The organism is Winogradskyella haliclonae (assembly GCF_014635865.1).
Taxonomy (GTDB): Bacteria; Bacteroidota; Bacteroidia; order Flavobacteriales; family Flavobacteriaceae; genus Winogradskyella; species Winogradskyella haliclonae.
The window spans coordinates 922014-1037356 of record NZ_BMDQ01000001.1 but is presented as its reverse complement, the minus strand read 5'-3'; the positions used below and the strand labels follow the sequence as shown (position 1 = coordinate 1037356).

Genomic DNA, 115343 nt, shown 5'->3' with positions numbered 1-115343 from the left:
AAAGCAGTCATGGAACAGATATATAAGCAACACCTTTGGGGCGGAAATACCTTTGATTATTATTCTGGTGAAGGTTCTCATAAAGAAAATATTGCCAAACCATATATCGAAACAGTTTCGGATTTTTTGAAATCACATGACTTAAAACTAAGTGTTTGTGATTTGGGCTGTGGCGATTTTAATATTGGAAAAGAGCTCATTACATATGCTGAGAATTATATCGCTATTGATATCGTAGAATCATTAATTGAAAGAAACAAAGCTCTTTTTCGAGCTGAAAATTTAGAATTTCAGTGCTTAGATATTTCAAAAAACAAATTGCCTAAGGCTGACTGTGTTATTATAAGACAAGTGCTTCAGCACTTATCAAATACTGAAATTCAGCAAATTCTAGAGAAACTAAAAGCTTACAAATACATTATCCTTACGGAGCATTTGCCAGTTGGAGATTTTACACCTAACAAAGACAAAATAGCAAGTCAAGGCATTAGACTAAAACAGCAAAGTGGCGTTGAGATTTTAAAAGCGCCTTTTAATTTTCAGGTTAAAAAAGAAGAATTGCTTCACGAAGTCATCCTAGAAAATGATAAAGGAAAAATTGTGACCACATTATTTACTTTATAGGAATCCAAATTTCTTCCTCATTCACTTTCTGCATGGGATTGTAACTTGAGGGCAATCTTTCAAAGTGAGGTCTAGTATCTAATTCAAATTCAGAATTTGGCAACCATGTAGAATGTATATTTTGCCAATGCTTTATAAATTGAGGAATTGAACCTTCAAAGTCAATTACTAAATATCGACCAGATAAAATGAATAGAGTTTCCATCTTTTTTGGGACTGCATCTAAATGAGTAACCTCTACACCAATCCATTTCTCAAAACCCTCATTTGGATTAAACGTTTTATAATCGAAGTGATTGTAGTGTTGTAATGATAGTGTGTACGTATCTTTTCTAGATGTCACTTCTTTTAGTCTTGGCATGAACTGCCTTGCTAATTGAGGAGTCACCAAATGAATATTATGAAAATTTGCTTCAGCTTTTAAGCCAATTACAAGAATCTCTTCTTTTTCAACTACCTTGTACTTCATCATTTATTTCATTTAGAATCCATAAGTAGTCTTTCCGGTTTTTTACAAAATCCCGCTCAGAAATGTCAATGATTTTTACATTAAGTTCTGTTTGAGATTTTAAAAACTCTAAGTACCCGGAATTTATTTTTTCTAGATATTCGTCCTGTATATCGTTTTCATATTTTCGCCCACGTTTTTTAATATTTTCTTGAAGTCTTTCGGTATTCTGATACAAATAAACATATAAATCGGGCTTGGCAATATCTTTATAAACTTGGTAAAAGAGTTTACGATACAATCGAAACTCATCGTCAGGTAATGTGACTTTAGAGAATATGAGTGATTTATTAACGTCGTAATCACTAACCATAAAATCCTTAAACAAATCAAGCTGAGATAAATCGTCACTGATTTGCTGATAGCGGTCAGCCAAAAAAGACATTTCTAAAGTAAAGGCATAACGCTCAGGTTCTTTGTAAAATTTTGGCAAAAATGCATTATCTGCAAAACGCTCTAATATCAACTTAGCATTAAAATCTTGTGCTATTTTATTTGCTAAACTCGTTTTTCCTGCGCCAATATTCCCCTCAATTGCAATGTAATTATAGTCTTTAAAAGCGTATGATTTACGAGGATTTTTCAGCCAGATATTTATGGGTTCTATTACAGAATCATCATCACACTCCTCTAAAAGCGTCTCTAAAGTTTTGTTTAGCAATGGATGCTCAAATTCTTTCAGGACATCTAACAATGGTTGCAAAACAAACTTCCTGTTTTGAATTTCAGGATGTGGAATCGCCAAATTTTTATCATTAATGACTTCACTTTCATAAAAGATAATATCTAGATCTATTTCTCGCGACTCGTAACCTTCTGCTATTTTTTCTGAACGCCCCAAGTTTTTTTCAATAGCCTGAAGTGCCTGAAGAAGCTTTTTAGGACTAAGGTATGTTTCTACTTTAATACAAGCATTATAGAAATCATCACCTTCAAAACCAAGTGCTGGTGTCTTATAGACCTTAGATAACTTTTTTACCGCACCTATGGTTTCGAAGATGGCATCAACAGCAGATTGCAAGTATTGCAACTTATTGCCCTTATTACTACCAAGTGCTATGTAAACAAGTTTTGATGGTTTCATTGTATAGACAAATTAACTAAAAGAAATATTAATAGATTATCTTTACCTAAACTATTTATTAACCAATTTCGATGCAGTTAAAAGACAAGCTTCTAGCCCAACGTATCTACCTCTTTTTAGGTGCATTATTTATTACCTCTCTTGTAGTTTCTAATCTTATTTTTCAGAAATTCTTTTATTGGTATCCTTTAGATATCGAAATATTTGGCTCTAAGCTTTTTGAAATTTCAGTAGGAATTTTGCCTTATCCAATAACTTTTTTAATCACAGATTTAATTAGTGAAATTTATGGTAAAAAGCGGGCTAATGATATAGTGGTTGCTGGCATTTTTGCGTCTTTCTTTTCTATGCTAATCATTAATGTGGCTAATGCTGTACCTGCCACCTCTTGGGCTCCAGTACAAGATGACACATTTACAACAGTCTTTGGTAGCACTGCTATTGCTGTATTTGCAAGCATGATGGCATATCTTTTAGCTCAATTTGTAGATATTCAGATTTATCATTTTTGGAAGAACCTGACAAAAGGCAAACATCTTTGGCTTCGTAATAACTTTTCTACTTTTTTATCGCAGTTTGTAGATACTGCAACAGTACTAGTATTATTATGCAGTTTTGGTAAGATTGAATGGGATAAATTTTTAGGATTATTAGCCGCAGGATTTATTTTCAAAGTTATCATAGCTGCACTTGATACACCATTTTTATACATAGGCGTATATATATTTAGGAGACGTTTTAAGCTTAAAGTCAATGAAGAAATTGATTTAACGTGATCATTTCTTGGTATTAAATTATTATTAAAATTAGTTGACATCACAACTATTGCATAGAATATTTCGTATTATCTATAGTAATCATTCATATCATTTAATAAGTAATGAAAAAAGTATTCAAGGTTATTGGCATTATTTTACTCATTTTTATAGTGCTCTTAATAAGTATTCCATTCTTTTTAGAATCTAAAATTGATGCAATTGTTCAGAATTATGCTAATGAAAACCTTAATGCAGAGCTAAGTTTTGATGACATTAGCTTAAGCCTCATTAGTAGCTTTCCTAAAGCCGAAGTGAGCATTAAAAACTTAAAAATCAATACACTTGCGCCTTTTGAAGACGAAATATTAGCATCTGCTAAAACCATTTCTTTTGAAATGCCAGTTGGTGAATTACTCAAGGGTTCTGAAGAGCCTTTAACAATTAATGAAATCATTGCAGATGAACTATTGCTAACTTTAAAAACCAATGAAGCAGGTAGCGTAAACTACGATATTGTAAAATCAAAAGATGAAGCAACAAAAACCTCATCAACTCCTTCTGATGCTTTTAGTTTTGACATTGAACATTACGAGCTTAACAATAGCGCGTTTACCTATATTGACCAAGGTGCAAATACCAATCTTTACGCAACAGAAATCAACCATAAAGGCCATGGCATTTTTTCTGGTGGGCTTTCCGAATTAGACACAAATACAGAGGCAAGAATTAGTCTTTCTGTAGACAGCACCGCGTATTTAAATAATAATAGCATAAAACTAGATGCGCTAATTGATTTAGACCTAGAACAAAACACGTATACATTTAAAGACAATAAAGGGTTTATTAATGCACTACCACTTGAATTTCAAGGGTTTGTTCAATTAGTAGAAAAAGGTCAAAACATTGCTATTAGTTTTAAAAATCCCGAAGCTACTTTTAAAGACTTTTTAGCTGTGATTCCTAAGCACTACACAAAAGATATTGCTAATGTAGAAACTACTGGAAATTTCACTGTAAATGGTATTATAAAGGGTCTTATTTCTGATGAAACAATTCCTCAATTAGATATTAATATCAATTCTAATAATGCGTCTTTTAAATATCCTGAATTACCAAAAAAGGTTGAGAACATAATTATTGATGCTTCTATAAAAAACAATACTGGAAATATCGATGATACATTTGTAGATATTAATACACTCAACTTTAAAATTGACGAAGATGTTTTTAAATCTGAAGCACATATAAAACACTTGACTAAAAATATGTTAGTTAATGCTAATCTAGATGGTGTTTTAAATTTGGCAAATATTACAAAAGCCTATCCTGTAGAATTAGACAATCAATTAAGTGGAATTTTAAAAGGAAAACTCAACACTTCCTTTGACATGAACGCTATAGAAACCAATGCATATCAACGCATAAAAAACAACGGAACTGTTTCTATTGAAAATTTTATTTTTTCGTCTGAAGATATTGTAAACCCTATACAAATTAACACTGCCGATTTAAGCCTAAAATCCGGAATGGTAACACTAAACAAGTTTGACGCACAAACAGGAAAAAGTGACTTATACGCTACTGGGATTATTAATAATCTCCTAGGGTTTCTGCTTAGTGATAAAAAGTTGCAAGGTGATTTTAAAGTGACGTCTAACAATTTTGTGATTTCAGATTTTATGGTAGAAGACCAAACAGCTTCAGAAATTTCAAATAAAACGACATCAGATGCCGAGTCATTAAAAATTCCTGATTTCTTGGATTGTGTTATTCATGCTAATGCTCAAAACGTTGTTTACGACAATCTCAATTTAAAAAAAGTAAGTGGAAAATTGAGAATTAAAGACCAAAATGCAAACCTTAGTAACATGACCACAGATGTATTTGATGGTAAACTCGGAATTTCTGGAAATGTCTCTACAAAGGACAAAAAACCAAAATTTGATATGGAGTTGGCTATGCAACAGTTTGATATCTCTCAATCTTTTAAAGAACTTGAACTGCTTAAAGCCTTAGCGCCAATTGCAAAAGTTGTTCAAGGGAAACTAAACTCTACTATTAAATTAAATGGCCTTTTAGATGAAACCTTTTCGCCAGACTTAAGCACAATTTCTGGTAATGCTTTGGCTGAATTATTAACTACGAAGTTATCAACCTCTCAAAGCAAAATTCTCGAAGGATTAGGTTCTAAATTCGATTTTATAGATTTTCAAGACTTAGATTTAAAAGATTTGAAAACAAAATTGAGTTTCGATAATGGTCAAGTTTCAGTAAAACCATTTACTATAAACTATAAAGATATTCCTATAGAAATTTCTGGAACTCATAGTTTATCAAATACTATGAACTATAGTGCTATATTACAAGTACCCGCAACATATTTAGGTAATGATGTTAATAATCTGATTCAGAAAATAAATGATGACAAGATTAATAAGATAACCATTCCAGTAACAGCAACTATTGGTGGCACTTTTACAAAACCAAATATTACAACAGACTTATCTAGTGGTGTTGCAAATCTCACGAAACAGCTTGTTGAGATTCAGAAACAGAAACTAATAGACAAAGGATCGGATAAAATTAATGATTTACTAGGTGGAATTTTAGGTGAAACTCCAACAAAATCTAAAGACTCAACCAAACTCGATTCTTCAACTACAAAACCTAAAGACCCTGTAAAAGATGGTGTAAAATCTATACTTGGCGGACTTTTAAATAAGAAAAAAAAAGCAAAAGACAGTTCAGATAATTAATTACTAGGGACATAGCAAATCAATTTGTATTAAATTATTTGAACATAATTACAGTTATTTAATAAAAGATATTATCTTTGCACACTCTTTAGTAAAATAGACAATAGAATATTACAGATATGATTAAAATAGAAATCAAAGAAGGCGAAAACATTGAAAGAGCTCTTAAAAGATATAAGCGTAAGCACAGAAATGTACAGATTATGCAAAACTTAAGAGAGTCTCGTTATTTTACAAAACCTTCTGTAAAGCGTAGAAGAGAGATTCAAAAAGCGTCTTACATCCAAGGTTTAAGAGATGCAGAAAACATATAAGTTATCTTAATACAGACTTAAAGCGACCAAATTGGTCGCTTTTTTTATGTCCAAACTGTAAGGTTTAAAAAGTGATAGCTACAAAGTTGCTATGATACTTTTATACCTCTTATTAGGAATTATAACATCTATAATTGGTGCATTACCATTAGGTGCTTCTAATATTGTTGTTATAAATACAACCATAAAACAAAACTTGAGGTTAGCAATGAAAATTGCTATAACTGCAGGAATCGCTGAAGTTATACTATCTTATTATGCTTTAAACTACAATATGCTAGTTAAAGATTTTTTCATGAGTCATCAATGGCTTCAAGTTTTAATAGCTATTATTTTATTAGGTGTCGGAGGCTTACTATTCTTCAAAAAAAGTAATTCAAAAAAAGTATCTAAAACCAATAACTCCTTTTTAAAATCTAAATATGCAACAGGTTTTTTCTTAGGCTTATTAAATCCTCCTGTTTTAGTATACTGGTTATTAGTTTATGGAATTATAAATAGCAATGTTGCTATGCTTTCAGTAAAATCTTCAGCAGCTGTACTTATACTATTTTTCTTAGGCGTTTATATAGGTAAAGTTTTTACACTATACATCTATGGAAAGTTTAGTGTTTTTATGGAACGAAAATTTAAGAATGTAAATCTGTTAATAAATAAGGTCACTGGCTCACTTTTGTTTACCGTTGGCATATTGCAATTTATCAAGTTGTATTTTATTTAAATACCTATTTCAACTACCAAACCCTCATTAGCTCTGATATTAAAAACGGTATTGTCTTCAAAAATAAAATACTGCCCTTTTACACCTACTAAATTTCCTGAATACGTGCCTTCTTTTTTAAGATTTAAACTTTTGGGTTTCTCTGGATATTGATGTACTGGAAAATGAAGATGAGTCTCTTCGTTATGCTCAATAAAATAGTCTTTTACTTCAGTAGGAATATGTGATTTTAATCTTTGGCGCCATTCTTTTAAATCCTCATCTTCAATCTCATTCTTTAGCATTTTGCGCCAATTTGTTTTATCCGCAACATAATCTTTCAGAGCAACCTCGGTTATACCAGCTAAATATCTATTTGGCACTTCAACAATTTCTATAGCTTCATGAGCACCTTGATCTATCCAGCGCGTTGGGATTTGAGCCTTCCTTGTAACTCCAACTTTAATATTACTAGAGTTAGCCAGATATACAATATGCGGTTGCAATTGTACTTTCTTTTCGTATTCTATGTCTCGGTCTTCTTTCCCTAAATGCGCGGTACTTAATTCTGGACGCATAATCCAATCTCCTGCATTTGGTGTATCAAAAAAGCAGCTTTTACAAAAGCCTTGACGGTATATTTCTCTATTTAATCCACAATTAAGACATTCACTTCCAACGTAAGTCATAGTTATTGACTTATTAAGTAGCTGATTTACATGAATAAAATCGTTTTTAAAAACTAAATAATATTGAATCGGATTTTGAAATTCCGTCTGCATTTTAGTAAGTACACCTGTGTAAACCATAATAAAAATTTACTATTTTTAAAATCTAAACTTTATATAAAAAAGTTTAAGAATAACCAACTAAACAATCAAATTGCCTTAGTGCATAAAGATAACTAATCCATGCCAATTCCTATTGTAAATTCTATTGCTTCATGGTTTTTAAAAAAGCGATTCCATCAGATTGAATTGTTTTTAAAATACCCACATGATGTACAAAACGAATTGCTTTTTGGCCTATTAAAAACAGCTAAGGATACCGAAATTGGTAAAACATATGATTTTGCTTCGATTAAATCTTATGAAGATTTTAGCCAGCGTTTGCCAGTGGTAAACTACGAGGCTATCCAACCACAAATAGAACGTTCGCGTCTTGGAGAACAAAATATTTTTTGGCCTGGTCCTATAAAATGGTTTGCTAAATCTAGTGGCACAACTAATGCAAAAAGCAAATTTATTCCTGTGAGCACAGATTCTCTAGAAGAATGTCATTATGCAGCTGGTAAAGATTTGTTATGCATGTACCTTAACAACAATCCTGAATCTCAATTGTTTACCGGAAAGAGTTTGAGGCTTGGAGGAAGCAAAGAGTTATACAAAGAAAATGGAACTGTTTTCGGAGATTTATCAGCAATATTAATTGATAATATGCCTTTTTGGGCTGAGTTTAGTAGCACTCCAAGTAGTAAAGTATCGTTGATGAGTGAATGGGAAACTAAAATCCAAGCTATTGTTGATGAAACCATAAATGAAAATGTAACAAGCTTAGCTGGTGTACCATCTTGGATGCTAGTTCTTCTAAATAATGTTTTAGAAGAAACAAAAAAAGATAACCTTTTTGATATCTGGCCTAATCTCGAAGTTTACTTTCATGGCGGTGTAAGTTTCAATCCTTATATAGAGCAATACCGATCTATTCTTCCTAAGAAGTCATTTAAATATTATGAAATTTACAATGCCTCTGAAGGCTTTTTTGCTATTCAGGATCAAAACTATTCTGGCGATTTACTTTTGATGCTTGACTATGGTATTTTTTATGAATTTATTCCGATGGATACCTATGGAACAAAAGAACAGAAAGTAATTCCATTGAGTGAAGTTAAACTCAATACCAACTATGCTGTAATCATAACCACTAATGCTGGACTTTGGCGTTATAAAATTGGTGATACTGTAAGGTTTGTAAGTCTAAATCCATATAGAATTAAAGTCTCTGGACGCACCAAACATCATATCAATGCTTTTGGAGAAGAATTAATCATTGAAAATGCAGAAGATGCTCTTAAAAAAGTATGTAAACGCACTGGTGCAGAAATTGTGGATTACACTGCCGCACCCATATTTATGAAAGGTAAAGAAAAAGGTGCTCATGAATGGTTAATTGAGTTTAAAAAACCTCCTGAATGTATAGGCTATTTTTCAGAATTGTTTGACAATGCTTTAAAGTCTTTAAACTCTGATTATGAAGCCAAGCGCTACAATAACATGACGTTAAATAAACCTACTATACATCAAGCACGTCATAATTTATTTTACGATTGGCTAAAACAGAATGATAAATTAGGTGGCCAACATAAGGTCCCAAGATTATCTAACACTAGAGATTATATTGATGAGTTACTTTCGTTAAATTCTTAGTGCGCTTAATCGTTAAAATTTGCATTCAAAAAATCTATACCGAATAATCTTGTAACTTATCTAAAATGATTTGATTACAAATAAGTTGAACCTATTTTCACGTCAAAATACGAACCGCTTATATTATAAGTTAATTAATCCAAAAATAAAAAACCCATGAATTATCATGGGTTTTTAGTTTTTATATCATTAAAGAAAATTTAGGATACAGCCTTTAATTTCTTTAAGGTAGATTTAGTAAGTTTTTCCTCTGCATAAGTTTTTGTAACATTAAGCTTAGTTTCGTCAGAACCTGGTAGATTAAACATTGCATCAGTTAGTATTTCTTCGCAAAGCGAACGCAATCCACGAGCACCTAACTTATATTCAATAGCTTTATTTACAATAAATTCGAGTGCCCCATCGGTGATACTTAACTCAACATCATCCATTTTAAACAATTTTTTATATTGTTTTACTATGGCATTTTTTGGCTCGGTTAAAATTGCTCTTAACGTTTTAGCGTCTAATGGATCCATATGAGTTAATACAGGTAAACGACCTATAATTTCAGGTATTAGTCCAAAGTCCTTTAAGTCTCTTGGAATGATATATTGGAGTATATTATCATTATCTACATTATCATCAGAATTTATAGAACTGTAACCAATAGCTTGCATATTCAAGCGCTTGGTAATGACACGCTCAATACCATCGAAAGCACCTCCAGCAATAAATAAAATATGCTCAGTATTGACCTCAATGAATTTTTGATCAGGATGTTTACGCCCTCCTTTTGGCGGAACGTTAACGACTGTCCCCTCTAACAATTTTAATAATGCTTGCTGAACACCTTCACCTGAAACATCTCTAGTTATTGAAGGATTATCACTCTTACGGGCAATCTTATCTATCTCATCTATAAAGACAATGCCTCGCTCAGCTTTCTCTAAATTATAATCTGCAGCTTGAAGTAAACGTGTTAAAATACTTTCGACATCTTCACCAACATAACCAGCCTCAGTTAATACTGTAGCATCAACAATTGCTAGAGGTACATTAAGCATCCTAGCTACAGTTTTTGCCATAAGAGTTTTACCAGTACCTGTTTGCCCAACCATGATAATATTACTCTTTTGGATTTCGATATCATCATCCGTCGGTGGTTGCAATAATCTTTTATAGTGGTTATAAACCGCAACAGACATCACGCGTTTGGTGTATTCTTGCCCAATAATATACTCATCTAAAAACGCCTTTATTTCTTTTGGCTTTTTTAGCATTAACTCTGCATTAAGCTCAGCACTTGTGCCTTGCTTGGACTCTTCGATTACGATACCATTTGCTTGTGTAATACAACGATCACAAATATGCGCATCTAATCCAGCAATAAGCAAATTGGTTTCTGGCTTTTTCCTACCACAAAACGAACATTCTAATTCTTCCTTTGCCATAATCTTGTATTTCTAAATTTAGTTTAGAAATCTTTTGTCGTTATTAGTCTTTTTTACTTTCTCCCTAAAACCTCATCAATCATACCATACTCTAAAGCTTCTGATGATGTCATCCAGTAATCACGATCAGAATCCTTTTCAACTTGCTCGTATGTTTTACCAGAATGGTTAGAAATAATATCGTATAATTCTTTTTTCACTTTTAACGTTTCACGTACTGCAATTTCCATATCTGAAACTTGACCTTGAGTACCACTCATTGGTTGATGAATCATAACTCTTGAATGCTTTAACGCTGAACGCTTACCATCATGACCAGCACATAATAATACCGCTGCCATTGATGCTGCTATACCAGTGCAAATTGTCGCGACGTCTGGTTTTATAAACTGCATAGTATCATAAATACCTAAACCTGCATACACAGAGCCTCCAGGAGAATTGATATAGATTTGAACATCTTTAGAAGCATCTACACTCTGCAAGAATAGTAATTGCGCTTGAATAATATTAGCCACTTGATCATTAACACCTGTGCCTAAAAATATAATGCGATCCATCATTAAACGTGAGAACACATCAAAAATAGCAATATTCATCTGACGCTCTTCTATAATGTTTGGCGTCAAATTGGTAGGATACATACTTTCTATAATCTTACTATAATAATTACTGTTTATTCCTTGATCTTTGGTAGCAAATTTTTCAAATTCTTTTCCGAAATCCATATTTTAAATTCTGTTTATCGTTAAATTAATAAGGCGCAAAATCTATAGATTTTACGCCTTAAAGATACAATTTATATTACTAAATGATTAACTGTAAAATTCTTTTACAAAATCATCATAAGTAATCTCTTTTGTTTTAAGATTAGCTTCGGTTTTATATAATTCTAAAAGCTTTTGACTCATTAGTTGCTCAGACAAACGCTTAACTTCATCTTGGTTAGATAAGATTCGCGCTGCGATATCTTCTAATTCTTTTTCTGATGGATTCATCTGACCAAACTGTGCCATTTGACCTTTAATCATTTCCATAGCATAGGCTTTTAAATCTTCAAACTGAACTTGAAGCTTATGATCAGCAATTAGTTTCCCTTCTATTAACTGATAGCGCATGCTTTTTTCAGACTTTTCGTATTCTTCTTTTGCTTGTTCTACAGTCATTTCTTCTTCACCGGCAGTTTGCATCCATTTTTGCAAAAATTCTGCTGGTAAATCAAACTTTGTATTATCTACTAAATACTCAGTTACGTCATTTAATAATTTTTGATCACCTTGCTGTGAAAATTGCTTTTCAGAATCTTCTTTGATTTTTGCTTTTAATTCAGTCACAGAAGTTACAGTTCCTTTCCCAAATAACTTATCGAATAACTCTTGGTCTAAATCTGCTAATTCTCTCTCGTTGATTTCAGAAACTTCAAAAGTAACTTCTACATTCAAGTCATGAGCATCATCATGAGACACTTTTAAGAATGTCATCAAATCATGTGCGTCATTAAAAAGATTCTTCGTTTTTACAGTAATAACGTCACCTACTTTAGCACCGATAAATTTCTTTGGGTTTGTTTTTCCTTTTAATTTATCTAAAGTGATTGTTGCTACATTATCAATACCAGCATCTTCGTTAGTAAACTTTCCTGTAATTTCTGAAGCTTCAGTTGCTTCAGTCTGAGAAATTATTTTACCGTATTGTTTTTGGATATGCTTAACTTGATTGTCAATCATCTTATCATCAGCAACAATATTATAGTGTGTAATTGCTTTTTTACCTTTAAGCTTTACATCGAACTTTGGTGCTAAACCTAGCTCAAACTCAAAAGAAAAATCATCTGAATTCCAATCTAAATCATCTTGTGCTTTTGGCAAAGGGTTACCTAAAACATCTAGTTTTTCTTCAACTAAGTATTTACCAATAGCATCTTGTAATAATTTATTGACTTCATCTACCAAAACAGCTTGCCCGTATTGTTTTTTGACCATACCCATCGGCACATGTCCTTTTCTAAAACCAGGAATGTTTGCTGTTTTACGGTAATCTGATAATATTTTTTCTACTTTATCACTGTAATCCGCTTTAGCGATATCTACTTTTACAACTGCGTTTAACGCATCGATGTCTTCTCTTGTAATATTCATTGTAATACAATCTAAAATTGGGGTGCAAAAATACACATTTTTTTGCAACACAGCAATAGTTTTAAGCTATTGATTTTTAGTTCTTTTCTCGTCTTTTAATAATGAATGTAATATAGATTGAAGCACAGATAAAAGAATACTAAAAAGTGCGGCTGTCCATATACCATTTACAGTAAAACCATCTATTAATTTATCAGCCAAAATTATAATTATAGCGTTAACAATAAGAAGAAATAACCCTAATGTAAGTATGGTTATTGGTAATGTTAAGACGATTAAGATAGGCTTTACGAGAACATTTAATATTGACAAAACTACTGCCACAATAATAGCTGTTGTGTATGTATCTACATTTACACCACTTAATAATTTTGATAAGGCAACTACAGCTAATGCATTAAGTAAAAGTTTAATTATTAGTTTCATAATCAATGTGTTTTAAGCTTTTTTAAAAACAAGAATATCTTGATATTCGGTTTTACTATTATCCGCATTTTGTCCTTTCCAAAAACCATCAATAATTTCTACAAATTCTAGATTGGCTTGTTCTAGCATTTGCACAATCTTAGTTTTATGAATAGCAATATTACCAGATTTTACACTTTCATTCATTAACCTGTAGTCTCCATTTTTATACGGGAAATTAAAATCTTTTTGAGAAGAAATCTGTTCTTCATCAGTTTCATCATAAAAAAAGAAGGTTGAAAAACATTGCCCCCCAGGTTTTAAAACTCTATATATTTCATGAAAGTAATGCTGAATTTCATCTATCTGCATATGTGTAAATAAGGAAACTGAAAATACTTTTGAAAATGATGCGTCTTTATAAGGAAACTCAAATTCCGTAGCTTTCAATTCTGATGTATTGTACAAATCATTAAATATAGATACATACTTAAAATTAAAGTTCGAAAAATCTTTACCTAAGCCTTTATTACACCAATCGACACCTTGCCTCACAACATCAAAACCATCATATGAGCCTTCACTATTTAAATATGTAGAAAGTGCTATTGCAGATCGACCAACACCACTTCCAATATCCAGGACACTATCATTAGGTTGCAAATCTATAAACAGTTTTAAATGCTTTAAATGAAGCAGTCCCTGTCTAATGTATTGATTTGCATTGGCGGGTGAGCCTGTATAAATCTGCCCTCTAGGTGGCACATATTTATTAGTTTTTCCTGATAATTTGTCTATAATATCCACAGGATAATAATACACTCGACGAATCCAAAAACGTTGACGTGAAGACAATCCATACCAAAAATCTCTTAAAAACTGAGGTTTACCCATAACAGTTAGCAATTTACATTTTTATAAATTGAACTACAGCATTATAAAATGCTTTAGGATTTTCTGCATGCAACCAATGACCAGCATTACTTATGGTTTCAATTTTAGCATCTGTAAAATGACGATGAATTAAGACTTCATCCAATTCACCAATATATTCAGACTTATCACCTCGTAAAAAAAGTGTTGGTTTAGAAAATGTTGCATGTACAGACAATGCTTCACCAACCTCAGATACGTTTTCTTTTAAGACTGTTAGGTTAATTCGCAATCCCAATTGCCCTTTCTCTACCCAATACAGGTTTTTTAATAAAAACATTCGAGTCCCAATCTCGTGAACATAGTCTGCAAGAACTTTATCTGCTTCTCCTCGGGTTTTAATTATTGAAAAATCTAGATTTGTGAGGCCTTCTAAAATCGTATCATGATGAATAGGATAATAACGTGGTGATATGTCAGCAACAATTAGTCGATTAACGTATTCAGGATATTTAGTTGCAAAACTCATAGCTGTTTTTCCGCCCATAGAATGTCCTAAGAGGATAATATCTTTAAGATGATGAGCATCACAATAGGCTTTTAAATCTTCAACCATTAATTCGTAATCAAAATCCTCTGAATGAAAACTACGCCCATGATTACGTTGATCAACAAGGTGCATTTCGTAATCAAGTTCAGCAAATTGACGAGAGAGAGTTTTCCAATTATCGCCCATTCCTAAAAACCCATGTAGAATTATAAAGGGTTTTCCACTACCAAAAGCATTACCGTGCAAAATCATGATAGACGGTGTAAATACATTTGTACAACATTCTCAATCCCAAGATAAAGGCTCTCAGAAATTAAAGCATGACCTATGGAAACTTCTAATAAACCTTCAATATTTTCTTTAAAAAATTTAATATTCTCCAGAGATAAATCGTGACCTGCATTAACACCCAAACCTAATGTATTAGCAAGTTGAGCGCATTCAGCATAAGGCTTTATAGCATCTTTATTACCTAATCCGTATTGATACGCATAAGCTTCAGTATACAATTCAATTCTATCAGTTCCAGTTTCTTTTGCACCTTCGATTTGATGTAAATCAGGGTCGACAAAAATTGACGTTCTTATACCATTTCTTTTAAATTCTGAAATAACTTCCACTAAAAAGTCTTTATGTTTTATGGTATCCCAACCAGTATTTGAAGTAATTGCATCTATACTATCCGGAACCAATGTCACCTGCGTAGGTTTTGTCCCTAATACCAAATCTATGAATTTAGGAATAGGATTACCTTCGATATTGTACTCCGTATGCACAATAGGTTTTAAATCATAGGCATCTTGATAACGGATATGTCGCTCATCAGGACGTGGGTGGATAGTGACGCCTTCAGCACCAAAACGTTGAACATCCTTGGCAAACTGAACCACATTTGGCAAATCGCCTCCCCTACTATTTCTGAGCGTTGCAATTTTATTAATATTAACACTAAGCTTTGTCATTTCTATAGGATTTAAGAGACAAAAATACAAAGTAGAACACGCTTTTTATGGTTATTTTTAATTAATTTGCAGAACCTTAGAGAAACGATTTATGCAGTTACAGAATTACATTATAAACGATATAAAACCTCTGAATATCAACGATACAATTGGCGATATACAGTTGCTTTTTAATCAATTGACGTATTCTCACATACCTATTGAGAAGGACGGTGTTTATATAGGTTGCATACCAGAAACTGATGCACATTGCTTTGAATCAAAAAAAATAATTTCGGATTGCAGTTACACTGCCGAAGGCTTTTTTGTCCGTACGACTACCAATTGGCTAGATGTTCTTGAAGCTTTTGCTCAAAACAATAGTAACATCATGCCCGTTTTAAATCTTGAAAACAAATATTTGGGGTATTATGAGCTTAATGATATTATTCATCTCTTTAATGAAACGCCATTTTTTTCAGAACCTGGCGGTATATTAATTGTCGAAAAAGGGATACAAGACTATTCGTTTAGTGAAATAAGCCAGATTGTAGAATCTAATGACGCTAAGTTACTCGGTGCTTTTATTTCTAAAATTGAAAATGATGTTGCTCAAATCACTCTAAAGATTGGTAACACCAGCCTAAATGATGTCACACAAACGTTTAGACGTTATAGTTACAATATTATAGCTGGACATGATGATGACACCTACATTAAAAGCTTAAAAGACCGCTCAAAATATTTGGATAAGTACTTAAACATTTAAGTTATGAAAGTTGCCATTTATGGTCAAAATTATCAGAACGACAACAATCAAAAAGCTTTTGAGGTTCTTGTCAACGCATTAAAAAATTATAAGACTGACGTTTTTATTGAGTCTCAATTTCTAAAAATTCAAAAAGAGGTATTTCATAACGACTGGTCTTTTGGCATATTTACCGAGCTTGACAATTCATATGACTTATTAATTAGTATCGGTGGTGATGGCACCATTTTAAGAGCCATTACTTATGTAAGAGATTTAGACATTCCAATTGTTGGTATTAATACTGGCAGGTTAGGCTTTTTAGCAACTGTCCAAACTAACGAAATTGAAGATGCACTATCTGATATTTTTGAAAATAAATACAAAATATCTGAACGCTCTTTACTTTCTGTAGATGTCTCTCCAGAGAATAACTTGGTTACAGAAACTAACTTTGCATTGAATGAAGTGACCATCAGTAGAAAAAACACCACTTCAATGATTACTGTAGAAACGCATCTAAATGAAGAATATTTAACATCGTATTGGGCTGATGGCCTCATATTATCCACACCAACAGGTTCTACAGGTTATTCTTTAAGTTGTGGTGGACCTGTAATTTCGCCAAGTGCGCAAAGCTTTGTTTTAACACCAATAGCACCTCACAACCTTAATGCTAGACCCTTGGTAATACCAGACCACACCTCTGTTAGACTAAAAGTTAATGGTAGAGAAAATCAATTTTTACTATCATTAGATTCAAGAATAATCACACTCCCAAATACAGCTTCAGTTAAAATTGAGAAAGCACCATTTCATATTAAAATGGTAGAACTTTTAAATGAAAGTTTTATTGATACTCTAAGAAAAAAAATGCTTTGGGGAGAAGATCGCAGGAATTAAACAATAAATGCCCGTAAATACTGTTTTCTGTAATACAATTTGTATCAAATTGTTATAGAGTAATCTTAATTGTTATATTTGCAAACTTTTAAAAATTTATGAGGTATCTACTGCTGTTTTTATTAAGTGTATTTGGTAGCCAAATCACTAATGCTCAAATTTATGAGTTTGGTATATTTGCTGGTGGGAGTAATTTCATTGGAGATGTTGGAGCAACCAACTATATATCTCCAAATCAGTTAGCTTTAGGTGGTATTGTAAAATGGAACAGAAGTCCAAGACATGCTTTTAGAGCTTCGCTTACGTATACAAACCTAAAAGTAGAAGACAGTAAATCGGATGACCCTAGACGTATTCAACGTGGTTACGGTTTTAAAAATGGATTACTAGAAGCCTCTTTAGGGATTGAGTTTACGTTCTTTGATTGGGATTTACATGAGTTAACCCTAAAAGGCACTCCATATTTATATACTGGAATATCTACAGCACGCCATGAGAATTTTTTCTTTGATAATAATGGTACTCTAACCCAAGAAAATACCTCTAGTTGGGCATATGGTATCCCCATGGTTCTTGGTTATAAGCAAGTGATAAGTCCACACTTTATTTTGGCTGCAGAAATTGGTGCGCGCTTTACTTTTTCGGATGAATTAGATGGCAGTGTACCTGATGCAGGTTCTAGAGAACAATTTAGCTTTGGAAATACCAATAGTAATGACTGGTATGTTTTTTCAGGAATTACCTTAACTTACACCTTTGGACAGAAACCCTGTTATTGCGACTTTTAAAATGAATCTAAAAGACCTAATAGACACATCAAAGTTACCAAACCATATAGCTATTATAATGGACGGAAACGGTCGTTGGGCAAAACAAAAAGGCTTAGTTAGAGTACTTGGACACGAAAGTGGAACAAAAGCTGTTAGAGAAACTGTAGAAGCCTGTGCAGAAATTGGCGTAAAACATTTAACCCTCTATGCATTTTCTACAGAAAACTGGAACAGGCCAAAATTAGAAGTACAAACCTTAATGAAGCTTTTAGTAAAATCTCTAAAAAAAGAGATTAAAACACTGCATGATAACGGAATTAAGTTAACTGCTATTGGTTGTTTAAAAGATTTACCAAAAAAAGCTTTTGACGAATTAGAATTTGTTAAAGAAAAAACAAAAAATAATGCACATATGACATTAACTTTAGCTTTAAGCTACGGTTCTCGTGAAGAACTTGTTAATGTTGTTAAAGAATTATCATTTAAAGTTAAAAATAATATAATTTCAACCGAAAGTATTGACGAATCAATTATTAATAAGCATCTTTACACGCAAAATTTACCAGACGTAGATTTGCTAATTCGCACTAGTGGTGAACAACGAATTAGCAATTTTTTATTATGGCAAATTGCGTATGCAGAATTATATTTTACAAATGTTTTATGGCCAGATTTTAAAAAAGAACATCTGATAGAAGCCATTAAAGACTATCAAAATAGAGAACGACGATTTGGAAAGACAAGCGAACAACTTATATAAAAGCATAACCATAAAAGCCTTGAAGAAACTTTACGTTTTTACATTATTATTTCTTTTACTAATCCCTCAAAGTTCTTTTGGGCAAGATGGTAAAAAATACATCATCAACAATATCATTGTTACAGGTAACACTGCATTTAATGCTAGCACAATTATTACATACTCTAGACTCAAAAAAGGACAGGAAGTATCATTTGGAGGAGATAAAATAGGCGAAGCCGTAAAGAAGTTGTGGGGTTCTAACTTATTTGGCACCATTGATATCTATTTTATAAATATCACTGAAGACAATAAAGTTGACATAGAGATTAACCTTTCAGATTTACCAGAATTAAATGAGACTAAAGTTCAAGGTGTAAAAAAAGGCAAAGTAGACGAGATTCTAGAGGAAAATAATTTAAAACAGCGCGTAAAAGTTACCGAAAACCTTATTACTACCACCAAAAATTATCTTACCAATAAATATAAGAAAAAAGGGTTTTTAAACACTAAAGTTAATGTTGTAACATCTGATGTTAAGAACGACTCTATTGAAAAAAAGAGAGTCAACATGTTTATTAACATAGACAAAGGTAACAAAGTGAAAATCAAGTCTATAAAATTTAATGGCAATGATAAGCTATCAGACAAGAAGCTTAGAAAAGCCATGAAAAACACTAAGCAGAAAAATCCTATTCGTATTTTAAAACGTTCTAAGTACGTTGAAGAAGACTACAAAGAGGATTTAGTTAGTCTTATAGATAAATACAAAGAAAATGGTTATAGAGATGCCCGAGTTATTAAAGATTCAATTATCTATAATGATGATAAAAGCATTAGCTTATTAATAGATGTTGAAGAAGGTGAGAAATACACATTTGGTAAAATTGATTTTGTAGGTAATACAGTATATACTGATGAGTTTTTGTCTCAAATATTACGTATAGAAGAAGGAGATACCTATAATGGCGTTGAGCTTAAAAAACGAATTGCAAACGACGAAAAACCCGACGGCATAGATATTACAAACATCTATCAAAATACAGGTTATATGTTCTCTACAATTAATCCTGTTGAGGTTAGCGCAGATGGGAATGTAATTGACTTAGAAATCAGAATAACTGAAGGTAAGCCTGCTTATTTTAATAGTGTAACAGTTAAAGGAAATGATATCACTAACGATCATGTTATTTACAGAGAAATAAGAACACGTCCAGGCGAACTTTACAGTAGAGCAAATATTATTAGAACCATTCGTGAACTTGGACAACTGGGATTCTTCAATGCTCAAGCTATTGTTCCTGACATCAAGAATCCTAATCCAGTTGATGGAACCTTAGATATAGAATATACAGTTGAAGAGCAAGGTTCTAGTCAGATAGAATTACAAGGTGGCTATGGTGGCGGTGGATTCATTGGTACCTTAGGTTTATCCTTTAATAATTTCTCTTTGAGAAACATCTTAAATGGAGAAGCATACAAGCCAGTACCTAGAGGTGACGGACAGAGTTTGGCCTTAAGACTACAAGCTAGTCAGTTTTTTCAAACTTATAGCTTTTCTTTTAGTGAACCGTGGTTAGGTGGTAAAAAGCCATTTCAGTTATCAACATCTATTTCTCACTCTAGACAATTCCTATTTGACCCTCAAACTAGACGTGCTGATAGAAGTAGAAGGTTTAATATTACAGGGATTACATTCGGTATTTCTACACGACTTAAAGAACCTGACGATTATTTCTTGTTTTCTCAAGCTTTAAGTTTCCAACATTATGATTTACAAAATTATAATACAGGTTTATTTACATTTGGTGATGGCTCATCTAACAACTTATCTTATACAATTGGCTTAACAAGAAACAATACATACAACGATCCTATTTACCCTACAGGAGGTTCAAACTTTTCTGCTTCAGCTAAATTTTCAATTCCATATTCTTTATTTAATGGTGTAGACTATAAAGCTTTAAGAGAAGAGCGTGATGGACTTGACCCAGTTGCCGATATAGATAGAATTGGAGAAATAGATCAGGAACGTTTTAAATGGCTTGAATTCTACAAAGTAAAGTTTAAAGCTGATTGGTATGCTGAAGTTGCAAAAAAATTAGTATTAAGACCAAGTGTTGAGTTTGGTTTCTTAGGCGCTTATAATAACGATAGAGGTGTTATTCCTTTTGAGCGTTTCTTTCTAGGAGGTGATGGTCTTGGAAACTTTGCTTTAGATGGACGAGAGGTTGTTCAACTTAGAGGTTATCCAAACCAATCTCTATCATCGCAAGACGGTGGGTCTATCTATAACAAATTCTCATTAGAGTTACGTTACCCAATTACATTAGGTCAAGGTGCAAAAATATACGCATTATCTTTCGTAGAAGGTGGTGCTTCCGTAAATAGTTTTAGAGATTTTAATCCTTTTAATCTTCAGAGGTCAGCTGGTTTAGGTGTTAGAATATTTATGCCGGCCTTTGGTTTATTAGGTATAGACTTTGGTAAGCCATTTGATCCTTTACCAGGGCAAACACAAGTAGGTGGTTGGGAGACTCACTTTATAATTGGTCAGCAATTTTAACTTTGGCACGATATTTTCTAATAGCTTAATAACATTTCATAGTGGTGTTAAAATTTTTAAGAATATATTTCGTTTATTTGGAGTATAACAAGCATTTCTTCAAAGTAAGAATGTCCATTAAGCTAGAATCAAAATAATTAAAACATACACCTATGAAATTTAAAGTTCTTTACATATTGGCAATAGTTGGTCTAATGAGCTTTAGCAGTCATGCACAGCGTGGTGTTAGAATTGGCTACATTGATACAGAATATATTCTTGAAAATGTTCCTGATTACCAATCAGCATCAGCACAATTAGAAACAAAACTTACTAAATGGAAGTCAGAGATTGAGAAAAAACTGGCGGACATTGAAACAAAGAAAAAATCTTTAGAAAACGAAAAAGTACTGCTTACCAAAGAGCTTTACGAAGAGCGTTTGGAAGATATTTCATTTGAAGAAGCAGAAATTTTAGATTATCAACAAAAGCGTTTTGGCCCAGGTGGCGATATGATTATACAACGTACACAGTTAATTCAACCTGTACAAGATCAAATCTATGCGGCGGTAAAAGAAATAGCTGAAAACAAAAAATATGATTTTATTTTTGATAAAAATGCTGATTTCTTGATGTTATATTCAGCAGAACGTTTTGATATAAGTGAGCAGGTATTAAAAATAATTACTCGTGCATCTGCTAGAGAGCAAGCTAAGACAAAAAAGGAAAAAAGAGCTTTAGAAAAAGAAGCTGCAATTCCTGAAGTAAATAGCACAAAAGATGAACGCGCTAAAGCTCTAGAAGAAAGAAAAGCTCAGCGTAAAGCAGAATTAGAACAAAAACGTTTGGATCGTGAAAAAGCACTTGAAGAGCGCAGACAAAAACAAAAAGAAGCAAGAGAAGCTAAGAAAAAAGAAGCAGAAGCAAGAAGACAGAAAGTCTTAGATGCAAGAAATAAAGGAAATTCAAAATCTGAAAAAGAAGAAGCAACTAAAGCTACTGATACTTTAGCTAACAAAACTGCTAAACTTGGTGAAAAAGCTAAGAGCGTTGTAAAAACGGACTCTACAAAAACTATGACACCTAAAGAAATACAAGATGCAAAGCGTAAAAAAGCAATCGCAGACAGAGAAGCAAGAAAAAAAGCTTTAGAAGATCGCAAAAAGAAAATACTAGAGCAACGTAAAAAAGCCAGGGAAGAACGATTAGAGCAGTTGAGAAAAAATGACTCTATCCGTAAGGCCAAAGCCAAAGAAAAAGAAAATAATTAAAAATTAGAATAACTAAAAACACGTAAATACTAAATTAAAATGAAACGATTAAAAACTCTATTATTAGCAATTATACTTTTTGTTGGAGGTACAAGTTTAAGCAATGCCCAAAGTAAAATTGCACATATTAATCTTGGTGAAATCATTACCTCAATGCCAGAATATAAAGCAGCACAAGGAGAAATTGAGCAACTAACTAAGACATACGAAACTGAGATTCAAGCGGCTTTTAAAGAAATCGATGATAAGGCAAAACAATATACTGCTGAGGGGCCATCTCAAACAGATGATGAAAACAAAAAGCGTAAAGCGGAACTTGATGGAATGCAACAAAGCCTTGCGGTGTTTCAACAGCAAGCGCAACAAGATATTCAAAAGCAAGAATTAGATAAAATTAAGCCTATCAGAGAAAAAGCTCAGGCTGCTGTGAAAAAAGTCGCTGCTGCTTTAGGCTATGATTATGTACTAGACCTATCTACGTTAGTTGTAGCTACAGGTAAGGATATAACTCCTGAAGTAAAAAAAGAATTAGGTATATAAGTCTTTTAATTCCATCAAAAAAAATATAATAAAGCCGCTTTTTACAAGCGGCTTTTTATTTTTGTAATTATGAGTACAAATCCTATAGGCATATTTGATTCTGGAATCGGTGGCACATCTATTTTTAAAGAAATATATGCACTGATGCCTCATGAAAATATAATTTATCTAGCCGATAGCGCCAATGCTCCATATGGCAATAAATCTAGAGAGCGAATACAAGAGTTGAGCATAAAGAATACTGAACTACTCATTAGTAAAGGTTGTAAAATTATAGTCGTAGCATGTAACACAGCAACTACCAATGCTATTGATTATTTGAGAAACACCTATAGTATTCCGTTTATAGGTATTGAGCCTGCCATAAAGCCAGCGTCTTTGAATACAAAAACAAAGTCTATTGGCATCTTAGCTACAAAAGGCACATTAAGTAGTACTCTATTTCATAAAACAACAGATTTGTATGCTAATGGTGTTACAATTATTGAGAAAGAAGGAGAAGGCATAGTAACGCTTATAGAAGAAGGGAAATTATACTCTAATGAAATGCAAGTACTTTTGGATAAGTATACCAAACCTATGCTAGATGCGAATATTGATTACCTGGTATTGGGGTGTACACACTACCCATATCTTACACCTATTCTCTCTAAAATATTACCTAAACATATTAAAATTATAGATTCTGGTTTTGCTGTAGCACAGCAAACAAAATCCGTTTTAGAACAAAATTCTATTCTAAACACTTCAATTATTAAACCACTTATAGAATTTTACACAAATACTAATACTACTATTTTAAATGAGATATTGGAAAGAAAATTTAATGTTGAATACCTCGATTTTTAATCCTTAAACCAGCTAGAATACTTAACATAATTATTGGCAATTCTATTTATTTCACCAGAAACTAATTCTGGACTAATCGCCTTTATTTTTTTTGCAGGCGTGCCTGCATAAACACTTCCTGATTCTACAATAGTATTTTTGGTAACAACAGCTCCTGCTGCAATTATACTATTGCTTTCTATAACACAATCGTCCATAACTATACTTCCCATACCAATAAGAACATTGTCATTTATAGTACAACCATGCACTATCGCATTGTGTCCAATAGATACATTGTTTCCAATTGTAGTCGGAGATTTTTGATATGTAGCATGGATGACTGCACCATCTTGCACATTAACTTTGTCTCCAATTTTTATAAAATGCACATCTCCACGTACAACTGCATTAAACCAAATACTACATTGTTTACCGATAGATACTTCGCCAACAATAGTGGCGTTTTCTGCAATAAAGCAATCTTCTGAAATTTGTGGATGTTTCCCGTTTACTGATTTAATTATTGGCATATACTTGAGATTAATTTATTTAAAGTACGATAACAAATCAGATTTTTTTGAAGCTGAAACCATGATTTCTTTACCGTTGCTCAATACAATACTTCCGCCTTTACCCTTGAGATATTTTACAATTTCATCTACGTTAACCAAATAACTTTTATGTACTCTCGCAAAATTTGCTGCAGATAAAGCTTCCTCTATATATTTTAAAGTTTTACTTACCAGCTTCTTTTTGTTATTCTTTAAGAAAATCTCTGTGTAATTATCGTCAGCTTTGCAATACAGAATGTTATTGGTTTCTAAAACTTCAAAACCATTTTGCTGTGGTATAGTAATCTTTCCGTCAACGCTATTGGTTTTAGGTACTAAAACTTGATCTTGTAATGCATCTTCTTTTGACCTAATTTCAGTAACATAATCAACAGCCTTAATCAAGTCATCAATAGAGATAGGCTTCATTAAATAGTAAGACGCATGTGCATTTAATGCATCTATTGCATAATGATTATATGCAGTAACAAATATGGTTTGAAAATCGATATCTCCAACCTTATCTAATAAGTCAAATGCGTTGCCATATGGCATTTCCACATCTAAAAAAACCACATCTAAATCATTATTCCTAATTAATACTAGAGCTTCATCTACATTTTCAGCTTCACCTAAAACTGAAATATTTGGGCAATACTTTGCTAAATAATTCTTTAAAATATCTCTACTTGTTTTTTCGTCTTCGACGATAATAGCACTTAACTTCATAACACAATCAATCTTTTTTTAAGGTTACCTCTACTCTAGTTCCAGTATCTTCCGTGTTTTGATAATCCTCAATAGATACATCTACTTTATCTTTATACATATCATTGAGTATCTGAATTCGCTTTTTAATATTACTCAACCCTTTAGAATTATGCTTCTTTTGATGATCTGTTTTTAAGATTTTTGAGCGTTCACGACCCACTCCATCATCTGTTATAGAAATTGAAATTTCATCTTTGGATATTGGTTTAATTTCAATTTTAAGCATCCCTTTTTCTTTTTTATAGCGTAGCCCATGCCATACCGCATTTTCTATATATGGTTGTAATAACATTGGCGGGATTTCAAAATCATCCACATCTATTGAATTATTAATATCTATAGTATAATCAAATTTTTCTTTAAATCTAAAGTGTTCTAATTTGGTATATAATTCGAGTAATTCTATTTCTTTTTTAAGTGGAATAAAGTCTTCTTCGCTATTCTCTAAAACTGCACGCATTAAAAATGAAAAGTCTGACAGATACTTATTTGCTGTCCGTTCATCATTTACTGCAATAAAACTATTAACAGAATTGAGCGCATTAAAAATAAAATGAGGATTCATTTGGCTCCTTAAAGACTTAAGCGCTAACATATTATTTGCTAGTCGTTGCCCTTTGATATACTTATAAGTAAAATATGCTGCGATAAGTAACAATACAAGTCCACCGATAAGAGAGTAAATAATAATACTTTGTGTTCTATTTCTTTCTGTTGTTAGTTCATATCGACTTCTACTCAATTCCCTATCATTCTCTAGACTTTTAATCCTTAATTGGTTTTCAGCAAGGTTGCGGGATCTCCGAGCAGATTGAGATATTTCTTGTTGTTTTTTTAAATACAATTTATCAACAGATGCCATAAATGCTTCAAACTCAATTTTGGCTTTATCATATTCTCCCAACTGTTCTAACACATCAACTTTGCGCCTTTGCGCATCTTTCTTTACTTCTAAGTCTCCTCTTTTATCAGCTTCGACAATACTTTCATCCAAATACGGAATAGCTTCATCATACTTCTTTTGTAATATTAATGCATTACCAATTTTGTAGTTTTGTTTTTGAGGCGTTATTGGACTATCATTAGAGACTATAGAATCTACTTCAATAGTTTTTACATCTTCTACCACTTCTTTTCTCAAGGAAATCTCATCATCATAATTTCTGTTTTCATTATTAAACTCAGCTACAGTTACCTTTTCTTCAACAGAACGTTTTTTACTTTCTTGTTCAGCAAGATTTAAGGAACTATTAAATAAGGTTTTTGCTTTTTGCGTATTACCAGCTGCATTGTAAGCTTGAGCAATTTTGGAATTTAAATCTGTGATTTTGGGACCAATAGCATAAGTAGTCGCAAAATCTAAGCTCTTTTCGTAAGAATCAATTGCCTTAGTGATATCTTTTGTTTTTAAATAAACATCTCCCAAACCTTCATATAACTCTATTTTTTGATAGTTGCTTAGCTCATTTTCTTTTATACTCTTATAGGTACTTATCCCTTTTTCGTAATTTTTATTAGCTGTGTAGGCATTTGCTAACTTGAGTTTGGTTTCACTTTTATCTTGATTCTGTAAAGCTATTTTATAGTTAGTAACAGACAAATCGTATTGTTCCCAATACATATATAAATCTCCTAGAGTTTGGTATGCTTCAGCATTCTGAGATTGCGATACACTCTTATCTAAAGCATCGGCAATAAATTGAATACTTCGCTCCGCATCATTTTTCAGATAGGTGTCTGCCGAGTCTATTAATTGATTAAAGGCTTGAATTGTTTTTTTGCGTCGTTCTTTTTGAGTGGGTTTTGGGTCTTGAGGAAACACTTCAATTAAAAGACGGTCATTGCTTTTAATCGTATGATAAACCGTTTGAAAATCCTCATGACTTATAATGACTTGATCGCCAACTTTAACTTTAATCTTAAAATTTCCATCGTATCCAGTTGTAATATAAGCTCCACTATTTACCTGAATAGCAGCTTTTGGGATAGGTTCGTATGAGTATTTTTCTCGCACAGAACCTCTAACTGTAAAATAATCATTCCCCAGAGCTATCGGCTCATTTTGAGCATAGCCAAAAACCACAACTAGGTTTAGCAAGAAGAATAATACTGAAATTTTAATATTAGAGTACACCTTTTAGGTATTAATTTTCAATAAACTTAGTGAGTTTAATTGATTATAAAAAATGAACTTCTAGTAGATTAGCTTACTAAAATGAATGAAACTACTACTTAACTAACTCAAAAGAGGTTTTCACTCATTCGTCTAGTAAACTCAAGTATTTTGCCTTTATTCTAAAAAAAGAAAAACAGTAAACAAAAATGCCTCGGTATTTTACTATCGAGACATTTTTGTTTTAGTTAATTGCAGGACAATTACAATCGTATTTTTCACGTCTACAATTAAAGTTATAGCCTAGTGTTATCTGGTGGAAACCTCCTGTATTGAAATTAATCGTATTTGCTTGGTAAGAATACGTATAAGCAAATGTAAATTGGTTATAATCAACACCTATAAAAGGTGTAAAATATTGAAGCTTTTGACTACTCACAGTGTTTCCTTCAAGAAATTGCGCACCATCTAAACTACGTCTGTAAGACAAACCACCCCAAACTTTACCAAAATCTACTTCTCTGTAGGCTTTTATATTAACATCAATTGAAGACTCTTCTGTTGCATCTCTGTACATGTACATCAAAGATGGCTCAAAACTCCAATCGCTACCATACTTTTGGAATACATTACCAACAGAAAGTAAATACGTTCTTAGGTTATTAAAAGAAAATCCTTGTTCATTAAAATTGATACCTTCATTATTCAAAATATTTTTTGCTGTGGCATGCGCATAAAAATCCAAAAAATGATAAGACATTCCTACATCCACATTAAAGTTTGTTGCACTTTGCTCAATACCTGCAATAAGCTGATCAAACTCTCCTGGTGCTAAAAAACTAGTTTCATCTAACTTATACTGAATAAATCCAGCACTCAAGCCAAAAGATATCATATTTAAGTCTACTTCGTTACGAGATAATAATAAGTGATGGGCATAAGTTACATATGCACCTGTATTAGAATGAAATCCATTCTCGTCATTATATACAATAGCACCGATTGCCGAAGGACCATCACCCAATCTACTATGTGCACTTAAAGTTTGTAAACTAGGTGCATCATCCACTCCAAACCATTGTTGTCTGGCAGTTAATCTTACCTTGGCACAATTAGCAACACCTGCCATAGATGGATGTATTAAATAGTAGTTATCTGTTAAATAATCTGAATATACTGGCATACCTTCTTGAGAATAACTAAGAAATGACATCATTCCTATTAAGGCAACTAAACAAATATTTTTTAATCTCATATGTATTTTATCGTTTTAATGAGAAGTGAGAACTAAATGTTCGCATTTCATTGTTTGTAGGTTCTATGTACTCTAATCTAAACCAATAATCATCCGATGGCATATTATTGCCTTGATAGGTACCATCCCATCCTGGATTTGTAGGACTTAACTGTTTTAAGAGCTTTCCATAACGGTCAAATATATAAATTTTTGCACTAGGTTGTGTTACTATTCCTTCTATATTCCAAGTATCATTATTACCATCTCCATTTGGCGTGAAAAACTTAGGAAAATCAATAACTGTCACATTTCTGTATACAATACCACAACCCAATATATCTCTCGCTGCTACAACATGATTACCACCATTAACGTCTTCGAATTCGCCAACTAATTCCCATGGTCCATTATCTAGGCTATATTCATAGGTGCTATTCCCGGTTGCTGTTGCAATAATCATATTATTCCCTGTAAAGGCTTGCGAGGTAACTTCTACATCAAAAGTATCTGGTATGCCACTTTCTATAACTTCTGTAGCGTCAGAAAAAGCACACATTGTTATAGTAGATGTTGAAATGTCTGTAACTACTACTTCATATATACCGCCTTGTGTAGGTGTAAGACTAGAACTTGTCTGCCCCGGTAATAAATTACCATCGAGACTCCACTCAAAACTATGATTTGCATCAGATAATCCCGTATCAAGAACTAATGGAACATCGACTACCGCTTCATTATTACTAGACAAACACAAAATATATTCATCGTCTAGGTCAAAAATTGGTAGTGGGTTTACTATTAAAGTTACTGGTTCTACATCAAAACAAATATTTGGAGATATATTATTACTTACTCTTACCCAAACTGTTTGTGGGTTCATGCCCATAATGTTTTCATATAGATTTGGCAATTGATCAGTGTCTGTAAGTGGGTTATAATTAATCGCAGCATTTTCACTAAGATGATACGTTATTGTATAATCCGCTGGGTCTTGCCCATCTAAAACTTCATCCCGAATCAAACTAAAATCAAATTGAGCCACGCCATCACCTATAATATTATCATCGCATAATTCAAAGTCTAATGGCTCGCCATCGCTATTTGCTTGTGCGCCTTCTAATACTTCTACAAAGAACGACCCTGTATTAGAGCATAACACATCATTTGGAGTTGATATGTTAGTAATAGCATAAAATATCTCTTGCGAATCCATAACTGTATTTACAAATGCGCTTGGGTCAGGAATCTCTGTTAAATCCGAGTTATCTGCACCCAATTGAGTGGTATGATAGGTAACATTGAACAATGTAGGGTCTTGACCATTTAAAATCTCATCACGTCTTTGAGTAAGGTTAAATGTAAAAAATCCATCAGTATTATTTTCGCACTCTTCTATTGGGGATATATTAGCCGTAATTACTGGTAATGGATTTACTGTAATATCAAAATCTACTATAGCAAAACAACCTGTACTTGTATCTAATACTCTTACATAAATCGTTTCTGTTGGATTGGAATTATTGTATGAGCCAGGAGTAGTTATTTCGTTTGCCGTTACATTATTTAGTGCATCATTAAAATCTAAAAAGTACGTCGCAGTTAAATTTGGTATCCCATCAAAAATGAAAGCTTCATTTTGAGTTAAATCAAACTCCTCTGATAAATTACCAATAGTAACATCGTCACAACGTATAATATCTACAGACTCCGTATCTGTCCTTGGCGTTGGATTTATTGTACGCAAACGTACATGAATTCCTAAACCAACACAGGCGTTATCCACATCGCTATCTACTCTAACATAAATCTCTTGCTCAAAAGGTGAGGCATCATTCCTATGATTTGAAATATCTGGAATAGCATTAACTTCAGCCAATGCATCAGTTTCAGTTTCGTAATATGTAAATGTTAAGTTCTGCCCAACTGGTAATGCTGCTTGAGCTCTAATTTGAGCTTCAGCATCGCTAAAGTCAAAGGTAGTAATCCCATTTGTAATATCTGCATCTATACCGTCCACTACATCACACTCTTCATATAAAATTTCAATATTTGCTGGTATTTGAGTTGCAGATACAAATAAATCTAATTGGGCTACTCTAAAACAAAAATCATCATTCTCTACTCGTACAAATAAAATATCAGGATTAGAAGAAGAATCAGTATTGGTATAAACCGTTGGATTTATAATTGCACTTGCTCCATTTGCTGCATCTGTAGCATTCATATGATACGTAAATGTTTCATTAGCAAAATTTGTAGAAATTAAAACTTCGGACTCTGTCAAATTAAAGTCTGAAATACCATCTGTATCATTATCACATTGTAATAACTCTACCATATCAGTGATTACTGGCAATGCATTGACTTGTAAGTTGACTTCTACAGTCTCATAACAATCATCTGGGTTTTCATTATTCTCTACTCTTGCTATAATTTGCCTATCATCTGTATAGATATTTGTGATTGCACCTTGGTCATTATCGGCATCTATTTGGTTTAAATGATAAGTCACTGTAAACTGCATTGGGTCTTGACCATTTAATATAAAACTATCTATATCAGCTGGTGTCAACGAAAAATCAACAAATCCGTTAGTATCATCTCCATCTGCATTATCATCGCATAGCTGATAGGTATAAGTTGTTGCTGTTGGTTGATCGAATACATCTATAATAAAACTTGAAGTAACATAACAATCTGTATTATTTACATTCTGAATTCTAACCCAAATCGTATCTTCGTCATATGCAACAAGATTCGTAAATGTGTCTGGCAATGGATTTGTCGTCGAGCTTATAATTGCTTCAATTTCTTCTAAATGAAAAGACACCTCAAACTGCATTGCGTCTTGCGTTCCTAATACTGTTGCTCGTAATGCATTTAAATCAAAATCCCAAAAGCCATCGTTATTATCATCACAAATCAATTGATTTGGAACTGTATTGGCTATTGGTACTTCGTCCACCTGCAATGTAATAATAGACGTATTATAACAATCTATATTATTATTGTTTTGAACTCTTGCATATATGTTTTGCATATTAGCAGTAGTGTTCGTATATAATGCAGACAAAGAATTAAGTCCCATATCTGCATCTGTAGGACTTATATGGTAACTTACTGTAAACTGTGTAGGGTCTTGAGTACCTAATACCTGAATATCTATAGTGGGTAGATTAAACTCAACTTCACCATTAGTGTCGTCTCCATCATCTGCATTGTCACATAGTTGATACGTAACATCTTCTGCTGTAACAGAAGCAAATACATTTAGAATAAAGTCGTCAGTAACAGCACAATTACCAGTCGCAATATCATCAATACGTATGTAGATAATTTCTCCATCGGTGGCTGGGTAATTATTTATATTGGTTGTTATAGGATTATTACCTGAAGCTTGATCAGCTGGAGATGTATGATACGTAATTTCAAATTCGGTATCATCTTGCGCCCCAAATACAATAGGTGTATTCTGCTCGAGGTTAAATTCTGCAGTACCTGTTGCGCTACAACCCGAAAGATCTATCGCAGGTGCAATTAGTTCTGGACTATTTCTAAATTCTACTATTATAGAATCTGATGTAGAACAACCAGGAGCAAACTCTACATCTACACTATAAGTACCCGCTTCAGTAACTGTTAATGTAGAACCTGTTCCTGCACCAGCAATAGGCACCCCATTAAAAAACCAAGTATGTGTGGCGTCTGGAGCTTGTGTATCTAATGTAACATCTTCTAATACACCACAAGGAGCAGTACCATTTGCCAATGTAATATCTTCACCTAAATCTCCTCCCAAATTAAAACTACCAGCTTCAATGAAAATAGAAGTGTCCCATTGATTATCTCCTTGATCTGCAACTACCAACTTTATTTCATAAGTAGTGTTCGGTATTACTGTTGCAGTAGCTGTTAAAACATCTGTTCTACCACCAAAATTAGTATCTCCGATATTATAACCTGCAAAAAAACCCGTATTTGCCGCACAGCCACCAGAATTATTTATGTTTGTTACATTAACTGGAGTTCCGTTAGGTAGGACAGCTAGATTAGTGTATGTGGTAGTACCTACTTCTCTTAATAAAAATGCAAAACCGTCAGCAAATTGACATTCTGTACCGCCGTCATATTCTTCAGAAGCCATCAGATATCTAAAGCTTAAATTATCCGTAGTAGGGGTGAAATTGAATTTTATAAAAGTAGCATCTTGAGTATTTGTTATTCCTAAAGCAGTCTCTAAATCAACATCATTAGCTGTAGTACCTGTAGTAGCACCTGTTTCTCCTCCAGCATTTGTAATAGTATTTCCTCCTGTAGAAACAAAACCTGAACCTATAACAATACCACTTTCAAATGGGAAATCTGTACCACCACGAGTAAAATACCCATAGCTCTTAGTAGTTAAATCTGCTGGACCTCCAAATACCTGTGATTGAAAATTATCCACAGCAGAACAACCTCCAGTTACCAAGACATTTTCTATTAATTCATTTGGCAAGAAGAAAGATTCAGGAAAAGCTGCATTATTAATTGTTACTATAGAGTCTGCTACAAAAACTACAACTGTTACAGTTTCTGAACAGCCTAATGGATTGTCATCCGATACCGTAAAAGTAACATTATAAGTCCCAGATGTATTAAATTGGTGCGAAGTGTTTAAAGTTGTAGCCGTGCCTCCAGTACCAAAATCCCATAAATATGTTGCATTAGCTCCAGTATTAGAAAATAATGCGCTACCAACAAAAGAGACTGTCTCTGTAGGCAATATTTCTATCTGATTAGTAACAATATTAATAGCTGGAACTGTACTATCTATTGATGTTGTAATTGTTTGGCACTGTTCTGCACATTCTATAGTTGCCTCCCAACCTAAAGTGTTTCCAAAACCATTTGTAGAAAAACTAATAGTCAAACAACCTGAAGAATCAGAAGATACTACACGTCCTGGACTGACTGTGCCAGAAAAATTACCAATAACTGTTGATGCGGTACTATCCCCATCATAAATTGTCATTATATCTACACCTACTTGCGTACTAAATGTTGAGAAATCTAAAATAACTACTTCACCAGCAGTTTGCGGACATATAGTAATAGTAAAGTTTTCATTAGAGCTATAGTTACCTGACTCGCCACCAGAATCAAAGAAACGATCTGGGGCACATCTGCTAAACGTACCATCTTGCATAATTAAATCTTGTGCTGATGATGTTAAAGAAATTAATAGTAATGCTGTAAAGACAATATACTTAACAACATATTTAAGGTAAAATTTGTTCATCTTTTTGCCCTATTATGTCAATGGGGACGAAATTTAATTAAAATTAACGACAACTAAAGTTAAAATTCGATGTAAACCCTGTTAAAGAGATAACGTTTGGTTTTCTTATTTCTTATTTTTGCAAAAAAAAGACATGAGCCTTACAGATATTGTGATACAACCAACCTCTAATGATGCTATTATTAAGTTTGAAGCTAACCACTTCATTACTCAACATACTAGCTATGAATTTAATAATATTGATGAAGCTTCAAACTCACCATTAGCACAACAATTGTTTTATTTCCCATTTGTAAAAAAGGTATATATTGCTTCTAATTTTATAGCCATTGAACGCTATAACATTGTAGAATGGACTGATGTGCAAGATGAAATTGCCGAGCAAATTAAAGTATATCTTAATTCGGATGCTCCAGTAATTAAAGAGGAAGCTTCTAAACCTAAAAATGCAGTTACAGTTTATGCAGAGAGCACACCAAATCCTAGTGTTTTAAAGTTTGTATGTAACAAAGTTCTTGTTGTACAAATCTGTGAGTTTTCTTCTATTGACGAAGCTAAAGTATCGCCAATTGCGACTGAGCTATTTCAATTTCCGTTTGTTAAAAGCGTTTTTATGGACAAAAACTACATCTCAATCACAAAATATGATGTCGCACAATGGGAAGACATAACTGTTCAGCTTAGAGAGTTTATAAAAACTTATGTTGAAGATGGTAAGCCTATTTTAAATCAACCCATATTACAGAAAAAAGACCTTAAAGAAAAAAAAGCAGAAACACAGTTTGAAACTTTAGATGACACTTCGAAAAACATCGTTAATATATTGGAAGAGTATATAAAACCTGCTGTAGCAAGTGACGGTGGAAATATTGAGTTTATTTCTTTTGATAATCAATCTAAAAAAGTAGAGGTGTTGCTTCAAGGTGCATGCAGCGGTTGTCCATCATCAAGATTTACTCTCAAAAATGGAATAGAGAATATGTTAAAAGAAATGCTTAATGATAAAGACGTAAGTGTTTCCGCAATAAATGGTTAAATTTTGCTAACTTTAAAGTATTATTTTAATTATGTTATTCTAAAAATTATTAAAAGCACTAGTCAATTCATAAATAAAGACAATAAGATTTAACATAAATAAATTAAAACGCTATATGGCACTATTTTTGATGTATTATTTTAGTGTAATAAATTAACTATCTCAAAACAAGCAAAGATGAAAAAAAGAAAATTCGCATACTTAATTTTAATTACCCTGACAACATATACATATAGTCAGACAGTTACTTTAGACTTTTCAGAACAGGTCTTAAATAAATCATCCGAAGCTAGTAGGCCATTAGATGCTGTAGGCAGTCCATACGTAAATGAAAAATTTTTACCGATAAAAATCAAAGGTTATGAGAATACATTATATACAGGCAGATACAATGCATATAATGGTGAGATGGAAATAAATTTAGGAACAAAAATAATTGCTCTTGATAAGAATTTAGATTATCAAATAACATTTACACAAAAAAATAATATTTACAGAACATTTAAATATTCTTCTCCTAGCGGTATTAGCAAAAGTGGGTTTTTAAATATTGTAAATGAAACCCCTTCTTACACCTTACTCAAAGAGGAAATAGTAAAATATTATGATAAAGTGCCAGCTGTTACAACATATGATCAAGAAAAACCTGCAAAGTTTGTTAAAGAAGATTCGAATTTTTACCTTAAAAAGGGTAATGTGATTAGACCTTTTCCTACCAAGAGAAAAGATTTATTAAAGGCTTATCCTAAGAATGCAAAAAAAATAAAATCCTTTTTAAAAGAAAAGAAAATATCTCTTAAGAAAGAGGAAGACTTGATAAAATTGGCTGGCTTCTTAGCTACTTTATAACACAAGTTTTAAAAGACTAATTTTAAAAGATGGTTATTTTAATGATAACCATCTTTTTATGTAAATTAACCATAATTATATATGAATACACAAGATTGGATTGATAAAGGCTATGACCTACTAGTAAGCATTGGGCCAAAGCTTATTGCAGCCTTCCTCATATGGTTTATTGGAAATTTCATTATTAAGGCTTTACTTAAAGGTGTGAAACGGATGATGACCAAAAGTAGTTATGATGATAGCTTGCAAAAATTTCTAATCGATTTAATCCGTTGGGGACTTAAGGTCATACTCATTGTCATTGTTTTGACGACAGTAGGTATAGCCACTACATCTTTTGCAGCAATTTTAGCCTCTATAGGTTTAGCAATCGGTCTGGCACTTCAAGGGTCATTAGGCAATTTTGCTGGTGGTGTACTTATTATGATTTTTAAACCTTTTAAAATAGGTGATTTGATAGAAGCACAAGGTGAAATAGGTGTCGTAAAAGAAATTGAAATCTTTACAACTAAGCTAACGGGATTATCTAACAAAGAAATTATTTTGCCTAACGGAAACCTCTCTAATGGAACTATTGTAAACTATACTACTGAAGGAACACGTAGAGTTGATCTTGTTTTTGGGATTGGTTATGATGAAGACATTAAAAAAGCCAAGGATGTATTTATGTCAGTACTAAAATCACATCCAAAAGTATTGAATTCTATTGCTCCTACTGTAGACGTATTAGAGCTTGCTGATAGTTCTGTGAATTTTGCTGTAAGGCCTTGGTGCAAAACCGAAGATTATTGGGATGTCTACTTTGGAATTACAGAGAACACTAAAATAGCATTAGATGAGGCTGGTATTGAAATACCATACCCACACCAAGTAGAATTAAAAAAAGAGGCTTAGAGTTTTTTCGATTTTATTGCCACAAAATCTTTTAGATAATATGGTTCAAAATAAGCGACATCTTCAAAGTCGCTTATTTGGTATTTACGATTCGCTATTTTTCCCATGGTAGAAGAAGAAGGTAATTTCCCTTTAACAAAAACTGCATTATTATTATTGATAATTGTCTTTGTTTTTTCAACGGCATTACCAATGAAATAAACCGTTCCATTTTCTAATTCGGTTTTAAAACTTGTTTCATCCAGAACTTCAGCTTTTATCTCTCTCTTAGAACTATAATCATATCCAAAAACCGCAGAATACACTTCCATACGTCGTGCATCTAGCATTGGTATAATAAGTCCGTCCGAAGCCTCTACTTGATGCGCCATAGCCTCAAGAGTAGATATGGCAATTAATGGCTTATCTAAAGCGAAACATAGCCCTTTTGCAGTAGAAACACCAATACGTAAGCCAGTATAAGAGCCTGGACCTTTACTTATAGCGATGGCATCTAGACTATTTTTAGATATTCCTACTGAATCTATAACATCTTTGATGAATACGTGTAGTTTTTCGGCATGAGAATAACCTGCATTATTATCCTCCTTTAAAACCAAAGTCTCCTCATCTTTAGATAAGGAGACTGAACAATTGGTTGTACTTGTTTCTATATTTAATATCAAAGCCATAAGCTATTCTTCAGCTTTCTCTTCATCATCCGAAGGACCTTTCTTATCTTTATCTTCAACCTTATCACCTGGCTTTAAAGTTTTGGACACCATATTATATGGCCCTGTAATAATCTTATCTCCTTCCTTAAGACCCGAAATAATTTCGATATTAGTATCGTCTTGTATTCCTGTTTTTACCACACGGAGTTTAGCAACACCATTTTCATTTACAAAAACGCATTCAAACTTTTCTTCTTCTTTTGATGATTTTATATCAGATTCAACTTTAGTTCCATAAGGCTTCTTAGTTGAGCTTGTATCTGTTTTTATAACTATAGCGCTGATAGGTACCGCTACAGATTTTTCTCTTTTATCAGTAATAACATCAACAGTGGCAGTCATACCTGGCCTAAATGGTGAATACGCTTCTGGTTTTCCTTCTGTTAATTCAGAATAAGACTCTTCTATAATTCTAACTTTAACTTTAAAATTAGTCACTTGGTCAGCGGCTAAAGTTCCCGCTGCGGAGTTGGCAATTTCTGTAACTATGCCTCTAAACTCTTTCTTTAAATACGCATCAACTTCAACAATAGTCGTATCGCCGATATTCACTTTTACAATATCATTCTCGTTGACATCGACTTCAACCTCCATATTGTTAAGGTTAGCGACCCTAAGGATTTCTGTACCTGCCATTTGCTGAGTACCGACAACACGCTCTCCTAACTCTACATTAAGCAAAGAGATTGTCCCGCTCATTGGTGCATAAATAGTAGTTCTGCTTAAATTATCACGAGCCTCATTTACAGATGCTCCTGCACTTTGCACACCATAATAAGCTGAGCTTTTTCCTGCTTCGGCTGTTTCATAAGCTGCAATAGCTCTATCCCAATCAGCTCTAGAAATAACCCCTTTTTCAAACAATGCTTTATTTCTATCATAATCAGCTTTGGCTTGTTTTAAAGTAGCCTCTGCTTGCTCCAAACTAGCTCTTACATTTTGATATGTTGCTTGAGAACGATTTAAAGCAGACTGAATTAAATCTGGATTCACTCTAACCAATAAGTCTCCTTTCTTTACCTGCTGACCTTCCTTAAAAGGAAGTTCTAATATCTCACCAGAAACTTCACTAGAAATCTTGACTTCTACTTCTGGTTGAATTTTTCCAGTTGCAGAAACTGTTTCTACAATTTCTTTAAGCTCTACTTCTTGGGTTGAAACTTGCTTGAAATTTCCTTTTTTTCCAAACATCCCTGTGGACTTTCCTATTACAAGAAATAATAGCAATACTCCAACAACTATTAAGACTATTTTTAATGTTTTATTCATGTCTAAAATTTTAATTCTGTGGCTGGTATTCCGAAAAACAATTCTAAAACTTTAAGTCTAAAAATGTAATCGTATTTGGCTCTGTTTAAGTTGATTTTTGAATTATCATATCTCAATTTAGCTTGGCTAAAATCGAAAGCATTGGTTAAACCCTCATCATATCTGGCTTTTGCATACTCATAAGCTAATTCTTGAGATTCTAATGCTGTCTGAGCAGCTTCATAAGCTTTTAGTGCGCCTTTAGCATCTACGTATGCTTGATAAACATTAGATTCTAAATCTAATTCTGCTTGTTCAAGTTGATATTTGCTACGCTCTAAATTAATTTTGTTACGTTTTACACTCGCTCGCGTATTAAATCCGTTAAAGATTGGAATATTAAGACTAAATCCGTAGTTAATCCCATCATTATCGTACAGCTGATCTATAAAAGGATCAGCAGATACTTCAATGGTACTCGTATTAGGAAAATCACTTACTACAGCTTGACCTGTACCTTGAACTACACCTATTTGTTGAGTAATTGTAGGGTTGTTAGGATCAACTACTTGAGTGAAGTTTGGAGAATCTGCATAACGTGTGTTATAACCAAAGAAAGCCGAGATTGTTGGTAAATATGCGCCACGAGCAATCTGAAGATCTTTATTTGCTAATTCTACATTTTGTTCTGCTATTCTAATCTCTGAACGATTTTCTTTTGCGTTCTGAATTATTTCTTCTACTGACCTATCTTCAATAGAATTTACAATGCCATAACCTTCATCTTCGATATCAAAATTTTCGTAATCTTTAACCAATAATACTTGGGCTAAACTTATCAATGCTATTTTTATTTGATTTTCAGCATTAACGATAGATTGTTGCTCGCTGGCATCCGTCGCTTTTATCTCTAATAAATCTCCTTGAGGTAATGTTCCCACCTCTACAAGTTGTTCTGTCTGCTTAATTTGTTGCTTGGTCACATCGTTTTGAGATTTTAAAACTTCAAGATTGGCTTTGTTTAATAAAACTGTTAGATAACTATTTGCTACCAGAAGTGATATATCATCTTTCATTTTTGTCAAACGATACTGACTCGCAAGTTTAGAAATTTTTGCACGTTGCGCTTGTCTATAATTTCTAAGACCATTAAACACAGTATACCCTACATTAACATTACCAGATGCTGATAAAAATGTAGTGGTTTGAGCATTGTTTGTAATAGGGTTAAAACTAAGACCTGTGTTCTCACTTACACCTGCTGATGCATTAAATGATGGTAAAAAATTACCCAAAGCTGTTAAAGCTTCAATATCTGTAGCCTCAAGATCTAATTCACTTTGTTTAATAGAAATATTATTTTCTAAGGCATGCTGAACACACTCTGAAAGTGTCCATTTTTTCTGTGCAGTTGCGGAAATTCCTAAAAACAGTGCCGCTATAATGATGATTGATTTTTTCATAATTATGTTATATGTCTTTGTAAATGTTAATGTGTTACAGAAAACAGAATTAATTTCTTCCTGCATATTCTGGTGGTCCTTGTAATTGATTCCAAACCTTTATCTTATCCGTTTCTGAAATACCGCTTTTTACTTCTACGAAAATACCATTGCTTATACCTAATTCAATAGCTTTTCTCTCAAACTCTTGGTCACCTACCTCTACTTCAACATATGGCTTTTTAGTTTCTGGGTCATATTGTACCAATGCCTCTTTTATAGCTAAAACCTTATCTGCTTTTTCTAAAATAATGGATGCGTTTGCACTTAAACCTGCTCTAATAAATGTTGTAGTTGAATCTATTTTTTTAAGTGATCCTTTAATTTCAAATTGAATGGCACCATTTTCAGCAACCCCTTTAGGCGCAATATAATCTAATACTGCGTCAAATTTTTCGTTTTCTATAGCTCCGACAGTGATTTCTAATGGTAATCCTTCTTTTATTTTACCAACTTCACTCTCATCTACTTTACCTTCAAAAATCATTTTAGTGACATCAGCTAAAGAAGCAATAGATGTCCCTTCATTAAAGTTATTAGCTTCTATAACTTGGTTTCCTTCTTTTACTGGCACATCTAAAACCATCCCAGAAACTGTAGCTCTTACCTGTGTTTGCGCAATATTTCCTAAACCAGAAGTTGTTCCAGTTTTTATAATGTCATAATTCTGTCTAGACTGTTGCAAATCTATTTTTGCCTGATCAACACGTTGCTTTGCTTGCAAATAAGTATTATTAACTTGATCAAAGTCATTTGCAGAAATTACACCTTTATCAAATAACTGCTTTTGTCTGTCGTATAGCGCCTTTTGTGTTTTAAAATTAATTTCTGCAGTCTGTAAAGAGTTTCTATTAGATGCAATATTATTTTTTGAACTTGTTAGAGAAGATACATTTGGAATGACTCTAATCTTTGCGATTAAATCGCCTTGTTTTACAAACTCTCCTGCTTCAACAAATACTTCTTCAATAACTCCAGAAATGTTAGGCTTGATTAAGACCTCTTCTTCTGGAACAATACTGCCAGTGGCAACGGTATTTACAACAATTGTTTCTTTTGAAGCAGTTTGAGTTGTATAGGTTATTGGGTTTTCTTGGTTTTTATCCCATAAGTAATACAGTGCTGCAGCAAACACTAATACGATAGTGACTAATACAATTACGGTGGTGGTTCTTTTCATGATTTATACTTAATATATTTTATTCTATTCTTAATGCGTCTACAGGTTTCATTTTTGTTGCTCTATTCGCTGGGATTAATCCTGCTAGAACTCCAGCTAAAATAAGTATGGTTAAAGCCACAAAAACGACTTGCATACTTACACTTGGGTTTGCAAAATTATCTACTGGTCCAACACTATCTAGAATGGAGTTCATTCCCCAAATTACAAAAGCCGCGAAGGCAACGCCTACCATTCCAGATAAAATAGTAAGTATTAAGCTTTCTTGTAAAATCTGGCCTTTTATTGCCCACGGTGTTGCTCCTAATGCACGTCTAACACCAATTTCTTTAGTACGCTCTTTAACAACAATAAGCATGATATTGTTAATACCTATAACTCCTGAAGCTAATATTAATATACCTACAAAATAGCCTACAATAGATAGTATATCGAACAACCCATTAATACGCCCAAATTCTTCTGATAAATCAAAATGACCTATAGCTCTTTCGTCTTCTGGATGAACTGTATGTCTTGTTCTCATTAAATTAAAAATCCGCTCCTTAACACTCGTAATCGGAAAATTGTCATGCGCAGTTAACGCAAACCAACTCACTCTATCACCGTAATTAAAAGCGAGACTAAACGTTGTAAAAGGGATAAAAATTGTATTAGCTTCTTCTTCAGAATCGCCTTGGCTATTACTCATCTTGAAGGTCCCAATAACCATAAAATTAACACCATTTATTTTTATGTGTGAGCCAATAACTTCTTCATTTTTGTCATATAGCCCAGCAACTACATCTGGCCCTATAACGCATACTTTGCGTTTAGCATTGATATCCGAGTAACTTAAAAAACGGCCCTCAAGAATATCCATTGGCTTTTGCTTAATAAACTCTGGATAATCACCATATATCTCAAAAGCACCAGTTTTTGTTCCTCTTATTACATTATTAGCACCTTGAAAACCGCCTAATTGATTTCTTGGCGAAATATATTTAAGCTCAGGAAACTCTTCTCTTAATGCAGCAACATCATCTGTTTTATATCTAAAAAATCTAGATTTTGGTAATCCTTTATACGGCTTTGAAGTCCCTCTTGTCCACATAAACATGGAGTTTGTAGCAAAGTTTCCAAAGTCTGCTGTAACACCATTCCTTAGGCCATTGGTTAAAGCTAAAAGCAACACCAAAATAGTAATACCCCAAAACACCCCAAATGCCGTCAGAAATGTTCTGACCTTGTTTGCATTTAATGCTTCTAATATTTCGTTCCAACGGTCTTTATTAAACATTTTATTCGTCTCTTAGTGCTACAATAGGTTTAATTTTTGCCGCTCGATATGCTGGTAAAAATCCTGCAAATGCTCCAGCTGCAACCAAAATAAATACTGTAGTGATAGCTGTACCAAAATCTACTTGAGGAAATTTTATAAACGGACTATCAACTTGTGGGCCTACCAATTCGAGTAAAGCCAAACCTGCTATTAACCCAAATAATCCTGAAAACATGGTTACAAAAATTGCCTCTTGGAGTATCATACCTATTATTGACGAAGGCACAGCTCCTAGTGCTTTTCTTATTCCAATTTCTTTAGTGCGTTCTTTAACAATAATAATCATAATGTTTCCAACACCAACGATACCTGCTATTATGGTACCAATACCAATAAACCAAAATACAGCTTTGATTGTGTCTATTAAGGAATAGATTTTTTGAGCCTCTTCAAGTGTATTATTGACTCTAACAGCTGCAGTATCATCTGGTGAAATGATGTGCTTTTCTTTAAGGTCATTTTCGATAGCATTGGTCACATTCTTTGAAAGTTCAACTGCCTCATCAAAATTTTCAGACATTTTTACTGTAAAAGACATGTTTCTAATATTATCTCCTCCATTAAACGCTACTCTGGCCGATGTTAACGGCAAATACACTTGACTCTCTTCTCGTTCTCCTCCTGGATCAAAATAAACGCCTACTACTTTATACGAAATACCAAATATGGATATGTATTTATTTATTGGGTTTTCATCCTTAAATAAATCCTTACTCACTTTATTACCAATTACGGCTACCTTTTTACTTTCGTTAATATCTGATTGATTGATAAATCGTCCTTTACCAATATCTGCATTTTCGATAAATTGATTATCTGGTAAAACACCTTGTACACGATAGTTTCCAGTTTCATTTTTATAAGCTATTTGCCCACCCCAAATACTATAATTTGCAGTACGATATTCTAAATAATCGTCATAAGTGTCAGTAATCAATGCAAAATCCTCATCTTTTAATTGGATAAATCGTCCAGGATTAAGCCCTTTATAACCTTTAGTTGTACGTCGTGTTCTAACAAAAATCTCGTTTGTTGCATCTTGCTGAAACTCTGTTGTTACACCATTTTCGATACCTGAACTAAAGCCTAATAGAATTACTAGAATAAAAATACCCGAAGCCACCGACAGACCCGTTAAAAAAGTACGGAGCTTATTCTTCTTTAATGTTTCGAATATTTCTTGCCAGCGCTCTACATTAAACATATTGTTGTGCTCTAACTTGTTCTACTAAACTATCGTCTATAATAATCCCATCTTTAAGATTAACAATACGCTTGGTCATTTGTGCAATATCATCTTCGTGAGTTACAACAAGAATGGTTTTTCCTTCGTCATTAATCCCTTGAATTAAGTCCATAACCTCATAAGATGTTTTACTGTCTAATGCACCTGTTGGTTCATCGGCTAACAGCACTTTTGGCTCACTTGCTAATGCTCTTGCAATAGCTACGCGTTGCTTTTGCCCACCAGACAATTCGCTTGGCAAATGGTGTGACCAATCTGCAAGCCCAACTTTTTCTAGGTAATGGTGTGCTTTTTCTACACGCTCTTTCCGCGACATACCTTTATAATACATAGGGAGAGCTACATTATCAACAGCTGTTTTATAATTTATAAGGTTAAAAGATTGAAAAATGAATCCTAAAAATTCATTTCTATACTTTGCTGCAACCTTTTCGTTTAAGTTTTTTATAGGAACGTTGTCAAGAACATAACTCCCTTCGTCAGCCTCATCCAGCATTCCTAAAATATTAAGCAATGTAGATTTTCCAGAACCTGAAGACCCCATAATTGAAACCAACTCACCTTCTTTTACGTCGAAATTTATACCCTTCAAAACATGAAGTGAATTACTACCCATATGGTAGGATTTGTGCAAGTCTTTGATTTGAATCATAGTAAGGCTGGTAAATTCTGTACAATATTAAACAAAAGCTCAAATGCTTTGTGCTAACTATTTGTTAAGAATTAACATTTTGATTAATATTTATAAGACGTCTAAATATCAATACTGTTACAGTAAATCATTAAAATTTATGCTTCGGTTTTTGTTTTGAAAAATTTCCAATAAACAATGTAGCCAATACCTGCTACTAAAACATAAGGAATAGCCATAAGATAAACTATCCCATCATTGATACCTTGAGCCGTAGATTGGTCTTCCTCACTTTCTAAAACAGCACGACACATAGCACATTGTGCTTCTGCACTTATGCTCAAAAACAAAATTAAAAAAAGAGATAATATGGCGACTTTAGTTTTCAATATTACACGTAATAAGGAGATATCATTAGGTATACAACAACGCCAGTAATAGCGACATATAACCATAACGGAAATGTAATTTTTGCAATTTTTTTATGGCGTTCTATATTATTTGTAATCGCTCTAACATAAGTAATTAACACAAATGGAATGATAACTATTGATAACAATATATGAGTCAATAAAATAAAGTAGTAGACATACTTTACAATACCTTCTCCGCCAAATTTGGTACTATCGCTCGTCATATGATATGCAACATACATTATTAAAAAAGCTGCAGATAATGATATGGCAAATTTCATTAAACTTTCATGACGTCTACGATTACCTTTTTTTATTGAAATCACAGCAAGTATAAGAACCAATGCAGTAATACCATTAATAGTAGCATAGATTGGCGGTAAAAATGACAATGGTTCTACCTCAATGCCAAAATCTTGTAGTTTCACTCTTGAAAGTACAGCAACTACAAGTGGAATTATTATTGCCAATACTATAATCCATTTGTTGTATTTTTTTTCATCTTTAATGATTTCTTTGCTCATCTTTATTCTTTTAGAAGTTTAGCTATGTCTTCTTTTAAAATACTTATCTCTTGTGGGATACCTTCATCGTCCGTGCCTTCTTCTTCGGATACAATACCATTGTAGTATATTAGCGGATTGTCGGGTGACTTTAGACGAGAACGTATATAACCTTCTTTATCTATTAGAGCAAAATTACCTGAGTGCTCAAAACCAGCAGCATCTTCACCTTTTGCTGTATATAGATAAAACCCTTCGTTTGCTAATTTGTATATTGTTTCTTCATCACCAGTCATTAAGTGCCAATTAGGATTAGTAATACCATACTTTCCTGCATAAGCTTTTAATACTTCTGGCGTATCTACTTCTGGCATAATTGTAAAAGATGCAACTCCAAAATTATTTGAGTAGTCTTCAAAGTGATTTTGAATTTGTACCAAATTATTACTCATCCTTGGGCAAATTGTAGGGCAAGTCGTAAAGAAAAATTCTACTAAGTATACTTTACCTAGATAATCCTTGTTTGTAATCGTCTTTCCGTTTTGGTCTGTAAAACTGAATGCAGGTACTTTTCGGTTTCCACCAGTTCCATCAGGAATGTATACCAAATCAGATTGATTTTTCTTTGGTGTATCTATCTGCTGAGTAGAGATAGATTTGCTTCGGCTTTCATTTCTAGTCACATCAGTATTTGTTAGCCTGTCTATAATTTTTGGAATGAAAATAATTCCGAAAACCAAAATAATAAACGCAATACCGATATATGAATAATTTGTCTTTTTTGCCATGGCTTATTTTTTTATATCATCTACTCTTCTTGTGGTAGAATTGAAATTACCTTTTCGTTTCTGACGATATTCTGTAAAGAGGATACGCATATCCTCACTCATTTTATTTTTAATTACTGATACCTCTATGCAGTTGTATGCGCTCAAAGTAGTTATTGCTTTGTTAGCTTCAATTTGTTTTTTATCTCTGGCATCTATACGTCCACGTTGATTTAAATCCTTATCAATGATAAAAACATCATCAGTTGATAAATCATTTTTAAGTGGGCTTTCGATTTTTAAACTACTGTATAAATTCTTAATCTCATGTTCTGAAGCATAAACATAATGCCAAAACCTTAAATCTTCGTATTTAGCAATCTCTTTATGTAATTCTTCAATATCTTTCTCAACGCCTTCAGGAACTACAATAACTATTTGAAACTTTTTGAAGCCTTTAAATTTGTCATAAACCAGCTCTTTTAAATTAGATGCAGTTATAGAATTATCTAAAGGTGTTTTTCCTAAAAAACCTAAAACAGTAATATGGTTCGTTAGTTCAATTTTTTTGTCTGAGGCAGAAGAAAATTGGCTAATTTCTTCAGTGTTCTCATTGACGATATCTAAAGGAATATAATTGTGTTTTGCCGGATAGAGCATCAACAAAAAAGCTACTGGTAAAAAGAATAAAATACCTAGAACAATGTTACGCTTAAGATTGTTTTTTTGCATAGTACAAAAATAAAAAAGGTGGCTTATATAAACCACCTTTTAGTATCATATTAACGCCATAAGCGATTAAAAATCTCGTTTTATTAATGCGTCTTCGGTATTGTATACTTCAAACACATAACCACCTTCTTGCAAAAGGATAAATATTAAATAACAGATTAAGAAAACTGCCGTCCAAACCACCATACGACGAAGACTTGACTTTTCATCACGCATGTGCATGAAATCCCAAGTAATATAATAGGCTTTTACTATAGTCAATACAATGAAGATTAAGTTAAGCGGCTTCATGTAAATGAAAGGTGATAATATAATATTATATAATGTTGCGAAAAAACCGCCTTCCATTGGATCTATCCATGTATGCATTAGAACGTCTGGCTTGAATATACCTAAAACAACTTCTATTGCAGTTACAATAGTTAAGAATATTAGTACACCCCAAATTTTTTGAGTGTTAGATTTAAACTTTAGTAAACCCTGAAATATTTCTAATTTATGTGCGTGTGCCATTTTTTGCTTTTGTCTTAAATTAAACTAGGTAGAAGAATGTAAATACAAATACCCAAACTAAATCTACGAAGTGCCAGTACAATCCAACTTTTTCTACCATTTCATAACTTCCTCTGCGCTCGTATGTTCCTAATATAACATTAAAGAAAATAATGATATTAATTACAACTCCTGAAAATACGTGGAAACCGTGAAAACCTGTAATAAAGAAAAAGAAATCTGCAAATAAAGATGTCCCATACTCATTGACAACTAAATTTGCACCTTTAACAACCAATTTCCCATTTTCTTTTATCTGCCTTAAAGATTCTTCTCTAGATAAAACCGTCTTTTCACCTTCATCATTAATAATCTGGTTTCTTACTAAGATATTAGAATTTGCTTCTAAACCTTTATAAATTTCTTCAACAGAGTATGGAGGCAATGTTTCTTCAGTTACAAACCATAGTCCATTTTTACGCTCATGCTCAGCCCTTTCTGATGCAATAGTAACCGCAAATTCATCTATAGAAATACGTTTAAACTTTTCTTCTCCATCTACCATCACCTTTTCACCAAACTGAAGTATGTTACCACCTTTTGTTTGTACTGCTCCATAATCACCTTGGATAAATGTTGCCCATTCCCATGCTTGAGAGCCAACAAATATTGCACCTCCGATAATGGTTAAGAACATATAAAGCGTCACTTTTGCTTTATTCATATGGTGACCTGCATCTACCGCTAATACCATTGTCACAGAAGACATGATAAGGATAAAGGTCATGAATGCTACATATATCATTGGTAACTCTTGTCCGTGTAAAAACGGAACGTGAGTAAACACCTCATCTGCAATTGGCCACTCTTTAATAAACTTAAATCTTGAAAAACCGTATGCTGCTAAAAATCCTGAGAATGTTAAGGCATCTGAAACGATGAAAAACCACATCATTAATTTTCCATAACTCGCGCCTAACGGTTTGTTTCCGCCACCCCAAGTTTTGCCTTCTGTACCAGTATTTGCTACTGTAGTATCCATATAAATTATTTAATTTTTAAGATTTGACAAAAATAATCAAATTATGTATCTAAAAAAATATAAAAACAAAAAGAGACACACCCATAAGATGTCTATAAAATGCCAGAAGTGTGCTGCTAACTCTAGTCCAAGCATATTATTTGATGTATATTTTTTATTTAGATTATTTATAATTACCACAATCAAACTGATAAGCCCTGCAATAACATGCAAAATATGCACCACAGCTATCACATAAATAAATGAAATTGTAACGTTACTTGTTGCTCCAGTAAAGTAATACCCTTCTGCTACAAATTCTGAAAAACCTTGAAACTGATTGGAAATAAAAAACACACCTAATACAAAGGTTATCAATAACCAAATTGTAGTCTGACTTACATTGTTTTGTTTCATGGCACGTTTAGCCATAATCATAGTAAAACTACTTACTATAATAACCAATACAGAAATCATAAATGCTTGAGGCAATTCAAAATCGTTAAGCCAATCTTCGCGCTTTCTACTCACAATAAATGCACTAGTGAGTCCGGCAAACGTCATTATTAGTGAGCCAATACCAAACCAAAGCATCATTTTTTTGGAGCGTGCCTCTTTTTCTTGTTGTGTTCCTTGTGTTAAATCCATATTAGCTTAAAAATTTATCAGCCACATATACAATTTGTAATAACGTAATATATGTAACACTAGACAGCATCAATTGTTTTGCCGCTTTTGGTGTTCTTAGTTTAAATAATTGCAAGGCATAATACACCATGATCATTCCTAAACCAAAAACGACAATTGCGCCTACAATAGATAATTTTAAATCTCCCGTAAAACCAAAGACAGGAATTATTGAAGCTATAATCGTCCAAACTGTATACATAATTATTTGTACAGCGGTACCTTTATCTGGTTTACCTGTCGGCAGCATAAAAAACCCTCCTTTTTTATAATCGTCATGCAAAAACCAACCTATTGCCCAAAAATGTGGGAATTGCCAAAAAAACTGAATGGCAAATAAGGTCCCTGGCTCAATACCAAAATCATTACGCGCGGCAACCCAACCTAGCATAAACGGAATTGCTCCCGGAATAGCTCCAACAAACACCGCAATTGGTGTTTTGGTTTTTAACGGCGTGTACATACATGTATAGATAAATATAGAAATGGCACCATACATGGCTGTTTTGGGATTAATAATATAAAGTGTCGCCACACCAGCCAAAGTAAATAACACAGCAATTGTAAACGCCGCATTTACAGACATTCGTCCCGCAGGGATTGGTCTGTTTTTGGTGCGGTCCATTAGGGCGTCTAAATCTTTCTCAATGATTTGGTTGTAGGCATTAGAAGCACCAACCATAAAATAGCCGCCAAAGCATAATAATAATAAGGTCGTAATCTCAACTGTATCGGCGCCTAAAAAATAACCTGCAATTGAAGAAAACACAACGCTAATGGATAATCCCATTTTGGTAATTTCCTTAAAATCCGTCCAAATAGACGCAACAGAAACTGTAGATTTTATAGTGCTCAATGCTAGATTATTTGCGACTGCAAAGATAGCTTGAAAATTGGTTTTGAACAACGTAAAACCACAGTTATTCTTTATTTGAAATCGTTTTATGTAAGAATGTGTAATTTTATACGACACATAGGCTTTAAAAACTCCTTTTTGTAATGAAAAAAATACTCACGCTCTGCTTAATATTTACAATAACAATTGGCTTTGCACAGTCCAGATTTGATAAGGTTGAAATAAAATCTGAAAAACTATCGGATAATGTCTATGTGCTTTTCGGCGCTGGTGGAAATATTGGTGTATCTGTTGGTGATGATGGTGTTTTTGTTATTGATGATCAATTTGCACCCTTGTCTGAAAAGATTTTAGCTGAAATAAAAACATTAAGCGATAAACCATTAAAGTTTTTAGTTAACACGCATTGGCACGGTGATCATAGTGGTGGTAATGCTAATATGGCAAAAGCTGGAGCGACAATTATTGCTCATGATAATGTAAAAGCAAGATTACTCAATCCAAGACGTGATGGTAGCTATAACCCTAAAGAAGCCTTACCTGTTATTACGTTTAATGACAAATTAAATATCACTATAAATAATGAACCTGTTTCGGTTTTTCATGTTGCTAATGCACACACTGATGGTGACGCTTTGCTATATTTTACAGAAAGTAATGTGTTACATACAGGTGACACTTACTTTAAAGGACGATACCCTTATATAGATTTAAAATCTGGCGGAAGTGCCAAAGGTTATATCGAAGCTGCTAAGCGTGGCTTAATGGTTATTGACGAAAATACTAAGATTATTCCTGGTCATGGTAGCGTTTCTAATAAAGAGGAATACCAAACATTCTTAAAAATGTTAGAAACTATTGAAGCTAATGTGAGTAAAGCAATTGCTGATGGTAAAACCGAAGATGAGGTTAAAGCAGATGCATCAATCACAAAACAATATGACGATTTAGGATACGGTAGTGGCTTTATTAATAGTGAGCGTATTCGTTTAACGTTTTATAAAAGTTTGAAAGGGGAATAGAATAAAAGCTTATTATTCTTTATTTTTTTCTAAAATTTTGAAACCAAATTTCATTAAAAAATAACCTACTACTGGAATTGATAAAATAAGAACAATAGCCACAATATTCTCGGTTAGGGAATTGTGTAAATTAATTGTTCTATTCCTGAATCTCATAGAACCTCCTCCTACTATTAAAAAGCATAACAATCCCAATATTACTAGAGTATATCCAACGATTTTTTTAATCATCTCTTAAAAATCATTATACCAATTGAATAAATCGGTACGGACGCCAAAACTTATCCAGGTGGTATTGGTGCGGTTGGTAATAGTAGTTTCAACTGTTGGGTCAAAATTTCGGTAGTTGATATTGGCAAATACTTTTAGGTTACTTACCGGATTAATCACATAACCCGCCATGAGTTCGCCATGAAAGACTGAGGTATTATTCCCTTGGCCAATTTCTATACCTGTATCAGAAGGTCTGTCATTTTCATCACCGAATATTGAACCGCCATAGTAGAAATTATCCGTTCCGTCTCTAAAATCAAAACCTCGCTCTCCAAAAATAAGCTTAGCATCGGCAAACCATCGTTTGTAATTATAGCGCCCAATCAATACTAATTCTCTAAAGTTTGCACCCCATAAATGGGCAAGTGGCTGATTATTATGTGCATAATTTAAAACTACGGTATTGTGCGAATAGGTATATGGACGCACTTGGTTATATTCTGCCTGAAGCAACAAACCATCAACCCCGAAAGCATTAAAATATTTAACACCTAATTGAAAGCCAAACTTATTTTTCCAGCTTTTATCACCTCCAGTAACATCAGAAATTGAAAATTCATCTATCAAAAATTGACCATAAATATTCACCTTATTATTCCATTTGTATTTTGCAGACAAGCCTAAAATAGCATTACCTGCATCCTGACCCGAATTAAACTCTGCAGCTCTTAAGAAAATAATTGGATTGAGATAACTGGCATCAAAGCCACGGTCGTTTTGATTAGACCAAACTACAGATTCAAAAAAGCCCAAATTTAATCGCTTAGAGACATTCCAACTCAAATAGTGATTAGCAACATATTTCGTTAAAAAAGACCCATCTGGAAGCACGACTTGGTCACGTACATCTTTGTTCCACATCCAAGTACTCGTATATTTTATTTTCCAAAATTTTAGATTTGTCTTTAAAAATGTTGACGGACTTGCCACATCACTTTGAAACAAGGAACGATAACCGTCTCCAATAAAATTTTTACCATGTCCAAACTGTACATTTAAAAACTCAGCTGGTGTATAGGACAAATACGCTTCTGCAACTGGATAGTCGTATGCATCATCTTTAAAGCGTTTTCCAATACCTCTACCTGGAATTATTGCTGGATCTGGGCCAAAGGCTTTTAAGCTTTCTGCGTACGCATTAAAATATTGTGCAAAACGCCCTTGACTTTCATAAAAAGACGTTGTAAAATTGAATTTCTTGCCAATTCCAGCTTGGATAAAAACACCTCGAGTATTATTAAATGTAGAACTAAACTCTGCTTCCGAATCTTTACCGACTTGCAAGTCCAAAATAGGATCTATAGTAAACCAATAATTTTTGCTTTGTACTTGTACCAAATGCTCATCCCAAAGCTTACGTCCAATCCAAGTTTCTGCATTTTTAGCTAAACCTTCTTTTTCGGCTTTGAAGTCATAATATGGCGCGACATCATTGTATAGAAATGGCTTTGCGGCTGTATGCGCATTGGTTCCTATAGCATTCATATTGGCATCAAAACGTGCATAGTATGTATGTGTAAAAGGGATGTTTAATTGGCTACTATATTCTAACTTATCATAAGGCTTTAATGAGTTATTAATGCTGTCAATCTCATTAGAAACTACAGCATTTAAATCTTCATCCTTGGCTTTTGTTCTCTTTTCTGATTCTTTATCTTTTAAGTCCATCTCTTTAGGACTTAACAGCGGAACATTAATCTTTGTAGAATACTGAACATAAGTTGGTTTACCGTCATACATAGCCGGTGTAATTTTTGGCAATGCATCAAATACACGTTGGGTTTCAGACTTTAATTCCTCATAAGCAGCATCAACAAATATGATTTTAAATTCTCCGTCTTTGTCTACTTCAAAAAGCAGTTTAACCTCTCCTTTATAATTTTCACTTGTTACATTATCCGGAATTTTGAAATTCTCAAAAATAAAGCTGTGCAATTGATATCTAAAGCATTCTTTTAAACCATCAAAAGGTCGGTCAGCACATTCTTTAAAAACTGGAGGCTTTTGATAATTAATTTCGGTTTGAGAAAAACCAATAAAACTTAATAGAAGAAAGATTAAGGAAAAGATATGTTTCATAGATGTATGACCATAATTAACCATCGAAAGATACTATTTTTTTGATGGGCTATAAAAAACAAAAACCGCTATTTTTCAATAACGGTTTACTGCTCGATTTATGATGGATGAAATTAATTTTCTACTGTGAATTTTATTGGTAAGCTATACATTACATTCACCGGAGTAACTCCCATTTTACCGGGGGTCATTTTAGGAATCTTATTCGCTATTCTTAAAGCTTCTTTCTCTAGCTTTGGGTGAGGCGCTCTAGTTTGAATCTCTGTAATATTTCCTGTTTTATCTACTTTAAAGTTTACATAAATTCTTTGTGTTCCAGAGAGCCCGTATTCTTCTGCGATATCAGTATTAAATTTTCTCTGAACCAATTTATTCATTTTTTGATTTAAACACTTTTCACGTTCAGAGTTTAAATCATACTTTTCACATCCTGGAAAAATTGGAACAAACTCTACCGTTTTAATATTAAAATCGTCTTCAGGAACTTCAACTGGAGTGTATTTATCAGGATTAAATGGCTTATCAGTTGTTGGTTTATCCTCGGGTGTAAACAACTTTGTCTCAATTGTTTTAATAGTATTATCAACCACCTTTATTTCATCGATAATTTTTTTACTTGGCAGCTTTTTTTTAGGTTCTGGCTTAGCTTTAGGCTCATAGACTTTAAATTTGTCTATAGCGTAATCAATTTCTTTAGGTCCAACATCTGCTACTACAGGCTTGTAAGCCTTACTCTCAAACTCCATTTCAAAAAGGGCAAATGTACCTAATAAGCATAGGATTAACCCTATTTGAAAATACAGTGTGGAGTTTTTTTGTAAATTAACCTCGTGCTTTTGAGATTTTCTCACTTCAATACCGCTCTGACCAGCGTTATTGTTGTTTTGACTTTGTTTTTTCATAATATATGATTATTAAAATGTTAATATTATGTCAAAGTCACAATAAGCATACCAAAACAAAAATCCCGTCCAATTAATTTTGAACGGGATTTTTAATATATGGAATATTGTTTTGCTTAGTCCTGAACTTGGAAAAGTATCGGTAATGAGTAAGGCACTGTTACAGCTTTACCTCTTTGCTTACCTGGCTGCATTTTTGGTAATAAACCGATAACACGTTTAGCTTCTTTTTCTAATCCTGGATGTGGTGCTCTTGCACCTACATTTACAATTCGTCCAGTCTTGTCAATTTTAAAGAACACACTAATACGCTGCCTTCCTGATAATCCTAAATCTCCAGCTAAGTCAGTATTAAATTTCTTATTTACAAACTTTGCTACTTTTTCTGACATACATTTTTTCTTAGCTGCATTTCCTTTTTTCCTCTCGCAACCTGGGAAAATTGGCACATTTTCAATTACCGCAAATGGCACTTCTATGTCTTCTTCTACTTCTTCTACTTCTACTTCTTCTACCTCTACAATCTCAGCATCTTGCTCAGTCTCAGTAGATTCAATTACAGTTTCCTCAACTTCTTCCTCATCTTCCACTACCTCAATCTCTACCGGTGCAACAGGTGGCGGTGGTGGTGGTGGTGGTGGCGTAACAATCTGTTCTGTGATTGGCACTTCTTCTTCTAATTCGTCATCTAGATTTAAACCATCTAGTGCAATATCACTCTTGTCGTATGTCTTATAATTAATCGCTAGATTAGTTACAAGCAACATTAATACTAAACCAACAGCAAAGAAAAGTGAGCTGTTACGACTTACGTCTGATTTTGGATTCTTTTTAGGTTCCATAATTTTCTTATTATAAGATGCTAATTTAATTAATAAATCATTAAAAAAGCAAAGGATATTGCTATTTTAACTTAAGATTTTTATAATAAAGCACAACAATCGTACCAACTACCACTCCAACACAATTGGCTAATAGGTCTAGATTATCGTAATTACGAAGTGGATTAACAACTTCTTGCACTAGTTCTAAGACTACTCCAAAAATTAATGTCGCTATAAAACTAATTCGTAATCCTTTTTTGTTATCACCTGTAAAAGAATACAAGCCCCAAAGTATTGCTAAAATAACATAAGCAATAAAGTGAAAGATTTTATCTTGAAATTTTATGCTGGTTTCTGGTAAAACTTCATTAGGATTCCCTAATGTAAAATACAACAGAATAAGGGTATAAACTACCGCAAGTACAAGGTAGAATTTGGAGTTTTTAAGCACCAATAAGCACTTTGTAATCATCAGCAGACATTAAGCCTTCTAATTGACTATCGTCAGAAAATTTGAGCTTAATCATCCAACCTGCACCATAAGGATCGGTATTTACTAATTCCGGCTCATCTTCAAGTGTTTCGTTAAATTCAACAATTTCTCCACTTAAAGGCAAAAATAAATCCGAGACCGTTTTAACAGCTTCAACTGTTCCAAAAACCTCTTCGATGTCTAGGGTTTCATCTAAAGTTTCTACCTCTACATAAACGATATCTCCTAACTCTCCTTGAGCAAAATCTGTAATACCAACTGTAGCTGTATCACCTTCTATCTTTACCCACTCGTGGTCTTTTGTATATTTTAAATCCGCTGGAATATTCATGATAATTTATTTTATTAGCTCAACAAATGTAATTTTTTAAAAGACGATTTTCAAAATTAATTTCCGAAATTATATCGCAACGTAAATCCAGACCTGATTGAGGTTTGTGGGAATGATGTTGAAATTGCAAAATCAGAGAACGAGTAATCAAAGAAAAAGATTCCTGTAAGATTTCTGTTTAAATCGTATTGTGCATTAAACTTAATACCCCAAATGGTTTGCCCTGCAGTAATTTGATTATTTTCCAAATCTAGATACCTAATTATTGTAAGATTATCCCTGACATTAGCATCTAAGGTTAAATTAAGATCACTATTAACATTACCGCCTCTATTGCCACCTAATTTTTTAAACAGCCTTACATTTTTGATTCTGTAACCTAGTCCTAATGTATATTCTTTACTTTGCTCTTCAGTCATTAAGTTGTTGTCAAAACTCAATAATAATAAACGACTTGTTCTAACTTCTGCTGTAACCTGCAGTGAGTTTTTCATTGTAGCTTCTACACGTATTAATGGACTAAAAGATTCTTCCAAATTAATACTACTAAATAGAGTTTCGTTTTTAAAATTGTTTCCTTGATCTAATTCTGTTGGATTTAATGGATCAAAATCTAGGTTAGTTCTAAATTGATTGATACTATATGTAGAACGGTATCCGTGTTGCAAAGAAAAACGTTTAAAGTTTTTTCTAAACCAAGGCAATTTCATTAATCCAGTATACTTAAGCTGCCAATTAGGAATAGGCACATCTCTAAACGCACCTAAGCTTATTTTATTTGGATTAGAACCATGATACGCAGATAAGAATGCTGGCAATAATACCTTTTGGTTGTTTTTACCAAAACCTACAGGAAAGCCTTCTGCATCCCTAGGAAATGTTGTATTACCATAAAAATTAGTAGCTAGTCTATCTGCAATAATTAATCTATTAGCTCTAAAATCATCGAAAGCAGCAGAAGCATTTTCATCACTTTTAGAAAATGCTGTACCTATTAAAGATGTCGAAATATTAAAGTTACCAAAAGAGTTGTTTATTAATTCTTCATAAGCGTCACTAAACCCATCATTATCACTGTCTAAACCTCTAAAATTTTGTGCTGTGTTTTCTTGAAAGTTTCTACTACCGATCAAATCTATTTTTAAATCACGCATTGGCTCTAAATTAGCCGTGAAATCTAAACGTCTATCTACATTTTCTGTGTACTGTTGATTAAACTCTGGGAAGATGGTTAACAAACCATTTCTTGCAACAGTTTCTCTTATATCTCTTTGGCTACCAAATGTAAAACCAACAGTAGGTTGTAATGTCCCTATAAACCCAGGCGTATCTAAGTATCCAGGTAAAAATGTTCCACTATTCTCAACATAGTTAATATTAACACGCTTAACCATAGTGACTATATCTAATAGTGTATTGCCTATTTGTTTACCTACACTTTTCTTTTTTGCTGGTGCATTATTTGTAGAATTATTTCTATTACCTCCAGAGGTTCTTCCTGAGGTATTACGTCTAGAATTTGACGCTTTTTTAATTCCTAACTCTTTATACAACGACTCCATATTAAGTGTTGTATTTAAGGTGTGAGCACTATTATTCTGAATAGTATTACCCAGATTAAACGTACCTATAACATTATTATTAGCGTCAGTTTGCTCGAAATTAAGATTTAAATCTGAGCCTTTTTGCCATCTAAAATCACTGTTGTATGTATAGGTAGATTGTAAGAAACTTAAAATAGGTATCTTATTTAAAGGGAGTTCATAATTCACTAAAAGCTGTTGATTTTGAATATTAGGGTCACCTACATCAAAGAAGCCATCCCAAACATCTAACTCAGGATCTTGACGTCCGTTTAGACGATTATCAATAAAATAGTTACGCACAATATTATTATTACTGGCTGTGAAATTTAAGCTCAATGCATCTGTTAAGTTATAATTGATTGCGTATTGCATATCAAAAGTATAATTGCGTCTAAAGACTTCTTCAATCCCTATATTATTACCTACAAGTGCAACTTCTCTAAATTTCTGACTATTAAAATCTCTATTGATATCTGTATTAATCGAAAAGCTTGTTGGTAATAGGTTAACATTAAAATCTTTTAGAATTTTCCAATACCTACCTGTGAATAATGAATCATTCTTTTTGAAAGGCTCTATTTTCTTCGGCTGAAAACTGTATGCATAATTAACTCCCGCTCTTATATTTTGTTGAAGCGATTGCTCTATCTCAAAATCTCTGTGTTGAACTTTGTTGTTAGAATAATTGAACGTAAAGTTTTCTATATCATAGAATCGTTGAGGCTTATCAGTCGTTCTTTGCTTTTTAACACCAATAAAATTTATACTTGTACGCTTAGTGTAATTTTCTGATTGACGTTCTATTTGTCGAGCTTCTTCAGCAGATTGTGCAGCATTAACACGAGATTCTAAAGTTAAATCATTATAAAATGCATCAAACTGTGGTCTAATTAATTCTTCACCTTGAGAATAATTTAAAGGCAAATTAATTCCCCATTTTTTTGGTAACAACTGCCCCAACTGTACATTAGTTACAACATCATAACCTATAACATCTTCTCTACTTCTCTCGTTAGGATTTTGCTCTAAACCTCCAAATCCAATTGTACTTCGTTGCCCTGAAGCACTAATATTAGCAAAATCTGCAAAGTTGGTATCCATAGACATTACTGCTGCCCAACCTCCTTCGTTTTCTAGGTCGGACATTCTTAACTCATTAAACCAAACTTCTCCACAAACTGGCGTTCTATTTTTACCAGAATGTTTCAAACCTACCATAAGCACTCTGATGTTACCAAAATTTGGATTTCCTTTTATAGCTACACGTTGGTTTTTAATACCATCATCAAGACCTGTACCCGGAAATTCTGGCACTGGATTTTCACCTAAAACACCATCAATAACATCATAAAATGTTGGGTCTTCATTGGCTAGAGTTTGATTTGAAATCCCTCTAGATTTTATTTCTTGTAAAAACTCTAAAGGAATATTAATCTCATTATCTTCTGGCCAAATACGACGCTCTAAAGATGTGCTTCCGCTTTGTATTAAATCACTATTAATTAATGGGATTTCGACTTGATAAAAATTATCCGTAAAATCATTACCCATTCTTATAAACGCCACCAATTCTCCATCATCTAATGGCTGAGCTTCTTGAGATTGCGCATGCAAAAACATTCTCATTTTTTTATACTGACGCATATCTAAACTGATGTTTTTAAATACACCTCTTGAATCATTTAGCTCTAAATCACAAGCTTCAAGAACCAAAGATTGCTCATTTTGTCGGATAACATTATTGTTGTTATTTAACTCTTCACGTCTTACACCTGGCGGAATCACATAGTTTCCATCATTTTCTTGAATACCAATAATAGCCACATTAAATTCTGCATCGGCACTATTATTATTAGGATTATTATCTAAATCTTGAGTAAATCGTCTCCAATCACTACGCACTAAGTCTAGAGTTGCAAAACGCATCACTGTATTTTCGGTAAAATCAGTCATGTATAAACGTGCGAAACGAACAGACCTAATATCTGTAATGCCACCTATGGCTCTGGTAGGCTCAGAAATTGGCATTCTAAATTGATACCAAGTAACATCTCTAGTATTTCCGTTTGGTAATGTTACTGGTGCAACTTTAATATCATTTATTTGAGGATTATTTGCATTTAGAGTCGCAGGAGTAATATCTACCTCGTATTCAAAATAACTATCAATAGTATTCATTGTGTTATCTCTGTTGACATCTTCAACATCTGGCTGTGTTGTATTTCCTCTATTAGTCTGTGAAAACGTATCAGGCGTATTACCTTCAAAACCATTGTATTGTCTATAACGCTCAAAGATATCACCATCTGTATTTAAGAAGTAAGTGTAGTTATCTAGAGATGGATCTGGTCCAAAATCAAGAGATAATCCGGTTTGTTGCTCTAAGAAGTCTACAATATCTTGCTCTTCAATATCGTCATAACCATCGTAACCAACATCTTGGTTAATACGTTGTTGCCCTGTTGTCCCAAAGGTGTAAATCAATGATTGATTTTGAGGCACAGCATAAGGTGTTTGCAAGTTAATATTTTGCAAAAAATCTATATTTCCATCTTCTGGCAAGCCATTTTCGAATTGCTTTTTACCATCTTTTAAAACATCTTCAGAAATATTACCAAGGTTGATGGTTAATTTACCACCAGGATTTGTTGGGTTATCCAAAAATGGATCTTGTACCCAGAACTCAATATATTCGACATTAGCTTGCTCAAAGTCGGTAGAAGTTATCTGTCGTGTAATACCTGCCCAACTATCATTTGGGTTTAATGCTTGTCCATTAGCAGCTGAAGGGTCAAAATTATAAGGGCCTCGTTCTGTTGGATAGTACGCTAAGTCTAGTGTATTTATAATAGCCAGTTGTCCTTGTACTAAATCAATTTCTGGAAAGATCTCTCTGATAAACACACGTCTTGTGTATAAATCGGAAACATCATCATCTGTAATTTCACTTGGTCTTTGAGGCCCATAAAATATTGGGTCAATTGTATACCAATTTAAAAAGGCCCGGTCAAAACCATTTTGTATGCCTGGGTCATCCTCACCACCTTGGGCATAAATTCTTCCCAATTGTCTAGGTCTACTAGATAGCGTCCAAGACAAAGGCGATAATAAATCTATATTACCCTGCGTCCCTTCGAAGTCATCAATATACGCTGTAGCTTCTCCTCCAAAATCTGTTCCTTTAGGTGCACCAGGAGCGAGATAAGCAAATTCTCCTCTAACAGAAAAATTAGAAGGGACATCTGTATCTATATTAGGCAATTTATTTACCAATCTAGTAAAGAAAGGCACCTCAGTCGCGAAATTACCATTAACACCAAAGATAGTATTGTTTATTGGCTCAGAATCAAAATTAGCTTTCTGAGTGATTGGACGCTCATTTAAATTTAGAAGCGTAGCTCCTAATAAAAAGTTTTCATTAAACTGATGTTCGATATTAATACCTGTAAAACGTCTTGTTTGCTGACCAAAAAGTGCATTGTTCTCAACATCAACATTTATTGGTGTATTTGATGCTTTTAAAGCTTCATCTAAAATCTCAACACGTCCTGCAGCATAGTTTACAACATAATCTACTCCTTCAACTAATAATTGCCCATTAGCAGTAACCCTAACAGAACCTCTAGCTGCATTAAACGGAATTGGTATCCCACCACTACCGCTACTTTTAAAACGCCCTTTTATCTGAAACTTGTTCTTTTCGGACTCTTCTAAAGCCTGTGTTTTAGTAGTTTTGTATAGTAAATCGTAGACGTATTTTTCTTGATTGGCATTTGGATATATGTCATCATCATAATCTCCAGGATTTAATGGGTCGTCTAATACATTAAAAAGGTAATTACCAAAAGGTTGCACTTTGGTAAATATAATTTTACCATTTTGAACTAACACCGTTTGTCCAGGCACAAAATCAAAGAAACCGTCACCACCTTCTTGCGGATCGTTATTAAAATTTAAGCGATCTACATGAAATAACCGTATTAACGGTGTCTCTTCAATCTCTGTATCATCAGAAGTTGTAGAAGTGTTATTATCATAAAGTTGTGGGAATGGCACTTGAACACCATTAACTTCAGCTGGAGTGATATAATTTAACGGCGATGCTTCGGTATAAAAAATATTCAATCTAAAGTCTTCTTGAGTTAATTGAAAAGCACCAGTGTCATAGATGTTTTTCATCATTAAGTCCCAAATTGGTTCTTCAACAGCAGTCACAGCACTCTTTAACATTTTAAGCACTAAACTCTGATTGTTTACAATCTGGTTATTATTGCCTGGATTAACCGCAACATCTGTAGCATCTACACCATCATTAGCAAATTCTCCTACTTGAAATACTTGACCTCCAACTGTATACTGAAAAGCTACTGCTAAGACTTCATCATTTAATAATCTCTGATTTAGTGAAATATAACCTAACTGAGTATTTAAAGTGTAATCTTGTCCTTGGTTAAGTTTACGCGCGCTCTCTAAAATACCATAGTCAAAACCTTCATTTACTTGTACACCTATACCACTTTGAACATTAGTAATATCTCTTACATTATCGTTAAGTTGAGAACCTGGACCACCAATATTAGTAGGGTCAAAGTCGTTATTGCCATTATCTGGAAAACTAGTTGTTGGTACATTCACAAAACCTGGAGGTATTACATCAAGACCTATACGTTCTGCTTCTCCTAAATCCTGAAACGCAACGACATTACGCACATTTTGTGTTTGATTATTTCTGTTTGTGACCCAAACCTCTATTCTTGTAATCTGTATATTATTATTAATGTACGGATAGGTATTCATAGCCCTATCATAATCTTGCTCAAAATATTGCGCCAAGAAAAAGTGACGATTTTCATCATAATCACGAGCAAAAAATTCGAATTCTTCAAGCGTACCACCACCTTGAGATGTTACTGAACGAGATTCTGATTGTTGTTCAGAGAACACAGCTGTTACAGTTGTCTTACCAAATTGTAATTGTGTTTTCACACCAAATAAACTTTGCGCTCCAGTAATTAAAGAGCTATTAAGCGGCATGTTTACATTACCTATTTCAATTTTTTGGATGATATCATCTTCTGTGGGTGTGTATTCTAATTTGACTAAATTCTGAAAATCAAATGTACGTTCTGTATCATACTGAGCATTTACTTGAAGACGTGTACCAACAGTACCCGTTAAACTCATACTAATACGTTGATCAAAATCAAAGGTAAAATTACTTCTATTACGAGGTGTAAATGTTGGGTTGTCTTGTTGTGAGAATAAAATCCCTAAATCTACATCAACAGAACCTTGAGGTATTACAGATATGGTGTTACCTCCAAAAATACTTTCGAAAAAATCTGAATTGACATAAAAGTCTGGTAGTAAGTTTTTCTGAGCGTCATCAGTTCCTTCTTTCTGTCCTGAGGTTGCATCTATCTTTTCTTTATAATAGGCATTTAACTTTTCTCTCTGCACTAATTTTTGAAATTGCGCAGGTGTTAAAATTAATGGGTAATTGATGTTAAATTTTCCAATTTTTTCGTTATAGATGTATCTATCTAATATTGGGTCGTATGTATATAATGTTTGTATACTTCCTACTTTAGGTAACTTAATATCTCCGTATGCAAATGTTGTCTTAGTTGAGTCTTGAGTTGTTGGAGTTGTCTGAGCTAAAACAGTACTAAAACACAATATGCCTATTATAGATAGGCACCATTTTAATTTGACTAAAAAGAAGGAATTATTAGTATTGGTTGTATTCAAAAGAATTATAAGTTTTTTAAAGCGTCTTTAATTAATGTTTCTACATTGGCGTCTGGTTGCTGAGATATAAGTTTATCAATAACTTTTTCGGATTGTTTTTTATTGAATCCTAAAACCTCTAAAGCAGATAACGCTTCACTTTTGTTAGTATTGTTTAGTGTTACGGAAACTTCATCAATTCCATAAACCTTTAACACTTTATCTTTTAAATCTAAGATTACACGTTGAGCTGTTTTTGCTCCAATCCCTTTTACGGATTGAATTAAACCTACATCACCAGAAGCAATTGCGTCTTTGACTTGCTCCGGGTTAAGAGATGAGAGCATGGTCCGTGCAGTGCTTGCACCAACACCACTTACAGAAATTAATAATTTAAAGATTTCACGTTCTGTTTTTGTAGAAAAACCATATAGCGTGTGCGCATCTTCTTTAACCTGAAAATATGTATATAGTTTTAGATGTTCTTTGTCAGGAATTTGACCAAAAGTATGTAATGAAATGTTTAACAAATAGCCAACACCATTACAGTCAATAACTACATCTGTTGGATTCTTCTCAACAAGCTTTCCCTCTATGTGTGTAATCATGTAGTTAAAAAAAAGTTAATGCTCAAATGTAATAAAATTATTGAGACTAAAAAGCCTCAAAAAACAGGAATATCCTTACTTTTTAAGCTTGCGCTTTTCGCGTTCTTGTGCATCTATAACTGCTATTGCGGTCATATTTACAATCTCATCAACACTTGCATCTAGTTGGAGGATGTGTGCAGGTCTCCTTAGTCCCATCATTATTGGACCAATAGACTCTGCTTTATTTAACTCTTTTAATAACTTATATGTAATATTTGCAGATTCTAAATTTGGAAAAATAAGTGTGTTAACTTTACGTCCTGCTAATTTTGAAAATGGAAAAGTAGCTTGAAGCATTTCTGAATTTAAAGCAAAATCTGCTTGCAACTCTCCATCTACAATCATATCAGGATATGTTCTATGAAGGTATTCAACAGAATCTCTTACTTTTTCTGCGGTTTCATTTTCTGAAGATCCAAAGTTTGAATAAGATACCATAGCCATTACTGGTTCTATACCAAACATTTTTGCCGCATTAGAAGTCATTTGAGCAATCTTGGTTAAATCCTTAGCAGATGGATTGATATTAATAGCAGTATCACTCAAAAACATTGGCCCTCTTTGTGTCATCATAACATTAGTTGTAGCAATACGGGATACACCTTTAGACATACCTATAAGCTCTAACATTGGTTTAACCACACTAGGATAACTGCGCGAATAACCAGAAATTAATGCATCTGCATCACCTTCATTAACCATCATAGCTGCAAAGTAATTACGCTCACGCATAATTTTTCTTGCAGAATATTTTGTAACACCATTACGTTCACGACGTTTCCAATACGAATCGGCATATTTATTTTTTCGTTCTAATTCTTCATCAGATTTTGGATCAATAATAAGCACATCGGCATCGAACTCAATCTCTGTCATCAATTCTAAAATAGTATCTCTTCTTCCTAATAAAATAGGAATTGCTACACCTTCTTCATAAACAATCTGCGCAGCTTTAAGCACATCTAATTGGTCCGCTTCTGCAAAAACTACTTTTTTAGGATTAGTTCTGGCGCGGTTTAGTAGCAGACGTACTAATTTATTATCCGAACCTAATCGCTCTAATAAACTGTTTTTGTATTTTTCCCAATCTTCAATTGGTTCTTTAGCTACACCACTTTCCATTGCAGCTTTTGCTACAGCTGGCGGCACTTCTGCAATTAATCTAGGGTCAAAAGGTTTAGGAATTATATAGTCTCTTCCAAATGTTAGACGCGTTTCATTGTAAGCAATATTTACTTGTTCAGGAACTGGTTCTTTTGCTAATTTAGATAAGGCTTTAACCGCAGCCATTTTCATGGCTTCATTAATTTTTGTAGCTCTTACATCTAGAGCTCCTCTAAATATAAATGGAAATCCAAGTACATTATTTACCTGGTTAGGATGATCACTTCTTCCCGTAGCCATTATAATATCATCTCTTGTGTCTAGTGCTAATTGATAGGCTATTTCAGGATTTGGATTTGCCATGGCAAAAACTATAGGATTTATCGCCATTGTCTTTAGCATATCTGGCGTCACAATATCTGCCATAGATAACCCTACAAATACATCGGCATCAACCATTGCTTGATCTAATGTATCAATTTTTCTATTTGTAGAAAACTCAGCTTTTTGGCTCGTCAAATTATCTCTATTGCTTCGGATAACACCTTTACTATCTAACATAACTATGTTCTCACGTTTGGCGCCACATGATTGATATAATCGAGTACATGAAATTGCAGCTGCTCCAGCGCCGCTAACAACAATTTTAACGTCTTCTATATTTTTTTCAGCAAGTTCTAAAGCATTCAATAGTGCAGCTGCAGAGATAATTGCAGTACCATGTTGGTCGTCATGCATAACAGGAATATCTAACTCCTCTTTTAAACGACGTTCAATTTCAAAAGCCTCAGGTGCTTTTATATCTTCAAGATTAATCCCTCCAAAAGTAGGTGCAATATTCTTTACGGTTTCTATAAACTCATCAACATTTTCTGTATCGACTTCGATATCAAAAACGTCTATGTCCGCAAAGATTTTAAAAAGTAGCCCTTTGCCTTCCATAACAGGTTTAGAGGCTTCAGGACCAATATTTCCGAGACCTAAAACTGCTGTACCGTTAGAGATAACAGCAACTAAATTCCCTTTTGTAGTGTACTTATATACATTCTCTTTATCCTTATCAATTTCTAGACAAGGTTCTGCAACTCCAGGTGAATATGCTAGAGATAAATCACGTTGTGAGGCATACTTTTTAGTTGGAACAACTTTTATTTTTCCTGGTGTAGGTTTTGCATGATATACAAGGGCTTCTCTTCTTTTGCTCTGTTTGCTCATAATTTATAAACTAAATTAAGCGACAAAGATACGGATTGCTAGAGTTAATACTTAATCTTTTAAAAACTTAATATTTCGCTGTAATCCTGAGAATTTTGTGCGTTTAACTGCCGACTTTTTAAAGACCTTTCTAAAGGTATCTTCCGTTATTTCTTCCCAATCTTTTTTGGTCATTGACAACAATTCTGGATGCGGCTTAAAAAGAGGTTCTTTATGAGGTTTAGAAAAGCGATTCCAAGGACATACGTCTTGGCAAACATCACAGCCAAACATCCATTCATCAAACTTTCCTTTGAATTCTGATGGAATATTGTCTTTTAACTCTATCGTAAAGTATGAGATACATTTACTTCCATCAACCACATATGGTTCAGTAATCGCTTCTGTTGGGCAAGCATCAATACAAGCCGTACAAGTACCACAATGATCTGTTGTAGGTGTATCGTAATCGAGTTCTAAATCAATAATGAGCTCAGCAATAAAATAAAAAGACCCTGTTTTTTGACTTAATAAATTACTGTGCTTACCTATCCAACCTAAACCAGATTTTGCAGCCCAAGCCTTGTCTAAAACTGGAGCAGAATCAACAAAGGCACGACCATTAACTTCTCCAATCTCTTCATTAATAATATTTAGAAGCGCTTTCAACTTGTCCTTTATAACAAAATGATAATCGGTGCCATAGGCATACTTAGACAGCTTATAACTTTCTGCTGTTTGCTCCTCACCTGGATAATAATTTAATAATAAAGACACCACGCTTTTTGAGCCTTCGACCAGTAACGTTGGATCTAAACGCTTATCGAAATGGTTTTCCATATAACGCATTTCGCCATGCATATTTTTATTTAACCACGCTTCTAATCGTGGCGCCTCTTCTTCAAGAAATTCCGCTTTGCTTATACCACAAGACAAAAAACCGAGGCGTTTGGCTTCGGTTTTAATAAGTTCTGTGTATTTCGTTTTGTTATTAATCAAAATAACCCACCTTGAGTTGGTCCTTTAATTTTTCCTAAATGTTTATAGGCCTGCTCAGTAACTTCTCGACCTCGTGGTGTTCTCATTATAAACCCTTGTTGGATAAGAAATGGTTCATAAACTTCTTCAATAGTTTCAGAGCTTTCACTTACTGCAGTTGCTAATGTTGTTATACCAACTGGGCCACCTTTAAATTTTTCAATGATAGTCGTTAGGATTTTATTATCCATTTCATCCAAGCCATGCGCATCAACATTTAATGCTTCTAGAGCAAATTTTGATATTTTGATATCAATATTTCCATCCCCTTTTATCTGGGCAAAATCACGGACACGACGCAATAATGCATTTGCAATACGTGGCGTACCACGACTACGACCTGCAATCTCTATCGCTGCTTCCATAGTAATTGGCATATTTAATATCGCAGCACTACGTTGAACGATTGTCGTCAGTAATTCTGTATTATAATATTGAAGTCGGCTACTAATACCAAAACGTGCACGCATTGGTGCCGTTAATAATCCTGATCGTGTTGTCGCACCTACTAAAGTAAATGGTGCTAAATTGATTTGTACTGTTCTGGCATTGGGACCAGACTCTATCATAATATCAATCTTATAATCTTCCATTGCCGAATAGAGGTATTCCTCTACTATTGGGCTTAAACGATGAATCTCATCAATAAACAACACATCTCGTTCATCTAGATTAGTTAACAGACCTGCTAAGTCACCTGGTTTATCTAATACGGGTCCAGAAGTGACCTTTATACTAACACTAAGTTCATTAGCTAATATGTGTGCTAATGTCGTTTTACCTAAGCCAGGAGGCCCATGAAACAGTGTATGATCTAAAGCCTCATCTCTAAGATTAGCAGCTTGAACAAAAATCTTAAGATTCTCAAGTACTTGATCTTGACCAGTAAAGTCATCAAACGATAGTGGTCGCAATTTTTTTTCGACATCTAGTTCTTCAGGAGAATAGTTTTCGTTTGTTGGATTTAAGTTTTCGTTCATGCTAAAACAAATATAAAGAAAAAGCCTTTCTAAACTAGAAAGGCTTTTTCTTTATATTTAAATGTGAATCTATCTAATGATGTAATTCTTCCTCACCATCTTTCATAGGTACATTTTGAGGCACAAAATCATCATCATGTCCTGGCTTACTATAATCATAAGGCCAACGGTATACATGAGGGATAGCGCCTGGCCAGTTACCATGCATATGCTCTACAGGTGCTGTCCACTCTAAAGTATTAGACTTCCAAGGATTTTGTTCGGCTTTTTTACCGTAAAAAATACTTCTTACAAAGTTGTATAAAAACACCAATTGAGCCACACCAGCTATTAATGCAAATACAGTAATTACTGTTTGTGCATTTGTAGTATCATCAAATAGTGGGAAATTAGAATTTGTATAATATCGTCTCGGTAGACCTGCCATTCCTATGAAGTGCATTGGGAAGAACACGCCGTAGGCACAAATTGCCGTTATCCAGAAATGTAAATAACCTAGATTTTTGTTCATCATACGACCAAACATTCTTGGGAACCAATGATAAATTCCTGCAAATACACCGTACAATGCAGAGATACCCATTACTAAATGGAAGTGAGCTACCACAAAATACGTATCATGAACATTGATATCTAAAGCAGAATCTCCAAGAATAATACCTGTTAACCCTCCAGTAATGAATGTAGATACTAATCCTATAGAAAACAGCATTGCTGGATTCATCTGGAGGTTACCTTTCCAAAGTGTGGTGATATAATTAAATGCCTTTACCGCTGAAGGAATTGCTATTAATAATGTTGTAAATGTAAATACTGAACCTAAGAATGGATTCATTCCAGAGATAAACATATGGTGACCCCAAACAATTGTAGATAAAAATGCAATTGCTAAAATTGAAGCTACCATGGCACGATATCCAAAGATTGGCTTACGTGAATTGGTTGCAATAATCTCAGAAGTAATACCCAATGCTGGTAATAATACAATATATACTTCTGGATGACCTAAGAACCAAAATAAATGCTCAAATAAAACTGGAGAACCTCCTTGGTAATGCAATACTTCACCTTGAATAAATATATCTGATAAGAAGAATGAAGTACCAAAACTTCTATCCATAATTAATAATAGAGCTGCAGATAATAATACCGGGAAAGATATAATACCAATAACTGCAGTTACAAAGAATGCCCAAATTGTTAATGGCATTCTTGTCATAGACATTCCTTTTGTTCTTAAGTTTATTACGGTAACAACATAGTTAAGTGAACCTAGTAATGAAGATGCAATAAATATTGCCATAGACACTAACCATAATGTCATTCCCATTCCAGAACCACCTTGAGCCATTGGCAACGCAGATAAAGGTGGATAAATTGTCCAACCTGCCGCTGCTGGTCCAGCTTCAACAAAAAATGATAAAATCATTATTACACAAGACACAAAGAATAGCCAATATGATATCATGTTTAGGAAACCAGAAGCCATATCTCTTGCACCAATTTGCAACGGAATAAGGAGATTACTAAACGTACCACTTAAACCTGCTGTTAATACAAAGAATACCATAATGGTTCCATGAATGGTTACCAAGGCTAGATAAATATCTGCATCCATAACACCTTCTGGTGCCCATTTGCCTAATAAAGCTTCAAAAATTGCATTTGGTTGCTCAGGCCAGGCAATTTGCATACGTATCATTAAGGACATCATAATCCCGATAATACCCATAATAATTACTCCAGTTATTAAGTACTGTTTAGCAATCATTTTATGATCTTGACTAAAGATGTATTTAGTAACAAAAGTTTCTTTATGATGATGTACGTCGTGGTCGTCGTGAGCGTGTGTATCTGCTGTTGCTGACATAATCTTTATCTTTTCTTAATCAATTTTATTAATTTAATGAATTTGGGAACGTCTTTTGTTCTGCCATCCATGTATCAAACTCTTCTTGTGTTTCAACTACAATTTTCATTTGCATGTTGTAGTGAGATTTACCACATATTTTATTACACAAAAGTAAATAGTCAAATTGGTAATTTAAATCTTGACCTGCTTCTTCAATTTCAGCTTTACGCTCCAAACGAAGTGCATTAATATTAGCCACTTTATCCTGTATGTCTGGATTTTGACGCATTTCTGCTGTAGTCACAGTAGGTGTAAATCCAAATTGCGTTACCATACCTGGTACACAGTTCATCTGTGCTCTAAAGTGTGGCATATACGCAGAGTGTAAAACATCTTGAGAACGCATCTTAAATAATACAGGTCTACCTACTGGTAAATGTAATTCTGTAACAATGACATCATCTTGAGCATTTGGGTCATCTTCATCAACACCTAAAATATTAGCGCGATCTAAATCGATTAATCTAACATTAGCTTTACCTAGTACATTATCGTCTCCTCCATATCTAGCTTTCCAGTTAAATTGTTGCGCATATAATTCTACAACCATTGGGTCTTCACTTTCGTCAATATTCATAATATCATTCCAAGTAAATAATCCATAGATAATAAGACCAGCTAAAACAATTACAGGTATTATAGTCCAAATGGCTTCAAGTGTATTATTGTCTGCATAAAATAATGCTTTACGCCCTTTTTCGCCTTTATATTTATAGGCAAAATAGTGTAATAAGAATTGCGTAATGGTTTGTACTATAAAAATTACAACCATAGAAATAACCATTAAACTATCTAAACCAGGCCCATGTTCAGATGCCGAGTTAGACATTAATGGCAAATCTCCTAAGTAGACAAAACTCGCAATAGTAATGGCATAAATGAAGATTAAAAAACCTATCATCATGTAACCATTAAATGTATTATCCTTGTCTGTTGCTACTTGATTGTTTGATGCACCTACTTGTGCCAAATCAAAAATCTTAACCATCTGCCACATGGCAACGGCTACAAATAGTACTATTATAAATATTAACAAAGTTGTCATTATCGTTTCAGTTCTAAATTTTTAATTAATAATGAAAGTTTTCACTCTCCTTAAGGAAAGGATTTCCTTTTGCCAATAATGGCGCTTTACTTAATGCCGTAAATACAACAAATAAGAATATTCCAGCGAAGAAGCATATAGCTCCTAACTCAGGTGCTCCAATAAACCATCTATCACTAACTGTTGCAGGCATAATCATGTTGAATATGTCTAAATAGTGGCCACATAATATTACGATACCAGCCATAACAACAAACCATGGAATACGCTTGTAATCGCTATTCATTAATAGTAATAATGGGAATACAAAGTTCATAGCTACCATACCAAAAAATGGTAATTTATAGTCCTCAATTCTTGCTACGAAGTATACTACTTCTTCAGGTATGTTTGAGTACCATATTAACATAAACTGAGAGAACCATAAGTAGGTCCAGAAAATACTGATACCAAACATGAATTTAGCTAAATCATGTAAATGACTGTCGTTAACAAACTCTAATAAGCCTTTAGATTTTAAGTAGATGGTTATTAATGCAATTACTGTAATACCACTTACAAACATACTTGCAAACACATACCAACCAAATAAGGTAGAGAACCAGTGAGGATCAACACTCATAATCCAATCCCAAGACATCATAGACTCTGTGTAAATATAAAACACAAGGAATGCCGCGGATATTCTAAAATTCTTTTTGAAGTTACTATTACCTTCTACTGTATCTTGAGCGATAGAAAACTTACGCGAAAAATAACGGTAAGCAGACCAACCTGCAAGGAATATAATTCCTCTGGCAAAGAACCAACCTTTGTTTAACCAACCTTCTTTAGCTTGAATAATTTCATCGTGTGCAACTACCTCAGGATCCATCCAGATAAATAGATGAGAGCCTCCAAAAGCAGCAACTAATAACACCAAAATACCACCTGGTAATACATAAGCAGTGATACCCTCCATGACTCTAAAAAGTACTGGCGACCAACCTGCTTGAGAAGCATATTGAATAGCGTAAAAAGCTAACACGCCTAAGGCAATCATAAAGAAGAAAAATGCCGCAACATATAGTGCCGCATATGGTCTATTGTGTATTTGATGTAGCACGTGCTCTTCATGTGTCATTTCATGACCTTCTTCAGCATGCTCGTCACCTTCTGAAGCCTCAACAACATAAGCAGAAGCACCACCATGCTCATCACCATGTGAAGCATCTCCATGCCCTTCGTCATGATGACCATCATTCATATATTCAGATACATTGTCTTTGGTAACGGCATGAGAACTCATGTAGCCCCAACCCCAAAGCAAACCGCCAACAAGTACTAATATGATTGACGCTATCTTTAATCGATTTGAAATTTTATATTCCATTTATATAATCTTTATCTAAATCTTATTTTTCTAAATCAGCTTTCAGTTTTTCAACATAAGCTACTACTTGCCAACGTTCTTCATCACTCATAAAGTTAGCATAAGAACCCATTGAGTTTAACCCGTAATACATAACATGATAAATACTTCCTTCTGTTAACTCTCTTGTATCATAGCTAGGTACACCAAGAATTTTTTCTCTTTTCATTAAAGTCCCTTGTCCATCACCTTTATTACCATGACAAATCCCACAATAAATATCGTAAAGCTCTTTTCCTCTATCATAATCAACAGCGGAAGAATCTAAAGGACTCTTTAATTCGGCTTTTGCCTTGTCGTATCCTTCAGTTGAGTCTTCAAAATCATATAAAGAATAACCTCTTGGAATAGTTCCATCAACAGGTAATTGCGCTTCAACACCATTTGCAAATGCATCAGATTCTTGGTAAGCTTCATAACCTACAGATTGATACATGTTTGGCATATATTGATAGTTACGTCTTGATTTTTTATTACAAGACACTATACTTAATAGCATTACTAATACTACTGTTATTTTTAGTGTAGTCTTCATATTAATGTGCGTCTTCGTCTTTATCAATAATATTAATCTCAACAGCACCTGTTTCTTTTAACAAGCTTGTTAAGTCCGCTTCGTTATTATGGATAGCTATTTCCATAAGGAAATGGTCATCTGTTGTTCTTGGGTCTGGATTTTCAGCTTTCTTAAAAGGCCACATTCTACTACGTAAGTAAAATGTTATTACCATTAAGTGAGCTGCAAAAAACACAGTAAGCTCAAACATAATCGGTACGAATGCTGGCATGTTTTCTAGGTAGCTAAAACTTGGCTTACCACCAATATCTTGAGGCCAATCTTTAATCATGATAAAATTCATCATCACAATTGCAACAGTTAAACCAACACAACCATACATGAATGCTGTAATTGCAATACGTGTAGGTGCTAATCCCATAGCCTTGTCTAGTCCATGCACAGGAAAAGGTGTGTATATTTCTTCGATATGATGCTTTTCTGCCTTTACCTTTTTAACGGCAGACATTAAGATATCATCATCGTTATAAATAGCATGAATTACTTTTGAAGCTGCTTCCATATCTATTATTAGTTTAATAAGTTTTTAGCTTGTCCTGCCCAATCATCACGTTCTGCTCTTCCAGGGAAAGAACCTGTAATTGAATCTAACAAGTCATATTCTTTTTTGGTCATCTTACTTACTTGAAGGAATGTGTAAATACCAATACTATTTAACACGTCTTCCATTTTAGGTCCGATACCATTTACTTTCTTTAAATCATCTGCAGTTTCAGTAGCAGCATCAAAGGATCCTATGCTTCCTAAAAGGTCACTAACTTTAGCATCGTCATTAGATGAAGATGAATCAGAGCTTGATGTACTAGCTATTTGAGCAGTTGATGAAGATGTTCTATCATCAGCTCCTGTCCCTACTAAGCTATCACCACGCTCTCTAATTTTTTTGTAACGCTCACCTGAAGACTTCAGGATTGTTTTAACTTCTGCTTGGGCTATTACTGGGAATGTACGTGAGTACAATAAGAATAAGACAAAGAAGAAACCTATTGTTCCGATAAAGATTCCAATATCAACAAATGTTGGAGAGAACATAGACCATGATGATGGTAAGTAATCTCTATGTAATGACGTTACAATAATTACAAAACGTTCAAACCACATTCCTATGTTTACTACAATAGAAATAAAGAAAGAGAACATAATACTTGTACGTAATTTTTTAAACCACATAAACTGTGGTGAGAACACATTACATGTCATCATTGCCCAATATGCCCACCAGTAAGGTCCAGTAGCTCTATTTAAGAATGCATATTGCTCATACTCTACACCTGAATACCATGCTATAAACAACTCTGTAATATAAGCCACACCTACTATAGAACCCGTAATCATAATGACAATGTTCATTAACTCGATGTGCTGTACGGTAATATAATCTTCAAGATTACATACTTTACGCATGATGATTAATAAGGTATTTACCATAGCAAATCCTGAGAAAATCGCACCAGCAACAAAGTATGGTGGAAAAATCGTGGTATGCCACCCTGGTATGACTGACGTTGCGAAATCAAACGATACAATCGTGTGTACAGACAATACTAAAGGTGTTGCTAAACCAGCAAGTACCAATGATACTTCTTCAAAACGTTGCCAATCTTTAGCACGTCCAGACCAACCAAAACTTATAAGAGAATAAATTTTCTTTTGGAAAGGCTTCACAGCGCGATCTCTAATCATGGCGAAGTCAGGTAATAAACCTGTCCACCAGAATACTAATGATACAGATAGGTATGTAGAAATTGCAAATACATCCCAAAGTAATGGCGAGTTAAAGTTTACCCATAACGAACCAAATTGGTTAGGAATTGGTAATACCCAATAGGCTAACCATGGACGACCCATGTGAATAATTGGAAATAACCCTGCTTGTACAACTGAGAAAATGGTCATCGCTTCCGCTGAACGGTTAATAGCCATACGCCATTTTTGACGGAATAATAAAAGTACAGCAGAAATTAAGGTTCCTGCGTGACCAATACCTACCCACCAAACAAAGTTTGTAATATCCCAAGCCCAGTTTACAGTCTTATTAAGACCCCAAACGCCGATTCCTGTAGATATGGTATAAATAATACAACCTATTCCCCAAAGGAATGCTACAAGAGCAATACTAAAAACAATCCACCAAGCGCGATTTGCTTTTCCTTCGACAGGTCTAGCAACTTCGACAGTGACGTCGTGATAGGATTTTTCTCCAGTTACTAAAGGTCTTCTAATAGGTGCTTCGTAATGAGACGCCATAATTATATATTGATTTCTTTATTAATTTAAGATTCTTTCGTATTTCTAACTTTCGTATGATAGAATACATTTGGTTTTGTACCAACGTACTCTAATAAATGATACATACGGTCATCTTCTTTTAATTTGGCAACTTGACTTTCTTTGTCATTAACGTCTCCAAATATCATGGCGCCACTTCCACAAGCTGCTGAACAAGCTGTTTGGAATTCACCATCTTTAACTTCACGTCCATCACGTTTAGCATCCAAAATAGTTTTCTGTGTCTTTTGAATACAGAATGAACATTTTTCCATTACACCACGAGAACGAACTGTAACATCTGGGTTTAATACCATACGTCCTAAATCGTCATTCATAAAGTAATCGAACTCGTCATTTTGGCTATATAAGAACCAGTTAAAACGACGTACTTTGTATGGACAGTTATTTGCACAGTAACGTGTACCTACACATCGGTTATATGCCATATGGTTTTGACCTTGACGTCCGTGTGCTGTTGCTGCAACAGGACAAACTGTCTCGCAAGGCGCATGATTACAATGCTGACACATTACTGGTTGGAATACTACCTGAGGATTATCATTAGGATTTTCCATTTCTCCAAACTCACTTAATGAGCTTCCTAAACCAGAAATGTTTTCCTTCTTTTCTAAATCATGACTGAAGGTATCTTCTGATGAGTAGTATCTATCAATACGCAACCAATGCATATCTCTACTACGTCTCATTTCAGACTTACCAACTACTGGCACATTGTTTTCTGCGTGACATGCAATGACACATGCACCACAACCTGTACAAGCATTTAAATCTATCGATAAGTTAAAGTGATGTCCTACAGAACGATCAAACTCATCCCATAAATCTACATCAGGAGATGTTACAGGTGTTTCGATATGATTTAATGATACTTCAGGAATTGAGTTCCAATATTTTTTATCTTTTGTGTTGAATACCTCTAAAGTCGTTTCTTTAATGATATCTCCACGTCCCATTAGTGTATTGTGTAACTGTACACAAGCAAATTCATGTTCTCCAGCAGCTTTAGAAATAGAAACCTCTTGAACTGCATTAAAGTTTTGATATAATGGGTAGGCGTTTACACCTGTTTGCATTTCTGCTTTAAGACCAGACGTTCTACCGTAACCTAATGCTAAACCTACTGAGCCTTTTGCTTGACCTGGTTGAATTAATACCGGCACATCTTTAACAGTTACACCATTTACAGTAACGTCTACTTTGCTACCATTAAGTCCACCGTTTGCAACGTTTTCATTTACTAAACCTGCAGCGTCTGCATCTGCCTTAGAAATCGTTAAATAATTATCCCAAGATGTTCTCGTTATTGGGTCTGGGAATTCTTGTAACCAAGGGTTATTTGCTTGTTGCCCATCTCCTAAACCAGTTTTGGTATAGATTGACAATTCCATGCCGCTTGACTTGGCAGAAGCTGCTAAAGCTCTTGCTGCATTTCCATTTGGTACTTCAGCATCATCATTATCTGTGATTACTTCTTCAACTTCAGAATTTGAAGTAGAAACAAACACACCATCATGTAATGCCTGGTTATAAGACGCACCATTGAGGATACTCTCTTTCCAAGTTGCTTTTATATAATCGTTATAAGCTGTTGCATTGTCTGTCCACGTTAATAATACATCCTGAAATTGTTTTGTATCAAATAAAGGACGAATTGTAGGTTGCATTAATGCATAGTGGCCTGTTTTTATTTCAACATCTCCCCAAGATTCTAAGTAATGAGGTGCTGCTGCAATATAATCACAGTTTACAGCTGTTTCGTCTTGCTTCATAGAGAAAGCAATAGACTTGGTTTTCTTTAAACCTTCAGCAAAATCGGCTGCATTTGGTAATGTATACATTGGGTTAACCCCAACCATTACTAAAGCACCAACTTTACCAGCTTTCATATCGGTAACCAATTGCATTACTGCTTTATCGTTACCTTGCTTTGTACGTATTGTAGTTGTTAAATCAAAAGCTTTACTTGATAAGGCCTCGTTAAGCTCTAACACAACAGTTTGTGCATTTACATCTTGTATTCCAGTAACTACAACACCATTACTGCCAGCTTTCTTTAATTCTGAAGCAGCAGCTCTAACGGCTTTATCTAAATTTTCTGGAAGATTACCACTAACCCCATTTCCGGTAACATAGCTATATAGTTTAGCTAATGCCAAACGTTGTTCACTTGGCTTCATTGGCACACGCTTATCTGCGTTAGCACCAGTTAAAGACATATTAGATTCAAACTGGATATGACGAGACATTTTCCCGTGGTCTGGAATACGTTTATTTGCATAAGCAGAATCAAATCCACCACCTTGCCAATCGCCTAAGAAATCTGCACCTACAGAAACAATAGTCATGGCTTTAGAAAAATCATAATTTGCTAAAGCACGTTTACCATATTTTGCTTGAAACGCATCTAATGCTGCAGATTCTGAAACCGCATCGTAAGATACGTGACGCACATTACCATACTTTTCTTTAAACTCTCCAACTAATTTTGATGTTGATGGACTTGCAAAAGTTTGCGTTAAGAATACAATTTCTTTATCGCCAACTTCGCTTAAAATCTTTTTAGTGTCTGCATTAAACACTCCCCATGAAATAGCAGCGTCGCCTTTCATTGGTCCTTTAACACGTAAACTATCGTATAAACCTAAAATTGAAGCATTGACTCTTGCATTGGCATGACCATTGGTTTTTGCCAAATCGTTATTCTCTATTTTTATTGGTCGACCTTCTCTTGTTTTCACTAAAACACTAGCAAAGTCATAACCATCTGCAATTGTAGTTGCATAATAGTTTGCAACACCAGGAATAATCTCCTTTGGCTGTACTACGTATGGTATAGACTTTACAACTGGTCCTTCACAGGCTGCTAAAGACGCGGCTGCTGTACTAAAACCAACATATTTTAAGAAATCACGACGCGTTGTAGATGAAGATTCTAATGTTTCTTTATCTCCTAAAAACTCATCTGTTGGTATTTGTTCAACAAATTCGTTTTGTTGTAGCGTCTCAACAATAGGGCTATTTTCGTTTAGCTCCTCAACACTTTTCCAGTATTTCTTGTTTGATGACATATAATTGTGAGTTACTTCTTAATTATTAATAATGACACTTACCGCATTCTAATCCACCCATCTGCGCTGCAGTTAACTGCTCAACTCCATATTTCTTAGATAATTGCTCGTGGATTTTTGTATAATAAGCGTTGTCTTTAACTTTTACATTTGTTTCTCTATGGCAATTGATACACCAACCCATTGTTAATGGTGAGTGCTGGTACATAATTTCCATTTCTTCAACTGGACCATGACATGTCTGACACTCAATACCAGCAACAGAAACGTGCTGCGAGTGGTTAAAGTAAGCAAAGTCAGGTAAGTTGTGAATACGTATCCATTTTACCGGACTTGTTTCTCCTGTATATTTTTGATTAGCTTCATCCCAACCAACAGCTTTGTATAATTTTTGAATTTCAGCATTATAATCCACACCATACTCTTGTCCTTCTGCTAAAGTTTCTGCTGCAACTTCTCCGATGCTCTTATGGCAATTCATACACACATTCAAAGAAGGAATGCCTGAATGCTTACTCACTCTTGCTGATGAGTGACAATACTTACAATCTATCTTGTTATCTCCAGCGTGAATTCTGTGCGAATAATGTATTGGCTGTACAGGTTCGTAACCTTGATCCACACCAACTTGCATTAAGTATCCGTATACAAAATACCCACTAGCTAATAATAAAGCTATGGATGTTACCAATACTAAGAACTGATTTTGAACAAAGGCTTTCCAAATCGGCATTCCTTTTTCACTCTCAGCAACCTCAATACCTTTAGCCTCTGCAAAGCGCTTTAATGTTCTATTAACTAAAACCAATGCCATTGCTAATAAGCCAAATAACAAGGCTAGTGCTCCAAGGATTATTGAATTTGAAGTTGAATTACTTCCACCACCTTGACCTCCAGTCGGGTCTTCATCAACAATAATTGGTTCTGGTTTAGGAGCTGCGGTGTATGCTAAAATATCCGAAATATCTTGATCACTTAACTGCGGAAACGCGTTCATCGCCGTTTGGTTATACTCATTCCAAATTTTATTGGCATAGGCATCACCAGATTTAATCAATGCAGCACTATTACGAATCCATGCATTTAACCATTCTCTATCTAAACCTTCATCTTCTGCTAATCTAGCCTCTACATTACGTAAGGCAGGACCAGTCATCTTCTTATCTAATTTATGACAAGCAGCACAGTTAGTATTAAATAAGGTTTTTCCTTTTACTGGATCACCATCTTGGGCCAAAACGGTAGTTGAAAACGTAAGTAATAATATAAAACCTAAACGAAGAATATTTGAGGTTAAATTACGGTAGATAACGTGTTTCATATGTATAGTTGAATTATCTTCTAAAGTTTGGTATGATTTTTTCGATAAAATATGATAAAACCATGGTTCTAAAAACTCATGCAAAAATAAGGCATAAAGTCGATTTTAGAAATGTTAGAGAAGTCATAATATTTAATTTATAAACATTCTAAATAACAATATAATCGTTGAATACGTTAAGAAAATATAACTTTGCAATACAAACAAAAGAATATGAATAATTTGAATCTAAAAAACCTTTACTTTTTAATACTTACTACAGTATCTGTATCGCTATCTGCACAAGAAGAAGGAACAGTTACTGTTAATCAGCCAGATGCTATTAATAAGCTCTTAGAATTTAAAAAAGATGTCAAAACCGTGGAAACTTTTAAAATTCAAGTTTATAGTGGCGATAGTTCTTTTAGAGCTGAAAAAGTGAAGTCGGAATTTAGAGAAAAATACAGTGAGTGGCCAACAGAAATGGTCTTTAATACACCTAACTACAAAATATGGGTTGGTAATTTTAGAGACCGCTTAGAAGCTGACCGTGCTCTGCTTCGTATAAAGAAAAATTATATGAATGCGTTTATTTTTCAACCTAAGAAAGACTGATAATTTTATTCTAAAGCCTAATAAAAATTCACATAACAAAAAAAGCACTCCTTTTGCAGGGAGTGCTTTTTGTATTATCTAGTTTGGTTAAAAACTCAATTATTTCAATGTCTTTTTAACTTCTACTTCTTGGAAGGCTTCTATAACGTCACCTTCTTTAATGTCATTGTAATTTTTGACTTGCATACCACAATCGTAACCTTTAGATACTTCTTTCACATCATCCTTAAATCGTTTTAAGGATTCTAGTTCTCCAGTAAAAATTACTACGCCATCGCGTATTAAACGAATACCAGAGTTTCTGAAAATTTTACCATTGGTAACCATACATCCCGCAATAGTACCGATTTTAGAAATCTTGAACGTCTCACGGATTTCTGCGGTACCAGTAATCTCTTCTTTAAGCTCTGGAGATAACATCCCTTCCATGGCATCTTTAAGATCATTGATAGCATCGTAAATAATAGAATATGTACGGATATCAATTTCTTCTTTATCTGCAATTTGACGTGCATTACCCATTGGTCGCACATTAAATCCAATGATAATTGCATCGGAAGCAGTTGCTAATAAGACATCACTTTCAGTAATGGCTCCAACACCTTTATGAATAATATTTACTTGAATTTCTTCAGTAGACAACTTCTGGAAAGAATCTGTTAATGCTTCAACAGACCCATCCACATCACCTTTAAGGATAATATTAAGTTCTTGGAAATCTCCAAGCGCAATACGTCTACCGATTTCGTCAAGAGTAATATGACGCTGTGTTCTTACAGATTGCTCACGTTGTAATTGTGTACGCTTTGTTGCTATTTGTTTAGCTTCACGCTCGTCTTCGAATACATTAAACTTATCACCTGCTTGAGGTGCACCATCTAAACCTAAGATAGAAACTGGTGTCGATGGGCCTGCTTCAGCAACATCATTTCCTCGTTCATCTTGCATGGCTTTTACTTTACCTGAATTCTTTCCAGCTAAAACGTAATCTCCAATTTTTAAAGTCCCCGCTTGTACTAATATTGTAGATACATATCCACGTCCTTTATCTAAAAACGCTTCAACTACTGTACCTTGCGCTGCTTTATTAGGATTTGCTTTAAGTTCTAGTAACTCAGCTTCAAGTAATACTTTTTCTAATAATTCTTTAACGCCTGTTCCCATTTTAGCAGAGATGTCATGAGATTGGATTTTTCCACCCCAGTCTTCAACTAAAAGATTCATATTTGCTAATCCCTCTTTTACTTTTTCAGGATTTGCATCTGGCTTATCTATTTTGTTAATCGCAAAAACAATTGGCACTCCAGCTGCTTGAGCATGAGAAATTGCTTCTTTTGTTTGCGGCATAATATCATCATCCGCTGCCGCAACAATAATAGCAATATCAGTAACTTGAGCACCACGAGCACGCATAGCTGTGAAGGCCTCGTGACCTGGCGTATCTAGAAATGCTATTTTTTGACCGTTCTCTAGTTGGACACCGTAGGCACCAATATGTTGTGTGATTCCTCCAGACTCACCAGCAATTACATTTTCTTTACGTATATAATCTAATAAAGACGTTTTACCATGATCTACATGACCCATTACTGTTACAATAGGTGCACGATCTACTAAATCTTCAGGCTTGTCTTCAACCACTTCGAAAGATTCTTCGATATCTGCGGTAATAAATTCTACAGAATAACCAAATTCTTCGGCAACGATAGATAAGGTCTCTGCATCTAAACGCTGATTCATAGTTACCATCATTCCTAGAGACATACATGCAGAAATGACTTGAGTTACACCAACATCCATCATTGTAGCAACCTCACTTACGGTAACAAACTCTGTTACTTTAAGAATTTTACTTTCTGCAGCTGCTAATTCTTGATCAATTTCTCTCTGTTCTCTATGTTGATCTCTTTTGTCTCTACGATTTTTTGCACCTTTACCTTTGCTACTTTTCCCTTGAAGCTTTTCAAGAGTTTCACGAATTTGTTTTTTTACATCCTCTTCACTAGGCTCTTCTTTAACTACTTTTGGTCGATTATTACCTCTACCTTTAAAGTTGCCTCTTCGGTTATCATTATTGTTATTTGATTTCCCTGGATCGCCTGGCTTGCTTATTCTACGTCTTTTACGTTTGTTAGCATCATTAGTCTTAGACTTGTTGTCTTCTTTTTTCTTTTTAGGCTTATTAAATTGGGCTAAATCAATTTTTTCACCTGTAATATTAGGACCACTAAGCTTCTTATACTGTGTCTTAATCTTTTCATCTACTGGCTCAGAAGTAGATGAAGATTCTTCCTTAGTATCTTCTGTTTTGGCCTCAACTGTTTTTGGCGCTTCTTTTTTAGGAACTTCTTCAGCTTTTTTAGCTACTGCAGGTTTCTCCTTTTTTGCTGGCGTTTCTTTTTTAGTTGCTTCAGCTTTAGGCGCTTCCTTTTTTGGTGCTTTAGCTTTAGGTGCTTCTTTCTTTGGAGCTTCTTCAGCTTTTGGTTTGTCGCCATCCAAATCTATTTTACCAACTTGCTTAGGTCCAGAAAGTTCAGCTTTTGCTTTGAGAACAGTTTCTTTTTCTGCTTCGCCTTTTGCCTTTTCTTCGAGCTCACGCTCGCGTTTTTCTCTAAGCGCTTCTTTTTCTTTAAGCTTTGCTTCACTTACTTCCTGAGCTTTTTCACGTTTAGTCGCATCTGTCTGAAATTCATCAGCCAATGTATCGTAAACATCTTGAGAAATTTTTGTATTAGGGCTTTTCTCTATCTCTATGCCTTTAGATTCTAAGAAATCTACAGCACGATCCAGAGAGATATTTAATTCCCTAAGTACTTTATTTATTCTAATTTGAGCCATATATGCTTTTATATAATCCTAAATATATAGTTTACCAATTGATTTGCAAAAATTGGTTTTTTAATCTTCGAATTCTTCTTTTAGAATTCTAATAACATCTGTAATTGTTTCTTCTTCTAAATCAATACGCTTAACAAGGTCATTTACATCCTGCTCTAAAATACTCTTTGCAGTGTCTAAACCAGCCTTACTAAACTCTTGAATAATCCATTCTTCGATTTCATCAGAGAATTCCGTTAATTCTACATCTTCTTCAGCACCTTCTCTAAATACATCAATCTCATAACCCGTTAATTTACCCGCTAGTCTAATGTTATGACCTCCACGACCTATGGCTTTAGATACTTCCTCTGGTTTTAACAATACTTCAGCTCGCATGTTTTCCTCATCTAGTTTAAGAGATGTTACTCTTGCTGGACTCAAGGCACGTGTTATAAATAATTGAATGTTATTTGTATAATTAATAACATCAATGTTTTCGTTACCTAACTCACGGACGATACCATGAATTCTAGAACCTTTCATACCAACACAAGCACCTACTGGATCGATTCTATCATCATATGAATCAACAGCTACTTTTGCCTTTTCACCAGGAATACGCACAACGTTTTTAACTGTAATTAAACCGTCAAAAACCTCTGGAATTTCTTGTTCAAACAATTTTTCAAGGAACAATGGTGATGTTCTTGACATAATTATCGCTGGCTTACTCCCTTTAAGTTCTACACTCTCGATAACACCTCTTACGTTTTCACCCTTACGGAAAAAGTCTGAAGGTATTTGCTTGTCTTTTGGTAAAATAATTTCGTTACCATCATCATCTAATAAGATGATAGCTCTATGACGAATATGGTGAACCTCAGCGGCATAAATTTCCCCTTCAAGCTCTTTAAACTGCTTATAGATATTTGTATTATCGTGCTCGTGAATTTTAGAAATTAAATTTTGCTTTAATGCTAAAATCGAACGTCTTCCTAATTCAAAAAGCTTTACTTCTTCTGCTACATCTTCACCAACTTCAAAGTCTGGTTCAATTTTTTGAGCTTCAGACAATTCGATTTCTTGATTTTCATCTTCAACTTCTCCATCTGCAACAACAATTCTATTTCTCCAAATCTCCAAATCTCCTTTGTCGGGATTTATAATGATATCAAAGTTATCATCATCTCCATATTTCTTTTTCAATGCATTACGTAATACATCTTCTAGAATCGCCATTAGCGTAACTCTATCTATTAATTTATCATCTTTAAAATCTGAAAATGATTCAATTAATGCTAAATTTTCCATATTAACAGGACTTAAAATTTAATTTTAACTTTTGCTTCTTTTATATCTTCTATAGCAATCGTAGCCTCTTTGGTTACGGTTACTTTTCCTTTTCCTATTGGCTTGGGCTCTCTGGCTTTCCATGTTAGCTGGATGGAATTTTCATCGGCTTCTACCAATTGACCTTCTATATTTTTGTTATCATTGGTCTTAACTTCTAGGTTACGACCAACATTTTTTTTGTATTGTCTCGGTATCGTTAATGGTGATGCTGCGCCAGCTGAAAGTACCTCCAAAGAAAAATCTTCTTCTTCTCGATCTAAGTTATGTTCAATAGCGCGACTGATAAATATGCAATCCTCTACCAACACGCCATTATCGCCATCAATAACCACTTTAATAGCGTTATCTGCTCCAATCGTCATGCTTATTAAAAACAAATCTTGACGTTCGTCAAGGCCATTTTGTAATAATTCTTCTACTTTATTTTTTAACATACAGCTATAAAAAGAGGGGACTTTTCGTCCCCTCATTATCTTCATTTCCTTAAACAGTGGTGCAAATATACGATATATATCGAGTTTTGCAAGGTGTTTAAGCTCTAATATTCTGAATTTACTTAAGTTATACGACTGGTTTTATTCAGTTATAGATGAAAAACAAAAAATCCTAACTCAATTTGAATTAGGATTTAAATTTATGTTGGCCTACTAGGGCTCGAACCTAGACTCTTCTGGACCAAAACCAGACGTGTTGCCAGTTACACCATAGGCCATCATCTCAAAATGAGGATGCAAATTTATAACAAAGTTTGAGTTGGACAAAAAAAAGATGAAAAAATAATTCAAAATACTTAACGTTTGCTTAAAAACATTCGGCTGTGTTGTAATTATTAGTAAATTCGCCAGCATCAAAAGCATTAATTTTTATGACCAATTTCAACTTTAAAAAGTGGAACACAATTTTAGGATGGTTTGTGTTTGCTGTAGCAGCAATCACTTATGCCTTAACCATTGAACCAACAGTTAGTTTTTGGGATGCAGGCGAATACATCTTAACCTCTTCTAAATTACAAGTTGGTCATCCACCTGGAGCACCTTTGTTTCAAATGCTTGGTGCTTTTTTCTCCATGTTTGCTTTAGAACCATCTCAAATTGGTGCTTTATTAAACATGATGAGTGCTGTATCTAGTGCTTTTACGATACTTTTTATGTATTGGACAGTCACCATTCTGCTTCGTAAATTGGTTAAATACGATGTTGAAAACGATGCGACTAGTAAAGGAATGGCAATACTAGGCAGTGCCTTGGTTGGCAGTTTGGCGTTTACGTTTACGGATTCTTTTTGGTTTAATGCTGTTGAAACTGAGGTTTACGCCATGGCAACATTAATAATGGCAGTAATGTTCTACTTAGCATTACGTTGGGAAGAAGACATGCACAAGCCTAGAGGAAACCGATGGCTCATTCTTATTGCTTTTGTGATTGGTTTGTCTTTTGGAGTTCACTTTATGGGATTATTGACGATTCCTGCAATCGGACTTATTTATTATTTTAAAAATTATAAAACAATAACTGTTCAGAATTTTATTCTAGCAAATGTTATATCTGCCGCAATATTACTTTTCATCTTTAAATTATTATTACCAAATGCACTTCGCTTTTTTGGTTGGATGGAAGTCTTTACGGTCAACACTTTTGGTTTACCATTCCACTCCGGAACAATAATCGCAGGCTTAATAGTTATTGCAGCGTTTTATTTTGGGCTTAAGTATACACGTCAAAAAGGATTTATACATGCGAATACTTTAGTACTTTGTTTGCTATTTATATTCGTAGGATTTTCGTCATGGATGATGTTACCTATCCGTGCTAATGCACATGTTATCATTAATGAAAATGACCCTTCTGATGCTAGGGAATTATTAGCTTACTATAACTTAGAACAATACCCAGAAACCCATTTGTTTTATGGCCCTCAATTTACGGAGTTATATTCTGGTCAAGATGCAGATGAGCCTTTTGTAGACGACAAAAAGAATTACGAAAAAGATTATGAGACTGGTAAATATGTTATCATAAACGATTGGGAGAATGCTAAACAAAATTACAACTCTGAGCATGCAATGCTATTACCACGTATGTGGAGTACCGAGCATGCCGAAAATTACATGATGTTTACAGGCTTAATTGATTTTAAAGTTAAGCCAACATTAGGTGCAGATATTTACGAAAGCTATCTAAATGGCGGCTTCCCAGAAGAAGAAGCAAGTGCGCGTGCGAGTTACCAAATGCAAGCAATTAATAAAATGGTAAGCGATTTTAGACGTGCTGTGGCTGAAGGCAAAGTTGATTATGAGGACTACCATAACTTCTTAAAAGAAAATGCACAATCGTATTTTGAAGTTGAAAAACCTTCGTTTTTAGATAATACAATGTACATGTTTCAATACCAATTTGGGTATATGTATTGGCGCTATTTTATGTGGAATTTTACTGGACGTCAAAATGATATTCAAGGAAAGTATGATGACTTTAATGGTAATTGGATTTCAGGTATTGACTTTATAGACAAATTACACATTGGTATGTCTCAAGAAAACTTACCAAGTGATGTTGAAAATAATAAAGGACGAAATACCTATTATTTCCTTCCGTTAATATTAGGATTAATTGGGTTCTTCTTTTTATTGAATGTTGACAAAAAACGCTTTTGGGTGCTTTTAGTTTTCTTTTTACTCACAGGTTTAGCCATTCAATTTTACACAAACATTAGACCTTTTGAGCCTCGTGAAAGAGATTATTCTGTTGTAGGTTCATTTTATGTTTTTGCCATTTGGATTGGATTTGGCGTTTACGCACTTTACGATTTACTAGCTAAAAAAGCCAAAAAGAGCTTTATCCCAGTAGCTGCAATTACATTAGCTTGCTTAATAGCTGTTCCTGGAGTTTTAGCGGCTAACAATTGGGACGACCACGACCGTTCGGGTAAATACACGGCAAACTCTATGGCGCGAAAATATTTAGAATCTTGCGCACCAAACGCAATACTATTTACGATAGGTGATAATGATTCTTTCCCGCTGTGGTATCTTCAAGAAATAGAAGGTGTACGTACAGATGTGCGCGTTGTAAATACAAGTTTGTTCCAAACCGCTTGGTACATCGATCAAATGAAGCGCAAAGCCTATTCTAGTGAGCCAATTCCCTCGCAATTAACACATAAGCAATATAGAGATGGCACAAGAGACTATACATTTTACAGAGAAATCAATGATAAAATTGCAAAAGACACTTTAGATATTAAAGACTTTATGGATTTTATCTCTAGTGATAAGAAGACTACAAAGTTAAAACATCGTGTAGCTGCAGAAGGTGAAGATCCTAATGGATATCCTAGTTATTTTATAAATTCTAATTACTATCCTACTCGAAATATTAGAGTTCCTGTAAATAAAGAAACCGTACTTAAAAATGGCATTGTAAAACCAAAAGATGCAGATAAAATTTTGCCTTATCTCGATGTGAAAATTTCTGGAAGCGCCATCTACAAGAACAGATTATTAATGTTAGATATTATTGCTAACAATAATTGGGAACGTCCTATTTATTTTAGCGGTGGTGCATTTGCAGACGAAGATTACATCTGGATGAAAGACTACTTACAACTAGATGGCTTATGTTATAAACTTGTACCTATTAAGACACCTGTAGATAAAGCTAATCCTTTTGATATGGGACGTGTTGATCCAGATTTAATGTACGACCTTGTGAAGTCTTGGGATTGGGGCGGAAGCGGCGAAGACATTTATCATGATGTCGAAACTCGTAAAAATGGGATTACTTACCGAGGTAATATGGCACGTCTTATTGAAGCTTTATTAGATGAGAAAAAGTTAGATAAAGCAGAAGAAATGGCCGATTTGGCCATGGAAAAAATGCCTGTTGACACCTTTGGTTTCTATACCTTATTAGAGCCTTATATTTCGACTTATTTTGAAGTAGGTGCCGATGAAAAGGCTAAGAAATTGTATCTTGATGTTGCCGCTAAGTATCAAGAAAATTTAGTGTATTACAGTGGGCAAGACCTGAAGGTGCAAGCAGATATTATAGATGAAATTTTTACAGATATTCAAAAATATCGCTCTTTAGTTGATGCACTTGTTGCTTATGGTGATAGAGATTTTGCCATAGAGCAGACCAGAAAGTTTAATGAATATTTAGAATTGTTTAATCCTTTAATGGGAGATGAAGCTCCTTCTAAAGAACCAGAAGCAGATTTAGAAGACCTTTTTAGAGATGGTAATAATGACACTTCAACTAAAACAATCCCCGCTGAAATAGATAGTACTAACTAGATGAAACAACCTTAGTTAATTTTATCGCATAGTATAAAATAATAACGTTGTTCCATGTGACATTTTAAAAACAGCAAATAGCATCACATGAAACTTATTCCTGCAAAAACGCCAGGTTTTGTTAAGTCTTTATTCCCCAATTTTATTTGGAACATTGACACTAATAAGAAGGAATTATACCTCACCTTTGATGATGGTCCTACACCAGAAATTACACTTTGGGTTTTAGAACAACTTAAAGCCTTCAGTGCAAAAGCCACATTCTTTTGCATAGGAAGTAATGTTGACAAATATCCCGAAATCCTTAAAGCCATATTAGAGGATAACCATTCTATTGGTAACCATACTTTCAATCATTTAAAAGGTTGGAAACATAAAACAAAAGATTATTTGACTGATGTTGAATTAGCTCAAAAGACTATTGATAAAACACCTTCTTCAGGCAGTAAATTGTTTCGTCCACCATATGGAAAATTTAAAACTAAGCAGGCCAAACAATTGCAAAAGCTAGGCTACAATATAGTGATGTGGGATGTCTTGTCTTTTGATTGGGATGCTTCGGTATCTAAAGAAGATTGCTTAAACAACATTCTTAATTCTGTAAAAGAAGGCAGTATTGTTGTGTTACACGACAGTGTGAAAGCTGAGCAAAATTTAAAAGGGGTTTTACCTAAAGTTTTGGAGTATTATAGTAATAGAGGTTTTACGTTCAAGGCATTAAGCTAAACATACTCCTGAATAATACCAATCAACGTATTGGCATCTTGTTCACCACTATGGCGCCATTTCATCTCGCCATTTTTGTAGATAATAAGAGTTGGTAACCCTTTAACACGTAAGGCTTCGGCAAGTTCTTGGTTTTTATCGACATCGATTTTTATCACCTTAGCTTTATCACCAAGAGCTGCAGCAACATCTCTAAGTACAGGATGCATTGCGGTAGACTGCTCATTCCATTCAGTGAAGAAATCTAGTAGCACAGGTTTGTCTACATCTATAAGTTCTCCAAATTTTGACATATTAGTTAAGGTTTTAGTCAAATAAACACCTCAAACTTAAGCATTTTTTTTATACTATACTTTAAATAAGCGTACGTATTACTTTCAGTTTGATGCTATTATAAATATACAATTTAGTTTATAAACAAACTAAATACTAAGCATTGGTTTTTTTACTGCCTTTTTTAAGCTCAATTACTGTGATTTCCGGCCAAATACCTACACGCCCAGGAAATGCCAAATAGCCAAACCCTCTGTTAACATTTATGTATTGTCCAAGCTCTTCATAAATACCTGCCCAACGCTTATAACGCCACTTTACTGGGCTCCACTTAAACCAACCAGGAATCTCAATACCAAACTGCATACCGTGTGTATGGCCACTAAGTGTTATATGATAATGATAATCGTCATTAACAACCTCAGCATCCCAATGACTTGGGTCGTGACTTAGTAAGATTTTAAAATCGTCTTTATCAACTGCAGATTTTGCTTTTTGCAAATCTCCAGCTTTTTTAAACCCACCTTTACCCCAATTCTCAACACCAACTATAGCAATACGTTGCCCATTCTTTTCTATAAATCGGTTTTCGTTCAGTAACAAATCAAAGCCAATATCTTTCTGAAGCGTTTTTAAATCCTCAAGATTTTGCTTTTTAGCTTCTTCAGAACTCCAACGCACATAATCACCATAATCATGATTTCCTAAAACCGAATACATGCCATCCTTAGCTTTTAATTTATTAAAAACAGTGACATAAGGTTCTAATTCTGTGGCTTTATTATTTACGATATCTCCAGTGAATAGTATAACATCGCTTTGTTGTTCATTGATTAAATCTACAGCATATTTTACCTTATCCATATTATCAAAACTTCCAGAATGGATATCACTAATTTGAGTGAGCTTATAACCGTCAAAAGCTTCGGGTAAGTCTTCAAAATGCAAAACATATTTTAAGACCTTAAAGTTGTATTTGCCTTTATAAATTCCGTATAAAATAGAAACAAATGGTACTGCTGCTAATCCTAATGCAACTTGGCTTATAAACTTTCTACGCGCTGGAAAATGCTTAGTTACATCACCACTATCCTGTGTAAAATAGCTATAAACTGCTTGAGGCACTCTAAAGATATCTTCACCAAACATGATAAGCAAAAGCACTGTTTTTGGAACAATCATAGCTATTAAAAGCCCTACCGCGTATGAATTGCTATGGGAGAATCCATCGCTTCGATTGAAGCTATAGAACTGATAGACAAAATTTCCTAAAACAGCTATGGTAAAAACCCAATACAATGCATACCACCAGTTACTTTTAGTTATGGTTCTCAGAGATTGAAATGCATAATAATCTGCAACCCCAATAATTAATAAAAAAATAAACCAACGAATCATACCTGAATTTTTAAAAACCCAAATTTACGAAGACCATACCTGAGTTATCTTATGAAACTGTTAAAGCTTTTTAAATCTAGGTCTTCAAGCTTATCGGCCTTGGTCTTAAAATGAATTGTATATGTTTTATTAGGCAACATATTGAAAAAGTTATCTGAAAAACGCCCTTTCTTTTTTGTAAAAAGACATATATCTTTTTGAAACGTCTCACTTGATAATTCAATAGTAAAACCATCTTCTACTTTTAGAATCTCTGTATTAATATCTGCTTGATTTAGTTGTAAATCTTTAGGCTTTACAAAAAAGAAAAATGAAGTTTTATCTTTAAACGTATACACTAAAACTGCACTGTCTTTTTTAAAATTAATGGCTTCTAAATTTTGCGCAATGATAAGCTGACTCACATTAGCATCAACTATTCTTGTCTGGGTGTTTTCCCAAATAATATTGCCTTTAAAATCCATAAGTTTCATATATATTCGTCCGCTGACTTTGTTAAGCTCATCATTAATAATCCAAGTTTTTAAAGTGTCATTTTCTATTTTTGATGAGATTAACACATTCTCAAAACTTCGCTTTGCTTTGTAATGAAGTGCCTTCCAATTACCATAATAATCAATGCTTGACCATGATACCGAAGGCCAACAATCATTCAATTGCCAATATAATGTGCCCATATTGTATGGCTTTGCACGACGCTGTGCTTCTATACCTTTAGTGATGCCATAAGCTTGCAGTAATTGACTCGTATATACATAATCTTCAGCATTGTCTGGAACAGGAAAATCACGCTTCATATACGCATCAATTAACTGAAACCCTCTTGAGTGTTTCTGGTGGTTTTTAAAACCTTCTGAGGAAATCTCTATACTATCATTTTGATTAATGTATCTAATCGTTTCATAAGTTGGTAAAGACTGAAAGCCATACTCACTCATAAAACGGGGTACGTTTTCCTTGAGATGCTCAAACGGATATGCGTCATGCCAAATCCACCAATCGTGGGCATCACCTTCATATTTATACTTTGGATTTCCACGTCCGTATTTTGGTGAAGACTCCCAATAATCTGTAGTCGAGTATGTTGAAACTGCTTCTGGTAAAATAGAGTCAAAAACCTTTAGATAATTGTTCCAAATCTCTTCTTTTTCGGCTTCACTTCTTCCTGCTTGCCAACCCCATCGGTGCCAGCCTTCTGAGTTTTCATTATTACCGCACCACAATGCTATGGAAGCATGATTACGGAGTCGTTTTAGATTACCAACAGCTTCTTGTTTGATATTTTCAAGGAAGTCATCATCACCAGGATACATGGCACAGGCAAACATAAAATCTTGCCACACGAGGATACCTTTTTCATCACATAGATTATAAAATATATTATTCTCATAAATACCACCACCCCACACTCTGAGCATATTCATATTAGCATCAACAACATCATTTAACAACTTCTTGTAATGCCTATCTGTGACTTTGTTTTGTAAACTATTTTGAGGAATGTAATTGGCCCCTTTTGCGTAAACCGGCTGACCGTTAACTTTAAAATAAAAACTCTCGCCAATACTATCTTTTTCAGTAACTAATTCTATGTCTCTGATACCATATTTTGTAGACATACTATCTAGGATTTTTTCACCGTCTTTGACTACAATTTTAATGTCGTACAAATAAGGTTCGCCAAGATTATGTGGCCACCAAAGCTTAGGGTTTTTGATTTCGAATGGAATCCCAGGATTATAATTTGAGGGATTAAATTTAATTCCTCTGTAAAGGCTATCATTTACAAAAACTTCATAAACGATATCTTTGTTCAAGTTTGAGTCGTACTCTAATTCAGCTACTAATTTTGATATTGAATCATTTAATTCGAAATGTTTTATATTAGAATTTTCAATCTTAAAATCATTCCAAGCGACTAACTTTATCGGGCGCCAAATACCACTTATATTTAATTTTGGCCCCCAATCCCAACCGTATTGAAACTGCGCTTTTCTGGTGAAAATGCGTTCGCCTTCGGGCAATTCGTAATCTAGTTTTTCTTTTTCAACAGCTTCTTGTTTTGAAGTGCTTTCAAACAGAATTCGCAATTCGTTTTTAGCTTTTAGAATTGGCTTTACATTAACATCAAAACTTCGGAAAGCATTGCTTGTTTTAAGAATCAAACTATCATTTAAATAAACAAATGCGTAAGTATCCAAGCCTTCAAAACTGAGTTCTAGATGTTTTTTTTCTAATGTTTTTTCATCAACCGAAAACGTGGTTTTGTATTCCCAATCGGTATCAGAAACCCATTGTACTTTTTTTTCGTTATCTCCAACAAATGGGTCTTCAATTAGCTGATGCTCTAGCAAATCCGAAAATATATTTCCAGGAACTGTGGCTGATTGCCAAAGTGTATCAGTTGTTTTTTTAAACTGCCAATTGTTATGCAACTCAATAGTTCTCGGCACATCATGTTTGGGTTGACAACTAAAACATAATAAGACTATTAATAGCAAAGACCTTTCGACTGCGCTAAAGGTGACAGGAAAAATATTAAATCGCATCTAAAATGGCTTTTATTTTAGTTATATCTGATACTGTTTGCTGTATAGAAAACATAGAATCTTGTTGATTTATTTTTATAGAAGCAGAAGCATGTATTTCTTTTAATCCTATGCCCTTAAATTTTGAGGCATTTCCTAGTGAAATACCACCACCAGCTAATATGGTAATTCTGCCATTTGCAACTTTATTTAAATGCTTTAGTATGGCTAGACCTTCTTCTGCTGATTTTTTCTGCCCAGATGTTAGTACACGCTCTACTCCCAAATCGATTAATTGTTCTAAAGCTTCAGCTGGATTTACAACCTCATCAAACGCTCGATGGAATGTAAATGGCAGTGGCTTTGAACAAAGGATTAATTCATTTGTTCTTTCGATATCAATAATTCCGTCAGAATTTAAAACGCCCGAAACAATACCATCACAACCCAAATCTTTACATATTTGGATGTCTTTTTTAATCACATTAAACTCATCATCTGAATACACAAAATCTCCACTTCGTGGTCTTACAAGAACAAAAACAGGAATAGAAAGTTTTGACTTTACTAAATCAATTAGACCATATGACGGTGTAATCCCACCAACAGACAATTCTTGGCATAATTCAATACGATGTGCTCCTGCATCTTGGGCATTTTTAGCGGATTGGTATGAGTTGGCGCAGACTTCTAAAATCATATTAGTTTACTATAATTTCGTCAATAAATGTCCATGCTTTATTACCAGAGCCTTGTTTACCTTCTGGAATTGTACCATAGTTTGGGACTCCAATTTTTATATATCTAACTTTAAAATCTATATAAGTTCTTTGTTCATCTAAGAATTCTTTCTTGAATATTTTTATTGAAGGATTTTTACTCCAAGTATGCAAAATTATTTCAGGTTCTAAAGGTTGAAATTCAATTTCCCCTTTTTCATGTTCTTCTTCAGTTGAAATCTTTATCATATCTGGTGCATATATCCATTGTCCATTACCATTGTAAAAGCGTGTTTCAATAGAATTTATTTCTTTCTCTTCACCTAAATCAATAGTAATCTCAATATCCTCGCCCCAAAAGCCCAACCATTCTTTATCACCATAACGCGAGTCACTTCCGCTAACACCATTAATTAAACCTTCTGCGCCACTACCAGAATAAGCTTTGTGTGGTTCTTTATTTATTATGATTTTTGCACCAACAGCTTTATGATAATTGATGTTTTGCGTAAAGGTTTTTCCCAATTGCTTTTCAGAATTAAATACAGCAGCCTTAATAATTAAGCTTTCTGAAATTGAAATTTGAGATGTATAAATTTCTGAGTTTAATCTTGGTTCACTTCCATCAATAGTATAGCGTATGTCTTTTCCATCGGTTAAGGTTTCAAGTTTATAAAATGAGTTTCCATTATCCGAAATCATTTCACCTTGAATCTCATACAAATGATTTGCATAGTTAATATCTAAAACCTCTAAGCGCTTATGAAAATTTTCTAATCGTGATACAAAATCTTTATAGTTTTTATTTTTTGAAGTAGACCAAACGACTTCACTCATAGCCAGCATTCTTGGAAAAGCCATATATTCTACTTGTTCCTCTGTGGGCATATATTCTGTCCAAACATTGCCTTGAGCTCCCATAACATATTTTGACTCTTTAGCATTTAATTCTTCAGGAATTGGATTAAAACCATACACCTTTTCTAAAGGTAAATAACCGCCTATTGCCGTTGGCTCATCTTCATTATCGGATTGGTAATAATCAAAATAACAATGTGATGTTGGCGTCATGACCACATTATGGCCTGACTTTGCAGCCTCAACTGCACCATTTGTACCTCGCCAAGACATTACCGTAGCATTTGGCGCTAAACCACCTTCTAAAATTTCGTCCCATCCTATGATTTGCCGACCTTTTGAATTGAGGTATTTTTCCATTCTAGTAATAAAATAATTCTGAAGCTCGTGCTCATCCTTCAAACCTTCAGCTTTTATAAGCTCTTGACAATACGAAGATGACTTCCATTGTGTTTTTGGAGCTTCATCACCACCAATATGGATGTACGTACTTGGAAATAATTCTAGAACCTCATCCAATACATCTTCCAAAAACTTGAATGTTTCTTCTTTTGGGCAAAAAATGTGTTCAAAAACACCCCATTTTGTAGCAACTCTAACCTCTTCACCAGTACAACCAAGCTCAGGATAAGCTGCAATAACAGCTTGAGAGTGACCAGGCATTTCAATCTCAGGAATTACTGTTATCATTCGCTCTGAAGCATAGGCCACAATATCTTTTATCTGGGCTTTAGTGTAAAATCCTCCATAGCGTTTCCCATCAAATTGGTGTGGTTGATCATTATAGTGACCTATCAGGGTCTCGTTTCTGTAGGATGCTATTTCGTTGAGCTTTGGATATTTTTCTATTTCAACTCGCCAACCCTGATCATCGGTTAAGTGCCAATGAAACGTATTCATTTTAAGCATTGCCATTGCATCAATATACTTTTTTATAAAATCTACTGAATACATATGGCGTGACACATCGAGATGCATTCCACGGTACGGGAACTGAGGTTGATCTGTAATCTCAAGAGCTCTTATGTATAATCCATCTGACTTAAAGTTTTTTGAAATAAATTCCGGTGGCAAAAGCTGAATTATACTTTGAATGGCGTAAAAAGCTCCTTTTGCAGAGCTTGCTCTTACAGTAACTTCTTGGGGTGTTATTTTTAACTTATACATTTCAGAATTTGAAATCGAAGCGTCAAAGACAAACTTTATTGTATTTGATTTTCCTGTATTTAATCCAAAAACTGATTCCGAAATACTTTTCCAATACCTAATTGCAGGTTTTAGCTCTGTATCGAAAATAAGATGTGTGTCTGAACTTAAAAGGAATTTCCCTTGTGTAATCTCTTGACTTTGGGGCTTCGGAATAATTTGAGGAGTTATAATTTGAAAATCCTCTTTTTTGCAATTAAAAAAAGTAAAAAGTAAAAATAAAATAAGTGCGTTTTTCTTGAAATGCATTTTAGTATCTTAGGTGCTTTAAAATTAGTAATCTTTTAATGAATCCTAAATTTATTTCAGCTGTCATTGGCGTTCTTTTACTTTTTGGATGCCAAAACGAGAATTCAGATACGCCAGCAAAAAAAGACAAAGCTCTAATTAGTTACGTAAACACTTTTATCGGCACTGGTGGTCATGGCCATACTTATCCTGGTGCAACGCTTCCTTACGGCATGATGCAATTGAGTCCTGACACTCGCCTAGAAGGCTGGGATGGTTGCTCTGGTTATCATTACACAGATGAGTACATCTACGGCTTTTCACATACACATTTAAGTGGCACAGGAATTAGTGATTATGGTGATATCCTTTTAATACCAACTAATTCCATCCAGTTTAATAATGGTGCTGATGGAAAAGCAGGTTATCGCGCACATTTCTCTCATGACAATGAGGCTGCTGAACCTGGATATTATAAAGTGCATTTAGACTCTACAAACATCGATGTTGAACTTACAGTCTCAAACCGAAGTGGTATCCATAAATATCAGTTTCCATCTGCAGAAAATCAATATATGGTTTTAGATTTAGCACATCGCGATAAATTGTTAGACTATAAAATTGAGAAAATCGACGATAAAACCATTCAGGGTTTACGTCACTCAGAAGCATGGGCAAAAGACCAGCGCCTTTTTTATTATATGACGTTCTCGCATCCGATGGAACGGATTGTTTATGATGATAACGAGGGCAATCCTATGACCAAAAATTACAAGTTTAGTAGTCAAAAAGCTGTCATTAAATTCAATAATCCAAACAACGAAACTGTTTACATTAAAGTTGGAATTTCCGCAGTAGATATTAAAGGTGCAAAACAAAATATGATTGGAGAAATAGGTGATAAAGATTTTGAAACCGTTAAAAAAATAGGCCAAGAGTATTGGGAGTCTCAACTTGAAAAAATTGTTATCGAAACCGATGATATAGACAATAAAACCAACTTTTATTCGGCCTTATACCACACTATGCTTGCACCACAGCGCTATCAGGATATTGATGGACGCTACCGTGGCATGGATTTAAAAATTCATGAGGCAGATTTCGATTATTATTCGGTATTCTCACTTTGGGATACTTATCGTGCAGCACATCCACTTTATACAATTATAGAACAAGACCGAACCAACCACTTTATCAATACGTTTTTGGCTAAATATGACGAAGGTGGGATTATGCCTATGTGGGATTTAGCTGCTAATTATACCGATTGTATGATTGGTTATCATGCCGTACCAGTTATTGCTGATGCTTATTTAAAAGGCATTCGTGGTTACGATACTGAAAAAGCTTTTGCAGCTATGAAGCATTCAGCTACTCGAGATAAATTTGGTTTAGAAGCCTACAAAAGCTACGGATTCATTCCTGTAGATGAAGAAAGTGAGTCTGTTTCTAAAACCTTAGAGTATGCTTATGATGATTGGACCATTGCACAAATGGCAAAAGACATGGGTAAGACTGAAGATTATAAAACTTACATTCAGCGTGCACAGTATTATAAAAATGTGTTTGACCCAGAATCCAAATTTATGCGTGGGCGTTTTAGAAACACATGGTTTGCGCCTTTTGATCCATACGAAGTCAATTTTAACTACACCGAAGCCAACTCTTGGCAATACAGTTTTTATGTCCCACATGACGTTTCTGGATTTATTAGTCTACTGGGTGGAAAGGATAAACTTGAAAATCAACTGGACGAATTATTCACTGCAAAAACTGAAACCTCTGGACGCAATCAATCTGATATTACTGGTCTAATTGGGCAATATGCACATGGTAATGAGCCAAGTCATCACATGGCATATCTGTACAATTTTGTAAATAAACCTCATAAAACTCAAGAGCGTGTGCATGAAATTTTAACTGAGCTTTACAACAATGACCCAGATGGTGTTTCTGGTAATGAAGACTGCGGCCAAATGAGTGCTTGGTATGTGCTAAGTTCTATGGGCTTTTATTCGGTGACTCCTGGAAGTAATGAATATGTCATTGGGACACCGTTATTTGATAAAGCAACTATTAATCTAGAAAATGGAAAACAATTCAATATAGCTGCAAATAATCTCAGTAACGAAAATATATATGTTCAAAGTGTAACGTTAAATGGAAAAACACTAGAGGAAACTTTCATTAAGCATTTGGATATTGTTGAAGGTGGGACTCTAGAGTTTACAATGACAGATAAACCTTCGACTTGGGGAACTGATGAAGGCAATGAACCTAAAACTGAAATTAAAGACCATATTATTCTGCCTTCGCCATATATCGAAAAAGGTGACATTACCTTTAGAGGTAAAACCGAAGTGGTTTTAAATACTTCTGAAAAAGACGCAAAAATCTTTTATGCTTTGGATGATGAAGCATTTCAAGTTTATTCGACACCATTCAAATTAACAACTGATACTAAGGTAAAATTGTATTCTGAAAAAGGCGATTTAAAAAGTCCTGTTTTAGAAACACCTTTTTATAAAATTGACCCAAATTTAAGTATCAAATTAGACTCTAAGTTTGCCAATCAGTATTCAGCAGGTGGAAATGACGCCTTAATTGATGGTATAAGAAGTACCAAAAATTACAGAACAGGTAGTTGGCAAGGGTATCATAATCAAGATTTAGTGGCCACAGTTGATTTAGGTTCAGTAAAATGGATTCAGTCTATAACCACTAACTTTTTACGTGATCAAGGTGCTTGGATCTTTCATCCATCAGAAGTAGAATATTTGATAAGTGAAGATGGTATATCATTTCAATCAGTTGGGAAAACAAAACTTAACACTACTGAAAAAAACTATAATATAGCTATTGAAACTATAGCATTAGAATTAAAAGGTAAAAATGCTAGATATGTTAAAGTCATCGCTAAAAAATTAGGGAATTTACCTGAATGGCATATCGGACATCCTATGAATGGGAAAAGCTGGATTTTTGTAGACGAGATATCAGTGAAGTAAAGAACTAACTAACAATTAAAATAAATTATGAGTAACCAACAAACTAACAAATCGGCATTAACGACTTTAGTGACCGTATTCTTTTTCTGGGGCTTTATTGCTGCTTCAAATGGTGTGTTTATTCCATTTTGTAAAACCTATTTTAATATAGACCAATTTCAATCACAATTGGTAGATTTTGCATTTTATGGTGCTTATTATATTGGTGCTTTATTATTGTTTATTGTTTCCAGTGGTATTAAAAAAGACATTGTCAATACATGGGGTTACAAAAAAGCGATAGTTATTGGATTATTGTTATCCGCTGTTGGCGCTTTTATTATGTACCCAGCAACTGCTGGAGCAGAACAAGGACAAACTGGTGTATTCTATTTTGTGTTAATCGCCTTATTTATTGTTGGCTTAGGATTTTCTTTGCAACAAACTGGTGCCAACCCTTTTGCTATCGCGCTTGGCGACCCAAAAACAGGCTCGCATCGTTTAAATTTAGCTGGTGGAATAAATTCCTTCGGAACAACAATAGGACCAGTAGTAGTGAGTCTAGTTATTTTTGGAGCTGCTAGTTGGACTACAGAAGAGCTTGCCACAAAAATTGAAACCAATGAAATTACACTTATAACTGTACAAGGACTTTACATGGGTGTTGGGTTATTATTTTTATTAGCTGCTGCATTATTTCATTTTTCAAAGAAATTACCAGCTTTAAAATCTGATACACCATTTGAAGCTGCCAATAAAGCTAGAAATCTACTAATCATCCTAACACTTATCATTGTCGGCTGCTTTGGTTACATTTTTAGCACATATTCTGGCACTGAAATAGCTTCTGAAGATGTAGAACAAACCCGATTGATTGTTCTTTTTATAGCATTATTTGCTGTTGTTGCTGCTGTATTTATAGCAAATACAAGTGCTAGTAAAAATGAAAAAGGCTGGGGCGCTATGAAGTATCCTCAATTGGTTCTGGGAATGTTGGCCATCTTTACATATGTTGGTGTTGAGGTAACTATAGGAAGTAATTTAGGAGAACTTTTAAAACAAGGCTCTGGAGAATCTGGTCTTAATGCACTTGGTCTTTCGATATTAAATGATTCTGAAATTGGAAAATACATATCCTTGTATTGGGGAGGCTTGATGATTGGACGCTGGGTTGGTGCTATCACTGTTTTTAATCCAAGTAAAGGTTTGAAAAAAGTATTGCTGATTCTCGTTCCATATATTGCATTTGGTGTAATCCTGTTTGTTAATGCCGTAGCCAATTCATTTGAATTGAATTTTACGACTAATGAAATTTTATTCTTTGGAATTTGTATTGCCGTACAAATATTTGGATTCTTTTTAGCTAAAGACAAACCAGTTGCTACATTAAAGATTTTTAGTCTTTTAGGCATATTAGGAATGCTTATTGGTTTATTCACCTCTGGAAATGTTGCGCTATTTGCATTTTTATCTGGAGGTCTATTCTGCTCAATCATGTGGCCATGTATTTTTACATTGAGTATTGCTGGTTTAGGAAAGTACACCTCCCAAGGCTCAGCTTTTTTAATCATGATGATTTTAGGTGGTGCTATTATTCCACCAGTACAAGGAAAATTAGCTGATGTGTTTAGCATACAATCGTCTTATTGGATAGCTGTACTTTGCTTTGGATATCTGTTGTTCTATGCATTTAGAACAAAAACTGTTTTGGACAAACAAGGTGTAGACTATTAATTAATTCAACGGAATACATGAAACGTAGAAAATTTTTAAAAAATGCTTCATTAACTGGAGTTGGGTTAGCCGTAGGTTCTGCAATAACATCTTGTGATAATAAGGTTGAAGGCCAAAAAATTCCTGTTAAAGAAAACGCTGAGTCTAAAGCTGTACTACCAGTTGTGGTAGCAACTTGGCATGTAGAAGAAGCAACAGCTAAAGCTATGGATGTTTTGCAATCGGGTGGTTCTTCGTTAGATTCAGTAGAGCTTGGTTGTAAAGTAGAAGAAGCTAACGAAAAAGGCCAATCCGTTGGCAAAGGTGGTTTACCTGACCGTGAGGGCAATGTCACTCTAGATGCCTGTATCATGGATCAAAATGGTAATTGTGGTGCAGTAGTCTATTTAAAAGATATTAAACATGCTGTATCTGTAGCCAGAAAAGTAATGGAAGACACACCTCATGTAATGCTTGCTGGAGAAGGCGCCAAACAATTTGCCCTTGAAAGTGGTTTTGAAGCTGAAGATTTACTCACTGAAGCTTCTAAAGAAGCTTGGAAAAAATGGAAAGTGGAAGCCAAATACAAGCCCATTATCAATATTGAAAATCATGACACTATCGGCATGCTAGCCGTGGATAAAAACGGGAATGTCTCTGGTGCTTGTACCACAAGTGGTTTGGCTTATAAAATGAATGGACGTGTAGGCGATTCTCCAATTATAGGCTCTGGGTTATTTATTGATAATGAGGTTGGCGGTGCTACTGCTACTGGACTTGGTGAGGAAGTTGTTAAAACTATTGGTAGTTTTTTGATTGTTGAACTCATGCGTCAAGGCAGATCTCCTCAAGAAGCCTGCGAAGAAGCCATTGGACGTATAGTCAATAAACCGGGAAAAGATTATAAAGATTTTCAGGTAGGTTACATTGCTGTGAATAAAAAAGGTGAAACTGGCTGTTACTCTATCCATCAATATTTTAGTATGACTAAGTTTCAAGATGGTGAGAATAAACAGATACAGTCAGACTTTTATAATAAAGTCTAAAACCACTTTACTGTAAATCTGGCTAACTTTTCTTTGTAATTAGTATACGGTGGAAATAATAACTCTGCAATACCGTAAGTTTGTTGCTCCACAACAGCACGTTCATTACTAAAAGCTTTAAAACCATAATACCCGTGAGATTTTCCTATGCCACTATTATTAATGCCGCCAAACGGTAAATTATGGTTAGCATAATGAATCACGTTATTATTAATACATGTGCCTCCTGCTCGTGTATTATTTAAAATTGCCCTTATGTTTTTCTTACTTTTACTGTAGGCATACAATGCTAGTGGACGTTCCTTATCATTAATATAAGCAATAGCCTCTTCAAGAGTTTTGTATGTTACAATTGGTAGAATTGGCCCAAATATTTCGTCTTGTAAAAGTGTCGCATCCTCTTTTAAGTCTGAAACTAAAGTTGGCGAAATATATTTTGAAGCTTCATCTGCTTCAGAACTAGAATAGATGGTAGCGCTGTTTGATTTTGCATCCTCTAAATGCGCCATAAGACGTTTATAATGCTTAGGGGTTACTATTCGTCCATACGAGTCTGAAGTTTCAACATTATCGCCATAAAACGTTTTTAGCCATGCTTTACATTCATTTATAAATTTATCTTTGATTTGTTCATCTACTATTGCATAATCTGGCGAAACGCATATCTGACCACAGTTCATAAACTTGCCCCACATGATCTTTTTAGCAGCAGTTTTTAAGTTGGCTGTTTTGTCAACTAGTGTTGGCGATTTTCCGCCTAACTCAAGAGTTACAGATGCTAAATGCTCTGCAGCGGCTTTCATTATTATCTTACCTACCATTGGCGAACCCGTAAAAAAGATATGGTTAAAAGGCAGTTTTAATAAATCTGTAGAGGTTTGCACTTCGCCTTCAACCAAAGCCACTTCATCTTCATGAAAAACAGTAGTTACAATTTTCTTCATCAACGCAGAAGAATGAGGCGTCATTTCCGATGGTTTAACAATAGCTGTATTTCCGGCAGCTATAGCAGACACTAAAGGTCCAAAGGTAAGGTTGAAAGGGAAATTCCAAGGCGATATAATTAAGCATACACCTTTTGCTTCGTACTTTATGTACGATTTAGAACCCAACATAGATAATGGTGTCCTTACCTTTTTGTTACGCATCCACTGGTGCAAATAAGTTTTTGCATGCTTAATCTCTCCTACAATTTGATAAATCTCTGTCATCTCTGACTCAAGCTCTGGTTTTGCTAAATCTTTTTTCAACGCTTCTTTAATCTCGTCTCTAAAGGTCACTTCTATAGCTCGTTGAAGTGCATTTAATTTTGTAATACGCTGATTATAAGCGCTATTAGCTACATTAAATTGATTGCTTTTTTGCTTTTGAAATAAATTATAGTATGGATTACCGGTCTTTTCTATCATTATATCGTATTGATTTTAAAGGGCTACATAACGAAATTGTGCATTTCGTCGATGTTTTCAACAAATGCATTCCGTTTGTCTAAAAGTATACTGGATTGGTCTAAAAAATTGTAAGGTATACTCTTTTGTGTCGTTAATTTGCCTTGTTGTTAAAAATAAGAACAATAAAACAAATGAAAAACTTAATTCTAATATTAGCATTCTTAACACTACCACTGGTAGGGTTTGCACAGACTGAAAAGCCTGTATCTGCTGATGCAACAGAATTAGTAGTTTTAAAAAAGGTTGAAGAGGTTGCTCCTAGAAAAGCAAGAGCGTCTCGTAATGCCAAGCACCTTAAAGTTAATTACAAGAAAAGTAACGATATTATAAGTATTAAAGCTTACCGCAAGAGTCTTAAAGACAAAGTGCGTAGAAAAAAGTTGTGCTAGACGCAATAATTTAGTTTTAAATCATAAAATCCTTTTGTCGTAAGATGAAAGGATTTTTTAAATACAAAAAAGCCCTTCCAAATCTGGAAGGGCTTTTTACTAATAGATATTATTTGATTTTGTTACCATTTTTATCGAAAAAATGATATTCAAGATAAGTGTAAGCATCTCTAGGTAAAATCTTTACCCATTTTTTGTGTTCAAAAAACCACTTTGAACGTACTGATGGAAACCCTTTGGTTAAAAAGGCCGCTATAAAAGGATGTGCATGTAATGATACCTTTTTATAGTCTTTTTTGTAAATCCTTTCTAAGTCTTGACTCATGCGTTCAACAACTTTAATTGGCGCTTCGATTTCATCGCCACCAATGCTATTAGGATTGACTTCTTTAGTTTTTATATTACGCTCTGGCCTAACGCGTTGTCTGGTGATTTGCACTAATCCAAACTTACTCGGCGGTAATATTTTGTGTTTTGCTTTATCATCTTTCATTTCGTCACGAAGATGATTGTAGAGTGCTTTGCGGTTTTCTGCTTTGCCCATGTCTATAAAATCGACAACAATAATGCCGCCCATATCACGTAAACGTAATTGTCTGGCGACCTCGGACGCAGATATTAAATTAACCTCTAAAGCAGTGTCTTCTTGGTTTTTCTCTTTATTAGAGCGATTACCACTGTTAACATCTACAACATGAAGGGCTTCGGTATGTTCTATCACCAAATAAGCACCTTTTGCCATGCTAACGGTACGTCCAAATGATGTTTTTATTTGACGCTCGATACCAAATTTTTCGAAAATTGGCATCCCATTCTTATAGTGTTTTACAATGTTTTCCTTTTTTGGTGCAATTTGTTGCACATAATCTTTTACTTGTCCATACAAAATCTCATCATTAACATGAATACCTGAGAACGAATCGTTAAAAATATCTCTCAAAATTGAGGATGCTTTGTTCATTTCTCCTAATACTTTCGTCGGGTGATGTGCTTTGTATAATTTTTTACACATTGCTGTCCATCGGTTCAGCAAGTTTTGTAAATCACTATCTATTTCTGCCACTTTTTTACCTTCGGCAACGGTACGTATAATGACGCCAAATCCTTTAGGTGTTATACTTTTTACCAAACGTTTAAGTCGGTCTTTTTCTTCTTGCGATTCTATTTTCTGAGAAACAGAAATACGATTAGAAAAAGGGACTAAAACAATATAACGACCAGCAATAGATAATTCTGAACTAATGCGCGGTCCTTTGGTAGAAATTGGCTCTTTTACTACTTGTACTAATAGTGATTGGTTAGACTTAATAGCTTCTGCAATTTTGCCATTTTTGTCTAAGTCTTTTTCAAAAGGAAAGTTTTTGAGTGTGTAATCTCTTAATTTCCCTGTGCTTACACGTTTAATGAATTTTAAAAGAGAAGGTAATTGCGGACCCAAATCATGATAATGCAAAAATGCATCTTTCTCATAACCTACGTTTACAAACGCAGCATTAAGTCCAGGAACGACTTTACGTATTTTGGCAATAAAAATATCACCAACTGCAAAGTTGTTATCCTCTTCATCTTTGTGCAATTCAATAAGTTTTCCATCTTTTAATAAGGCAAAATCAACAATATCTGAACTCGATCTTACGATTAATTCCTTGTTCATAATGTTAATTTATATCCATCTCTTAATTGAGACAGATGGATTTTACTTAATTTTTTGACACAGGATGTATTATCCAGCAAATCTATGGTGCAATCTATTAAATACAGCCGTAGATTTTATATCAAAGAACGTTTTCTTAAAACCGAAAAAAGTAGTTGTCTAACTACTTTTCCGATTTATTTTTTCTTGTGACGATTAGCGCGTCTACGTTTCTTACGCTTATGCGTCGCTACCTTGTGTCTTTTTCTTTTTTTACCACTTGGCATAAATAATTCGTTTTTAAATTAATATTTTACTTAGTATGTTTAGTTCACTTCTACTTTTGCTTTTACACCTTCTAAAAAGATTTTAGCTGGCTTAAATGCTGGTATGTTGTGAGCTGGTATTTTTATAGTTGTATTCTTAGAGATATTACGTCCTGTTTTTTCTGCTCTAGTTTTGATTATAAAACTTCCAAAACCTCTTAAATAAACATTATCTCCACTCTCTAAAGATGTTTTTACCTCGTCCATAAAAGATTCAACTGTAGCCTGTACATCACCTTTTTCTATTCCTAATTTATCAGAAATTTTAGCTACTAAATCTGCTTTTGTCATTTTGTTTAATTTATTTGTGTTACTATTATTTTAAGGGGTAGCAAATATATGTAATTTAAATTCAATATTTCAAACGTAATTCATTAAAATTTAAGCGGATATAGTTTTATGTTTGCAATGTTCTACACTTTAAATAAATGAATTTTTCAAAAAACGTAATCAACTGGTATTCAGATAATAAAAGAGATTTACCTTGGAGACACACTATAAAGCCATATTACATATGGCTTTCTGAAATCATTTTACAACAGACACAAGTTAAACAAGGCTTACCCTATTATGAATCTTTTGTAAAAGCATTTCCTACAGTTTTTGATCTTGCAGAAAGTGAAGAACAAAACGTTTTAAAATTATGGCAAGGTTTAGGTTACTACTCTAGAGCCAGAAACTTGCATTATACTGCTAAATATATCGTTAAGGAATTAGACGGTATATTTCCTAACACATACAAAGAAATTATAAAACTAAAAGGCATTGGCGATTACACAGCTAGTGCCATTGCATCCATTGCTTTTGGGGAAGTTGCAGCTGTTGTAGACGGTAATGTTTACAGAGTATTGTCTCGCTTTTATGGTATCGATACACCTATAAACACTACAAAAGGTATTAAAGAATTTAAAGCATTAGCAACCGAGTTAATTGACCAAAAACAACCTGCACTTTTTAATCAGGCCATAATGGAATTTGGTGCACAACAATGTAAACCAAAAAATCCTTATTGCATTCTTTGTCCGCTTCAATCTGGTTGCGTGGCGTTTCAAAAAAATAAGATTTCAGAATTACCTGTTAAGCTAAAAAAGCTAAAAGTTAAAAAGCGGTATTTTAATTATCTCGTCATTATTGACAGTGATAGAAATACCATTATTGAGAAACGTATTCAAAAAGGGATTTGGCAGAACCTTTATCAATTTCCACTTATTGAAACTGAGAAAAGTATTACCATTTCAGAATTTAAATTATTAGCTTCAGAAAATGAATTTCTGAAACATTTGAATTTTGAATTTAATCTGTTTAATGAGACAGATATCGTACATAAATTATCTCATCAACACTTGTATACCAAATTCTGGATTATTGAAGTGAATAGCTTACCTAGAAAAGGAATATCGCCTAATTCTATCAAAGACTATCCTGTTCCAGCTTTAATTAACGAGTTTTTATCCAAATTTAAATTTTAAAAAATCTCTATACTTATTTTTAGTATTTTTAAGTACAGAATAGAAAAAGTGTAATTTTGCACTCCTTTTTAAACTTAAACATAGATTATGTCTGGAACACTAAATAAAGTCATGCTAATTGGACACTTAGGAGATGAAGTAAAGATGCATTATTTTGATGACAAAAATTGTGTGGGTCGTTTTCCTTTGGCTACCAATGAAACGTATACCAACAAGCAAACAAATGAGCGTGTTTCTAATACAGAATGGCATAATATTGTTGTACGTAACAAAGCCGCTGAAATTTGTGAAAAGTATTTAAGTAAAGGAGACAAGGTCTACATAGAAGGTCGTATTAAAACCCGTAAATGGACTGATGACAAAGGTATGGAACGCTACTCTACAGAAATTCAGTGTAATGATTTTACGTTTTTAACCAATAAGAACGAACAGCAACAAAATGCTACACCACAGAACTCCGCACATACATCTGAACCTGCGAAATCAGCTAGTGATGTTTCGTTAACTGATGATAATGATGATTTACCATTTTAATTTTTTTTAAAAAATCCTTTTGCTTTGGACCCTGAACCCAGTAGTTTTCTAATCACCTTAATTACTATAAACACCTCTTTCTTAGTAAGTTTTATAGCTCTCGCTGTATTATTATTTTGTTCTGCATTAATCTCTGGAGTTGAAGTTGCTTTATTTTCTTTAACAAAATCTGATATAGACACTGCTAGTGCCGAACACACAAAAAGTATTAGCATTATTACATCACTTCTAGAAAAGCCAAAAAAACTTTTAGCTACCATATTAGTTGCTAATAACTTTATAAATATTGCCATTGTTATTTTGTTTGCTTACATAGGTGAATTTCTCTTTTCTTCAATTGAAAGCTCAATCCTAAGATTTTTACTAGAAGTTGTTTCTGCAACATTTTTAATTCTCTTATTCGGAGAAATCATCCCAAAAATATACGCCAGCAGAAATAGTATTAAATTTTCTGTAGCTATGGCCAGACCTCTGAAGATTCTAGATATTATATTTTCTCCTGTAAGTATGCCTTTGCGTTTTATAACTATCCAAATACAAAACAAGTTAGGTAAGCAAAAATCTAATATTAGTGTAGATCAACTTTCACAGGCTTTAGAGTTAACTGATGATAATGACACAACTAAGGAAGAACAGCAAATTCTACAAAGCATAGTTTCTTTTGGTAATACTGACACAAAACAGGTTATGCGCCCTCGCATGGACATTTTTGCGGTTAATATCGAAGCTGATTTTAATACCATTATTCCAGAAATAATTGTTAATGGCTATTCTCGTATTCCTGTATATGAAGAAAGCATTGATAAGGTCATTGGTATTTTGTATGTTAAAGATTTATTACCTCACCTTAACAAGACGTCTTTTGATTGGACTAGTATTTTAAGAGAACCTTTTTTTGTGCCTGAAAACAAAAAGCTTGATGATTTAATGCAAGAGTTTCAAACCAAAAAAGTGCATTTAGCGGTTGTAGTAGATGAATATGGTGGTACATCTGGAGTCGTTTCATTAGAAGATATTATTGAAGAAATTGTAGGAGACATTAGTGACGAGTATGATGTAGACGACCTTAACTATACAAAAATAGATGATAAAAATTACTGCTTCGATGGTAAAACTCAGCTGAAAGATATTTACAAAATTTTAGAACTTGAAGACACCTCTCTTTTTGAAGACAAAAAAGGAGAAGCTGAAACTATTGCTGGTTTTATTTTAGAGATATCAGGAGGATTTCCTCGTATTAATAGTAAAATAAATTTTGAAAATTACGTTTTTACTACAGAAGCAATTGAGAAAAAGCGCATAAAACAAATAAAGCTTACTATTTTAGACGCATAATTCTAATAGATATCCTTATTCATTTAGGTTTTAACAATGAAAAAAATCATAATTCCTCTTTTCGTCTTTTTTTTAGTTGGTTGTGGCAATGACCCACTACCTAAACCTAGGGCTTTTTTAAGATTAGATTATCCTACACCAATATATAACCGTATAGACATCCCAGTACCTTTTTCTTTTGAAAAAAACACACTATCAAAAGCTATTTCTAAGATAAAAACTGAAAATAAGGGTACTTCATATAGTGTAGATCTTGAATACCCTAAATTGAAAGGCACCATATACCTCACTTATAAAAAAGTTACTGATACCAATTTGAAGAGCTTATTAAGAGACGCTCAAAACTTGACTCAGAAACATACTCAAAAAGCTGATGAAATACAAAGTGAGTTTTTTGAATACCCAAAAAAGAATGTTTATGGTATGTTTTATGAAGTTGGTGGCAATGCCGCTTCTCAATCACAATTTTATGCTACAGACAGTACAAATCACTTTTTAAGCGGCTCTCTTTACTTTTATGCAAAACCTAATTACGATTCTATATATCCAGCTGCAATATATCTTAGAAACGATATAAAACGTGTTATGGAAAGTTTGGAGTGGAAGAATTAAATCTAAAAATATTATTAATAAAAAAAGCCCATCTTAAATGATGAGCTTTTTTTAGTTTATTAGGTAATTCGTTTATCTATTGATAAACCCATTCACCTCCAGTTTTTATAACTGCAAACTCTTCTATTGCATTACCTGGTGCCCAAGTTTCAGCAATTACGACATACTTTTGTCCTTCTTCTGCACTTGGATTTAAATTATCTAAAATTACACCTACAGCAGTTAACATCATTTCATCTGTCCAGCTATCACTGCTTCCTGTTCTTTTAAAGTTGCCAAAACTATCTAAGTTATCTACAGCATCTCCAAAGCCCATAACACCTGTAAGTTCAGAAACCACTAATTCGTAATCTGACGTTACCAGTTCGTATCTAATCGTGTTGTCTGGTACCCAAACACCATCATTAAATCCAAATTGTAAAGATGCTTGAAATGGTAACCACTCTCCGTTAGTAAATGTATAGAAATCTCCTCTTCTAGAAACACCTCCTGAGAAGTATTTGTAGATTACAAATAATTGATCACCTTCTTGAGCAAATGGATACGTTAATCCTAAGAATTGTGGTACATAATTTTCTGGTAAAACCGAATCACTAAAGTTGTTAAAACGACCTGGTTGTCCTGACTCTTCGCCCATAGAATCGTAATCCGCATCACTTAAATAGTAAACACCTTCTGCTTCTTCCCAAGAACCTCCGTCGAATACAAAGTACTCTCCTTTTCCATTAGTATCTCCAGACACTCCAATTGCTTTTGTAGCAAAAGACTGAACTCTCCAACGCGCAGAATTAGAATCCGTAGCTGTATATCTAAACGCAACATAAACTTCCTCACCATCGTATGCAGAAAAATCTAAATCAGGAGAAGTTGTTAATGAACTATATGCGTTTTTATCAAAACTTAAAGCAGTCCAATCCATAGCATCAATACCTCCACCTGGAGTATATGTAGTAGACACCATGATGTCTATTGAAGTAGGATCTGCACCAAAGAAATCAATCTCTTGAGTAATCTCGAAAAGGACACCTGTCTGACCTGTTAAATCAATTAAAGGAGAAACCATCCACTCTTCCATTGCATTTGAAGATCCATTGAAGGCAGAACCAGTAACATTTGAATCTGTTGCATTCCAACCTAAATCTGCTGGTCCAGAAATAGAAACTACTTCGAAATTTCCAAAATCTCCAGGGAATTCAGCTCTATATAAATCAGCAATACCTACAGTAGGCGTTTCAAAATACTGATCGTACTCGACCAATAAGAACTGTCCATCTACTGGACTCATAATTTGAGCGTCTAGGACTGCAGGAATCTCATCTGTTGCATCAATATTAGGATAAAAACCAAAAGCATCACTTCCGGTAGACGCATAATCTGCATTTGTTAGTTGATATGTATCAGAATCAGTAAAATCTGATACACCATCTATACCACTAAAAAACAAGTTATAGTTCACCAATACTGAAGAACCTTGTCCATATAAAGGATATAAATCTGCTAGAAAATCTGGCAATAAAGCTTTTGCTTCGTCTACAGATTGAAACGCTCCATCTACCATAAGCGCATCATAATCTTCTGTTACAAGTGTGTACTCAAAAGTACCAACATTTGGTGCTGCAGGAATCGCATCAATCTCTTCATTAATATCTTCTAATGGGTTACAGCTTGTAAAAGCTATAGCCACTAAAGCGAATAAATAAACTATTTTTTTCATTTCTCTTTTTTTTTAAAAATTAATTTTAGCACCTACACTAAATGTACGTCCAAAGCCGTAAAATACTCTTGCACCTTGTGCAGTTCCGTCACCATCTTGAGAATCAGCAATATACTCTGTATTGAATATATTATTAATTCTACCTGTTAATGTAGCATCAAAGTTACCAAACTTAAAGTTGTGACGCATAGCAGTATCAAAAATTCCGTATGCAGGTACTTTCCATGCTTGTGGTCCAACTGTACCTCTATCACTTGGGTCGAAATCTGAATACAAATCCGCAAAGTAATTGTAATCAACAGTTAAGATTGTATCAGGTCCAATATCATAATTAGCTCCTAATGCAAAAGTTGTTTGAGCAGCATCACCTACTCTTAAATCCTCAATTATGATATCTACGGTGTCTATAAGATTTTGTTCTTCGTCTCTAATTTCAACATTTTCAACATTGTTCCCCCATCTCCAATCTCCGATAGATGCCATACCAGTTATTCTTAGGTTATCCCATGGTCTGTAAACGAAATCTATTTCAATTCCTTTATGGATAGCATCTACTCCTAAAATATTAACGAAAGCCAACTCATTACTTTGCGTTTGGAAAGACGCAAACTCTGTTCTATCATTCCATCTTGTATGATATACATTGACATTAGCACTTAACTTATCACTTCTGTAACCATAACCTAACTCAAAACTTGTGATCTTTTGATTAGGAGCATCATCATTTATATTTTCATTATCGAATTCAGGATATACAGCTCTAAAGAAAGGTGCTTTTTCAAAATATCCTAAGTTAGCAAATACATTATGGTTATCGTCTAAATTATAGTTAGCACCTCCTTTTACACCATAACCAAAAAAGTTAGAAGTACCTGTAGTCTGTAGTGGATCTGAATCTAAATAGTTAAAACGGTCAACACGCTTATAACCAGTATTTGAAGCTGCTAACGAAACGAAAGCTGCTAATTTATCTTTAGAATATTCTAATTGTGTAAATCCACCAATCCAGTTTACAATACCATCATTATCATAGTTAACTTTATCACCAACTCTAGTTTGTCTGTTTGGATTGTTAACATCATTATCATCAAGGTAGTATTGACCACCTAATAAATCTGTAACTTCTTGGAAGTGGATTCCTTTGTAATATCTAAAATCAAGACCTCCTAAAAGAACTAACTCATCTGTTAAGTCTGTTTGGTAAGTAGATAAAACACCATACCATTTATGGTCATTTCGTGATGCTCTTAAAATAGTTTCAGAACCATTTACACCTAAATCTTCGTTTTCTTGTGCAATTCTATCAAAATCAATTGGGCCATATAAACCATCTCTGTATTCTCCAATTCCTGTAGAAGGGTCAAAACCAAATTTGTTTACACCGCGGAAACCTCCACCTCCACCAGTACCAAACGACACGTAAGCAGCAGTAGATAATTTAGATTTATCATTTATGTTCCAATAGTGGTTTAAAGAGATTTGTGGTTTGTGGTAGAAGTTATCTTCCTGAAAAGTAATTTGCCCATTTCTGTAACCCCAATCTGAATTAAATTTTATATCCCTTTCAGACTTTCTGAATGTTTCTATAGAATGTCTGTTTTGTCTCTGACCATGACGTTGCTTAGCACCGAAAGCGGTAAATGCTAATTTATGATTCTCGTTTATTTGCTTAGATATGTTGATGAAGTAAGATACTGCATTAAACTCAGTACCATCAACGAAACCATCACCATCTGTTTTAGCTGCAGAAACCGTAGCAGCAAAACCATTATCCATTAAACCTGTTGAATAAGTCACCCCAAATTTCTTGAATCCATCGTTACCTAAAGTTGTATAGAAATTTCCACCAGCCTCAACATCTGTAGTTTTAGAAATAATGTTTATTGTTCCACCTACAGAAGGCACTGCAACTTTAGCCGCACCAAGACCTCTTTGTACCTGCATAGAACTTGTTACATCACCTAAACCTGCCCAGTTACTCCAGAAAACACGACCATTTTCCATGTCGTTTACAGGAACACCGTTAATCATCACAGCAACATTCTCAGAGTTAAACCCTCTTAAGTTTATTCGACCGTCTCCATATCCACCGCCTTGTTTGGTAGCATATACACCAGGTGTAGATTTTAAAACTTCAGGAAATTCTTGAGTTCCTAATTTTAGTTCGATTTGATCTGCTTTTACTGTAGAAACAGCAACAGGTGTTTTTCTGTCAACTGCTACAGAAGCAATAATCATTACTTCGTCTAAACCTACATCGCTAACCATTAAAGTAATTGTTCCTAAATCCTTACTAGCATTAAAAGCTATAGTTTGTGAAACATAACCTACGTAAGAGATTACTAATTCCCCAGAAGCTTCTTTTGTAGTAATTGAAAAGTTTCCGTCAAAGTTTGTTGAAGTACCATTAGTTGTTCCTTTTTCAAGAATGTTAACTCCTGGTAATGGCCCATTAAAATCCGAACCTAAAATTTTACCAGTAATTGTACTTTGAGAAAAAGTAACTGAAGTGAATAACATCACTACAAAAACTAGTACAAATTGTGAAATTTTTTTCATTGTGTATAAAGTTGATTTTGTTTTTACGCCGCAAAAATACGACTAATGAGAGTTAAAACATTAACTAAATGTTAAGAATTTTAACAGTTAAAATTAATTAAAAGGAAGGGTGCAAAACACTTAAAAATTTAAGAATCTTGAATATTTTTCAACAAAACGTTAATCATTTCTTAAAAAACTCAATAAGACTCTGAGTAGAGGTGTCATGAGGATTGTGAATAACTGAAGAATTTAAGTCTTCCAAAATAGTTTTTGCCAACTTTTTACCTAACTCAACACCAAATTGGTCATAGCTAAAGATATTCCAAATAATACCTTGCACAAAGATTTTATGCTCATACATCGCTATAAGTTTTCCTAAACTTTCTGGGGTTAGTTTTTGAATTAAAATTGATGTCGTTGGCTTATTGCCTTCGAAAATTTTGAAAGGCAAAAGCATTTGTTTCTGTTCTTCAGAAGCGTTCCCTAATTCCTCTAAAACTTCATCTTCTGTTTTACCATTCATTAAAGCTTCGGTCTGTGCAAAATAATTAGACATGAGTTTATTGTGATGGTCTTTATTGCCGTGAAGCGATTTTACATAACCAATAAAATCTGTTGGAATTAATTTTGTGCCTTGATGAATTAACTGAAAAAAAGCATGTTGGGAGTTAGTTCCTGGCTCTCCCCAAATTAGTGTTCCTGTCTGATAATTAACTGGCTTACCATCTCTATCCACCCTCTTTCCATTACTTTCCATAATACCTTGCTGCAAATATGTTGCAAACTGATTAAGGTATTGTGTATATGGAATAATTGCTTCGCTCTCAGCTTCAAAAAAATTATTATACCAAACTGTTAATAAT

At 34.0% G+C, this 115343-nt stretch carries 91 protein-coding genes and 1 tRNA gene (1 of these 92 only partly in view); 29 read left to right on the top strand and 63 right to left on the bottom strand.

Features of this window, described 5'->3' with window-relative positions; translation table 11 throughout:
* The first annotated feature begins 9 nt into the window (after positions 1 to 9).
* Entirely contained in the window at positions 10 to 624 is a 615-nt protein-coding gene (locus IEV10_RS04635) for a class I SAM-dependent methyltransferase (protein ID WP_188374190.1), read from the top strand.
* On the opposite strand, the gene IEV10_RS04630 is transcribed toward IEV10_RS04635, so the two are convergent.
* Together IEV10_RS04630 and folK are read right to left on the bottom strand one after the other, a co-directional pair.
* Positions 614 to 1096, bottom strand: coding sequence for a GyrI-like domain-containing protein (locus IEV10_RS04630; RefSeq protein WP_229719590.1), 483 nt, complete (start codon positions 1094 to 1096; stop codon positions 614 to 616). The two genes, IEV10_RS04635 and IEV10_RS04630, sit on opposite strands and share 11 nt — an antisense overlap.
* Entirely contained in the window at positions 1074 to 2216 is a 1143-nt protein-coding gene (folK, locus tag IEV10_RS04625) for a 2-amino-4-hydroxy-6-hydroxymethyldihydropteridine diphosphokinase (RefSeq protein WP_188373518.1), read from the bottom strand. The genes IEV10_RS04630 and folK overlap by 23 nt, the downstream gene beginning before the upstream one ends.
* A 71-nt stretch (positions 2217 to 2287) precedes the next feature.
* Here folK and IEV10_RS04620 point away from each other — a divergent pair, with 71 nt between their 5' ends.
* The 4 genes from IEV10_RS04620 (at position 2288) to IEV10_RS04605 (ending at position 6765) form a co-directional block, all read left to right on the top strand.
* Complete coding sequence (locus IEV10_RS04620; RefSeq protein ID WP_188373517.1) at positions 2288 to 2992, top strand: queuosine precursor transporter; 705 nt, start codon at positions 2288 to 2290, stop codon at positions 2990 to 2992.
* 104 nt (positions 2993 to 3096) lie between these two features.
* Positions 3097 to 5730: an AsmA family protein gene (locus tag IEV10_RS04615; RefSeq protein WP_188373516.1), complete on the top strand. Its 2634-nt coding sequence runs from the start codon at positions 3097 to 3099 to the stop codon at positions 5728 to 5730.
* Between the two features lie 119 nt (positions 5731 to 5849).
* A complete protein-coding gene (rpsU, locus tag IEV10_RS04610) occupies positions 5850 to 6044 on the top strand; it encodes a 30S ribosomal protein S21 (protein ID WP_087491986.1) in 195 nt (64 codons plus the stop codon).
* Positions 6045 to 6135: 91 nt separating this feature from the next.
* Positions 6136 to 6765: a LysE family transporter gene (locus IEV10_RS04605; RefSeq protein ID WP_188373515.1), complete on the top strand. Its 630-nt coding sequence runs from the start codon at positions 6136 to 6138 to the stop codon at positions 6763 to 6765.
* On the opposite strand, the gene IEV10_RS04600 is transcribed toward IEV10_RS04605, so the two are convergent.
* On the bottom strand, positions 6762 to 7553 hold the full coding sequence (locus tag IEV10_RS04600; protein WP_188373514.1) for a DUF2797 domain-containing protein: 792 nt from the start codon (positions 7551 to 7553) through the stop codon (positions 6762 to 6764). The genes IEV10_RS04605 and IEV10_RS04600 overlap by 4 nt on opposite strands.
* Before the next feature lie 102 nt (positions 7554 to 7655).
* Here IEV10_RS04600 and IEV10_RS04595 point away from each other — a divergent pair, with 102 nt between their 5' ends.
* Positions 7656 to 9170 carry a GH3 auxin-responsive promoter family protein gene (locus IEV10_RS04595; protein ID WP_188373513.1) on the top strand — a complete coding sequence of 505 codons (1515 nt, stop codon included), beginning with the start codon at positions 7656 to 7658 and terminating at the stop codon, positions 9168 to 9170.
* Between the two features lie 200 nt (positions 9171 to 9370).
* Here the strand turns inward: IEV10_RS04595 and clpX are convergent, their stop codons facing one another.
* The 7 genes from clpX to IEV10_RS04560 form a co-directional block, all read right to left on the bottom strand.
* Positions 9371 to 10603: an ATP-dependent Clp protease ATP-binding subunit ClpX gene (gene clpX, locus IEV10_RS04590; RefSeq protein ID WP_188373512.1), complete on the bottom strand. Its 1233-nt coding sequence runs from the start codon at positions 10601 to 10603 to the stop codon at positions 9371 to 9373.
* 53 nt (positions 10604 to 10656) lie between these two features.
* The gene (clpP, locus tag IEV10_RS04585) at positions 10657 to 11331 is read right to left on the bottom strand and encodes an ATP-dependent Clp endopeptidase proteolytic subunit ClpP (protein WP_188373511.1); all 675 of its coding nucleotides are present in this window, start codon (positions 11329 to 11331) and stop codon (positions 10657 to 10659) included.
* A gap of 87 nt (positions 11332 to 11418) precedes the next feature.
* Positions 11419 to 12741 (bottom strand): trigger factor, encoded by a 1323-nt coding sequence (gene tig / locus IEV10_RS04580; RefSeq protein WP_188373510.1) that lies wholly within the window; start codon positions 12739 to 12741, stop codon positions 11419 to 11421.
* 66 nt (positions 12742 to 12807) lie between these two features.
* On the bottom strand, positions 12808 to 13167 hold the full coding sequence (locus IEV10_RS04575) for a phage holin family protein (protein ID WP_188373509.1): 360 nt from the start codon (positions 13165 to 13167) through the stop codon (positions 12808 to 12810).
* A gap of 12 nt (positions 13168 to 13179) precedes the next feature.
* Positions 13180 to 14040, bottom strand: a complete 861-nt coding sequence (locus IEV10_RS04570; protein ID WP_229719587.1) for a class I SAM-dependent methyltransferase — start codon at positions 14038 to 14040, stop codon at positions 13180 to 13182.
* A 13-nt stretch (positions 14041 to 14053) separates the two neighbouring features.
* Positions 14054 to 14821, bottom strand: coding sequence for an alpha/beta fold hydrolase (locus IEV10_RS04565; RefSeq protein ID WP_188373508.1), 768 nt, complete (start codon positions 14819 to 14821; stop codon positions 14054 to 14056).
* On the bottom strand, positions 14818 to 15531 hold the full coding sequence (locus IEV10_RS04560; RefSeq protein ID WP_188373507.1) for a pyridoxine 5'-phosphate synthase: 714 nt from the start codon (positions 15529 to 15531) through the stop codon (positions 14818 to 14820). Before IEV10_RS04560 ends, IEV10_RS04565 begins: the two co-directional genes overlap by 4 nt.
* A gap of 91 nt (positions 15532 to 15622) precedes the next feature.
* On the opposite strand from IEV10_RS04560, the gene IEV10_RS04555 reads away from it, so the two are divergent.
* The 8 genes from IEV10_RS04555 (at position 15623) to murI (ending at position 23875) form a co-directional block, all read left to right on the top strand.
* On the top strand, positions 15623 to 16279 hold the full coding sequence (locus IEV10_RS04555) for a CBS domain-containing protein (RefSeq protein WP_188373506.1): 657 nt from the start codon (positions 15623 to 15625) through the stop codon (positions 16277 to 16279).
* A 3-nt stretch (positions 16280 to 16282) separates the two neighbouring features.
* Positions 16283 to 17161 (top strand): NAD kinase, encoded by an 879-nt coding sequence (locus IEV10_RS04550; RefSeq protein WP_188373505.1) that lies wholly within the window; start codon positions 16283 to 16285, stop codon positions 17159 to 17161.
* A gap of 98 nt (positions 17162 to 17259) precedes the next feature.
* Positions 17260 to 17949, top strand: a complete 690-nt coding sequence (gene porG, locus IEV10_RS04545) for a type IX secretion system protein PorG (protein WP_188373504.1) — start codon at positions 17260 to 17262, stop codon at positions 17947 to 17949.
* A 1-nt stretch (position 17950) separates the two neighbouring features.
* The gene (uppS, locus tag IEV10_RS04540) at positions 17951 to 18691 is read left to right on the top strand and encodes an undecaprenyl pyrophosphate synthase (protein WP_188374188.1); all 741 of its coding nucleotides are present in this window, start codon (positions 17951 to 17953) and stop codon (positions 18689 to 18691) included.
* Positions 18663 to 21236 carry a BamA/OMP85 family outer membrane protein gene (locus IEV10_RS04535; RefSeq protein WP_188373503.1) on the top strand — a complete coding sequence of 858 codons (2574 nt, stop codon included), beginning with the start codon at positions 18663 to 18665 and terminating at the stop codon, positions 21234 to 21236. The genes uppS and IEV10_RS04535 overlap by 29 nt, the downstream gene beginning before the upstream one ends.
* 152 nt (positions 21237 to 21388) lie before the next feature.
* Positions 21389 to 22486: an OmpH/Skp family outer membrane protein gene (locus tag IEV10_RS04530; RefSeq protein ID WP_188373502.1), complete on the top strand. Its 1098-nt coding sequence runs from the start codon at positions 21389 to 21391 to the stop codon at positions 22484 to 22486.
* A 39-nt stretch (positions 22487 to 22525) separates the two neighbouring features.
* The gene (locus tag IEV10_RS04525) at positions 22526 to 23026 is read left to right on the top strand and encodes an OmpH/Skp family outer membrane protein (RefSeq protein ID WP_188373501.1); all 501 of its coding nucleotides are present in this window, start codon (positions 22526 to 22528) and stop codon (positions 23024 to 23026) included.
* A gap of 69 nt (positions 23027 to 23095) precedes the next feature.
* Entirely contained in the window at positions 23096 to 23875 is a 780-nt protein-coding gene (gene murI, locus IEV10_RS04520; RefSeq protein WP_188373500.1) for a glutamate racemase, read from the top strand.
* Here murI and IEV10_RS04515 read toward each other — a convergent pair.
* The 5 genes from IEV10_RS04515 to IEV10_RS04495 form a co-directional block, all read right to left on the bottom strand.
* Complete coding sequence (locus IEV10_RS04515) at positions 23872 to 24387, bottom strand: gamma carbonic anhydrase family protein (RefSeq protein ID WP_188373499.1); 516 nt, start codon at positions 24385 to 24387, stop codon at positions 23872 to 23874. The two genes, murI and IEV10_RS04515, sit on opposite strands and share 4 nt — an antisense overlap.
* 15 nt (positions 24388 to 24402) lie before the next feature.
* Positions 24403 to 25137, bottom strand: a complete 735-nt coding sequence (locus tag IEV10_RS04510) for a LytR/AlgR family response regulator transcription factor (RefSeq protein WP_188373498.1) — start codon at positions 25135 to 25137, stop codon at positions 24403 to 24405.
* A 7-nt stretch (positions 25138 to 25144) separates the two neighbouring features.
* Complete coding sequence (locus IEV10_RS04505; RefSeq protein ID WP_188373497.1) at positions 25145 to 27313, bottom strand: tetratricopeptide repeat-containing sensor histidine kinase; 2169 nt, start codon at positions 27311 to 27313, stop codon at positions 25145 to 25147.
* Positions 27314 to 27536: 223 nt separating this feature from the next.
* Positions 27537 to 28547, bottom strand: coding sequence for a PorP/SprF family type IX secretion system membrane protein (locus tag IEV10_RS04500; protein WP_188373496.1), 1011 nt, complete (start codon positions 28545 to 28547; stop codon positions 27537 to 27539).
* Positions 28548 to 28554: 7 nt separating this feature from the next.
* Positions 28555 to 33810, bottom strand: a complete 5256-nt coding sequence (locus tag IEV10_RS04495) for an FIDD domain-containing protein (RefSeq protein ID WP_188373495.1) — start codon at positions 33808 to 33810, stop codon at positions 28555 to 28557.
* 133 nt (positions 33811 to 33943) lie between these two features.
* Here IEV10_RS04495 and IEV10_RS04490 point away from each other — a divergent pair, with 133 nt between their 5' ends.
* The 3 genes from IEV10_RS04490 to IEV10_RS04480 all read left to right on the top strand — a co-directional run bounded on the left by IEV10_RS04490 (position 33944) and on the right by IEV10_RS04480 (position 36589).
* Positions 33944 to 34846 carry a NifU family protein gene (locus IEV10_RS04490; protein ID WP_188373494.1) on the top strand — a complete coding sequence of 301 codons (903 nt, stop codon included), beginning with the start codon at positions 33944 to 33946 and terminating at the stop codon, positions 34844 to 34846.
* Between the two features lie 177 nt (positions 34847 to 35023).
* On the top strand, positions 35024 to 35695 hold the full coding sequence (locus tag IEV10_RS04485) for a hypothetical protein (RefSeq protein WP_188373493.1): 672 nt from the start codon (positions 35024 to 35026) through the stop codon (positions 35693 to 35695).
* An 81-nt stretch (positions 35696 to 35776) separates the two neighbouring features.
* On the top strand, positions 35777 to 36589 hold the full coding sequence (locus IEV10_RS04480; protein WP_188373492.1) for a mechanosensitive ion channel family protein: 813 nt from the start codon (positions 35777 to 35779) through the stop codon (positions 36587 to 36589).
* Here IEV10_RS04480 and tsaB read toward each other — a convergent pair.
* The 15 genes from tsaB to cyoE form a co-directional block, all read right to left on the bottom strand.
* Entirely contained in the window at positions 36586 to 37260 is a 675-nt protein-coding gene (tsaB, locus tag IEV10_RS04475; protein WP_188373491.1) for a tRNA (adenosine(37)-N6)-threonylcarbamoyltransferase complex dimerization subunit type 1 TsaB, read from the bottom strand. The two genes, IEV10_RS04480 and tsaB, sit on opposite strands and share 4 nt — an antisense overlap.
* A 3-nt stretch (positions 37261 to 37263) precedes the next feature.
* Complete coding sequence (locus tag IEV10_RS04470; RefSeq protein ID WP_188373490.1) at positions 37264 to 38571, bottom strand: efflux RND transporter periplasmic adaptor subunit; 1308 nt, start codon at positions 38569 to 38571, stop codon at positions 37264 to 37266.
* Between the two features lie 2 nt (positions 38572 to 38573).
* Positions 38574 to 40013 carry a TolC family protein gene (locus IEV10_RS04465; protein WP_188373489.1) on the bottom strand — a complete coding sequence of 480 codons (1440 nt, stop codon included), beginning with the start codon at positions 40011 to 40013 and terminating at the stop codon, positions 38574 to 38576.
* Positions 40014 to 40062: 49 nt separating this feature from the next.
* Positions 40063 to 41232: an efflux RND transporter periplasmic adaptor subunit gene (locus IEV10_RS04460; RefSeq protein WP_188373488.1), complete on the bottom strand. Its 1170-nt coding sequence runs from the start codon at positions 41230 to 41232 to the stop codon at positions 40063 to 40065.
* A gap of 19 nt (positions 41233 to 41251) precedes the next feature.
* Positions 41252 to 42511, bottom strand: a complete 1260-nt coding sequence (locus tag IEV10_RS04455; protein WP_188373487.1) for an ABC transporter permease — start codon at positions 42509 to 42511, stop codon at positions 41252 to 41254.
* Position 42512: 1 nt separating this feature from the next.
* A complete protein-coding gene (locus IEV10_RS04450) occupies positions 42513 to 43757 on the bottom strand; it encodes an ABC transporter permease (protein ID WP_188373486.1) in 1245 nt (414 codons plus the stop codon).
* On the bottom strand, positions 43750 to 44451 hold the full coding sequence (locus tag IEV10_RS04445) for an ABC transporter ATP-binding protein (protein WP_188373485.1): 702 nt from the start codon (positions 44449 to 44451) through the stop codon (positions 43750 to 43752). Before IEV10_RS04445 ends, IEV10_RS04450 begins: the two co-directional genes overlap by 8 nt.
* Positions 44452 to 44588: 137 nt before the next feature.
* A complete protein-coding gene (locus IEV10_RS04440; RefSeq protein ID WP_188373484.1) occupies positions 44589 to 44819 on the bottom strand; it encodes a CAMCR motif-containing small membrane protein in 231 nt (76 codons plus the stop codon).
* Between the two features lie 2 nt (positions 44820 to 44821).
* Positions 44822 to 45367 carry a DUF420 domain-containing protein gene (locus IEV10_RS04435; RefSeq protein WP_188373483.1) on the bottom strand — a complete coding sequence of 182 codons (546 nt, stop codon included), beginning with the start codon at positions 45365 to 45367 and terminating at the stop codon, positions 44822 to 44824.
* Positions 45368 to 45369: 2 nt separating this feature from the next.
* The gene (locus tag IEV10_RS04430; protein WP_188373482.1) at positions 45370 to 46134 is read right to left on the bottom strand and encodes an SCO family protein; all 765 of its coding nucleotides are present in this window, start codon (positions 46132 to 46134) and stop codon (positions 45370 to 45372) included.
* 3 nt (positions 46135 to 46137) lie between these two features.
* Entirely contained in the window at positions 46138 to 46845 is a 708-nt protein-coding gene (locus IEV10_RS04425; RefSeq protein WP_188373481.1) for a hypothetical protein, read from the bottom strand.
* A gap of 66 nt (positions 46846 to 46911) precedes the next feature.
* Positions 46912 to 47358, bottom strand: coding sequence for a cytochrome C oxidase subunit IV family protein (locus IEV10_RS04420; protein ID WP_188373480.1), 447 nt, complete (start codon positions 47356 to 47358; stop codon positions 46912 to 46914).
* A gap of 19 nt (positions 47359 to 47377) precedes the next feature.
* Entirely contained in the window at positions 47378 to 48379 is a 1002-nt protein-coding gene (locus IEV10_RS04415) for a cytochrome c oxidase subunit 3 (RefSeq protein WP_188373479.1), read from the bottom strand.
* 36 nt (positions 48380 to 48415) lie between these two features.
* Positions 48416 to 49006: a cytochrome c oxidase subunit 3 gene (locus IEV10_RS04410; protein ID WP_188373478.1), complete on the bottom strand. Its 591-nt coding sequence runs from the start codon at positions 49004 to 49006 to the stop codon at positions 48416 to 48418.
* Between the two features lies 1 nt (position 49007).
* Positions 49008 to 49901, bottom strand: a complete 894-nt coding sequence (gene cyoE / locus IEV10_RS04405) for a heme o synthase (protein WP_188373477.1) — start codon at positions 49899 to 49901, stop codon at positions 49008 to 49010.
* A 143-nt stretch (positions 49902 to 50044) separates the two neighbouring features.
* Here cyoE and IEV10_RS04400 point away from each other — a divergent pair, with 143 nt between their 5' ends.
* A complete protein-coding gene (locus IEV10_RS04400; RefSeq protein ID WP_188373476.1) occupies positions 50045 to 50923 on the top strand; it encodes an MBL fold metallo-hydrolase in 879 nt (292 codons plus the stop codon).
* A gap of 234 nt (positions 50924 to 51157) precedes the next feature.
* On the opposite strand, the gene remB is transcribed toward IEV10_RS04400, so the two are convergent.
* From remB to IEV10_RS04310, 18 genes are all read right to left on the bottom strand, one after another.
* Positions 51158 to 53275 (bottom strand): gliding motility outer membrane protein RemB, encoded by a 2118-nt coding sequence (gene remB / locus IEV10_RS04395; protein WP_188373475.1) that lies wholly within the window; start codon positions 53273 to 53275, stop codon positions 51158 to 51160.
* Between the two features lie 113 nt (positions 53276 to 53388).
* Positions 53389 to 54177 (bottom strand): energy transducer TonB, encoded by a 789-nt coding sequence (locus IEV10_RS04390; protein WP_188373474.1) that lies wholly within the window; start codon positions 54175 to 54177, stop codon positions 53389 to 53391.
* Between the two features lie 116 nt (positions 54178 to 54293).
* The gene (locus IEV10_RS04385; RefSeq protein ID WP_188373473.1) at positions 54294 to 55019 is read right to left on the bottom strand and encodes an energy transducer TonB; all 726 of its coding nucleotides are present in this window, start codon (positions 55017 to 55019) and stop codon (positions 54294 to 54296) included.
* 61 nt (positions 55020 to 55080) lie between these two features.
* Positions 55081 to 55473, bottom strand: coding sequence for a VanZ family protein (locus IEV10_RS04380; protein ID WP_188373472.1), 393 nt, complete (start codon positions 55471 to 55473; stop codon positions 55081 to 55083).
* Entirely contained in the window at positions 55445 to 55825 is a 381-nt protein-coding gene (gene gcvH, locus IEV10_RS04375) for a glycine cleavage system protein GcvH (RefSeq protein WP_188373471.1), read from the bottom strand. Before gcvH ends, IEV10_RS04380 begins: the two co-directional genes overlap by 29 nt.
* 56 nt (positions 55826 to 55881) lie before the next feature.
* Positions 55882 to 63162 (bottom strand): T9SS outer membrane translocon Sov/SprA, encoded by a 7281-nt coding sequence (sov, locus tag IEV10_RS04370; RefSeq protein ID WP_188373470.1) that lies wholly within the window; start codon positions 63160 to 63162, stop codon positions 55882 to 55884.
* 5 nt (positions 63163 to 63167) lie between these two features.
* Complete coding sequence (ruvA, locus tag IEV10_RS04365) at positions 63168 to 63749, bottom strand: Holliday junction branch migration protein RuvA (RefSeq protein WP_188373469.1); 582 nt, start codon at positions 63747 to 63749, stop codon at positions 63168 to 63170.
* A 75-nt stretch (positions 63750 to 63824) separates the two neighbouring features.
* The gene (locus tag IEV10_RS04360; protein WP_188373468.1) at positions 63825 to 66110 is read right to left on the bottom strand and encodes an NADP-dependent malic enzyme; all 2286 of its coding nucleotides are present in this window, start codon (positions 66108 to 66110) and stop codon (positions 63825 to 63827) included.
* A gap of 51 nt (positions 66111 to 66161) precedes the next feature.
* A complete protein-coding gene (queG, locus tag IEV10_RS04355) occupies positions 66162 to 67088 on the bottom strand; it encodes a tRNA epoxyqueuosine(34) reductase QueG (protein WP_371862926.1) in 927 nt (308 codons plus the stop codon).
* Positions 67085 to 68107 (bottom strand): Holliday junction branch migration DNA helicase RuvB, encoded by a 1023-nt coding sequence (ruvB, locus tag IEV10_RS04350; RefSeq protein WP_188373467.1) that lies wholly within the window; start codon positions 68105 to 68107, stop codon positions 67085 to 67087. The genes queG and ruvB overlap by 4 nt, the downstream gene beginning before the upstream one ends.
* Before the next feature lie 73 nt (positions 68108 to 68180).
* A complete protein-coding gene (locus IEV10_RS04345; protein WP_188373466.1) occupies positions 68181 to 69977 on the bottom strand; it encodes a cytochrome c oxidase subunit I in 1797 nt (598 codons plus the stop codon).
* Between the two features lie 28 nt (positions 69978 to 70005).
* Positions 70006 to 71064 carry a cytochrome c oxidase subunit II gene (locus tag IEV10_RS04340; protein ID WP_188373465.1) on the bottom strand — a complete coding sequence of 353 codons (1059 nt, stop codon included), beginning with the start codon at positions 71062 to 71064 and terminating at the stop codon, positions 70006 to 70008.
* A gap of 25 nt (positions 71065 to 71089) precedes the next feature.
* Positions 71090 to 72436 (bottom strand): quinol:cytochrome C oxidoreductase, encoded by a 1347-nt coding sequence (locus IEV10_RS04335; protein WP_188373464.1) that lies wholly within the window; start codon positions 72434 to 72436, stop codon positions 71090 to 71092.
* A gap of 22 nt (positions 72437 to 72458) precedes the next feature.
* Positions 72459 to 73010: a c-type cytochrome gene (locus IEV10_RS04330; RefSeq protein WP_188373463.1), complete on the bottom strand. Its 552-nt coding sequence runs from the start codon at positions 73008 to 73010 to the stop codon at positions 72459 to 72461.
* A 1-nt stretch (position 73011) separates the two neighbouring features.
* Complete coding sequence (locus IEV10_RS04325) at positions 73012 to 73554, bottom strand: DUF3341 domain-containing protein (protein ID WP_188373462.1); 543 nt, start codon at positions 73552 to 73554, stop codon at positions 73012 to 73014.
* An 8-nt stretch (positions 73555 to 73562) separates the two neighbouring features.
* Positions 73563 to 75299, bottom strand: a complete 1737-nt coding sequence (locus tag IEV10_RS04320; RefSeq protein WP_188373461.1) for a helix-hairpin-helix domain-containing protein — start codon at positions 75297 to 75299, stop codon at positions 73563 to 73565.
* Between the two features lie 26 nt (positions 75300 to 75325).
* A complete protein-coding gene (locus tag IEV10_RS04315; RefSeq protein WP_188373460.1) occupies positions 75326 to 78412 on the bottom strand; it encodes a TAT-variant-translocated molybdopterin oxidoreductase in 3087 nt (1028 codons plus the stop codon).
* Positions 78413 to 78437: 25 nt separating this feature from the next.
* A complete protein-coding gene (locus tag IEV10_RS04310; RefSeq protein ID WP_188373459.1) occupies positions 78438 to 79733 on the bottom strand; it encodes a c-type cytochrome in 1296 nt (431 codons plus the stop codon).
* Between the two features lie 213 nt (positions 79734 to 79946).
* Between IEV10_RS04310 and IEV10_RS04305 the strand changes: the two genes are divergently transcribed.
* On the top strand, positions 79947 to 80327 hold the full coding sequence (locus IEV10_RS04305; protein ID WP_188373458.1) for an SPOR domain-containing protein: 381 nt from the start codon (positions 79947 to 79949) through the stop codon (positions 80325 to 80327).
* Positions 80328 to 80426: 99 nt separating this feature from the next.
* On the opposite strand, the gene infB is transcribed toward IEV10_RS04305, so the two are convergent.
* From infB to IEV10_RS04285, 4 genes are all read right to left on the bottom strand, one after another.
* On the bottom strand, positions 80427 to 83165 hold the full coding sequence (gene infB, locus IEV10_RS04300) for a translation initiation factor IF-2 (protein WP_188373457.1): 2739 nt from the start codon (positions 83163 to 83165) through the stop codon (positions 80427 to 80429).
* Between the two features lie 60 nt (positions 83166 to 83225).
* The gene (gene nusA / locus IEV10_RS04295) at positions 83226 to 84458 is read right to left on the bottom strand and encodes a transcription termination factor NusA (protein ID WP_188373456.1); all 1233 of its coding nucleotides are present in this window, start codon (positions 84456 to 84458) and stop codon (positions 83226 to 83228) included.
* An 11-nt stretch (positions 84459 to 84469) separates the two neighbouring features.
* Positions 84470 to 84934 (bottom strand): ribosome assembly cofactor RimP, encoded by a 465-nt coding sequence (rimP, locus tag IEV10_RS04290; protein WP_188373455.1) that lies wholly within the window; start codon positions 84932 to 84934, stop codon positions 84470 to 84472.
* 205 nt (positions 84935 to 85139) lie between these two features.
* Positions 85140 to 85212 (bottom strand) — tRNA-Gln (locus IEV10_RS04285).
* Between the two features lie 153 nt (positions 85213 to 85365).
* Between IEV10_RS04285 and IEV10_RS04280 the strand changes: the two genes are divergently transcribed.
* Together IEV10_RS04280 and IEV10_RS04275 are read left to right on the top strand one after the other, a co-directional pair.
* A complete protein-coding gene (locus IEV10_RS04280; protein WP_188373454.1) occupies positions 85366 to 88794 on the top strand; it encodes a glycosyltransferase family 117 protein in 3429 nt (1142 codons plus the stop codon).
* A gap of 87 nt (positions 88795 to 88881) precedes the next feature.
* Complete coding sequence (locus IEV10_RS04275; protein WP_188373453.1) at positions 88882 to 89520, top strand: polysaccharide deacetylase family protein; 639 nt, start codon at positions 88882 to 88884, stop codon at positions 89518 to 89520.
* On the opposite strand, the gene IEV10_RS04270 is transcribed toward IEV10_RS04275, so the two are convergent.
* The 5 genes from IEV10_RS04270 to IEV10_RS04250 all read right to left on the bottom strand — a co-directional run bounded on the left by IEV10_RS04270 (position 89517) and on the right by IEV10_RS04250 (position 96751).
* Positions 89517 to 89813, bottom strand: coding sequence for a thioredoxin family protein (locus IEV10_RS04270; protein ID WP_188373452.1), 297 nt, complete (start codon positions 89811 to 89813; stop codon positions 89517 to 89519). The two genes, IEV10_RS04275 and IEV10_RS04270, sit on opposite strands and share 4 nt — an antisense overlap.
* Before the next feature lie 136 nt (positions 89814 to 89949).
* Positions 89950 to 91191 carry a metallophosphoesterase gene (locus tag IEV10_RS04265; protein WP_188373451.1) on the bottom strand — a complete coding sequence of 414 codons (1242 nt, stop codon included), beginning with the start codon at positions 91189 to 91191 and terminating at the stop codon, positions 89950 to 89952.
* Positions 91192 to 91235: 44 nt separating this feature from the next.
* A complete protein-coding gene (locus tag IEV10_RS04260; RefSeq protein ID WP_188373450.1) occupies positions 91236 to 93740 on the bottom strand; it encodes a beta-mannosidase in 2505 nt (834 codons plus the stop codon).
* Positions 93730 to 94419, bottom strand: coding sequence for a copper homeostasis protein CutC (locus IEV10_RS04255; RefSeq protein ID WP_188373449.1), 690 nt, complete (start codon positions 94417 to 94419; stop codon positions 93730 to 93732). The genes IEV10_RS04260 and IEV10_RS04255 overlap by 11 nt, the downstream gene beginning before the upstream one ends.
* A 1-nt stretch (position 94420) precedes the next feature.
* Positions 94421 to 96751, bottom strand: coding sequence for a beta-N-acetylhexosaminidase (locus IEV10_RS04250; protein ID WP_188373448.1), 2331 nt, complete (start codon positions 96749 to 96751; stop codon positions 94421 to 94423).
* A 38-nt stretch (positions 96752 to 96789) separates the two neighbouring features.
* Here IEV10_RS04250 and IEV10_RS04245 point away from each other — a divergent pair, with 38 nt between their 5' ends.
* The 3 genes from IEV10_RS04245 to IEV10_RS04235 are packed head-to-tail and all read left to right on the top strand — an operon-like array spanning position 96790 to position 102476.
* On the top strand, positions 96790 to 99738 hold the full coding sequence (locus tag IEV10_RS04245; RefSeq protein ID WP_188373447.1) for a GH92 family glycosyl hydrolase: 2949 nt from the start codon (positions 96790 to 96792) through the stop codon (positions 99736 to 99738).
* A gap of 27 nt (positions 99739 to 99765) precedes the next feature.
* Entirely contained in the window at positions 99766 to 101451 is a 1686-nt protein-coding gene (locus IEV10_RS04240; protein ID WP_188373446.1) for an MFS transporter, read from the top strand.
* A 17-nt stretch (positions 101452 to 101468) separates the two neighbouring features.
* The gene (locus IEV10_RS04235; RefSeq protein ID WP_188373445.1) at positions 101469 to 102476 is read left to right on the top strand and encodes a glycosylasparaginase; all 1008 of its coding nucleotides are present in this window, start codon (positions 101469 to 101471) and stop codon (positions 102474 to 102476) included.
* Here IEV10_RS04235 and IEV10_RS04230 read toward each other — a convergent pair.
* Entirely contained in the window at positions 102473 to 103885 is a 1413-nt protein-coding gene (locus tag IEV10_RS04230) for an aldehyde dehydrogenase family protein (RefSeq protein WP_188373444.1), read from the bottom strand. The genes IEV10_RS04235 and IEV10_RS04230 overlap by 4 nt on opposite strands.
* 173 nt (positions 103886 to 104058) lie before the next feature.
* Here IEV10_RS04230 and IEV10_RS04225 point away from each other — a divergent pair, with 173 nt between their 5' ends.
* On the top strand, positions 104059 to 104316 hold the full coding sequence (locus IEV10_RS04225; protein WP_188373443.1) for a hypothetical protein: 258 nt from the start codon (positions 104059 to 104061) through the stop codon (positions 104314 to 104316).
* 109 nt (positions 104317 to 104425) lie between these two features.
* Here IEV10_RS04225 and IEV10_RS04220 read toward each other — a convergent pair whose 3' ends face one another.
* Both IEV10_RS04220 and IEV10_RS04215 read right to left on the bottom strand, forming a co-directional pair.
* A complete protein-coding gene (locus IEV10_RS04220) occupies positions 104426 to 105970 on the bottom strand; it encodes an Rne/Rng family ribonuclease (protein WP_188373442.1) in 1545 nt (514 codons plus the stop codon).
* Between the two features lie 305 nt (positions 105971 to 106275).
* On the bottom strand, positions 106276 to 106566 hold the full coding sequence (locus IEV10_RS04215; RefSeq protein WP_087492065.1) for an HU family DNA-binding protein: 291 nt from the start codon (positions 106564 to 106566) through the stop codon (positions 106276 to 106278).
* Positions 106567 to 106703: 137 nt separating this feature from the next.
* Between IEV10_RS04215 and mutY the strand changes: the two genes are divergently transcribed.
* The 4 genes from mutY (at position 106704) to gldD (ending at position 110225) form a co-directional block, all read left to right on the top strand.
* Positions 106704 to 107744, top strand: coding sequence for an A/G-specific adenine glycosylase (gene mutY, locus IEV10_RS04210; protein ID WP_188373441.1), 1041 nt, complete (start codon positions 106704 to 106706; stop codon positions 107742 to 107744).
* An 87-nt stretch (positions 107745 to 107831) separates the two neighbouring features.
* Entirely contained in the window at positions 107832 to 108278 is a 447-nt protein-coding gene (locus tag IEV10_RS04205; RefSeq protein WP_188373440.1) for a single-stranded DNA-binding protein, read from the top strand.
* 24 nt (positions 108279 to 108302) lie between these two features.
* Positions 108303 to 109613 carry a gliding motility-associated protein GldE gene (locus IEV10_RS04200; RefSeq protein WP_188373439.1) on the top strand — a complete coding sequence of 437 codons (1311 nt, stop codon included), beginning with the start codon at positions 108303 to 108305 and terminating at the stop codon, positions 109611 to 109613.
* A 36-nt stretch (positions 109614 to 109649) separates the two neighbouring features.
* Positions 109650 to 110225, top strand: coding sequence for a gliding motility lipoprotein GldD (gene gldD / locus IEV10_RS04195; protein WP_188373438.1), 576 nt, complete (start codon positions 109650 to 109652; stop codon positions 110223 to 110225).
* Positions 110226 to 110301: 76 nt separating this feature from the next.
* Here gldD and IEV10_RS04190 read toward each other — a convergent pair whose 3' ends face one another.
* The 3 genes from IEV10_RS04190 to pgi all read right to left on the bottom strand — a co-directional run.
* The gene (locus IEV10_RS04190) at positions 110302 to 111939 is read right to left on the bottom strand and encodes a choice-of-anchor J domain-containing protein (protein WP_188373437.1); all 1638 of its coding nucleotides are present in this window, start codon (positions 111937 to 111939) and stop codon (positions 110302 to 110304) included.
* 12 nt (positions 111940 to 111951) lie between these two features.
* Entirely contained in the window at positions 111952 to 114498 is a 2547-nt protein-coding gene (locus IEV10_RS04185; RefSeq protein WP_188373436.1) for a TonB-dependent receptor, read from the bottom strand.
* A 163-nt stretch (positions 114499 to 114661) separates the two neighbouring features.
* Positions 114662 to 115343 carry the 3' portion of a glucose-6-phosphate isomerase gene (pgi, locus tag IEV10_RS04180; protein WP_188373435.1) on the bottom strand. Its footprint extends 953 nt past the window's final position, so only the last 682 of its 1635 coding nucleotides appear in the window; its start codon lies beyond the right edge, outside the window — the gene reads right to left on this strand; its stop codon occupies positions 114662 to 114664.

Excerpts from the sequence above, each read along its gene's own strand:
- IEV10_RS04500 (WP_188373496.1), bottom strand. The coding sequence starts at position 28,547 with ATGAGATTAAAAAATATTTGTTTAGTTGCCTTAATAGGAATGATGTCA.
- IEV10_RS04315 (WP_188373460.1), bottom strand. The coding sequence starts at position 78,412 with ATGTCATCAAACAAGAAATACTGGAAAAGTGTTGAGGAGCTAAACGAA.
- IEV10_RS04255 (WP_188373449.1), bottom strand. The coding sequence starts at position 94,419 with ATGATTTTAGAAGTCTGCGCCAACTCATACCAATCCGCTAAAAATGCC.
- remB (WP_188373475.1), bottom strand. The coding sequence starts at position 53,275 with ATGAAACATATCTTTTCCTTAATCTTTCTTCTATTAAGTTTTATTGGT.
- gldD (WP_188373438.1), top strand. The coding sequence starts at position 109,650 with ATGAAAAAAATCATAATTCCTCTTTTCGTCTTTTTTTTAGTTGGTTGT.
- IEV10_RS04275 (WP_188373453.1), top strand. The coding sequence starts at position 88,882 with ATGAAACTTATTCCTGCAAAAACGCCAGGTTTTGTTAAGTCTTTATTC.
- porG (WP_188373504.1), top strand. The coding sequence starts at position 17,260 with ATGAGGTATCTACTGCTGTTTTTATTAAGTGTATTTGGTAGCCAAATC.
- IEV10_RS04320 (WP_188373461.1), bottom strand. The coding sequence starts at position 75,299 with ATGGCGTCTCATTACGAAGCACCTATTAGAAGACCTTTAGTAACTGGA.
- IEV10_RS04455 (WP_188373487.1), bottom strand. The coding sequence starts at position 42,511 with ATGTTTAATAAAGACCGTTGGAACGAAATATTAGAAGCATTAAATGCA.
- IEV10_RS04435 (WP_188373483.1), bottom strand. The coding sequence starts at position 45,367 with ATGAGCAAAGAAATCATTAAAGATGAAAAAAAATACAACAAATGGATT.
- tsaB (WP_188373491.1), bottom strand. The coding sequence starts at position 37,260 with ATGGCTTTGATATTAAATATAGAAACAAGTACAACCAATTGTTCAGTC.
- uppS (WP_188374188.1), top strand. The coding sequence starts at position 17,951 with ATGAATCTAAAAGACCTAATAGACACATCAAAGTTACCAAACCATATA.
- IEV10_RS04345 (WP_188373466.1), bottom strand. The coding sequence starts at position 69,977 with ATGTCAGCAACAGCAGATACACACGCTCACGACGACCACGACGTACAT.
- IEV10_RS04515 (WP_188373499.1), bottom strand. The coding sequence starts at position 24,387 with ATGCCAATAATTAAATCAGTAAACGGGAAACATCCACAAATTTCAGAA.
- IEV10_RS04615 (WP_188373516.1), top strand. The coding sequence starts at position 3,097 with ATGAAAAAAGTATTCAAGGTTATTGGCATTATTTTACTCATTTTTATA.
- IEV10_RS04600 (WP_188373514.1), bottom strand. The coding sequence starts at position 7,553 with ATGGTTTACACAGGTGTACTTACTAAAATGCAGACGGAATTTCAAAAT.
- IEV10_RS04550 (WP_188373505.1), top strand. The coding sequence starts at position 16,283 with ATGAAAGTTGCCATTTATGGTCAAAATTATCAGAACGACAACAATCAA.
- IEV10_RS04310 (WP_188373459.1), bottom strand. The coding sequence starts at position 79,733 with ATGAAACACGTTATCTACCGTAATTTAACCTCAAATATTCTTCGTTTA.
- nusA (WP_188373456.1), bottom strand. The coding sequence starts at position 84,458 with ATGGAAAATTTAGCATTAATTGAATCATTTTCAGATTTTAAAGATGAT.
- IEV10_RS04260 (WP_188373450.1), bottom strand. The coding sequence starts at position 93,740 with ATGCGATTTAATATTTTTCCTGTCACCTTTAGCGCAGTCGAAAGGTCT.
- IEV10_RS04575 (WP_188373509.1), bottom strand. The coding sequence starts at position 13,167 with ATGAAACTAATAATTAAACTTTTACTTAATGCATTAGCTGTAGTTGCC.
- IEV10_RS04630 (WP_229719590.1), bottom strand. The coding sequence starts at position 1,096 with ATGATGAAGTACAAGGTAGTTGAAAAAGAAGAGATTCTTGTAATTGGC.
- IEV10_RS04470 (WP_188373490.1), bottom strand. The coding sequence starts at position 38,571 with ATGAATAAAACATTAAAAATAGTCTTAATAGTTGTTGGAGTATTGCTA.
- IEV10_RS04485 (WP_188373493.1), top strand. The coding sequence starts at position 35,024 with ATGAAAAAAAGAAAATTCGCATACTTAATTTTAATTACCCTGACAACA.
- folK (WP_188373518.1), bottom strand. The coding sequence starts at position 2,216 with ATGAAACCATCAAAACTTGTTTACATAGCACTTGGTAGTAATAAGGGC.
- IEV10_RS04450 (WP_188373486.1), bottom strand. The coding sequence starts at position 43,757 with ATGTTTAATGTAGAGCGCTGGCAAGAAATATTCGAAACATTAAAGAAG.
- clpX (WP_188373512.1), bottom strand. The coding sequence starts at position 10,603 with ATGGCAAAGGAAGAATTAGAATGTTCGTTTTGTGGTAGGAAAAAGCCA.
- IEV10_RS04360 (WP_188373468.1), bottom strand. The coding sequence starts at position 66,110 with ATGAGCAAACAGAGCAAAAGAAGAGAAGCCCTTGTATATCATGCAAAA.
- IEV10_RS04270 (WP_188373452.1), bottom strand. The coding sequence starts at position 89,813 with ATGTCAAAATTTGGAGAACTTATAGATGTAGACAAACCTGTGCTACTA.
- IEV10_RS04425 (WP_188373481.1), bottom strand. The coding sequence starts at position 46,845 with ATGCAAAAAAACAATCTTAAGCGTAACATTGTTCTAGGTATTTTATTC.
- IEV10_RS04565 (WP_188373508.1), bottom strand. The coding sequence starts at position 14,821 with ATGATTTTGCACGGTAATGCTTTTGGTAGTGGAAAACCCTTTATAATT.
- IEV10_RS04595 (WP_188373513.1), top strand. The coding sequence starts at position 7,656 with ATGCCAATTCCTATTGTAAATTCTATTGCTTCATGGTTTTTAAAAAAG.
- IEV10_RS04410 (WP_188373478.1), bottom strand. The coding sequence starts at position 49,006 with ATGGATTTAACACAAGGAACACAACAAGAAAAAGAGGCACGCTCCAAA.
- tig (WP_188373510.1), bottom strand. The coding sequence starts at position 12,741 with ATGAATATTACAAGAGAAGACATCGATGCGTTAAACGCAGTTGTAAAA.
- IEV10_RS04220 (WP_188373442.1), bottom strand. The coding sequence starts at position 105,970 with ATGAACAAGGAATTAATCGTAAGATCGAGTTCAGATATTGTTGATTTT.
- infB (WP_188373457.1), bottom strand. The coding sequence starts at position 83,165 with ATGGCTCAAATTAGAATAAATAAAGTACTTAGGGAATTAAATATCTCT.
- ruvA (WP_188373469.1), bottom strand. The coding sequence starts at position 63,749 with ATGATTACACACATAGAGGGAAAGCTTGTTGAGAAGAATCCAACAGAT.
- IEV10_RS04570 (WP_229719587.1), bottom strand. The coding sequence starts at position 14,040 with ATGGGTAAACCTCAGTTTTTAAGAGATTTTTGGTATGGATTGTCTTCA.
- IEV10_RS04335 (WP_188373464.1), bottom strand. The coding sequence starts at position 72,436 with ATGGAATATAAAATTTCAAATCGATTAAAGATAGCGTCAATCATATTA.
- IEV10_RS04605 (WP_188373515.1), top strand. The coding sequence starts at position 6,136 with ATGATACTTTTATACCTCTTATTAGGAATTATAACATCTATAATTGGT.
- IEV10_RS04250 (WP_188373448.1), bottom strand. The coding sequence starts at position 96,751 with ATGCATTTCAAGAAAAACGCACTTATTTTATTTTTACTTTTTACTTTT.
- IEV10_RS04330 (WP_188373463.1), bottom strand. The coding sequence starts at position 73,010 with ATGAAGACTACACTAAAAATAACAGTAGTATTAGTAATGCTATTAAGT.
- IEV10_RS04340 (WP_188373465.1), bottom strand. The coding sequence starts at position 71,064 with ATGACAACTTTGTTAATATTTATAATAGTACTATTTGTAGCCGTTGCC.
- gcvH (WP_188373471.1), bottom strand. The coding sequence starts at position 55,825 with ATGAATATTCCAGCGGATTTAAAATATACAAAAGACCACGAGTGGGTA.
- IEV10_RS04185 (WP_188373436.1), bottom strand. The coding sequence starts at position 114,498 with ATGAAAAAAATTTCACAATTTGTACTAGTTTTTGTAGTGATGTTATTC.
- IEV10_RS04215 (WP_087492065.1), bottom strand. The coding sequence starts at position 106,566 with ATGACAAAAGCAGATTTAGTAGCTAAAATTTCTGATAAATTAGGAATA.
- IEV10_RS04430 (WP_188373482.1), bottom strand. The coding sequence starts at position 46,134 with ATGGCAAAAAAGACAAATTATTCATATATCGGTATTGCGTTTATTATT.
- IEV10_RS04415 (WP_188373479.1), bottom strand. The coding sequence starts at position 48,379 with ATGGATACTACAGTAGCAAATACTGGTACAGAAGGCAAAACTTGGGGT.
- IEV10_RS04230 (WP_188373444.1), bottom strand. The coding sequence starts at position 103,885 with ATGATAGAAAAGACCGGTAATCCATACTATAATTTATTTCAAAAGCAA.
- IEV10_RS04280 (WP_188373454.1), top strand. The coding sequence starts at position 85,366 with ATGACCAATTTCAACTTTAAAAAGTGGAACACAATTTTAGGATGGTTT.
- IEV10_RS04380 (WP_188373472.1), bottom strand. The coding sequence starts at position 55,473 with ATGATTACAAAGTGCTTATTGGTGCTTAAAAACTCCAAATTCTACCTT.
- IEV10_RS04530 (WP_188373502.1), top strand. The coding sequence starts at position 21,389 with ATGAAATTTAAAGTTCTTTACATATTGGCAATAGTTGGTCTAATGAGC.
- IEV10_RS04495 (WP_188373495.1), bottom strand. The coding sequence starts at position 33,810 with ATGAACAAATTTTACCTTAAATATGTTGTTAAGTATATTGTCTTTACA.
- IEV10_RS04235 (WP_188373445.1), top strand. The coding sequence starts at position 101,469 with ATGAAACGTAGAAAATTTTTAAAAAATGCTTCATTAACTGGAGTTGGG.
- IEV10_RS04190 (WP_188373437.1), bottom strand. The coding sequence starts at position 111,939 with ATGAAAAAAATAGTTTATTTATTCGCTTTAGTGGCTATAGCTTTTACA.
- IEV10_RS04325 (WP_188373462.1), bottom strand. The coding sequence starts at position 73,554 with ATGGAAGCAGCTTCAAAAGTAATTCATGCTATTTATAACGATGATGAT.
- mutY (WP_188373441.1), top strand. The coding sequence starts at position 106,704 with ATGAATTTTTCAAAAAACGTAATCAACTGGTATTCAGATAATAAAAGA.
- rpsU (WP_087491986.1), top strand. The coding sequence starts at position 5,850 with ATGATTAAAATAGAAATCAAAGAAGGCGAAAACATTGAAAGAGCTCTT.
- IEV10_RS04460 (WP_188373488.1), bottom strand. The coding sequence starts at position 41,232 with ATGAAAAGAACCACCACCGTAATTGTATTAGTCACTATCGTATTAGTG.
- IEV10_RS04305 (WP_188373458.1), top strand. The coding sequence starts at position 79,947 with ATGAATAATTTGAATCTAAAAAACCTTTACTTTTTAATACTTACTACA.
- clpP (WP_188373511.1), bottom strand. The coding sequence starts at position 11,331 with ATGGATTTCGGAAAAGAATTTGAAAAATTTGCTACCAAAGATCAAGGA.
- rimP (WP_188373455.1), bottom strand. The coding sequence starts at position 84,934 with ATGTTAAAAAATAAAGTAGAAGAATTATTACAAAATGGCCTTGACGAA.
- IEV10_RS04465 (WP_188373489.1), bottom strand. The coding sequence starts at position 40,013 with ATGAAAAAATCAATCATCATTATAGCGGCACTGTTTTTAGGAATTTCC.
- IEV10_RS04620 (WP_188373517.1), top strand. The coding sequence starts at position 2,288 with ATGCAGTTAAAAGACAAGCTTCTAGCCCAACGTATCTACCTCTTTTTA.
- IEV10_RS04490 (WP_188373494.1), top strand. The coding sequence starts at position 33,944 with ATGAGCCTTACAGATATTGTGATACAACCAACCTCTAATGATGCTATT.
- IEV10_RS04420 (WP_188373480.1), bottom strand. The coding sequence starts at position 47,358 with ATGGCACACGCACATAAATTAGAAATATTTCAGGGTTTACTAAAGTTT.
- IEV10_RS04445 (WP_188373485.1), bottom strand. The coding sequence starts at position 44,451 with ATGATTCAAATCAAAGACTTGCACAAATCCTACCATATGGGTAGTAAT.
- IEV10_RS04525 (WP_188373501.1), top strand. The coding sequence starts at position 22,526 with ATGAAACGATTAAAAACTCTATTATTAGCAATTATACTTTTTGTTGGA.
- IEV10_RS04390 (WP_188373474.1), bottom strand. The coding sequence starts at position 54,177 with ATGAAAAAACAAAGTCAAAACAACAATAACGCTGGTCAGAGCGGTATT.
- IEV10_RS04480 (WP_188373492.1), top strand. The coding sequence starts at position 35,777 with ATGAATACACAAGATTGGATTGATAAAGGCTATGACCTACTAGTAAGC.
- IEV10_RS04635 (WP_188374190.1), top strand. The coding sequence starts at position 10 with ATGGAACAGATATATAAGCAACACCTTTGGGGCGGAAATACCTTTGAT.
- IEV10_RS04225 (WP_188373443.1), top strand. The coding sequence starts at position 104,059 with ATGAAAAACTTAATTCTAATATTAGCATTCTTAACACTACCACTGGTA.
- IEV10_RS04385 (WP_188373473.1), bottom strand. The coding sequence starts at position 55,019 with ATGGAACCTAAAAAGAATCCAAAATCAGACGTAAGTCGTAACAGCTCA.
- IEV10_RS04240 (WP_188373446.1), top strand. The coding sequence starts at position 99,766 with ATGAGTAACCAACAAACTAACAAATCGGCATTAACGACTTTAGTGACC.
- IEV10_RS04265 (WP_188373451.1), bottom strand. The coding sequence starts at position 91,191 with ATGATTCGTTGGTTTATTTTTTTATTAATTATTGGGGTTGCAGATTAT.
- IEV10_RS04560 (WP_188373507.1), bottom strand. The coding sequence starts at position 15,531 with ATGACAAAGCTTAGTGTTAATATTAATAAAATTGCAACGCTCAGAAAT.
- IEV10_RS04245 (WP_188373447.1), top strand. The coding sequence starts at position 96,790 with ATGAATCCTAAATTTATTTCAGCTGTCATTGGCGTTCTTTTACTTTTT.
- IEV10_RS04555 (WP_188373506.1), top strand. The coding sequence starts at position 15,623 with ATGCAGTTACAGAATTACATTATAAACGATATAAAACCTCTGAATATC.
- murI (WP_188373500.1), top strand. The coding sequence starts at position 23,096 with ATGAGTACAAATCCTATAGGCATATTTGATTCTGGAATCGGTGGCACA.
- ruvB (WP_188373467.1), bottom strand. The coding sequence starts at position 68,107 with ATGAACGAAAACTTAAATCCAACAAACGAAAACTATTCTCCTGAAGAA.
- IEV10_RS04205 (WP_188373440.1), top strand. The coding sequence starts at position 107,832 with ATGTCTGGAACACTAAATAAAGTCATGCTAATTGGACACTTAGGAGAT.
- IEV10_RS04510 (WP_188373498.1), bottom strand. The coding sequence starts at position 25,137 with ATGAAGTTAAGTGCTATTATCGTCGAAGACGAAAAAACAAGTAGAGAT.
- IEV10_RS04400 (WP_188373476.1), top strand. The coding sequence starts at position 50,045 with ATGAAAAAAATACTCACGCTCTGCTTAATATTTACAATAACAATTGGC.